The organism is Nonomuraea sp. C10 (genome assembly GCF_008017515.1).
Classification (GTDB): Bacteria; Actinomycetota; Actinomycetes; order Streptosporangiales; family Streptosporangiaceae; genus Nonomuraea; species Nonomuraea ferruginea.
Genome location: NZ_VPFF01000001.1, coordinates 507,113 through 622,455, shown reverse-complemented (window position 1 = coordinate 622,455; position 115,343 = coordinate 507,113). Strand labels below are relative to the sequence as shown.

The following is a 115,343-nucleotide window of genomic DNA, read 5'->3' as shown; positions in this document are numbered from 1 at the left end:
CACGATAGCCGCTCTGAACCGCCCGGTGTCAACTTGGTGGGACACAGGTCTCACACGCTGAGATCAAACGGTGAGATCAAACGGTGAGACTGGTCCGCATCAGCGAGTCGACGCCCCTGGCCGCCATGGGCCGGGCCACGAGGAAACCCTGACCGCGGGTGCAGCCCATCTCGCGCAGCAGGTCGAGCTGCTCGGGCCGCTCGATGCCCTCGGCCACCACGATGAGCCCGAGGTCGTGGCCGAGCCGCACGATGGTCCGGGTGAGCAGGGTCAGCGTGTCGTCCTGGCCCAGCCCGGACACGAACGACGGATCGATCTTGATCATATCGACCGGGAGCTGACGGAGGAAGGCCAGCGAGGCGTAGCCGGTGCCGAAGTCGTCGATGGCCAGCCGCACGCCCAGGGCGCGCAGCTCCGACAGCCGCTTGACGGTCTCGTCGGCGTCGTCGACGAGCATCTCCTCGATCACCTCAAGGGTGAGCGCGCAGGCGGGCAGCCCGCTCTCCTCCAGCGCCTCCTCGACCGTCTGCACGAACCGGGGGGCGGTGATCTGGCGGGCGGACAGGTTGAGCGACAGGCCGATGTCCCAGGACTCGGCCCGCCAGGCGGCCACCTCGCGGCACGCCTCGCGCAGGATCCACTCCCCCAGCGGCACGATGAGGCCGGTGTCCTCGGCCGGGCCGAGGAACTGGTCGGGCGGCACGAACACCGAGCCGCGGCACCACCGCACCAGCGCCTCGACCGCGGTCACCCGGGAGGTGGCCAGGTCGACCACGGGTTGGTACTCGATCGCGAACTGGTGCTCGATCAGCGCCCGCTGCAGGTCGGCGGCGAGCTCCAGCCTGCGGACCACGTCGGCGTGCATCTGCGCGGCGAACACCTCGACCCGGCGCCCGCCGAGCTCCTTGGCCCGCGCCATGGCCACGTCGGCGTTGCGGATCAGGTCGCCGGCGGGCACGTCGTCCTCGGCGAAGGCGACCCCGACGCTGCCGGTGAGCGCCACGTCGCGGTCGGCCACCCGGAACGGCTCCTGCGAGACCGCCCGCAGCAGGCGCTCGGCCAGGTCGACGGCGAGCTGGGCGTCGCCGCCGGTCTCGATGAGCACGGCGAACTCGTCGCCGCCCCACCGGGCGAGCGTGTCGTCGGGGCGTACGGCGCCGCGCAGCCGGCGCGCGGCCTGGCCGAGGAGGTAGTCGCCGCTGGCGTGGCCGACGGAGTCGTTGACGGAGGTGAACCCGTCGAGGTCGAGGAAGATGACCGCGACGTGGCCGGAGCCGCCGAGCACCTCGCGGGTGCGCTCCTCGAAGTAGGCGCGGTTGGGCAGGCCGGTGACGCCGTCGTGGAAGGTCAGGTGGGCGACCTGGTTGCGCAGCGCCTCCTCGTCGCTGATGTCGCGGGTGGTGACCAGGATCTGGTCCTCGCCGCTGGCGTGGCGGGTGGCGACGGATTCGGTGGGCCGCCAGGTGCCGTCGGCGGCGCGTACGCGGCAGGCGATGAGGCAGGCGCCGGGATTGGCGTCGTCCTCGTCGTCGAGGCCCATCGCGCGCAGCGACGACTGGATCTGCGGCACGTCCTCGGGGTGGATGTAGTCGAAGATCGATCCGCCGACGAGCTGCTCGGGGCGGTAGCCGTAGGTCTCCTCCACCCCGGCCCCGATCTCGTGCACGGTGCCCTCGTGGTCGCAGATGAGCACCACGTCGCCGGTGCTCTCGGCCAGGTCGCGCAGCTGCTTCTCGCCGCGCGAGAGCAGCGTGCGCAGCCGCAGGTTGACGCCCGACAGCACGAACAGGCGCAGCAGCAGGAGCAGCACCATCGAGGCGGCGACCACCACGACGCCGGTGACGGGCGCCTGCCGCCCCCCGCTCGACAGGTGGACGACCATGGTCACGGTGGCCACGGCGACCAGCGCCAGCGGCAGCAGGGCGACGAGGCTGCCCATGAGCGGCCAGGCCGTCACCTCGCGCGGCCGGGCCCAGGGCACGACGGTCAGCAGCAGGAACGCCGCCGGCGCGAGCGCCAGGCTCCACCCGGGCGGCCCGCCGCCGTCGAGCCTGGCCACGGCGCCGGCCAGGCTGGAGGTCGTGGTGGCCGCGAGCACGCACAGGCCGGCCACGCCGAGCGGCAGGGCGACGGCCCTGCCGGTGACCACGGAAGGCACCACCGCGCACGTCACCAGCAGCGCCAGCATGGGCGGCAGCATCGAGAAGGTGAACAGCGCCGGGTCGGCGGTGTTGTCGTAGACGTGGCGCAGCGCCACCACCCAGCCGACCACGAACAGCGCGGCGGCGGACAGGTAGGAGTCGGTGACGTGGCGGAGCACGACCAGGGCGGGTGGGCGGCGACCGCCGGCGACGAGCGCGCCCCCGCCGATCAGCACGGTGCCGAGCAGCACGAGCAGGTCGGCGAAGCTCACCATGAGGCTGGAGCTGTCGGTGAACGGGCGCACGGCTACGCCGAGTGCCCAGACCGCCGCGCCGCCGCCCATCCAGCGGATGCCCCTGGACATGGACCGGCGCTCGGCCGGCGGCCCGGAGGCGAGCAGCAGCGAGGCGGCGGCGAGCATGGCCGCGAGGAATCCGGCGACAGCGCCGATGTAGAGGGCCGGGCCGCCCGCAAGGAGCGCAGCCGCGACCCCGGCCGCGCCGATCGCCGCTCCGGCGGTCAGCGATGCCCGTGGATCACGCCAGCGGATCACAGTCGTTGCCCATCCCGTCCTCGAACCCTGCTCCCGTGGCCGCCGAAGCCCGGCGGGTCCACATCGCCAGTGTGTGTGGTCTCGGCTGCGCGGGTGGTGACAACGCCGATGTCGTCACCGATCTGATAACCACACGGACCAATTGCCGCCAAGAATTCCTTGACAGGAAGTCAGGAAACCTTGGATAGACGCAACCGTACGCACCGAAGGTCACGGCCCAGCCACGTTCCGGATTCTCCTCAGTACGCGTCGGTGATGATGTTGTCCAGCGGCTCGCCGCGGAGGTGCCTGGAGATTTGCGCCCGGATGAGCTTCAGCGTGCGCCGGCCGGAGGCGGGCGTGCTGCCGGCCACGTGGGGGGTGATCAGCACGCCGGGCGCGCTCCACAGGGGGTGGCCCTCGGGCAGCGGCTCCGGATCTGTCACGTCGAGCGCGGCCCGCAGCCGGCCGGCCTCCAGCTCGGCGACCAGCGCGCCGGTGTCGACCACCCCGCCCCTGGCGGCGTTGACCAGCACGGCGCCGTCCTTCATGCGGGCCAGGAATCCGGCGTCCACCATGCGGGCGGTGGCGGGGGTGGAGGGCACGAGCAGCACCACCACGTCCGCTTCCGGCAGCAGGCCGGGCAGCTCGTCCATGCCGTGGACGGGCCCGTACTCGCTGTCGCGGGCGCTCCTGGCCACCCGGACGATCTCCACCTCGAAGCCCGCCAGGCGGCGCTCCAGCGCGCCGCCGATGGAGCCGTAGCCGACGATCAGCACGGTGGAGTCGGCGAGCGCCCCGGTGTGGCGGTAGGTCCACGCGCCGCGCCGCTGCGCGCCGGCGAACTCGGGGAACTCGCGGACGACCGCGATCATCGCTCCCGCCGCCCATTCGGCGGTGCCGGCGTCGTGCACGCCACGCGCGTTGCACAGCACCACGCCCTCCGGCAGGTGGGGGCGGTACGGGTCGACGCCCGCGGTCACGGTCTGGAGGAGGCGCAGCGAGCGCATGCGGGCGAGGATCCCGGGCACGTCGGACACCACGACGAGAGGCGGGACCCACACCTCGACGTCCTCGATCCCGGGCGGCTCCGGCACGTCGCGGTGGAACACCGCGCACTCCACGCCGGGCAGCTCGGACAGGACGTCGGCGACAGCGTCGGAGGGCACCCAGATCTTCATGCGGGAAACCTTAAGGGTCGGGAGTGAGTATGGGACACATGAGGCACATCTGGATGATCATCTTTCTGGCGGCGCTCACCGCCTGTTCAGCCGCGGACGGGGTGGCGACCACGCCCACGGCCTCCGTCAGCCCCGGGCGCTCCCCTGGCGAGCCCACGACGGTGGCGGAGAACCTCGCGGTGCCGTGGTCGATCGCGTTCCTGCCGGGCGGGGACGCGCTGGTGACCGAGCGCGACACCGCCCGGCTGGTCCGCGTGAGCGCCTCCGGCCAGGTCACCGAGGTGGCCAAGATCGACGGCGTCGTCCCCGACGGCGAGGGCGGGCTGATGGGGCTGGCGGTCAAGGACGACCAGGTGTTCGTCTACTACACCGCCGCCGAGGACAACCGGATCGTCCGCTACCGGTTCACCGGCGACGGGGTGTCGGATCCTCGGGTGATCGTCCAGGGCATCCCCAAGGGCGGCATCCACAACGGCGGCAGGCTGGCGTTCGGGCCCGACGGTCACCTGTACGCGAGCACCGGCGAGATCGGCGACCGGGAGCTGGCGCAGCAGCGCGACTCGCTCGCGGGCAAGATCCTGCGGATGACCCCAGACGGCGAGCCCGCGCCCGGCAACCCGTTCGGCACGCTCGTCTACAGCCTCGGCCACCGCAACGTGCAGGGCCTGGCCTGGGACGACCAGGGCAGGCTGTACGCGTCCGAGTTCGGCGCCAACAGCTTCGACGAGCTCAACCTGATCAAGCCGGGCGCCAACTACGGCTGGCCGGAGGTCGAGGGCCGCGGCGACAACCCCGAGTTCGAGAACCCGATCGTCACCTGGGACACCTCGGAGGCGTCGCCGTCGGGGCTGGCCTACGCCGACGGGTCGCTCTGGATGGGCGCGCTGCGCGGCGAGCGCCTGTGGCAGATCCCGCTGGCCGCGGACGGCTCGCCCGGCGAACCGGTGGCCCACTACTCCGGCGTCTACGGCAGGCTCCGCGCGGTCTCCACGGCTCCCGGCGGGAAGCTGTGGGTGGGCACCAGCAACAAGGACGGCCGGGGCGACGTGCGTGACGGCGACGACAGGATCATCGCCGTCACGCCGTGACGGTCAGCTTCCGGAGGCGCAGACGACCTCGGCCCGCGGCCGGTACTTGGTGGTCAGCTTCTTGTCGCGCTTGACCACCTTGCCGTCGTTGTGGAAGACGCGGGTGACGTCGATGGTGAAGCCCTGCTGGCCGGGGCCGGCCACGCAGTCGGGGGCGTCGCTGGTCTCGCGGCGGAACGGGGTGAAGTCCCGCTTCTCGGACTCGACGGCCTCGACCTTCTCGTACCGCTTGGTGCTGTAGAGGGTGACGGTGACGGACGTCTCGGTGGACGCCGTCTTGATCAGCACGCCGTGGTCGGAGTCGTTGCGCCACTTCAGGTCGAGGTCCGGGTAGAGCAGCGCGGCGTCGCGGCCGGCCGGGTAGCGGGTCGAGTGGTAGTCCATCGGCGTGTGCGTCACGTCCTCGAAGCCGCCGTAGAAGACCGCGTTGTAGAGCGCGGTGGCGAACTGCGACGAGCCGCCGCCCATGATGGTGAGCAGCCTGCCGCCGACGATCTGCGGCGCCGGCACGTAGCCGCCCTCGGTGGTGCGCTCGCCGACCAGTTCGTTCAGCGAGAACGTCTGGCCCGGCCTGACCAGGTGGCCGTCCACGTCCGCGGCCATCTGCCTGATGTTGGTGACCCGCGGCTGGCAGCAGTCGAACATGGAGGTGAACGAGCCCACGGCCTCCTTGATGCCGAGCCCGCTCACCTGCTCGGTGGTGACGTCCGGCGGCGCGGCGGACAGCGTGACGGGGACGACCCGCTCGCCGCCGCGCCGCAGCATGCCGGTCACGTCGCGGGCGAGGCGCTCCTCGTCGATGCCGCGCCCCGCGCGGGAGGTGACGAGCCGGGGGCTGCCGTCCACGATCTCGTACGTGGCGTCGCGTGGCGCCTGGGCCGCGTCCACCAGGACGCTCTCCACGGGACCGAGCGCCTTCGCGGCGTCGAACCGGGGCTTCAACGCCCCCTCGTCGTCGGCCACGAAGGTCAGGCTGGCCGCGATGGCCGCCGGGGTGAGCTGGGCCTGCTTGCCGTCGAGGGTCAGCGTGATCGGCCCGGCGACGGCGCGCCTGGCCTGGGTCCTGGCCCGGTTCACGGCCTCCTGCGTGGTGGCGGGCTCGGCCGGTTTCAGCGACAGCGACGCCTTGCCGCTGCCGGTGAGGAAGGCGGCGCTGATGGCCTTGACGGCCTCGCCCCGGTCGAGCAGCGCGCCGGGGCGCGGCTGGGTGACGACGGGCCGCAGCTCCTTGAACGTCACCTTGCCCTCGGTCGGAGGCTTGTCGACGGTCCCGGCCAGCGCCTCGACGGTCCTGGCGAGCTGGGAGGCGTCGACGGTGACCTGGGGTTCCAGCTCGGTGGTGCCGGTCAGCGCCCGCCACACCTCGCCGGGGCTGGGGAAGCCGCTGGGCACCTGGTTGATCGTGCTGACCACGTCCAGCTGCAGGCCGGCCTCGTCGGGCTGGACGGTGTCGCGGTGCTTGCCGACGGTCACCACCACGGGCTTGCTGAGCTCGGCGGCCAGCTCGGCGCGGAGCTTCTCGGCCGCTTGTGTGACAGTCAGGCCGCCGATGTCGACGCCGTCGACGCGGGTGCCTGGCAGTACGGTGCCGGACATCAGCACGGCCGGCACCAGGTAGGCCAGGAGGACGGCGAGGAGCACGAGCACGCCGACGGCGGGCAGCAGGCGGCGCCGCCTGGACGGCTCGGGGTCGGTGTAAGCGGGGGGCTGCGGCTCGGTGAAGGCCGGTGCGGGATTCACGCTGACCGGCCACGGCTGCGACTGCTGCGGGGCCGGGGGCGGCCCGCCGTTCGCGGCGGCCTGGGGGCCCTGGCCCGCGGGCGGGGACTCCGGCCGGCCCTGGGGGCCGAAGATGTCCCTGGACACACCGGGTGGAAGGCCTTCCACCTTCGGCTTCCTCGAAGTGGCGCGCGAGGGTAACGGCACCGAGGCGAACGGGTCGGTCGGTGATTCGATCGGTCCCGCGTTACGCACGCCTCAATCTCCTCCCTCTCCGCAGCCACTTCTCAGGAAACAGTAAGGCACGCGGGTACGGATATGTCACGAGAAACGACTACGGAAGTGTGTCAGCCGATCCAGCGGTACCGGTGTTCCGGTCTGCCCGCCGTCCCGTACCTGGGCCGCAGCTCGGCCCGGCGGGCGCCGCACAGGTACTCCAGATAGCGGCGGGCGCTGACCCGCGACAGCCCCGTCAGGGATGCGGTCTCCACGGCTGACAGGTCGCGGCCCGCCTCCCGCAGCACCGTGGCGACCAGCGCGCAGGTCGCCTGCGACAGGCCCTTGGGCAGCGCCGGCGGGGTGCCGGTGACGCCGAAGAGCCGGTCCACGTCGTCCTGGTGGGCCTCCGGCCCGATGGCGCTGAGCTGCCTGCGGGTATGGGCGTACTGCTGGAGCCGCTCGGTGAGCGCGGCGGCGGCGAACGGCTTGATCAGGTAGTTGACCGCCCCGCCGCGCATGGCCTCCCTGACCGTCGGCACGTCGCGGGCCGCGCTGATGACCAGCACGTCCACGCCGCTGATCGCCTTGAGCACTTCCAGGCCGGACATGTCGGGCAGGTAGATGTCGAGCAGGACGAGGTCCGGCCGGGACCCGGCAACAGCGGTGATCGCGTCGGCCCCGTTGTGAGCGGTGGCCACCACCTCGAAGCCCGGCACCCTGGCGACGTAGCCGGCGTGGATGCGGGCCACCATGAAGTCGTCGTCCACGACCAGCACCCGGATGTCGCTCACGTCGCCGCCTCCTCGGGCAGCAGGGCGGTGAACACCGCGCCGCCGGAGTTGCGCACCCGCACCCAGCCGCCGCGGCGCAGGCAGGCCTGACGGGTGAGCGCCAGGCCGAGCCCGCGCGGCCCCGAGTGGGCCGCCTTGGTGGTGAACCCCTCGCGGAAGACCTCCTCCACCAGCTCCGGCGTGATGCCCGGCCCCGAGTCGCGCACCCGTACGCGCAGCCCGCCGTCCCCCGCCACGACCGAGACCTCGATCGTGCCGGCCCGGCCGTCGAGCGCGTCGATGGCGTTGGCCACCAGGTTGCCGACGACCAGGACCGCGTCCTGCGGGTCGCCGAGCGCCCCCTCGGGCACCGTGGAGTCGTCCGACAGCACCAGCCGGGCGCCGCGCTCGGCTGCCTCGGCCGACTTGGCCAGCAGCAGCGCGGCCAGCGTGGGGTCCTGCACCCGCTCGCGCAGCTCGCCCGCCTTCACGCCCGGGGTGGTGCTGGTGATGAACGCGATGGCGGCGTCGTGCTCGCCCATCTCCAGCAGCCCGACCACGGTGTGCATGCGGTTGGCGAACTCGTGCGCCTGGGCCCGCAGCGCCTCCGTCGCGCTGCTGGTCGACTCCAGCTCGCGGGCGAGGCGGACCAGCTCGGTGCGGTCGCGCAGGGTGATCACCCAGCCGCTCTGCCGGCCCCGTACGGACACCGGGGTGCGGTTGAGCACCAGCACCCGCTCACCGTGCAGGACCACCCGGTCCTCGCCGGGGTCGGCGCCGCCGAGCACGTCGCGCATGCGGTCGGAGACCGGCATCCGGGTCAGGTCGTCGCCGACGTCGCCGAGCAGCTCGCGGGCGGCGTCGTTGACCAGCGTCACCCGGCCGTCGAGGTCGAGCGCGAGCACGCCTTCCTTGACGCCGTGCAGCACGCCCTCGCGCTGCTCCAGCAGGGCGGCGATCTCGCGCGGCTCCAGCCCGAACGTCTGCCTGCGCACCCTCGCGGTGATCAAGGCAGCCGCGGCGAGCCCGGCGACGAGCACGGCCGTCGCGGTCCACAGCAGCGGCGGCAGCGCGCCCGCCACCTCGCCGATGACCGTGGTCTCCAGCACGCCGACCGAGACCAGGCCGATGACCTCGCCGTACTCGTCGCGCACCGGGGTCTTGCCGCGGACCGTGATGCCGATCGTGCCCTTCTGGGTGCCCACCCAGTCGCCGCCGGTGGTGAGCACGTAGCTGCCGTCGGTGGACAGCCGGTGGCGGATCAGCGAGGCGTTGGGGTGGGCGTAGCGGACCTGGTCGGCGTTGGCGATCACCACGTAGTCGGCGCCGGTGGTCTGCTGCACGCTCAGCGCGAGCGGCTGCAGCACGGTCTCCGGCCGGCGCAGCTTGAACGCCTCGCGCACCTGCGGCAGGGCGGCGACCGACTGGGCGATGGCCAGCGCCCGCTGCTCGTACCGGGAGTCGTACTGGTTGCGGGTGTGCTGTGCCCAGACAGCGGCGGTGCTGCCGACGGCGAGCAGCACGATCGCCATCTGGAGCACGAACAGCTGGGTGCCGAGTCTCACGCAGCACATGCAAACAGCGCCAGGTCACGGGCCGGTTGCGACCAATACGACCACTACGACCGCTACCTGCAGAGTCTCGACGCGGGCGCTCACGGGCCGCACGATCCAGGGTTCATAGATGTGAAACCCCCTGGAGTTGATCATGCGTTTGCGCATCATCGCCGCGCTCGCGGCGTTCTCCGTCGCGCTGGCCGGCTGCGGCGGCGGCAGCGGCGGCGGCACCACGACCCTGCGCATCATGGCCCCGGCCTCGCCCGGCGGCGGCTGGGACCAGACCTCACGCACCGCGGAGCAGGCGCTGAAGTCCGTCGCGCCGGACCGCGGCGTCGAGGTCTTCAACGTCCCCGGCGCCGGCGGCACGATCGGGCTGGCCCAGCTCGCCGGTGAGCAGGGCAACGGCAACCTGCTGATGACCATGGGCCTGGTCATGGTCGGCGCCATCGAGCAGAACAAGTCCAAGGTCACGCTGGCCGAGACGACCCCGATCGCCAAGCTGACCGAGGAGTACGAGATCGTCGTGGTCCCGGCGGAGTCTCCGCTCCAGTCGCTGCAGGACCTGGTGGCCGCGTGGAAGGCGGACCCGGCGAAGGTGTCGGTCGCGGGCGGCTCGGCCGGCGGCACCGACCACATCGTGGCCGGGCTCATGGCCAAGGCCGCGGGGGTCGACCCCAAGCAGGTCAACTACATCGCGCACTCCGGCGGCGGCGAGGCGCTCAACGCGCTGCTCGGCAACAAGGTCACGATCGGCGTCTCGGGCGTCGGCGAGTTCGCCGAGCACGTCAAGTCCGGCAAGCTGCGCGCGCTCGGCGTCACCTCCGGCGAGCGGCTGCCCGAGCTGGACGCGCCCACGCTGAAGGAGGGCGGCCTGGACGTGGAGCTGGCCAACTGGCGCGGCTTCGTGGCCCCCGGCGGGCTCGCCGACGCCGACCGGCAGGCGCTGACCGACCTGGTCACCAAGATGCGCGACTCGCAGCCGTGGAAGGACGCGGTGGCCAAGAACGGCTGGATCGACTCGTTCATGACCGGCCAGGAGTTCGACGCCTACCTGAAGTCCGAGGAGACCCGGGTCAAGGGCATCATCGCCGAGATGGGGCTCGTGTCCTGATGTCCTCACCCGAGGAGCCCACTCTTCAGGAGACCGGGCGCAAGCGCGGCCTTTGGCGGCCCGAGCTGGGGCTGGCCCTGGTGGTGCTCGGTCTCGGCGTGTTCGTCGTCGTGGGCACGCTCGACGTGTCGGCCGCGGCCTCCCGGCTCGGGCCGGGGCCGCGGTTCTTCCCCATGCTGGTCGGCGGGGCGATGATCCTCATCGGCCTGTTCTACGTGGCCGACGTGCTGCGCGGCGGGCGCGGCGACCCGGAGGAGAGCGAGGACGTGGACGCCGAGGCGCCCGCCGACTGGCGCGGCGTCGGCCTGGTGAGCGGCGTCTTCCTGGCCTTCACCGCCGTGCTGGACGTGCTCGGCTGGATCATCGCGGCGAGCCTGCTGTTCTTCGGGCTGTCACTGGCGCTCGGCGCCGAGCACAGGGTCCGCGCGGCCCTGATCGCGGTGGTGCTGGCCGTCTCGACGTACCTGACGTTCGTCGAGGGGCTGGGCGTCACGCTGCCCGCCGGGCTGCTGTCGGGGGTGATCTGAGTGGAGTCGCTGGGGCTGCTGCTCGACGGGTTCGCCGCCGCGCTGACGCCGGTCAACCTGCTGTACGCGCTCGTCGGCGTCACACTCGGCACCCTGGTCGGCGTGCTGCCGGGAATCGGGCCGGCGATGACCGTGGCGCTGCTGCTGCCGATCACCTTCACGGTGCCGCCGGCCAGCGCGTTCATCATGTTCGCCGGCATCTACTACGGCGGCATGTACGGCGGCTCGACCACGTCCATCCTGCTCAACACGCCCGGCGAGTCCTCCTCCATGATCACCGCGCTGGAGGGCAACAAGATGGCCAGGCGCGGGCGGGCCGCGCAGGCGCTGGCCACGGCGGCCATCGGCTCGTTCGTGGCGGGCACGATCGCCACCGCGCTGCTGGTGTTCGCGGCGCCTGCCGTGGTGAGCTTCGCGATCTCGTTCGGTCCCGAGGACTACTTCGCGCTGGCGATCCTGGCCTTCACCGCGGTGTCGTCGGTGCTGTCGCGGTCGGTCGTGCGCGGGCTGGCCTCGCTGGTGCTGGGGCTGGCGATCGGGCTGGTCGGCATCGACCAGCAGACCGGGCAGGCCCGGCTCACGCTGGGCGTCCCGCAGCTCCTCGACGGCATCGACGTGGTGATCGTCGCGGTCGGGCTGTTCGCCGTGGGCGAGGCGCTGTACGTGGCCTCCCGGCTGCGGCACGCCCCGCCGGACGTCGTACCCGTCGGGCGGGCTTGGATGGGCCGCTCGGACTGGGGGCGGTCGTGGCGGCCGTGGCTGCGCGGCACCGCGCTCGGCTTCCCGTTCGGCGCGCTGCCCGGCGGCGGCGCCGAGATCCCCACGTTCCTGTCGTACGCGGCCGAGAAGCGGCTCGCCCGCGGCGTGGCGCGGGAGGAGTACGGGAAGGGTGCGATCGAGGGCGTGGCCGGGCCCGAGGCGGCCAACAACGCCTCGGCGGCGGGCACCCTCGTGCCGCTGCTCACGCTGGGGCTGCCGACCTCCGCCACGGCCGCGATCATGCTGGCGGCCTTCCAGCAGTACGGGCTGCAGCCCGGGCCGCAGCTCTTCGACCACAACCCGGCGCTGGTGTGGGCCATGATCGCGTCGCTGTTCATCGGGAACACGATGCTGCTCGTGCTGAACCTGCCGCTCGCGCCGGTCTGGGCCAAGCTGCTGCGGATCCCGCGCCCGTACCTCTACAGCGGGATCATCCTGTTCGCCGCGCTCGGCGTCTACGCGCTGAACGCCAGCGCGGTGGACCTCGTGGTGCTGTTCGTGCTCGGGCTGCTCGGGTTCGCCATGCGGCGGTTCGGGCTGCCGGTCGCGCCAGCGGTGATCGGCATGATCCTGGGGCCGATGGCGGAGATCCAGCTGCGTCGGGCGCTGGCCATCGGCGCCGGCGACGTGACCGTGCTGGTGGGCAGCCCGGTCGCGGTGGTGCTGCTCGTGCTGTCGCTGCTGGCCCTGCTGACGCCGCTGCTGCGGGGCTTCATGGCCAGACGGCGGATGCCGCCGCTGCCGGTCTCGCACGAGGACTGAACGGCGCGGCCCCGGACACCACCCGGGGCCGCGTCCGTCTCAGACCGCCGCGGTCGCGGGGACGGGGGTTCCGGCCCGCACGGCGCGGGGCACGATCAGCAGCCCGGCCGCCGCTATGACCAGGGTCGCGGTGAACACCGTCCAGTAGGCCCCGCCGGCCGCGATGAACAGCGCGGAGGTGACGGCGACCGCCACCACCGAGAACACCGACTCCCCCAGGTGCAGCGCCCCGCTGTTCTCGCCGGCCTCGCCGGGGGCCGACAGCTCCAGCGTGAGCACCGACAGCGTCGGGTAGATCAGCCCCATCCCGAACCCGGCCGCGATCCAGGCCGGATAGGCCAGCTCCAGCGGCACCCCGGGGAACGTCACGGCCCCCATCGCCACGATGCCCGCCGACAGCGCCACCGAGCCCAGCCGCAGGTTCGTGCTCCGGCTGAACACCTCGCGCCCCTGCAGCCAGGAGGCGAGCGACCAGGTCAGCGCGCCACCGGTGAGCGCGATCCCGGCGGTGAACGGCGACATGCCGCGCTCCTCCTGCAACATGAGCGGCACCATCACCTCGGCCGCGAAGAACGCCCCGGTGGCCAGGCCGCGCAGCCCCACCACCGCCGGCAGCCCTCTGGCGGCCCTGAGCGTCCCGGGGGGCAGCAGCCTGGGCAGCGCCACGGCCAGGATCACCAGCCCGATCGCCAGCAGCGCGAACCGCCCGTCGCTCCCGTACTGCATGAGGGCCGCCGCCACGGCCGTCACCGCCGCCCACGCGATCTTGCCCATGAGCCCCGGCGCCGGGGCGCCCTGACCGCCGCGCACCGGCTGCCCGGCCAGCCCGCGCGCCAGCACCAGCCCGGCCGCCACGGTCAGGAACGGCACCAGCAGGAACACCCACCGCCAGCCCAGCGTCTCCACGATCACGCCGACGATCGCCGGCCCCACCATCGACGGCACCACCCACGCGGTCGCGAACAGCGAGAACACCCGGGGATGCAGCTCCTCGGGATAGACCCGGGCCACCACCACGTACAGCGCCACGTTCACCAGCGCCCCGCCGAACCCCTGGATCAGCCGCCCGGCGATCAGCACCTCCATGGCCGGCGCCAGCCCCGCCAGCGTCAGCCCGCCGATGAACGCGGCCGCGCCGGTCCAGAGCGGCGGGAGCGGCCCGCGCACGTCCGCCCACCGGCCGCCGAGCACCGTGCCCACCACTCCGGCCGCCAGCGCGCTGCTGAACGCCAGCCCGTAGAGCTCGAACCCGCCGAGCTCACGCGCCACCACCGGCATCGCCACCGCGACCGCCACATATTCGAAGGCCACCAGTGACACCATCGCCACCAGTCCCGCGGTCAGAGCAGATGTCTTCATACCGGAGACGGTAGATCCGCTCCTCGCGGAAAACCTCCAGCCACGGCCGTAGGCCGGGGTACGCGGATCGTCCTAGGTCCCGCCCCCACGCGCGGAGGGCGGGACCTAGGACCTACTCGGAGACGCCCAGCTTCTCCAGGATGAGCTGACGGGCGCGGGCCGCGTCGGCCTTGCCCCGGCTGGCCTTCATCACGCCGCCGACCAGCGCGCCGACGGCCGCGATCTTGCCGGAGCGCACCTTCTCGGCGGCGTCGGCGTTGCCCGCCAGGACCTCGTCGATCATCGCCGACAGCTCGCCCTCGTCGTTGACGATCTTCAGGCCGCGCTTCTCGACCACCTCGTCGGGGGCGCCCTCGCCGCCGAGCACGCCCTCCAGCACCTCGCGGGCCAGCTTGTCGTTGAGCGCGCCTGAGGCGACCAGCTCGGTCACCCTGGCCACCTGCGCGGGCGTGATCGGCAGGTCGGCCAGCGCCACGCCGGTCTCGTTGGCGCGGCGGGCCAGCTCGCCCATCCACCACTTGCGGGCGTCGGCCGCGGGCGCACCCGCCCCGACCGTCGCCTCCACCAGGTCGATGGCGTCGGCGTTGTGCATGGCCCGCATGTCGAGGTCGGACAGCCCCCACTCGGCCTGCAGCCGCTTGCGCTTGACCGTCGGCAGCTCGGGCAGCCCCGCCTTGAGCTCCGCCACCCACGCCGGGTCCGGCGCGATCGGCACCAGGTCGGGCTCGGGGAAGTAGCGGTAGTCCTGCGCCTCCTCCTTGGACCGGCCGGACGTGGTGGTGCCGGTGTCCTCGTGGAAGTGACGGGTCTCCTGCACGATCCGGCCGCCGTCGGCGAGGATCGCGGCCTGCCGCTCGATCTCGCCGCGCACCGCGCGCTCGACGCTGCGCAGCGAGTTGACGTTCTTGGTCTCGGTACGGGTGCCCCACTCGGACGCGCCGCGCGGCATGAGCGAGACGTTCACGTCGCAGCGCAGCGAGCCCTCCTCCATGCGCACGTCGGAGACGCCCAGCGAGCGCATGATCTCGCGCAGCTCGGTCACGTAGGCCTTGGCCACCTCGGGCGCGAGCCGGTCGGTGCCGGGGATCGGCTTGGTGACGATCTCGACCAGCGGGATGCCGGCCCGGTTGTAGTCGACGATCGAGTAGTCGGCGCCGTGGATGCGCCCGGTGGCGCCGCCCACGTGGGTCGACTTGCCGGTGTCCTCCTCCAGGTGGACCCGCTCGATCTCGATCCGCACGGTCTCGCCGTCGACCTCCACGTCGAGGTAGCCGTCGAAGCAGAGCGGCTCGTCGTACTGGGAGATCTGGTAGTTCTTCGGCATGTCCGGATAGAAGTAGTTCTTCCGAGCCATGCGGCACCACTCGGCGATCGAGCAGTTGAGCGCCAGGCCGATCCTGATCGTGGACTCGATCGCCATGGCGTTGGCCACGGGTAGCGCCCCCGGCAGCGCCAGGCAGGTCGGGCACACCTGCGTGTTGGGCGGCGCGCCGAAGGTGGTCTTGCAGCCGCAGAACATCTTCGACGCGGTGCCCAGCTCGACGTGCGTCTCCAGCCCGAGCACGGGCTCGAAGCGAGCGAGCGCCTCGTCGTACGGCATGGCCGTCTCGACAGTCATGATGAGGTCCTTCGTTCAGATCGCATGCGAACCAGCTCCTAGAGCGCCGGGGCCTTGGCCAGCAGGCTGCCGCCCCAGCGGCTTTCGAGAGCCTGCTCCACGGCGGCGCCGACCCGGTAGCAGCGGTCGTCGCCCAGGACCGGGGCCATGATCTGCAGGCCCACCGGCAGGCCGTCCTCGTCGGCCAGGCCGCACGGCACCGAGATGGCCGCGTTGCCCGTCAGGTTGGACGGGATCGTGTAGAGGTCGGCGAGGTACATCGCCATCGGGTCGTCGGCGCGCTCGCCGATCGGGAACGCCGTCGTCGGCGTCGTCGGCGAGACGAGCACGTCGACCTGGTGGAAGGCGGCCTCGAACTCGCGCGAGATGACCGTGCGGACCTTCTGCGCCTGGCCGTAGTAGGCGTCGTAGTAGCCGCTCGACAGGGCGTACGTGCCCAGCATGATGCGCCGCTTGACCTCGGGACCGAAGCCGGCGGCCCTGGTCAGCGCCATGACCTCCTCGGCGCTGCGGTCGCCGTCGTCGCCCACGCGCAGGCCGTAACGCATGGCGTCGAAACGGGCCAGGTTGGAGGAGCACTCCGACGGCGCGATCAGGTAGTAGGCCGGCAGGGCGCTCGCGAACGCCGGGCAGGACACCTCGACGACCTTGGCGCCGAGCGACTCCAGGAGCTGCACGGTCTCGTTGAAGCGGGCCAGCACGCCGGCCTGGGCGCCCTCACCCGCGGCGAACTCCTTGACGACGCCGATGCGCATGCCGGAGACGTCGCCGTGGCGCGCGGCCTCGACGACGGACGGCACCGGGGCGTCGATGGAGGTCGAGTCCATCGGGTCGTGCCCGGAGAACACCTCCTGCAGCAGCGCCGCGTCGAGCACGTTGCGGGCGAACGGGCCCGGCGTGTCGAGCGAGCTGGCGAAGGCGATCAGCCCGTAACGGGACGAGCCGCCGTAGGTGGGCTTCATGCCGACGATGCCGGTGACGGAGGCGGGCTGGCGGATCGAGCCGCCGGTGTCGGTGCCGGTCGCCAGCGGGGCCTCGTAGGCGGCCACGGCGGCGCTGGAGCCGCCCGACGAGCCGCCGGGCACCCGGGTCAGGTCCCACGGGTTGTGGGTGGCGTGGTAGGCCGAGTTCTCCGTGGAGGAGCCCATCGCGAACTCGTCCAGGTTGGTCTTGCCCAGGATGACCAGCCCGGCCTCGCGCAGCCGCCGGGTGACGGTCGCGTCGTAGGGCGGACGCCAGCCTTCGAGGATCTTGGACGCGGCCGTGGTCGGCATGTCGTGGGTGGTGAAGATGTCCTTGTGCGCGATGGGCACCCCGGCCAGCGGCCCGAGCTTCTCGCCCGCCCGCAGCCGGGCGTCCACGGCCCGCGCCTGCCCCAGCGTGGTCTCGCGGTCGACGTGCAGGAACGCCTTGACCTGGGGCTCCACCTCGGCCATCCGATCGAGGTGGGCCTCGGCCACCTCGACCGCGGACACCTCACCGGCGGCGATCATCGCGCCGAGCTCGGCGGCGGTCTTGCGGATCAGGCTCATGCCTCCTCCCCGAGGATGCGCGGCACCCGGAAGCGGTCGTCCTCGACGGCGGGAGCGCCCGACAGGGCCTGCTCGGGCGTCAGGGACTGTCGCACCTCATCGGGACGGAAGACGTTGGTCAGAGGCAGAGCGTGCGACGATGGCGGCACGTCCTCGGCGGCGACCTCGGCCACCTTCGCGACCGACTCGATGATGGCATCGAGCTGCGTGGCGTAGTGGTCGAGCTCGTCGTCGGTGAGCGCCAGCCTGGACAACCGGGCCAGATGCGCGACCTCGTCGCGGGTTATGGCGGACATGAGTCGTTGAACCCGTTTCGTGGATGGAGTTTGGACACTCACATCCTAGGGGCCTTGACGGATCGCCTCAGAACCCTTAACCACCTGGTAACACCAGTGGCGTGACGCCTCAGACGGTCTGGGGGAACTCCTCGCCGTACTCGTACTCGCGCTCCTGACGCTCGCGGAGCCAGGCGGTGGCGTCGGCGGCCGGCATCGGCTCGCAGAACAACCACCCCTGGCCCAGGTCGCAGCCGATCTCGGCGAGGCGGAGCGCGACCGTCTCGGACTCGACGCCCTCCGCCACGGAGCGCAGGCCGAACGAGCGGACCAGGTCGACGATGGAGCGGACGATGCGGTCGTCGTCGGCGGAGTCGGCCATGCGGCGCACGAAGGAGGAGTCGATCTTCACTTCGGAGATCGCCAGCCGCTGCAGCCGGATGAGCGACGAGTAGCCGGTGCCGAAGTCGTCGAGCGCGAGCGGCACGCCGAGCGCGGCCAGCGCCTTGATGGTCTCCTGGGTGTAGACCTGCTCGCCGGTCAGGATGCGCTCGGTGACCTCCAGCTGGATCGCGGCCGGCGGCAGCCGGTGCCTGGCCAGGCCGGCTTCGAGCTGCTCGGGCAGGGCGGGGCCGAGCAGGTCGCGGGCGGAGATGTTGACCGAGATCTGCACCCGCAGGCCGGTCTGCCACCAGCGGGCGGCCTGCTCCAGCGCCTCGTCGACGACGTAGGCGGTGAGCTGGCGCATCAGGTAGGACTGCTCGGCCAGCGGGATGAAGTCCGACGGCCCGATGGCGCCGTGGACCGGGTGGTGCCAGCGCAGCAGCGCCTCCACCCCGTCGACGGCGCCGCCGGCCAGGGCGACCTTCGGCTGGTAGTGCAGGCGCAGCTCGCGGCCGTCGAGCGCGCGGCGCAGGTCGCCCAGCAGGTTGAGGCGTTCGGGCGAGTTGCGGTCCTTGTCCGGCTGGTAGATCTCGACGCCGGTGCGGCCCTCCTTGGCCAGGTACATCGCCACGTCGGCGCGCTGGAGCAGCAGCTCGAAGTCGGGCGCGTGGTCGGGGTAGAGGGCGATGCCGACGGAGCCGTCGAGGTCGAACGACATGCCTTCGAGCCGCACCGGCTCGGTTAGCGCGGCCCGCAGCCGGGCGGCCACCTCGCGGGCGGCGTGGGCGTCCCTGATGGACGGCAGCAGCACGGCGAACTCGTCGCCGCCGAGCCGGGCCACCACGTCGCCGGGCCGCACGGAGTGGGTGAGCCGGTGGGCGACGAGCTGCAGCAGCCGGTCGCCGACCGGGTGGCCCATCGTGTCGTTGACCTCCTTGAACCGGTCGAGGTCGATGAGGAACAGGCCGACCCGCTCGTCATGGCGGGCCTCGGCCAGCGCCTCCTCGGTGCTGACGATGAGCATCTTGCGGTTGGGCAGCCCGGTCAGCTCGTCGTGCAGCGCCTGGTGGTCGCGGCGCATGGAGAGCGTGGCGGTGAAGTAGACGGCCGCGAGCGGGGCCACGAACAGCGGCACCAGCCCGGGTGAGTGGTTCATCACGACGACGACCAGCGGGGCCAGCCCGAGCAGCCCGGCGTACACCAGGGCCTGCGGCCCGATCGAGGCGCGCAGCACCCGCAGGATGGAGCGGCGTTCGTGCAGCGCCACGGCGCCGCACACGAGGGTGGCACGGGTGGCGAAGTAGGCGACCCCGGCCAGCGCGATGGCCGGCAGCGCGTCGCCGGTCGGCACCCACGGCACGGCCGGGTTCGGCGCGTGGCCGAACGCGCCGATCACGACGGCGGCGGCGGTGAGCGCGAGCGTCGACTGGGCGATGTTGAACATCACCCGGTGCCAGGCCTTGCGGGTGGCGATGCCGTTGACGATGACGGCCACGGCCTGCAGGAGCACGGCCACGGGCAGGCCGAGGTAGAGCAGGACCGCGAAGGTGAACATGGCGGAGGGGTACGTGCCGCCCACCGCGGTGGCGGAGGACACCATGACCGGCCGCAGCTCGCCCAGGACGACCAGCACCGCGAGCACCCAGAACAGCGGCGTGCGGACGAGCTCCGTCAAGGGGCCCGGGTCCAGTCTCAGCACGGCCACGAGGAGCGCGGTGAAGCCGATCACGGTGACGCCCGCGAGGAACGCCCACAGGGGCGTGCCGGCGCGCGGCCCGGTGTCGCGGGTGTCGGTTGGGTCAGTCATCGTTAACGAAACCCCCATTAGTTCACTATGGGAGGGTACGACCATAACCCACTTCTCGCAGCCAAGTGCGTACGTTCCGTCACATCTCCTCCCCGGCCTGCACCCACCCTCCGTAGTTACCTGGTCAACGCCCTGTATTCGCAGAAACTTCCCGAGCGTCACTATTCGGGCGTGACCGCCAGCTCCGCGGCGGCGTCGGGCCCGTGTTCGAGCAGGGTCGCGAAACCCTCGTCGGTCAGAATGGGGATCTTGAGGCTGACGGCCTTGTCGTACTTGGACCCGGCGTTCTCGCCGGCGATCAGGAACGACGTCTTCTTCGACACCGATCCGGTCACCTTGCCGCCCCTGGCGGTCAGCTCCGCGCCCGCCTCGTCGCGGGTGTGGCCGGCCAGCGTGCCGGTGACCACGAACGTGAGCCCCGCCAGCGTCTGCGGCAGCTCGGAGACGGCCGGGGCCTCCTCCTCCATGCGGACGCCCGCGCGCCGCCACCGCTCGACGATCTCGCGGTGCCAGTCGACCTGGAACCACTCCTTGATGGTGACCGCCATCCGCGGGCCGATGTCCTCGACCGCGGCCAGCTCCTCCTCGGTGGCGTTCATGACGGCGTCGATGGAGCGCAGCTCGGCGGCCAGCTTCTGCGCGGTCGGCGGGCCGACGTGGCGGATCGACAGCGCGACCAGCACCCGCCAGAGCGGCGCCTCCCGCTTGACCCGGTCGAGCTCGGCGATGAGCTGGTGGGCGGCCTGGCTGGGCCTGCCGTCGGCGTTGGAGAACAGCGAGACGACCTTCTCCTCACCGGTCTTCGGGTCGATCTTCGGCAGGCCGGACTCCTGGTCGCGGACCACCGACCTGATCGGCACCAGCCGGTCGAGCGTGAGGTCGAACAGGTCGGCCTCGGTGCGGACCACCGGCTCCTGCGGCGGCACCGGCTGGCTGAGCGCGGTCGCGGCGACGTAACCCAGGCCCCGGATGTCGAGCGCGTTGCGGTGGGCGGCGAAGTAGAGGCGCTCGCGGATCTGCGCGGGACAGCCTCGGGCGTTGGGGCAGCGCAGGTCGGCGTCGCCCTCCTGCTCGTAGGCCAGCTCGGTGCCGCACTCCGGGCAGTGGGTGGGCATGGCGAAGGCCCGCTCGGAGCCGTCGCGCAGCGCGGTGACCGGGCCGATGATCTCGGGGATGACGTCGCCGGCCTTGCGCAGGATCACCGTGTCGCCGATGAGCACGCCCTTCTTCTCGACGACGGCGGCGTTGTGGAGCGTCGCCCGGTTGACCGTCGAGCCGGACACCACCACCGGCTCCATCACGCCGAAGGGCGTCACCCGGCCGGTGCGCCCGACTCCGACCTGGATGTCGAGCAGCTTGGTGTTGACCTCCTGGGGCGGGTACTTGTAGGCGATGGCCCAGCGCGGCGCCCGCGAGGTGGAGCCCAGCTCGCGCTGGATGCGGAACCGGTCGACCTTCACGACCACGCCGTCGATCTCGTAAGCGGGGTCGTGACGGTGCTCGCGGTAGTGCTCGATGTAGGCGTTGACCTCGTCGAGCCCGTCCACGACCCGGTAGAGGTCGCTCACCGGCAACCCGAACCCGCGCAGCCGCTCGTAGACCTGCGACTGCGACCGCGGCTCCGCCGCGCCCTCCCAGACGCCCACGCCGTGGACGAGCATGCGCAGCGGCCGCTTGGCGGTGACGCGCGGGTCCTTCTGCCTGAGCGTGCCGGCGGCGGAGTTGCGCGGGTTGGCGAACGGCGGCTTGCCCTCCTCCACGAGCTGCTCGTTGAGCAGCTTGAAGTCGTCGACCGGGATGTAGACCTCGCCGCGCACCTCGACCAGGCTGGGGACGTCGTCGCCGGTGAGCCGGTGCGGGATGTCCCTGATCGTGCGCACGTTGGCGGTCACGTCGTCGCCCACCCGCCCGTCGCCGCGGGTGGCGCCGCGCTCCAGCCTGCCGTCGCGGTAGACCAGCGCGATGGCCAGCCCGTCGATCTTCAGCTCGCAGAGGTAGGGGCCGGGATCGCCTTCGGCCAGCCGCTCGGCCCTGGTCAGCCAGCCGGTCATGCCGTCGGCGTCGAAGACGTTGTCGAGGCTCTCCATCCGCGCCAGGTGGTGGACCTTGGTGAACTCGCCCGAGACCGGCGCGCCGACCTTCTGGGTGGGCGAGTCGGGCGTCTGCAGCTCCGGATGGGCCTTCTCCAGCTCCAGCAGCTCGCTGAACCAGGTGTCGAACTGCGCGTCGCTGACGGTCGGCGCGTCTTCGACGTAGTAGCGGTAACGCGCCTCCTCGACCAGCTCGCTCAGCTCGGCATGCCGCTGCCGCGCCGCCGCCGGCATGTCCCCCTGCTCGCTCACGGCGTCTCCTTCCGTACGAACACCCCTGGCCGAACGGTATCGCGCGGCACCGTCACTCCTGGAGGTCGCGCGCGGGGTCGTCCTTGATCACCTGGGCGGCCTTCCGGCAGGCGGCCAGCGCCGACCTGGCGTAGCCGGGCGAGGCGCCGGCGAGCCCGCAGGCGGGCGTGAGCACGATCTTCCCGGCCAGCTCCTCCGGCGCGAACCCGAGCCGCCGCCACAGCTCCAGCGCGGGCCTGGCGACCGCCGAGGAACGGGGCAGCCGCGTGTCGGTCGCGGGCACCACACCGAGGAACAGCCCGATGCCGGCCTCGACCAGCTCGCCGATCGACTCCTCGTCCCTGCGCCTGATCAGCGACGCGTCCGCGGACACCGCCCGCACCCCCGCCCGGCGCAGCAGCGCGTACGGCACGGAAGGGGCGCAGCAGTGGACCACCACGTCGGGGAAGGCGCGCAGCGACTCCTCCACCCGCCACTCCTCGGCGGCGGGCAGCCGCCCGAACCCGGACGCGGTCGGCACCGTGCCGTTCAGCACGCCGGGCAGGCCGGGCTCGTCCAGCTGGAGCACGAGGTCGGTGACGCCGGGCATCCGCCGGCGCACCTCGGCGCAGTGGTCGGCGACGCCCTGCGCGAGCGAGGCGGCCAGGTCGCGCACCGCGCCCGGGTCGGACAGGACCTTGTCGCCGTGACGCAGCTCGATCGCGCCCGCCAGCGTCCACGGCCCGCAGACCTGCAGCTTCAGCGGCCCCACGTAGCCGTCGCCGACCTCCTCCAGCCCGTCGAGGTCGCGCCGCAGATGGTCGACGGCCCGCTGGTGGTCGCGCCCCGGCCGCCCCGCCAGCCGCCACCCGGACGGCTGCACCTCCACGGGCAGGTCGACGAGCAGCCCCGCCGTCCGCCCCACCATGTCGGCGCCGACCCCGCGCGCCGGCAGCTCCGGCAGGTAGGGCAGCCCCGGCACCTCCCCGAACACGACCCGCAGCGCCTCAAGATGATCATCGCCGGGATGCGACCCGACCCCGGTGGCTTCCCACGTCAGCATGGGCACAAGCGTAGGGTGTGCCAGATGAAGCTCACGAAGTACGGGCACGCCTGCGTACGCCTGGAGAAGGACGGCAAGGTCCTGGTCATCGACCCCGGCACCTTCACCCGGGACCCGGTGCTCGACGGCGCCGACGCGGTGCTCATCACCCACCAGCACCCCGACCACCTGGACGTCGACCGGCTGGCCGCCGCCTCTCCCGATCTGGAGGTGTGGACGTGCGAGGCCGTCGCCGCCGAGCTCGACGAGCTGCCGCTGAAGGTCGGCGTGGTACGTCACGGCGACGACTTCCAGGCGGCCGGGTTCCGGGTGGACGTGTTCGGCGAGTGGCATCTGAAGAACCATCCCGACCTGCCGATCGTGCAGAACGTCGGCTTCATGGTCGACGGCGCGCTGTTCTACCCGGGCGACGCGCTCACCGTGCCCGACGCCGAGGTGGAGACGCTGCTGGTGCCGACCAACGCGCCGTGGCTGAAGCTCGTGGAGATGGTCGAGTATCTGCGCGCCATCCGGCCCGCGCGGGCGCTCTCCACCCACGACGGGCTGCTCAACGACATCGGGCTCGGGCTGGTCGACAACTGGCTGCGGATGGAGTCGGAGGCTCAGAAGGCCGACATGCGCCGGCTGCCCGTGGGCGGGTCGATCGAACTCTAGGCCGCTGACGTGATCGTGGCCGACCCGATCACCGTCGGCCCCGAGTAGAGCACCGCCGCCTGGCCGGCCGCGACGCCGGTGGCCGGCCTGTCGAGCTCGATCTCCAGGCCGCCGTCGCGCTCCTCGAACGCGCACCCGTACACCTCGCCGTGCGCGCGCAGCTGCACGGTGAGGTCGTCGCGGACGTGCGGGCCGTTCCACACCGGGCGCACGCAGGAGATGCGGGTGACCTCCAGCGCCGAGCGCGGCCCGACCGTGACGGTGTTGGACACCGGCTCGATCGACAGCACGTAGCGCGGCCTGCCGTCGGGCGCGGGCCGGTCGATGCGCAGGCCCTTGCGCTGGCCCACGGTGAACCCGTGGGCGCCCTGGTGGCTGCCGACGACCGCGCCCGACTCGTCGACGATCGGCCCCTCGTCCGCGCCGAGCCGCTCGGCCAGGAAGCCGCGGGTGTCGCCGTCGGCGATGAAGCAGATGTCGTGGCTGTCGGGCTTGTCGGCGACGGTCAGCCCGCGCCGGGCCGCCTCCGCGCGCACCTCGGCCTTGGTGGAGTCGCCCAGCGGGAAGACGGCGTGGCCGAGCTGCTCGCGGGTGAGGACCCCGAGCACGTACGACTGGTCCTTGGCCGGGTCGGCGCTCCTGGACAGCACGCCGTCGACGAGCCTGGCGTGGTGGCCGGTCGCGACCGCGTCGAAGCCGAGCGCCAGCGCCCGGTCGAGCACCGCGGCGAACTTGATCTTCTCGTTGCACCGCAGGCACGGGTTGGGCGTGCGGCCGGCCGCGTATTCGGCCACGAAGTCGTCGACCACGTCACGCTGGAACCGCTCGGCCATGTCCCAGATGTAGAACGGGATGCCGATCACGTCGGCCGCCCGCCTGGCGTCACGCGAGTCCTCGATCGTGCAGCAGCCCCTGGCCCCGGTGCGGTGGGATTGGGGGTTGGCGGACAGGGCGAGATGGACACCGGTGACGTCGTGACCGGCCTCGGCGATCCGGGCGGCGGCCACGGCGGAGTCGACGCCGCCCGACATGGCGGCAAGCACACGCAATCCCATGACCGTTCCAGCGTACTGGCCGCACGGATGTGGTGTGGCGTCACCGAACGGTCGGCTGACCTCCGCTGACGGGGAGGCGCTCCTGGAAAGGACGGCGGACGCGGGGCCGGTCGGCCTGGTCGAGCCATGACCCAAGTCATGCGCGGCGGCCCGGCGAGGCATGACCACGGCCACGCTGTGCTGCGAGAACCGGCTGGTTAAGCTCGACGCCATGAGCCTCCGGACTCGCAGGCCGCGCGCATGCCGTGGGCGGGCGTCGTCGCCTCCGCCGCGGGCCTCCTCGTGATGATCGCGACCGCGTACGTCATGTGGGACCGCCTGCCCGAGTACGTCGCCACCAGGGAGGCCACCGACACCCGGCCGGGTGTCGACGTGCCGAGGATCGTCATCGCGGGCGCCCTGCCCGCCGTCCTGCTCCTCGTCGGGGCCGTCATGACCGTGTCCACGATCATCGGCGGCAGGTTGCGGCACTACGTCGACCCCACGCTCGTCGCCTCGCCGAGCTCGCAGACCAGGACGATGAACGTCCTGTTCTCCGTCCTTCCGCTGCTGCTCATCACGCTGCAGGCCGGCCTGCTGTCCAAGGCCGCCCGCTACGACTTCCCCCTGGAGCAGGCCGTCGGGGTCGCGTTCGGCATCGTGCTGATCGGCCTCGGCAACGTGCTCCCCAAGATCAGCCCGGCCCGTGTCGGGAGCGGCGTCACCGGCCGGTGGGCCCTGGCCTGGCAGCGGTCGCAGCGGACGGGAGGCGTGGCCCTGATGGCCCTGGGGGTGGCCTGCGTCGCCGGAAGCTTCTTCTTCCGACCCGTCCTGCTGGTGGTGGGCTCGGCGCTGCTGGTGGCGGCGGTGTACGCCCTGATGGCCGTGCTCGCCGTCATGCGGATGCGCCGATCGTGATCCGGCCAGGTCGAAGCGCGCTCGGAGTGCGCGACCTGGGGGGCGAGTCTGCGAGGATTCTGCCATGCGACTGTTCGGGCGCAAGAGCGAAGACGAGGGTGCCGACCCGGGTGAGCGCGTGGCGGGGTTCTGGCAGTGGTGGGCGAGCGCCAGGCCGGAGCTCGACGCGGCGGTGGCGGCGGGAGAGAGCGGGAAGTCGGCGGAGCTGCTCGGCCCCGCGGTGGCGGCGGTCCACCCCGACCTGGTGTGGGAGCTGGCGCCGGGCAGGAACGCGGCCCACGCGCTGGTCGTGACGGCCGCGGGCGACGCCGAGCTGCGCTCGCTGGCGCACCGCTGGGCGCGGGCGGCGCCGCCCGCCGACATGCTGTGGGAGTTCCACCCGTCGCGCCAGGCGAGCGCCCTGCCCGGCGAGCTGACGCTCGACGCGGGCGGGATCGAGTTCGGGCTGGACAAGCTGGTGCTGGGGCTGCGGGTGCCGCGCGGGGCGCTGCGGGTCGACGTGACCGCGCACCACCCGATCTTCGGCGAGCTCGGCGAGGACGCCCGGATGGACGCCACGCTGCTGGCCCTCGACCGGCTGCTCGGCGAGGACGACGTGGCCCGGTGGGTGGGCGAGATCGTCCCCGCCGCCGCGCCGCCGATCGACGCCGTGCCCGCCGTCCACCTGCCCGTGGTGGTGGCCGACGTGGCCGCCGACTACGACACCGAGCAGTGGGCCACGCTGGAGGGCCGGACGGCGAGCGGCGCGCCGCTGGTCGCCTCGGCCCGCTATCCGCTGCGGCCCGTCGACTACCCGCTGCTCGACCACCACATCGCCGTCACGCTGCCGTACCGCGACAAGGACGCGGGCGGACTGCCCCAGGGCAGGTCGCTGGCCGCGCTGGGCGCGTTCGAGGAACGGCTCGGCGAGCGGCTGCGCGCGCTCGGCGACGACGTGGTGCTGGCCGCCCACCTGAGCGCCGAGCGCCGCCGCGTCATGCACGTGTACGCCACGCGGGAGAGCGCCGCCGCGGCCGCGCTCAAGGAGCTGGCGTCCACCTGGAAGGAGGGCAGGGCGCGGGTGGACGTGACCCCCGACCCGGCCTGGAGCGCGGTGGCGGCCTTCCTCGCCTGAGCGGGCCGTACGCGACGGCGGGGTCTGTCAGCCGAGCCCGGCGCGGCGGGCCCGCTCGACCGCGGCCGGCAGCACCTCGATGAGCCTGTCGACGTCGTCCTGGGTCGAGGTGTGACCCAGCGAGAAGCGGAGCGAGCCCCTGGCGGCGGCCGCGTCGGCGCCCATCGCCAGCAGCACGTGGGACGGCTGCGCCACCCCCGCCGAGCAGGCCGAGCCGGTCGAGCACTCCACTCCCCTGGCGTCGAGCAGCATGAGCAGCGCGTCGCCCTCGCAACCGGGGAAGGAGAAGTGGGCGTTGCCCGGCAGCCGGTCGGCGGGGTCGCCGTTGAGCACCACGCCGGGCACGGCCTGGCGGACGCGGGCGATGAGGTCGTCGCGGAGCGCCGTCAGGTGGCGGCGCTGGGACTCCTGCTCCTTGACCGCGGTGCGGACCGCGGCGGCGAGCCCGGCGATGGCGGGCGCGTCGAGGGTGCCGGAGCGGACGTCGCGCTCCTGGCCGCCGCCGTGTTGCACGGAGACCGGGGTCACACCGCGGGCCAGCAGCAGCGCGCCGACGCCCATCGGGCCGCCGATCTTGTGGCCGGTCAGGGTGAGCGCGTCGGCGCCGGACTCGGCGAAGGACACGGGAAGCTGGCCGATCGCCTGCACGGCGTCGGTGTGGAACGGGATGCCGTGGTCGCCGGCGATGGCCGCCAGGACGTGGACGGGCTGGATGGTGCCGACCTCGTTGTTGGCCCACATGACGCTGACCAGGGCGACGCCGTCGGGGTCGCGCTCGATGGCGGCGCGCAGCGTGTCGGGGCCGACCCGGCCGAGCTCGTCGACCTCCAGCAGCTCGATCTCGGCGCCCTGGCTGTCGGCCAGCCAGTGGGCGGGGTCGAGCGCGGCGTGGTGTTCGACCGAGCTGATCAGGACGCGCTTCCTGGGCTGACGCGCCCAGAACATGCCCTTGATCGCGAGGTTGTCGGCCTCGGTGCCGCCCGAGGTGAACACGACCTCGCTGGGCCGGGCGCCGAGCGCGTCGGCGATCGTCTCGCGCGACTCCTCCACCACCCGGCGGGCCTCGCGCCCGGCGGCGTGGAGCGAGGAGGCGTTGCCGACCCGGCCGAGTTGCTCCGTCATGGCCTCGATGGCCTCGGGGAGCATGGGCGTGGTCGCCGCGTGATCGAGATAGGCCGACGGTCTGTTCACCCGGCCAGGGTATCTCGTTTGCCCCTGTACCGTCCGGACGGTACAGTAGAGCGCATGAGACGGGACGAGCTACTGGACGCGGCAGAAGAGCTGCTCAGCGACCTCGGCTCGACCGCGCTCACGCTCTCCGCCGTGGCCGACCGGGCCGGCGTCAGCAAGGGCGGTCTCCTCTACCACTTCGCCACCAAGGATGCCCTGATCAAGGCCATGGTGGAGCGTCTGATCGAGGAGTTCGACGACCTGGTGGCCGCCCAGCCGGACGCCACCTACACCGAGCGCTACCTCGGCGCCACGCTCGTCGCCGTCCGCGAGGGCAAGCTGCGCCGCTGGGCCGTGGTCACCGGCGCGTCGGGCAACACCTACCTGCTCGCGCCGCTGCGCGAGGCCATGGCCCGCTGGCATCGCGAGGGCCTGGACGACGAGCCCGACCCGGTGGCGTCGCAGATCGTGCGGCTGGCCTGCGAAGGGCTCTGGGACCTGGCGAGCCATGACCCGGAGCTCAACGGCGACGAGGCTCTGGGCGCGCTCGACGCCCGGATGAGAGCTCTGCTCAAACCTCCTTCCTGAGGTTTCCGGCTCTCTCGTACGGTCGGACACCGCCGCGCGCGCCCTTCTGACGCGACGCGCCGCCGGCGTTCGCGTGCGCCACTCCCCCTTCCTTCAAGGCTCGGCCACGGCCGGGCCTGATTTCTGCCCGAAGTGATGTTTCTGTGAGGCATGCCCTGATGAACCGTGACCTGAGGATCGCCCGCTACGGCGCCGTCCTCACCTTCGCCCTCGCCGGCCTGATGGTCGGCACCATGACCGTGCGCATCCCCGCGCTGACCGACAAGCTCGGCCTGTCCGAGGCGGAGGTCGGCACCGTCCTGCTCGCCTGGGGCCTGGGCGCGCTGGTGACCATGCAGTCGATGCGCCGGGTGATGGCCCGCGCCGGCAGCCGCACCGTGCTACGGGTCGGCGGCCCGCTGACCGCGCTCGCCCTGATCGCGGTGGCGCTCATGCCGAGCCTTCCGGCCCTGCTCGTCGCGTCCACGGTGTTCGGCATGACGTTCGGCCTGTTCGACATCGCGATGAACGCCCAGGGCTCCACCGTGGAGCGCGCCTACGGGCGGCCGCTGATGAACGGCATGCACGCCGGCTGGTGCGTGGGCGCCATGACCGCCGGCGTCACCGGCAGCCTGTCGATCGTCCTGGGCCTGTCGTTCACCGCCAACCTGGTGCTGGTCAGCCTGCTGTCCCTGCCGGTGCTCCTGGTGCTCGGCCGGACGTACCTGCCTGACGTCCCCGCGCCCGCGACCGCCGCGGGGCCGCGCCGCCGCATGCCGCCGGTCGTGTACCTGCTGGGCGCGCTGGCCTTCTTCGCGTTCATGGTCGAGGGCGTGGTCGCCGACTGGAACGGCCTCTACATGCGCGACACCATGAAGGCGCCCGAGGCGCTGGCCGCGCTCGGCTACCCGATCTTCGAGGCGGGCATGCTGCTCGGCAGGCTGACGGGTGACCGGCTGCGCTCGCGGTTCGGGGTACGGGGCATGCTGACGGCCGCCGGCCTGGCCACGGCCGCCTTCTTCGGCATGGTGCTGGCGGCGCCCGCGCCGGTGGTCGCGCTGGTCGCGGTGTTCTTCGTGGGCCTCGGCGTGGCGACCATCTCGCCGATGACGCTGTCGCTGGCCGGAACCGCCACCAGCACCCCCGGCCCGGCGATCGCCCAGGCGGGCGCCATGGGATACGCGGGCCTGCTGCTCGGCCCGGTGGCGATCGGGTTCCTGTCGGACGTGACCTCCCTCCGTACCGCGCTCGGGCTGGCCGTCGTGCTGGGCCTCCTGATCGCCGTGGCGGCGCGCCTGCTGCCGCGCGAGGAGCCCGCGGCGGTCACGCCGCTGCCCGCCCCCGAGCGGCAGCCGGTGGCCGCCTGACAAATGTCACGCCCGGACCCTGCGGTTTTCCCGGGAAAGAGCTGAGACAGCGCACTGCCGGGACGGTGCCCCGCCCCGGCACAGTGGTCCCGTGGACACGACAGCGATCGAGGTGCGGGACCTGCACCAGAAATATGGCGACTTCGAGGCGGTCAAGGGGATCGGCTTCCGGGTCGGCCGGGGCGAGCTGTACGCGCTGCTCGGCACCAACGGGGCGGGCAAGACGACCACCCTGGACGTGCTGGAGGGGTACGTCGCACCGACCGGCGGCGACGTGCGGGTGCTCGGGCACGACCCGGTCAAGGAGCGGGCCCGCATCCGGCCCCGGATGGGCATCGTGCTCCAGGAGGCCGGCTTCTACAAGGACCTGACGGTGGCGGAGACCGTGGACGCCTGGCGGCGCTGGACGCCGCACGCGCTCGGCCGGGGCGAGGTGCTCGACCGGGTCGGGCTCGGTCACCGCGCGGCGGTGCGGGTCGGGCAGCTGTCCGGCGGCGAGAAGCGCCGGCTCGACCTGGCGCTGGCCGTGCTGGGCAGGCCCGAGGTGCTCTTCCTGGACGAGCCCACCACCGGACTGGACCCGGAGGCCAGGCGGAACGTGTGGGAGCTGGTGCGCGGCATGGTCGCCGACGGCGCCACCGTACTGCTCACCACCCACTACCTGGACGAGGCCGAGCAGCTCGCGCAGCGGCTGGCCATCATGCACGACGGCCGGATCGTCACCGAGGGCACGCTGGCGGGCGTGCTCGGGGAGCGCGGCACCAGGATCAGCTTCCGGCTGCCCGGCGCGCGCCCTGGCGACCTGCCGTACTCGCCCGGCCTGGCGCGGCGCTCGGTCAGGCAGGACGGCGAGACGTTCACGGTCGAGACCCACGAGCCGCAGCGTGACCTGCGGGATCTGCTGGTGTGGGCGGACGAGCGCGGACGGGAACTAGGCGGCCTCGAAGTGCGCAGGCCGTCACTGGAGGAGATCTTCCTCGAAGTCGCGGAGACGGAAAGGGTGGCGGCGTGAACTGGCTCTCGACGGTCTGGGCGCAGGCCCGGCTCAACCAGACGGTCCTGCTGCGGCAGCGCGGCCTGGCGTTCACCATCCTGCTGCTGCCGCTGTTCATCGCCTTCGTCTACACCAGCGGCCCGACGGCCTCCGGCGAGGTGAACGGGGTGCCGGCCGCCGCGCTCGCCGCGATCGGGGCCATCGCGGTGGTGTTCCCGTTCTCGTACATGACGATCGCGACCGGCATCGTGGTGCGCCGGGAGGAGCGCGTGTACAAGCGGCTGCGCGGCAGCGCGCTGTCCACCACCGCGATCTTCGCGGGCGACATCCTGCACGCCACGCTGGTCGGCGCGGTGCAGGCGGCGGTCATCCTGGTCTACGCGGTCGGGGTGGTGGGCGTGCCGGTGCCGGGCAACGTGCCTCTCATGCTGGTCTCGTTCGTGCTGGGCGCGGCGGTGTTCGCGGCGCTGGCGATCGGCACGGCCGGGCTCATCCCCAACTACGAGGTGGCGCAGCTGGTGGCGCTGCCGGTGCTGTTCGCCAGCATGCTCGGGGCGGGCATGATGTTCCCGCTGTCGGTGCTGCCCGAATGGGGGCAGCGGGTGGCGGAGGTTCTGCCGATGACACCGGTCGTGGACATGATGCGCATCGCGTTCCTGGGCCGCGACCTCGGCCGGGCGGGCGCGCCCGAGGTCGGCTTCCTGGAGGGCTTCCAGGTGTCGGCCGCGGGCCTGGGGATCGGGCTGCTGTGGATCGGCGTCGGGCTGTGGTGCACCCGGAAGTTCTTCCGGTGGGACCCGCGCCGGGCGTGACCGTACCCATGGCGCAGATGCGGACGCCAGTAGTGAGCACCAGGGCCATCGCCGGAGTGGCGGTGGCCCTGGCCGAGATCATCAGGAAGGTGCACGAGGGCGGCCCGAAGCTCGCCGTGGCGGACCGGCATGCCGCCGTCCGCCGCGCCCGTGACATGGGCCGGCTCTGACGGTCATGATCGTCATCATGACTGAGAGGAACGTCCCCTTCGACGTGGCCGCCTACGAGGCGCGTGTCCGGTCCATCCCCTGTTTCATCTGCGCCATCGTCGCCGGCGACCCGGCCTACGAGCACGAGCAGATCTTCTACGAGGACGAGCACCACCTGGCGTTCCTGTCCACCTACCCGACGGTGCCCGGCTACGTGCTGGTCAGCCCGAAGGCGCACGTCGAGCATGTGGTCCGCGACCTGGACGAGGAGGCGTACCTGGCGCTGACGGGCGTGGTGCGGAAGGTGGCGCTGGCGGTGGAGTCGGTGGTGCCGTCGGAGCGCACCTACCTGCTCTCGCTCGGCAGCCAGCAGGGCAACTCTCATCTGCACTGGCACGTGGTGCCGCTGCCGCCGGGCACCCCGTACGGGCAGCAGCAGTACCACGCGCTGATGTCGGAGAACGGGCTGATCCCGTGGAGCCGGGAGCAGGCGGAGGACCTGGCTGCGCGGCTCCGGGAAGCTGTGAGTTCCCTCTGAGTCCGCCCGCGTCCCCCAGGCCGGGGTCGCGGGCTCACAGAGGTCTCACAGGATCGCTCAGGACGTCTCCAACCGGGCGGGCCAGGCTGGCCGCATGATCCGGCTCAACGCACTGACCAAACGCCACGGCGGGACGCTCGCCGTGGACGGGCTCACGTTCGAGGTACGGCCCGGCCTCGTCACCGGTTTCCTGGGGCCCAACGGCGCGGGCAAGACCACCACCATGCGGATGATCCTCGGGCTCGACCTGCCGACGTCCGGCACGGTGACCGTCGGCGGGCGGCGCTACCGGGACCTGGAGACGCCGCTGCGCGAGGTGGGGTCGCTGCTGGAGGCTCAGTCCGTGCACCCGCGCCGCACCGCCCGCGACCACCTGCTCTACCTGGCCAGGAGCAGCGGCCTCCCGGACCGCAGGGTCGGCGAGGTGCTCGACCTGGTGGGCCTGTCCGACGCGGCGGGCTACCCGGCCGGCGGGTTCTCGCTCGGCATGTGCCAGCGGCTCGGCATCGCCGCCGCGCTGCTCGGGGACCCGCCGGTGCTGGTGCTGGACGAGCCGGTGAACGGGCTCGACCCGGAGGGCGTGCTGTGGATCCGCACGCTGCTGCGCGGCCTGGCCGCCGAGGGCCGCACGGTGCTGGTCTCCAGCCACCTGATGAGCGAGATGGCGGTGACCGCCGACCGGCTGGTGGTGATCGGCAGGGGCCGGCTGATCGCGGAAGGGGACGTCGAGGACTTCACCGGCGCCGGCGCCGAGGTGCTGGTCCGGGTGGCCGACGGGGCGGGCTTCGGCAGGCTGCTGGAGCTGGCGGGGGCGCACGTGCGGGCGCACGGCGACGAGCTGGTGGTGACGGGCATGCCGGCCCCGGACATCGGGCGGCTGGCCGCGTCGGAAGGGGTGGCGCTGGCCGAGCTGACGCCTCGCCGCGCCTCGCTGGAGGACACGTTCATGGAGCTGACCAGGGACAGCGTCGAGTTCGGGGCCGCGCTGTGAGGGGGCTGGTGCGGGCCGAGTGGACCAAGTTCAGGAGCGTCCCCGTCATGCCGGTGCTGGCCGGGGCCGTCATCGCCGTGTCGGTGCTGCTGGGATGGCTGTTCGCGCAGGCGTCGGCGGCCGAGTACGCGCGGGCCACGGCGGCGGACCAGGCCGTGTTCGATCCGCTGCAGGGAGGCTCCCGGGGCGTCTTCATCGTCCAGCTGCTGATCGCGGCGCTGGGTGCGCTCGTGGCCAGCACCGAGTACGGCTCCGGTACGATCCGGGCCACCGTGGCGGCGGCCGGGCGGCGCACCCGGCTGGTGGTGGCCAAGGCGGCGCTGGTGGCCTTGACCGGGCTCGCGACAGGCGCGGCGGCTGTGTGGGGGATGTTCCTGGTCTCGCAGATCACGCTCGCCATGCACGGCGTGCCGCGGGTCTGGCTGGACGATCCCGACGCGGTGCGGCTGTTGCTCTTCGGGCCGGTGGTGCTGGAGCTGGTGGCGTTGTTCGGGCTGTCGCTCGGGATCCTGCTGAGGAGCACGGCGGCGGCGGTGAACACGGCCACGGCCTTCCTGCTGCTGCCGATGTTCGCCCCGATCATGCCCGACTTCCTGGGCCTCACGCTGAGCACCTGGTGGCCGAACACGGCCGCCTTCCGGTCGCTCATGCCCTCGGAAAGCTCACTCCCGATCTGGATGGGAATGGGCGTGCTGGCCGCTTTCGTGGCGGTCATGATGGTCTGGGCACGCACCCGGTTCCGCACGCGTGATGTGTGACCCCGGCTCGTAGGCTGAAGGCGGGAGGGCGGCAGGTGCGTGAACCCACAGGCGAGCGGCTGCTCGTGGTCGACGACGAGCCGACCGTCAAGGAGCTGCTCGCGGCCACGCTCCGGTTCGCGGGCTTCACCGTCAGCTCGGCCGACAGCGGCACGCGGGCCCTGGAGGCGGCCAGGCGTGACCCGCCCGATCTGGTGCTGCTCGACGTGATGCTGCCCGACCTCGACGGGTTCGAGGTGCTCCGCAGGCTGAGAACCTTGCCGAGGGCGGGCGGCAGGCCGGGGCCGGTGCCGGTGCTGTTCCTCACGGCTCGCGACGCCACCGCCGACAAGATCAACGGCCTGCGGCTGGGCGGCGACGACTACGTGACCAAGCCGTTCGACCTGGAGGAGCTGCTGGCCCGCATCAGGGCGATCCTGCGGCGCACCGGCGCCTCACCCGGCGACCACACGCTGACGGTCGGCGATCTGGAGGTCGACCCGGAAGGCCACCAGGTGACGCGGGGCGGCGTCCCGGTGCGGCTGTCGCCGACCGAGTTCAGGCTGCTGCGCCACCTGGCGGAGAACGCCGGCCGGGTGCTGCCCAAGGCGGACATCCTCCAGCACGTGTGGCGCTACGACTTCGCCGGCGACTCCAGCATCGTCGACACCTACATCAGCTACCTGCGCCGCAAGCTCGACACCGGTGGGCCGCGGCTCATCCACACCGTCCACGGCGTCGGCTACGTGCTGCGCAGGCCGAAGCCATGATCAGGCGGCTGTCGCTGCGCGCCCGGCTGCTCGCCATCACGGTGGCGCTGCTCGTGGCGGGCCTCGCGCTGGTGAGCACGGTCGTCGTACGGCAGCTCGAAGCCGAACTGCTGGCCCGGATCGACGCCCAGCTCGGCCCCTTGGCGACAGCGGCCGCCTCGATGCCGCCCGAGCTCATGGACCTGCTGCGCAAGCGGGCCGCCCCCGCCGCCCCGTCCCAGCTCGACCTGATCGAGGAGGTGCGGCTGGCCTTCCTATCCGCCGACGGCACCGTGGTCACCACTGTGGTCGGCACCGGCGCCGGCCCTTCCTCCGGCGCTCCGACGGCCGGCGGGCTGCCGCGGCTGCCCCGGCTGGACGCGGCGGCCGTCGAGGCCCGCGCGGGGCGGCCGTTCACGGTCTCCGGCGACGGCGGCGAGCAGTGGCGGACGGTCGCGGTGCCCGCCACCCGCGGCACGCACGCCTCGGTCGTCGCGGCGGTCTCTCTGGACGGGATGAACTCGACGGTCCAGCGGGTGCGGGTCGCCTCCCTGGTCGCGGGCGGGCTGCTGCTGGGCTTGCTGGCGCTGACGGGCGGGTTCGCGATCCGGGCCGGGCTGGCGCCGCTGCGCCGGGTCGAGGAGACCGCGGCGGCCATCGCCGCCGGCGACCTCAGTAGGAGGGTGCCCGAGCCCGCCGGTCCGGGCACCGAGGTGGGACGGCTGGCCCGCTCGCTCAACGGCATGCTGGCGCAGATCGAGCGGGGCTTCTCCGCCCGGGAGGAGTCGGAGGCCAGGATGCGCCGTTTCGTCGCCGACGTGAGCCACGAACTGCGCACCCCGCTCTTCGGCATCAAGGGCTTCTCCGAGCTCTACCGCATGGGCGGCACAGACGCGGACGCGGCCCTGGCCCGCATCGAGAGCGAGTCGGCCCGCCTGGCCAAACTGGTGGACGACCTGCTGCTGCTCGCCACCATGGACCTCGCCACCCCCAACCCCACCCACACAACCCCCACCCCCGAAGCCCTCACCCCGGCCGACCTAGCCTCCAGAGACCCCACCCCGGCCGACCTCACCTCTAGAGACCCCACCTCCAGGGACCGCCCCTCCAGGGACCGCACCAAGGGCTGCAGCCCTTTCGGGGGCCGCGCCCCCAGGGGCCGCGCCACCGGTCGCGGCGCCTTCGGGCGCGGCTCCTCCGGAGACGCCTCCTTCGGAGACCGACCCCTCGGGGACCGCGCCTTTGGAGACCGCCCCCTCGGGGACCGCACCACCGGCCAGGGCACCTTTGGGGACGGCGGGTTCACGGACGGCGGGTTCACGGACGGCGGGTTCACGGACGGCGGGTTCACGGACGGCGGGTTCACGGACGGCGGGTTCACGGACGGCGGGTTCAGGGACGGCGGGTTCGGGGTGGGGCTTGATCTGACGCCGATGGATCTGCGGACGCTCGCCGCCGACGCCCGCGCCGATCTCGCCGCTCTGGACCCGACGCGGGCGATCACGCTCACCGGCCCCGACGACGGCCCGCCGGGGAGCGCCCCGGTGCTGGGCGACGAGGACCGGCTCCGGCAGGTGGTCACGAACCTGGTGGGCAACGCCGTAACCCACACCCCACCGGGAACCCCGGTCAGGATCGGCGTGGGCACCGTCGGCCGGGATGCGGCGCTGGTGATCGCCGACTCCGGCCCCGGACTCTCCCCCGAGCAGGCGGAGCGGGTCTTCGACCGGTTCTACCGCGCCGACGGCTCCCGCAACCGCACGACCGGAGGAGCGGGCCTCGGCCTGGCCATCGTCCGCTCCATCGTGACCGCCCACGGCGGCCGGGTGGAGATCCACTCCTCCCCCGGCGAAGGCGCGACCTTCCGCCTCCTCCTCCCGGCCGAGCCACAGTGAAACGAGAGCCACCCGGCCCCTGAACTCCCACGAGAACCGACCACGTCCCAAGGTTCGAGATCCCCACTCACAGAACCACAGGCCGGTCTCCATCGCCTACGGCGGAGCGGGCGGGCCGAAGGCTCGCTAACGGCGCCCAGCCCGAGGGGTTTCCCAAAAAAGCTTGTACAACCCAAACCAACCCAAAACCCCGCCGAAACCCCAACCATCCCAAAAGGCCCGCAAAACCCGAACCGACCCCGAAGTCCTTGCAGACCCCGACCCACTGGCCGAGAGGCCTGCAAAACCCGAGCCACAAGCCCAGGAGGCTTGCGGACCCCGACCCACCAGCCCAAGAGGCTCGCAGAACCCAAGCCACCAGCGCAGGAGGCTTACGGACCACAACCCACCAGCCCAAGGGGCTCACAGAACCCAAGCGACCAGCGCAGGAGGCTTACGGACCAACCCACCAGCCAAAAAGCTTGCAGAACGCGACCCACCAGCCCAAGCGGCCCCGCAGAGCCCGAACCGACCCTCACCAATGGCCCCCGGACGCGAAAACGGCGCCGCACAGGGGTGCGGCGCCGTTTCCCGGAAAAGAGCTCCGAAAAGCTACTTACGCTTGTCGACCTCTTCGGTGAGCTGCGGGACGACCTGGTGCAGGTCGCCCACGACGCCGTAGTCGGCCAGCTCGAAGATCGGCGCCTCCGGGTCCTTGTTGATCGCCACGATGGTCTTGGCGGTCTGCATGCCGGCCCGGTGCTGGATGGCGCCGGAGATGCCGGCCGCGATGTAGAGCTGCGGCGACACGGTCTTGCCGGTCTGGCCCACCTGGAACTGGTGCGGGTACCAGCCGGCGTCCGTGGCGGCGCGGGAGGCGCCCACGGCCGCGCCCAGGGCGTCGGCGAGGCCCTCGATGACCGAGAAGTTCTCCGCCGAGCCCACGCCGCGGCCGCCGGAGACCACGATCGCGGCCTCGGTCAGCTCGGGGCGGGCGCCCTTCTCCTGCTTGACGCGCTCGACGACGCGGGCGGACTTGGCGGCGTCGGACAGCGAGACCGACACCTCCTCCTCGGCGCCGGCGCCCGCGGCGGCCTCCGGGGCCGTCGAGTTCGGCCGCACGGCGACGATCGGGATGCCCCTGCTCACCTTCGCCTGGACGTTCACGCCGCCGCCGAAGATGGACTGCTCGGCCACGAAGCCGTCGCCGAGGCCCACGGCGTCGGTGATGACGCCGGAGTCGGTCTTGACGGCCAGCCGCCCGGCGACTTCCTTGCCCTCGGCGGTCGCGGCGACCAGCACGGCCGCGGGCGACTTCTCGCCGACGAGCTGGGCGAGCAGCTCGGCCTTGGGCGCGACCACGTATCCGGTGATCTCCTCGGAGCCGGCCACGTAGATCGTCTCGGCGCCGTACTCGGCCAGCTTGGCCTTGGCCTCCGGGGTGTAGCCGGGGCCCGCCCAGACGGCGGCGGGCGTGCCGAGCCGGCGGGCCAGGGTCAGCAGCTCCAGCGTGACCTTCTTGACCTCGCCGTCGACCTGCTCGACGAGAACGAGAATCTCCGACATATCAGTAAAACCCCCGTTCTCAGATGAACTTCTTGGACGCGAGGAACTCGGCGGCCTTGGCACCGCCGTCGCCCTCGTCCTTGACGATCGTGCCGGCGGCACGCGGCGGGGCCGGGGCGAAGTCGACGACCTGCGACCAGGAGGAGTCGAGACCCACCTGGGCGGCGTCGATCTCGGCGTCGGCCACGCCCAGGGTCTCGACCGGCTTCTTCTTGGCCGCCATGATGCCCTTGAAGGACGGGTAGCGCGGCTCGTTGATCTTCTCGACCACGGACACGACGGCGGGCAGCGAGGCCTCGACCCGGTCGAAACCGTAGTCGGTGATCCGCTGGATCTTGATGGACGAGCCGTCGACCTCGACCTTGTTGGCGAGCGTGAGCTGCGGCGTGCCGAGGCGCTCGGCCAGCATCGCGGGCAGCACGCCGGTGCGCGCGTCGGTGGACTCCGAGCCGAGGATGACCAGGTCGAACCCGATCTTCTTCAGCGCCTGGGCCATGGCGTAGGACGTGCCCAGCGCGTCGGAGCCGTGGAGCGCGTCGTCGACGAGGTGGACCGCCTTGTCGGCGCCCATGGCCAGGGCCTTGCGGATCGTCTCGGTGGCCTTGCCCGGGCCCATGGTGAGGACGGTCACCTCACCGCCGTGGGCCTCCTTGAGCTTGAGCGCCTCCTCGACCGCGTACTCGTCGAGCTCGTTCACCACGCCGTCGACCGCGTCACGGTCGAGGGTCTTGTCATCGGACCGCAGCTTGCGCTCGGTCGCCGTGTCGGGGACCTGCTTCACGCAGACGACAATGTTCATGGCCGGTGGCCGACCTCCCGTGTTCGCGTGCGCCGCCGCGCGAGCGGTCGGCGCCGGATGTCCTGTCCAGACTGCCAGGGCCCCATGGGCGTTGTGACAGCGGGTGTCCCGGCGCTCATGTTACCCACGGGTAGCTTACGCGCTGACACGTGCATCCGCGCGTAACGACTCCCCGCCCCACCTTACCGAGCTTTGTTCCGCTGCTTGCTGGCGGCCCTGGTCACGCGCTCAGGCTGTGAGCAGGAACACGATCCCGAGCACCAGCGCCGTGCCCGCGAACAGCGCCAGCACGGGCGTGCTGAAGAACGCGCTCAGCGCCACCGACAGGCCGATCGCCCCGGCGACGCCCACGGCGTCCGCGATGACCCTGCCCTTGGTGAAAGGCCCTCGGGAGAACAGCGCGAACCCCGCGTCCACCACCACTGCCAGCGAGAACACCGCCATCAGGAACAGCGCCACCTCCGGCAGCGGCTCGGTGGCCGCGGCCGACAGCAAGCCCACGAACACCGTCGAGCCGGCCAGCCAGCGCCTGCGCACCCTCTCCTGGTGCCGCGCCCTGGCGTCCTCCGCCGAGAGCTCGCCGCCCGCCCTGCCGGGCTGCCACTCCCTCGTCGCCATGTGGTGGACATCACGGCCGGAGCGGCGCCCCGTACCCGCCGAGGGCCGCGGCAGGCGGCGTAACCGCGGGACCGCCGCCACGCCGAGCCGCGCGCAGATGTCGGCGGCCACCGGCCGCGCCGCCGGGTCGGTGGCGAGGCACTCGGCCAGCAGCGGCTCCAGCCAGCCGGGCGCGCCCTCCAGGTCGGGATCGTGGTGGACGACGCGGTAGGCGACCGCCGACGCGGGCCCCGTGCCGTACGGGTGACGCCCGGTCGCGGCGTAGGCCAGCGTCGCCCCGAAGGAGAACACGTCGGCCGCCGGGCCGGCCGGCCCGCCCTCCAGCACCTCGGGCGCCAAGTAACCGGGGGTGCCGACCACCGCGCCCGAGGCGGTGACCGACAGCGAGTCGAGCGCGTGCGCGATGCCGAAGTCGATGACGACCGGCTCGCCCTCGCTCATCATCACGTTGGCCGGCTTGAGATCGCGGTGCACGACCCCCGCGTCGTGCATGGCCACCAGCGCCTCGGCCAGCCCGGTGGCCAGCTTGCGCAGGTCGGCCACCGGTACGGGCACCGCGCTGAGCGGCTTGCCCTGCACGTAGCGGGTCACGAGGTAGGGCCGGTCGCCGTCGAACGAGGCGTCGAGCACCTCCGCGACGTTCTTGCCGCCCACCAGCCGCATGGTCTCGACCTCGCGGGCCAGCCGGGCCAGCGCCGCCGAGTCGGCCGTGACGTGCGGATGGAGCACCTTGACCGCGACCGTGCGGCCCTCCTGGTCGAGCGCCAGGTGCACGTGGCCGAACCCGCCCGCGCCCAGCCGCGAGAGCAGCTGGTAGGGGCCAAGGTGCTCGCTCATACCCCTACTTCTCCCCACCACGGCCGCCGGGGACACTCACGACCAGGGCGACAGGAAGCCCAGCCCCAGCTCTCTCATCAGGTCGTCGACGAGGCCCGTGATCAGGCCGGTCGCACTGTCATGCGCCCGGGTGGTCAGCTCCTCGATGACGGTCTCGGGGGCCCGCCAGGGCTCCCACGACGGCGTGCCGCCCAGCGCGAACATTACCGCGAACAGCGCGACCGTGCCCATCACCAGGACCGCCACCGTCGCGGCGCCGGGCGAGCGCAGCACACCGGTGAGCGTGCGGGTGACCGCCTTGCGCGGCGAACCGCCGCCGGGCAGCAGGAACAGGCCGGCCACGAGCGCGCCGGCCGCGTAGGCGGCGGCCTCGTTCACGCCCATCCCGCCGCCCCACCGCAGCACGCCCCACACGCACACGCCGAACAGGATCGCCAGCGGCACCTGCACCACGCTCACCAGCGTGGCCTTGATCAGCGCCCACGGCGTGCCGACCAGCACGAGGAGCGGGTCGGCGGCGCTGCTGCCGCGCACCTGGCGCCGCTGCACCATGTCGCCGAACAGGTATTCGCCCACCCGCAGCACCAGCGCCAGCACGATCGCGATCGCGCTCACCATGACCGGCATCATCACCGCCAGCGCGACCAGCGTGACGAGCCCGAGCAGCGCCACGAACTGGCTGCCCGCGAGGTAGCGCTTGCGCTCGCGGGGCGGCGTCTGGTCGCGCGGCGGCGTGTAGGCCCGGGGCCGCGCCTGGGCCTGGGCCCGTGGCTGGGGCTGGGCCTGCGGCTGCGCGTGTGTGGGGGCCGGCGCGGGATAGCCCGCCACCCGCTGGTCCGGCCACGGGGGCCGGGACGTGACAGGCGCGGGGACGTACGGCGGCGGCTTCTCCTCGCGCGCCGGCCGCCCGTACTGGACCGGCGGCAGCAGGTCCGAGAACGACTCCATGACCTTCGTACGGCCGAGCAGCCGCTTGGTCCGCCCCGGCTGGTCCTCCGGCGGCGACTCGTTGAACGTGGTCACCGACGGGTCGAGCGCCCTGGCCATGCGCAGCAGCTCGCGCGCGTCGGGCCGGTCGGCGGGGTCGACCTGGAGCGCGCGGCTCAGCCAGCCGCGCAGCCACACGGGCGCCTTGTCGAGCTGCGCCCGCCCCTCCATGATGTTGAAGCACACCGCCTCGAACGTGCCGGTGCCGAACGGCGGCACCCCCGTCGCGGCGAAGAACACCGTGGATGCCAGCGAGTGCACGTCGGCCCGCTGCGTGATGTCGGAGTCCCGGATGATCTCCGGCGCCAGGTAGCCAGGCGTGCCGACGAACATGCCGGTCTGGGTCAGCCGGGTGGCGTTGACCAGATGGGCGATGCCGAAGTCGATGACCAGCGGCTCGCCGTCGACGAGCATCACGTTGGACGGCTTGAAGTCGCGGTGGATCACGTCGGCCGCGTGGATGGCCACGAGTGCCTGGCACAGGCCCTGGGCGAGGGTGATGAGCTGGCGCGGGCCGAGCGGCCCGTCGGACAGCACGGTCTCCTCCAGCGTGCGCCCCGGCGCGAACCGGGTCACCACGTACGGCTGGCCCCCCACCAGCTCGGCGTCGAGCACCTCGGCGACGTGCGGGCTGCGCACCCGGCGCATCGTCTCGACCTCGCGGGTGAGCCGGTCGCGCGCCTTCAGGTCGGCGGCGACGTGCGGATGCAGGACCTTGATGGCGACCTCGCGGCCGTCGCCGTCGATGCCGAGGTGCACCACCCCCATGCCGCCTTCGCCGATCTTCCGCACCAGCCGGTACGGGCCGAGCCGCTCTGGCGTCTGGGTGTTGCCCGCGCTCATCGCCATCGTCCCAGCGTCATCCCCCCGAGTCCCCCTTCCAGTCCTGCAGCAGATCGACCACGGGCCCGACGTTCACCGGAGTCCATATGGCCCTCCTCGCGTTGTCCCCGAATGTGCCGGTGGCGAGGATCGGCGTGAGCGCGGCCATCGCCGCGAACACTCCCGCCATCACCATCGCCGCTGTTCTCGAGGGTACGAGCGATGAGAGCGTCCTGCGCATCTGGCGCCCCGGGCCCTCGACTCCGGGGCCTGCGCACACCGTCCACAGGGCCACCCCGGCGCCCCAGGCCAGCGCGTTGTACGGGCTCATGCCGGCCATCACCGTGAGCAGGAGCGTCACGGGTAGTCCGAGTATGAGCGCGTACGGGATCAGGGCAAGCGTGATGGCCGCCGACTTGACCAGCGCCTTGGGGTAGGCGAACACTCTGATGACGTCCAGCGCGGCCGCGCCCGTCGGCCGGCGGGTGATCAGCTCGGGCTGGGCCAGGTCGGCGGCGCGCAGCAGCACCGCGACCGGCAGCGACACCAGGGCCACCAGCACCGGCGCCCGCGCGGCCAGCACGATCATGATGATGAGCAGCATCGCGCCCGCCACCCCGTAGGCGGCCGATCGCTGCAGCACCTGACCCGGGCGGGCGCCGGGGATGAACGGCTCCCGCTTGGTCTGCGGGTCGGGCGGGAACTGGGCCTGCGGCGGGATGTACGGAGGAGGCTGCACCGGGGTGCCCCTGCCGTAGTCGGGGGCCTCGGGGCGCACCCGCCTGGTGGGCAGGTCCTGCGGGTCGGGCCGCACCCGCCGGGTCGGCACGTCGGCCTCCGGCACATGGTGGTTGGCCTGACCCTGGCCGCCCGGGCCCTGCTGCCAGGGCGCGCTCTGCTGGGCCTCGCGCTGCATCTGACGCAGCTCCTCGGGGCTCACCCTGCGCGTCGGCCACGGGTCGCCCTGGCCGAGCAGCGAGACGTACCGCTGGTCCTGCGCGGGCGGCGGGACGCGCGGGTCCTGGCCCTCGACGAGCTTGCGCGGCGTCATCGGCGGCGTGGAGATCTCCCAAGACGGCTTGTCACCGGCCTCCGCCTCCCGAGACCCGCCACCCCCTTGCGCCCCACCAGCCACCTGCGAGCCATGCGGCCCTCCAGCAGGCCCTTGCGGCCCGCTGCCGTGAGGCCTACCGGCAAGCCCTTGCGGCCCACTGCCCGCACCATGAGACCCGCTCGTAGAACTCTGCGGCCCGCTCCCCTGTCCATACGACCCGCCGACAGCACCCTGAGCACCGCTCCCTTGCCCATACGGCCCGGCGGCACTCTGAGCACCGCTCCCTTGCCCATACGGCCCGGCGGCGGCACCCTGAGCGCCGCTGCCAGGGCCATGCGGCCCTCCGGCGGGGCCTTGGGGGCCGCTCTGCGGGCCTCCGGCGGGGCCTTGACCGGGCGGGCCGCCGAGGAGGCTCTGTGGCTGGCTGTGGGGGGTTCCACCGGGGCCTTGGGCGCCGCTGCCCGGCCCGTACGGGGTGCCGGGCGTACCGGCGGCGGGGCCGCTGTCGGGGCTCTGGGAACCGGTGAGGAGGCTCTGCGCTCCGCTGCCCGGCCCCTGCGGGCCGCTCGCCGCGGCGCCGTGCGGCAGGGCCGAAGGCCCCTGAGGGCCGCCGCTCTGCGGGACCTGAGAACCGCCGCCGGCCGCAGGGAACGCCGACTGAGAACCGCTTCCAGGGAAGGCCGGCTGGGAGCCGCCGGGGAAGGCCGGTTGGGGGCCGCTGGCGGGCTGGGGGCGGATTCTGTCGTGGCCGGGTGCGGGGGTGGTCGGTCCCTCGTACGGGGGAGTCACGGACGGGTCCGGGTGGGGGACCGTGGAGATCTCGTCGGGCATGGACAGCCCGGCCTTGGGCATCAGCCTGGCCACCTGCTCGGCCAGCTCGGCCGCCTTGGGCCGCTTCGCCGGGTTACGCTGGAAGGCGCCCTTGAGCAGCGGCTGGAGCGGCCCGGGGGCGGCGCTCACGTCGGCCTTGCCCGCGGTGATGTTGTAGAACACCATCTCCAGCGTGCCCTTGCCGAACGGCGGCTGGCCCGTGCCGGCGTAGAGGAGCGTGCCGGCCCAGGCGTGGATGTCGACCTCGGGCCCGGCCTCCTGCCCCTCGATGATCTCCGGCGCGAGGTAGCCGGGCGTGCCGATGAACATGCCCGTCTGGGTCAGCCGCGTCGCGTCGACCGCCTGCGCGATGCCGAAGTCGATCAGCACGGGATCGCCGTCGAGGATCAGCACGTTGCCTGGCTTGAGGTCGCGGTGGATCACGCCGACCGAGTGGACGGCGGCCAGCGCCGCGGCCACCCCGTGGCCGATCTTGAGCAGCGCGGGCAGGTCGAGCGGGCCGTCGTCCTTGACGATCTCGTCGAGCGAGCGGCCGGCGACGTAGCGGGTGACGATGTACGGGCGATGACCGGTCACATCGGCGTCGAGCACCTCGGCGATGTACTTGCTCCGCACCCGGCGCATCGTCTCGACCTCGCGCGAAAGCCGCCGCCTGGCGAGCTCGTCGCCGGCGACCTCGGCGCGCAGGACCTTGACCGCGACCTGCCGCCCCTGGGGGTCGACCGCGAGGTGGACGACGCCCATTCCCCCCTCGCCGAGCCGCCTGAGCAGCCGGTAAGGGCCGAGTCGGTCATCGTTCATGGCATGAAGCACCATACCGGCTTAATCCCCGCCCACGAGATGAACCATGAGGCCACATTCCCACTCGTACAACGTCCGGATCGGGGTGAATGGTTTCCGATCCAACGGTCTCGGTTCGGCCACGGTGTCTTCCCTCCGTGACCGATCGGCCCTCCGCCGGCATCGTTCCTCGCTCTCTGGAGCTGTCGCGCTCAGACGGACAGGGAGAGGACTTCCGCTCCCTTCAGCCCGGCCAGGGTGGCTCCGGAGACGGCGAGCTTGGACCGGCGCAGGCCGCTGCCGATGACCACCTCGGGGTGCTCGGCGACCTGGGTGTCGACCAGGATCGGCCAGTCGGCCGGCAGACCGACCGGGGTGATGCCGCCGTACTCCATCGCGGTGAGCTCCACCGCCTCCTCCATCGGGGCGAAGCTCGCCTTGCGGGCGCCGAGATGCTTGCGCACCACGCCGTTGACGTCGGCCCGGGTCGTCGCCAGCACCATGCAGGCGGCGTAGCGGACCTCGCCGCCGCGCTTGGCGGCGACGACGACGCAGTTGGCCGAAGCTCCCATGGCCACGCCGTAGCGCTCGCAGAACGCGGCCGTGTCGGCCAGCTCCGGGTCGATCTCCGCGACCCGGGCGTCCTCCACCTGCCCGATCGCCCGCGCCACCGGCTCGGCCAGCAGGTCGGTCCGGCCGGCGGCCGGCACCCAGTGCAACGTCATCCCATCTCCTCGATCGCTCCTCTCAGGACCTTACGCCGGTCCCGGGAGCAGCGGGTGGCGTCACGATGACTGCAGCACGCGTTTGTGCAGCTCAGTGACGACGCCACGGGCTGATTCCATCGCTCCGGCCATCCAGGCGGTCAGCCGGGTGAGCCAGTCGCCCGCGAAGTAGACCCTTCCGCTGGGACGTTGCAGAAGAGTGAAGGACGAATCAAAGGCGGGCCAGCTCGCCCAGCCGCCCTGGATGTGTTCCTGACGCTCCCATGCGATGGAGATGGAGGACAGGACGCCGGTGCGGTACTTCTCGCCGTGGATCTTCTTGCCCTGGGTGAGCGCGCGGCGGCGGCGGTCGTCGGGGGTGAGCGCGCCGTACAGCTCGGCGTCCGGCCCGTGGTTGTAGTAGCCGACCAGCACGCCGCGCTCGCTGTGGTAGCCGTACGAGGGGTACCAGATGCGTGCGATGTCCAGGTCGGTCTCGCTGACGCCGCCGTAGATCCGGTCCTCCAGCTCCCACCAGCGGCGGTCGTACTCCAGGCCGATCTTGCCGGTGGACATGGGCGTGGGGAGCCGCAGGGCGGCGGTGACGTCCGCGCCCAGGTTGTGCGGGATCTTGGCGAGCAGGTGGGGCGGCAGGGTGGCGATGCAGTAGTCGGCCTTGATCCGGCCGCCGTCCCAGGTGACCTCGACCCCGTCGGGCAGGTCGGTGATCCCGGTGACCTTGGCGCCGGTGGTGATCCGGTCCGCGCCGATGGCCTCCACCAGTCTGGTGACGATCGTGTCCGTGCCGCCGACGACCTGGAACATGGGGCTGGCCTGGTCGTGGCCGAAGTCGTTGGTGATGGCCCGGCCGGTGCCCGCGGCGAGCACCTGCGCCAGGCTGCCGGGCGGGGGGAACGGGCTGCCCTCGTCCAAGCCCGGGTAGTCGAAGAAGCCGCGGCGGGGCGAGCCCTCGTAGTCGAGCTCGGGGCCCAGGTCGCCGAAGCGGCGCAGGAAGGTGAGCAGCCGATCCCGGTCCTCGGCGGTGAGCTTGCGGTCGAGCGCGCCGGAGTCGGTGGCCTTCGCGAGCAGTTCGGCGACATATCCGTACATGTCGGCGCGGGCGGTGCGTTGGCGCACGGACTGGCCGTTGGTGTGGATGTACGCCTGGGCGTTCCTGTTGACGAACGTCTCGATGGGGACGCCCAGTTCGCGGCAGTAGTCCAGGGTCACCATCCACTGCGCGATCCGGGCCGGGCCGGCGTTGAAGTAGAGGCCCTCGCCCAGCTTGACCTCCTGCGCTGGGCCGTTCAGCTCGGTCAGCCGGTCGCCGCCGCGCAGGGTGAGGTTGCGCCCGCCGGCCTTGGCCCTGGCCTCCAGCAGCGTGCAGTCGTAGCCGGCCTTGCCCAGCTCGTAGGCGGCGGTCAGCCCCGTCACGCCGGCGCCGAGTATCACCACCTTGGCCGCGCCGCGTCCTTGCAGGGAGAAGTCGCCCGGCCTGGGCGGGGTGAAAGTCTTGTCCTGCTCGTCGGGGGCCAGCCCCAGCGCGCCCATGGCGGCGTACATGGCCCCGGCGCCGCCCGCGGCCCCGATGCCCACCAGCAGCCCGCGCCTGGTCAGCTCCGCGCCTTCCATGCCACCCGCCTCCAGCCCTGGCCGCGCTGTCAGACCCGCGCGGCGTCACGAACCCGCCCATGCTGCCGCCCCGCCGCCCGGGACACCCACGGAACCGGCCGATCCATCGCAAAGCCCGGAACGCCGGACGAACGGTGGAACCCTACGACTCCCCGCCCCCGGTCCTCACGCGAGGGCCCTCACCCGTACGGGCCGCTGCCGCACGCCACCTGGCCGCCGATCGTCGCGAAGATGCCGAACAGCGCCATGATCTGCGCGAAGTCGTCCGTCGTGAACTCGGTGTGCCGCGACCCCGCCACCTTCACCCCGGGGATCAGCGCCACGGCCGCCGCGATCGCCGTCGAGTTCCACTCCACACCCAGCGTGTACGGGGGATCGATCGTGTAGGGCGTGAAGTCGGTCAACCGGCTGAGCGCCCTGGCCATGCCCTCACGGATCCGTCCCTGGGCCACGCTCGGCGGCAGCAGCTCGGCGGAGAACTTGTCGATCCCCTTCTTGACCGCCACCGTCTCCACATCGCCGAGCAGCTCGCGGGCCTCCTCGCCGACGGCCTCGTCACCGGTGACCAGCACCACCGGCACGCCGTGGAACCCGGCGCACGCCGCCACCACCCGCGTCTCCCCGGCGATCTCGCCGTTGAGGTAGACGTTCTGGATCTCCTTGCCCATCCACGTGTGGTTGAGCACGCCGTGGCCCACCCCGGCCCGCGCGTGGTAGCCGACGAAGCCGGCCGCCTGGAAGGACCCGTCGAGCCCGTGCGCCATCCGCTGCGCCTTGCCCGGCCCCCTGATCAGGGTCGCCCGCGGGTCGAGCAGGTCGATCCGCAGGTTCTTGGTCGACCCGTGGGCGTCGTTCACCAGCACCTTCCCGGCGCCGGCGGCGAACGCCCCCTCCACCGCCGCGTTGGCGTCGGCCGTCATCAGCTCGCAGCCCCGCTCGTACCCGCGCTTGCCCGCGTGCATCTCCTCGGGGTCGGTCAGGCCGGTGACGCCTTCCATGTCGACGGACAGGTAGACCCTCATGCGCTCACTCCTCACTCGCTGCCGCCGGAGACGTTATCCGGTGGAGCCCCAGGTCTCGACCCGGTGGATCTCCTTCTCCGTCATGAGGCCGACCTCGGCGGTCATGAACGAGGTGGCCCGGTCGCGCCACGGCTCCGGGATCTCGGCCAGCGCCGGCGGGTAGCAGTGTTCGAGCCAGCTGGTGGACTCCTCCGTGGCGTCGAAGTAGTCGAGTGCCCCGGCGAAGAGCGTCCGCTCGATCCCGGGGATGCGGGCCAGGCCGTACTCGACCATCTCCTGACCGCCGTACGGCGGCGGGCGGAGCCACTTCCTGGCCCGGGGGTGGCCGGCGGTGAGCGGGGTGTCGAGCGGGCGGCGTTCGACGGCGGCCTGGATGAGCTCCTTGTACAGGCACTTGGCGCAGGTCCGGCAGGGGCCGTCGGCCGCGCCGCTGAGGCACCACCGGACCTGGCCGGCGAGCTCGGACTCCAGCGCCAGGCGCATGGTGACCGCCTCGCTCACGCCGCCGACGGGCAGCACGATGTGCACGCCCACCGCGGCGAAGAGCCGGCCCCACTTGCCGTGCGGGGCCCACATGGGGTTGTCGGGGGTGTAGCGGTGCAGGTAGCGGCCGCCGCCGAGCCAGCGCGACCCGATCTCGTAGCCGAAGCCCAGCCCGCCGAGGTCCAGCCGGTCGGCGTTGAGCAGCGCGCCCGCCGCCACCGCGTGGTGCTCCGGATAGCCGGGGCGCGGCTCGGCCAGGGTGTACTCCAGGTCGGAGCGCACCGTGGTGAGCGGCCGGCCGGTCTGCTGGGCGAGCCTGGCCAGCACGTCGGAGCGGTAGTGCGGCCACCGGTTCGGCACCCGGGGGTGCGGCACCCGGCGGAAGTGCACGAACGGGGCGTCGGGGTAGATCGCGGCCGCGGCCACGGAGTCGGCGCCGCCGCTGTACGAGATCGCGAGCGTGCCGCCGGCGGCCCTGGGCTCGGCGCCGACGGGGCCGGCCTCGACGCCCCAGCCGTCATGGAGGGCCTGCGCGAACCGGGCGGAGACCGCGCGGTCCAAGGTGATCCGCTTCCTCGTCCAGGGCGCGACGACCGTCCAGGCGGCGACGGCGAACAGGTCGGGGTGGGCGTCGTCCGGCACGTCGGTGATGGTGCAGGAGTTCGTGGCCAGCTTGACGGGATACTCGTCGGAGGCCTTGCCGGTGATCTGGTCTTCGAGGTCGAGCCGGAACGTGAGAAGGCCGTCAGCCCAGGTCACGCGCACGGCCGAGGCTCCTCCCGCGCCACGGCGGGCACCCGCGCCTTGAGGTCGTCGATCGCCTGCCAGATGAGGACCTCGTTCTGCAGCAGGCCGTCGAGGGCCTGGGCGGTCTCCTTGGCCAGGCGGTGGGCGTCACCGGCGACCCGCTGGGCGTCGGCGGACCCGGGCTGCGGCCCCGGCGGCCCGGCCGGTTGCCTGACGGCGGCGCGCAGGCGCTCGACCTCGGCCTGGAGGGCGGCCATCTCCCGGCGCAGCGTCTGCACCTCCCAGAGAGCGTCTCTGATGTCCTGGCGGTGATCCGCGATCGAGATGTACCGGGAGTCGAACCACGAACGCACGGCTTGACGCAGCCGCGCGGGGACGAGGACGCGCTTCATGGAACGTCACCATAGTCGGAAACCTCCCTCGCTCCTGCCGTCCGAATCCGGGCTGTAGCTGGATCGGTATGGCTCTGCCACCGAATATCCGGCATATCCGGCGGACCTTGACAGAGGTGTTGACGAAGCGGCCCCCGCCATCTACGTTTCCGGCTGGCGACGAAATATATCGTCACTTTTCCGAAAAGTTTCGGAGGCGCCATGTTACGAGGCGTTGTCGCGGTCACCCTGCTCGGCTTCACCGCCGTGAACCCCGCGCCGCACGGGGACCCCCCGGCCGTCACCGTCCGGGAGCACGTCCGCCACCAGAACATCGACGGGTTCGGCCTCTCCCAGGCCTTCAGGCGCAACGAGCTGCTGGAAGCGCTGTCACCCGAACAGCGACGCGAGATCCTCGACCTGTGGTTCGACCCGCGCGAGGGGGCCGGGCTGAGCATCCTGCGCCTGGGCATCGGCTCCTCCCCCGCCGGCAGCCCGTACGACCACATGGTCTCCCACCAGCCCGAGGACCCGGGCGGGCCGGACGCGCGCCCCCGGTACGTGTGGGACGGCGACGACAACAGCCAGGTGTGGGTCGCCAAGGAGGCGCGGCGGTACGGCGTCGAGCGCTTCTACGCCAACGCCTGGAGCGCCCCCGGCTACATGAAGGACAACGGCGACGACAAGAACGGCGGCACGCTCAAGCCGGAGTGGGCCGAGGCCTACGCCCGCTACCTCGTCGCCTACACCGACTTCTACAAGAAGGAGGGCATCCGGATCACCGACCTGGCGTTCACCAACGAGCCCGACTACACGGCCCCGTACGCCTCCATGCGGTTCACCCCGGAACAGGCCGCCGCGTTCGTCAAGGTCCTGGGCCCGATCGCCAAGGGCATGAACGTGGTCTGCTGCGACTCCTTCGGCTGGGACGAGGCGCGCGCCTACACCCGGGCCGTCGAGGCGGACCGCGAGGCCCGCCGCTGGGTCAAGGTCCACACCGGTCACACGTACGCGAGCCCCGTGGACGGCCCGCTGCCCACCCGCCGCCAGGTGTGGATGTCGGAGTGGAACCCCAACGGCACCACCTGGAACGAGAACTGGGACGACGGCAGCGGCTACGACGGCATGACCATCGCGCTGGCCGTGCACGACGCGCTGACGCTGGGCCGGGCCAACGCCTACGTCTACTGGTTCGGCGCCTCCCGCGGCGCGACCAGGGCGCTGATGCAGATCGACGACGCGGCCGGGACCTACCGGGTGGCCAAGCGGTTCTGGGCGCTGGCGGCCTACGGCAGGTTCATCAGGCCCGGCGCGGTCCGGCTCGACGCCACCACCGCGAACCCGGCGCTCAAGGCGTCGGCCTTCCGCAACCGTGACGGGTCCACGGTCATCGAAGTGATCAACACCGGCGCCGAGCCGGTCACCTGGCACGGCGTGCGCGGCCGGGCGACCGCGTACCTGACCGACAGCACGCACGACCTCGCCCCCAGCAAGATCACCGGCGGGAGCGTCACGCTCCCGCCGCGCGCCCTCACCACCATCGTCGTCGGAGGCCATCGATGAGACCCCTGATCGTCGCGCTCACGCTGGCGCTCGCCGTGCCCGCGTTCGCCCTCCCCGCGTCCGCCGCGCCCCCCGGCCAGGACGCCGCGAAGAACCACCACCGCGTCAAGGACCTGCGCGACCTGGCGCGCAAGCACGGCATCAGGATCGGCAGCGCCGTGGACGTCGCCGCGCTGCGTGCCGAGGCCGACTACCGGCACGTGCTCAACCGCGAGTTCACCCACCTCACCGCCGAGAACGCGATGAAGTGGGAGAGCGTGGAGCCCGAGCGCGGCGTCTACACCTGGGACGACGCGGACGCGGTGGTCGCGAACGCGCGCCGCAACGGCCAGCAGGTGCGCGGCCACACGCTGATCTGGCACAACCAGCTCCCCGGCTGGCTGACCAGCGGCGTGGAGGACGGCTCCATCGGCCCAGCCGAGCTCAGGAAGATCCTGCGCGAGCACGTCCAGACCCAGGTCCGCCGCTACAAGGGCAAGATCAGGGCCTGGGACGTGGTCAACGAGGCCGTCGACGACGACGGCAACATGCGGCAGACCATCTGGCTGCAGCACCTCGGCCCCGGCTACATCGCCGACGCCTTCCGCTGGGCCCGCGCCGCCGACCCGCGCGCCAAGCTCTACCTGAACGACTACAACGTCGAGTGGAACCAGGGCAAGATCGACCGCTACCTGAGCATCGTCCAGGAGCTGCAGGCGCAGCGGGTGCCGATCGACGGCATGGGCTTCCAGGGTCACCTGGGCATTCAGTACGACTACCCCGGTGACTGGGCCGACGTCATGCGGCGCTTCGCCGCCCTCGGCCTGGAGATCGCGGTCACCGAGATGGACGTGCGGATGGTGCTGCCCGTGACGCCCGAGAAGCTCGCCACCCAGGCCGAGTACTACAGCAGGGCGCTGACCGACTGCCTGAGCGTCAAGGCCTGCCGCGAGTTCACCGTCTGGGGCTACACCGACCGGCACTCGTGGGTGCCCGGCTGGTTCGACGGCGAGGGCGCGGCCTGCATCCTCGACGAGAACCTGCGGCCCAAGCCCGCCTATCAGGCCCTGCTGGCGACCGCGAGGCGCTAGCGGCCGGTGAACTCGGGGGTGGACTTCTCGGTGAAGGCTGTCATGCCGGCCTTCGCGTCCTCCGTCGCGAAGATGCCGGAGAACTGGAGCCTCTCGATCTCCAGGCCGGAGTCGAGGTCCACCTCCATCCCCCGGTCGACGGCCAGCTTGGCGGCCCGCAGCGCGATCGCGGGCCCGCCGGTGAAGGTCGCGGCCCACTCGCGCGCGGCCTGGTAGACCTCGGCGTCGGGCACGACCCGGTCGACCAGGCCGATGGCCAGCGCCTCGGCGGCGGGCACGTGACGACCGCTGAAGATGAGGTCCTTGGCGCGGGCCGGGCCGATCAGACGCGGCAGCCTCTGGGTGCCGCCGGCGCCGGGGATGATGCCGAGCTGGATCTCAGGCTGGCCCAGCTTGGCGGACTCCCCGGCGACCCGGAAGTCGGCGCACAGGGCGAGCTCGCAGCCGCCGCCGAGCGCGTAGCCGGTGATGGCGGCGATGACCGGCTTGCCGATGCGGGCGACGACGGTGAGGCTGTCCTGCAGGGCGCGCGAGTGCGCGTACATGTCGGCGTACGACATGACCGCCATCTCCTTGATGTCGGCGCCCGCCGCGAACACCCTCTCGCCGCCGTAGATCACCACGGCGTGCACCTCGGGATCGCCGTCCACGAGGCGGGCCGCTTCGGCGATCTCCCGCTGAACCTGGGCGTCGAGGGCGTTCATCTTCGGACGGTCGAGTCTGATCGTGGCGATCTGGTCGGCCACCTCGACGCTTACGAACTCAGCCATGGAGCGAACCCTACCGGCTGCCTTTCCGCCGGTTCCGGCAGGTCTGTCTGGGGACGCAGTCGGTGAAGAATTTCTTCGCAAAACTCTCGCCAGAGAAGGAAAATGTTGAGACGCTGACTCCGTTCCGACACCCCCAGCAAGGAGCGGTACATGCGCAGAGCGCTGGCGATCGCGGCGGTCGCCATCCTGCCCTTAGCCCACGTCACAACCGCGTCGGCCGCCGAGCCCGACGACCGGCAGCAGGCCTTCGCGGCGGCGGCCGAGGAGTTCCAGGTCCCCGAGAGCGTGCTGCTCGGCGTCTCCTACCTGGAGTCGCGCTGGGACGCCCACGCCGGGACGCCCAGCAACAACGCGGGCTTCGGCCCCATGCACCTGACCGACGCGGCCTCGTACACCGGCTCCAACCACCACGGTCAGGACGAGGAGGACCCGCGCGGCGACGACAGCAGGCCCGCCGTCCCGGCGGCCGAGGCGCCCGAGCCCGCCGAGATCCCCGCCGCGCTGCGCACCCTGGAGCGGGCGGCCGAGCTGACCGGAGAGAGCCGCGAGCGGCTGCGCGCCGACCCGGCCGCCAACATCAGGGGCGGCGCCGCGCTGCTGGCCGACTACCAGAAGTCGATCGGCGCGCCGCTCAGCGACGATCCCGGCCAGTGGTACGGCGCGGTCGCCAAGTACTCGGGCGCCGAGCAGCAGGAGGCCGCCCGGTTCTTCGCCGACGAGGTCTTCGCCACGATCAAGTCCGGTGAGGAGCGGGTCACCGACGACGGCCACCGGGTCAGGCTCAGCCCCGTCCCGAACCTGGGCAAGGTCGTGGCCTGGCTGGAGAAACTGGGGCTGCGCGCGCCGCGCCGCGACGGCGTGGAGTGCCCGAGCACGGTGTCGTGCGAGTGGATCCCGGCCGGCTACGCCGAGCTGCCAGGCGGCGGCTACGGCAACCACGACCTGGCGAACCGCCCCAGCTCCCAGAAGATCGACTACATCGTCATCCATGACATGGAGGGCTACTTCGGCCCCTCCGTCGGACTGGTGCAGAACCCGGCCTACCGGGCGAGCTGGCAGTACTCGCTCCGCTCCTCCGACGGGCACATCGCCCAGCACATCAAGGCCAAGGACGTCGCCTGGCAGGCCGGCAACTGGTACATCAACGCCAAGTCGATCGGGCTGGAGCACGAGGGCTTCCTGGCCGAGGGCCACACCTGGTACACCGAGGCGATGTACCGGACGTCGGCCAAACTGGTGCGCTACCTGGCGCTCCGGCACGGCGTGCCGCTCGACCGGGCGCACATCATCGGCCACGACAACGTGCCCGGCACGCTCCCGACCACGGTGCGCGGCATGCACGAGGACCCCGGGCCGTTCTGGGACTGGGCGCACTACTTCAAGCTGCTCGGCGCCCCGCTGCACCCGTTCGGCGGCCCCCGCTCCGGCGCGGTCATGATCAGGCCCGACTTCGAGAACAACAAGCCATACTTCTACGGCTGCGACCGGCAGAACCCGGAGGCCGCCTGCCCGCCGCTGCCCGCGCACACCGTCTGGCTGCGCACCGAGCCGCGTGAGGACGCGCCGCTGGTGAAGGACATCGGCAAGCACCCCACGGGCGAGTCCCTCTACAGCGTGTACGACCACAGCGCGCGGGCCAGCACCGGCCAGCGGTACGCGGTGGCCGACCGGCAGGGCGACTGGACGGCGATCTGGTATCTCGGCCAGAAGGCGTGGTTCCACAACCCGGCGTCCGCGCCGACCGCCGTGCCGTCGATGGGGCTCGTGGTCACGCCCAAGCCGGGCCTGGCGACGGTGCCGGTGTACGGCAGGGCCTATCCGGAGGAGGCCGCCTACCCCGAGGGCGTTCCGTACCAGGCGGTCACGCCGCTGCAGTACACGTTCTCGGCGGGCGAGAAGTACACACTGGCCGGGACGGCGGCGACCGAGTACTACCGGGCCGTCACCTTCGACCCGGCCAACCACCAGGTGGTCCGGGGCAAGACGAAGTATCTGCAGATCCAGTTCGGGCACCGGATCATGTTCGTCAAGGCTGACGACGTGCGGGTGACGTTCTCCGGGTGAACTCCGAGACGGCGCGCCTGGTGCTGGCCAGCGCCTCCTGCGAGGAGTCGTAGGTGCGCTGGGCGACGCCGACGAAGACGCAGTCGACGACGAGGAGCTGGCTGATGCGGCTGGCCAGGGCGCCGGGACGGAACTCCGTCTCGCGCCCGGCCGAGATGAGCACGTGCTCGGCCAGCTCCGCGATGGACGAGCGGGGGTTGTTGGTGATGGCGACCGTGGTCGCGCCGGCCTCCCCCGCCCGGCGCAGCGGCTCGATCACGTCGGGCGTCTCGCCCGAGGTGCTGATGCCGATCGCCACGTCGCCGTCCTTGAGCAGCACCGCGCTGGTCAGCGCCAGGTGGGCGTCCTGGAAGGCGTGGCTGGACAGGCCGATGCGCAGCAGCTTCTGCGCGACGTCCTCGGCCACCAGGCCGGAGGCGCCCACCCCGTAGGCGTCGATGCGGCGGGCGCCGACGATGGCGTCGACGACCAGGCCGAGCCGCTCGGAGGTGAGCTGGGCGACCGTGTCGTTGATCGCCTCCGACTCGGCCCTGGCGACCTTCTGGATGACCTCCGACAGCGGGTCGTCGGGGGCCAGGTCACCGGGCACCAGCCGGTCGGGCTGGGCGGCGGCCGCGGCCAGCGCCAGGCGCAGCTGCGGGTAGCCCGCGAAGCCGAGCAGCCTGGCGGTGCGCACGATCGTCGCCTCGCTCGTGCCCGACGCGGCCGACAGCTCCGTGATCGTGCTGCGGGCCACCGTCGCCGGGTCCTCGAGGATCAGCTGGGCGACGGTGCGGGCAGCGGGCGTCAGGGACGGCAGCACACCACGGACCGTGGCCACCAGGGTGTCGGCTCGCATGCCGTTGCCGCTGTCGTCCACAGACCTGATTATGCCGTTGGTTGACCTGATTTCTACACCGCGTAATCAGCGCAGGGTGCCGTTGGTCATGCCGACCGGCTCCTCGGGCACGGCGATCAGCCCCAGCTCTGCCCGCGCGGCCACCAGCGGGTGGTGCGGCACGACCCGGACGGTGTAGCCGAAGGCGCCGGTGCGGCCGAGCGGGACCACCCCGGTGAAGTGGGCGCGGCCGTCGTCGTCGACCCCGGCCGCGGTCAGCTCGGCGTACTCGGGATGGATCAGCTCGTCGTGCGGGCCGACCCTGCCGTAGGCGGCCTCCACCAGCACGTCGCCGGGCTCCAGGTCGCCGAGCGTGATCGTGGCCCGCAGCTCCAGCGAGGCCCCGACCTCCGGCGTGTCTCCGACGCCCGACGCCTCCACGTGCTCGACGCGCACGCCCGGCCACTCCTTGGTGACCTTGAGCCGCCAGTCGGCGAACGCCCGCGCGGGAGCGTACCCGTCGGCCGACAGCGCCCGCGCGGCCCTGGCGGCGGGCGTGTAGAGGCCCACCACGTAGTCGCGGAGCATCCGCCCGGCGAGCACCTTGGGCCCGAGCGAGGTCAGGGTGTGCTTGACCATCTCCATCCAGCGGCGGGGCAGCCCGTCGGCGGCCCGGTCGTAGAAGCGGTCGGCCACCTCGTGCTCGATCAGGTCGTAGAGCGCGGTGGCCTCCAGCTCGTCACGCCGGTCGGGGTCGGTCACCCCGTCGGCCGTGGGGATGGCCCAGCCGTTGGTGCCGTCGTACCACTCGTCCCACCAGCCGTCGCGGATGGACAGGTTGAGTCCGCCGTTGAGCGCCGACTTCATGCCGGACGTGCCGGAAGCCTCCAGCGGGCGCAGCGGGTTGTTGAGCCACACGTCGCAGCCCTGCACCAGCAGCTGGGCCAGGGCCATGTCGTAGTCGGGCAGGAAGACGATGCGATGGCGGACGTCGGCGCGGTCGGCGAACTTGACGATCTGCTGGATGAGCTTCTTGCCGCCCTCGTCGGCCGGGTGGGCCTTGCCCGCGATCAGGATCTGCACCGGCTTGTCGGGGTGGAGCAGCAGCTCGCTCAGCCGCTCGGGGTCGCTGAGCATGAGCGTGAGCCGCTTGTAGGACGGCACCCGCCGGGCGAACCCGATCGTCAGCACCTCGGGGTCGAGCACGTCGTCGATCCAGCCCAGCTCGGCCGGCGAGGCGCCGCGGTCGAGCCACGACTGGCGCAGCCGCGCCCGCGCGCCCTCGACCAGGCGGCCGCGGAGCTCGCGCCTGATCTCCCAGATCTCCGCGTCGGAGATCTTCTGCACGCCCTCCCAGCCGCGCGCCCGCTCCAGCAGCGACGGCAGCTCGCGGCCGGCCAGCTCCATGAACTCGCGGCCGACCCAGGTGGGCGCGTGGACGCCGTTGGTGATCGAGCCGATCGGCACCTCGTCGACGTCGAAGCCGGGCCACAGGTCCTTGAACATGTCCCGGCTGACCTCGCCGTGCAGCTCGGACACGCCGTTGACGCGCTGGGCCAGCCGCATGCCCATGACGGCCATGTTGAACCGGCCTGGATCGGCCTCGGCGCCGAGTTCGAGAATGCGCTCGACGGGCACGGTCGGCCAGGCGTTGCCGCCGCCGAACTGGCGGGCGATCATGTCGACCGGGAACCGGTCGATGCCCGCGGGCACCGGGGTGTGGGTGGTGAACACCGTCCCGGCCCGCACCGCCTCCAGCGCCTCGTCGAAGGAGAGCCTGGACTCGGTCAGCTCGCGGATGCGCTCCAGGCCGAGGAAGCCCGCGTGGCCCTCGTTGGTGTGGAACACCTCGGGGTCGGGGTTGCCGGTGATGCGGCAGAAGGCCCGGATGGCGCGCACCCCGCCCACGCCGAGCAGGAGCTCCTGCATCAGCCGGTGGTCGGTGCCGCCGCCGTAGAGCCGGTCGGTGACGTCGCGGGCGGCGCTGTCGTTCTCGGCCACGTCGGAGTCGAGCAGCAGCAGCGGGACCCGCCCGACCTGCGCCATCCAGACCTGGGCGTGCAGCACCCGGTCGTCGGGCAGCGAGATGCGGATCTTGACCGGCGCGCCGCCGGGCTCCTTGAGCAGGCTCAGCGGCAGGCCCCCGGCGTCGAGCGACGGGTAGTGCTCCAGCTGCCAGCCCTCGGGCGAGAGCGACTGCGTGAAGTAGCCGTGGCGGTAGAGCAGGCCTACGGCCAGGATCGGCACGCCGAGGTCGCTGGCCGCCTTGAGGTGGTCGCCCGCCAGGATGCCGAGGCCGCCCGAGTACTGCGGCAGCGCGGCGGCGATGCCGTACTCGGGTGAGAAGTAGGCGATGGCCCGCGCGGCGTCGGGCAGCGTCTGGTACCACCGCGGCGCGGTCATGTACTCGCGCAGGTCGTCCGCGGCGTCGGCGAGCCGCCGGCGGAAGCGGCGGTCGGCGGCCAGTTCGGCCAGCCGGTCGGGCCCCACGGCGCCCAGCAGCGCGACCGGGTCGTGGCCGACCCGCTCCCAGAGGACGGGGTCGACCTCGGCGAAGAGATCCATCGTCTCTGGGTGCCATGACCAGCGCAGATTGTGGACGAGCTCGCCGAGTGCGGCCAGCTCCGCGGGCAGGACGGTCCGGACGGTGAACCGGCGGATAGCTCTCACAATGTGAACCCTACGGGCTAGGAGGAACGTCTGGTTCCTTCACCCCCAGTCCCGGCTTTCAAACCCCTTCCGAGATGAAGCATGAAGGGAGACTTTTGGGGCAACTTTCCCCCATGTCAGGTTCTCCCGGGGACACTCGGGAGTTCTATCCACCGCTGCCCGCAATTCACGTGCAAGGATCGATCCTGCCAGGAAAGCCTCCGGCGGTACCGAGTGCCGTCGCAAACCTTGAAATGCGATGATCGGACGAATTCCCATCACGGACATCTCCCCCGTCGTCGACTGCGGGCAGTGGCCCGCCAAGGCGGTCGCCGGCGAGACCTTCGAGGTCTCCGCGACCGTGTTCCGGGAGGGCCATGACGCCGTGGCCGCCGGAGTGGTTCTCACCGCGCCGGACGGGCAGCGGGGCAGGCTGAGACCGATGCGCGAGACCGCCCCCGGCACCGACCGGTGGGCCGTGGAGGTCTGCCTGCCGAGCGAGGGCGACTGGCTCTACCGCGTGGAGGCGTGGAGCGACCCCATCGCCAGCTGGCTGCACGACGCCGACATCAAGATCCCGCGCGGGCTCGACACCGATCTCATGTGCGAGGAGGGCGCGCGCCTGTTCGAGCGCGCGGCCAGGGCCGTGCGGCAGGCCGACTGCCCGGCTCCCGACGGCGCCAACGGCGAGAGCGCCTGCGGCCACCGGGCCGCGCTGCTCGGCGTCGCGGCGAGGCTGCGCGACGAGGACCTCGACCCGCGGGCCCGGCTGTCGATCGCGCAGCTGCCCGAGACGGCCTCGCTGCTGGCGGCCCACCCGCTGCGCGAGCTGGTCACCAGGTCCAGGCAGCAGAAGGTGCGGGTGTCCAGGCGGCGGGCGCTCTACGGCTCCTGGTACGAGTTCTTCCCGCGGTCGGAGGGGGCCGTGGTCAACGGCGTCGGCGCCTCCAAGTCCGGAAATTTCCAGACTGCGGCCAAGCGACTGCCCGCCATCGCCAAGATGGGCTTCGACGTCGTCTACCTGCCCCCGATCCACCCGATCGGCCACACCTTCCGCAAGGGACGCAACAACACGCTCAACCCCGAGCCCGACGACCCCGGTTCGCCGTGGGCGATCGGCTCGGAGGACGGCGGGCACGACGCCGTCCACCCCGACCTGGGCACCATCGACGACTTCGACGACTTCGTCGGCCGCACCCGCGAGCTGGGGATGGAGGTGGCGCTCGACTTCGCGCTGCAGTGCTCCCCCGACCATCCGTGGGTCAAGGAGCACCCGGAGTGGTTCACCGTCCGGGCCGACGGCACGATCGCGTACGCCGAGAACCCGCCCAAGAAGTATCAGGACATCTACCCGCTCAACTTCGACAAGGACCCCGAGGGCCTGTACGCGGAGATCAAGCGGGTGCTGCGCCACTGGATGGACCACGGCGTGCGGATCTTCCGGGTGGACAACCCGCACACCAAGCCGGTGGCGTTCTGGGAGCGCCTCATGGCCGACATCCAGGCCACCGACCCGGACGTGCTGTTCCTGTCGGAGGCGTTCACCCGGCCCGCGATGATGCAGGCGCTGGCCAAGATCGGCTTCCACCAGTCGTACACGTACTACACCTGGAAGAACTCCAAGTGGGACGTCGAGGACTACCTGGCGGAGCTGTCCCACGCCACGTCCCACTTCCTGCGGCCCAACCTGTTCGTCAACACGCCGGACATCCTGCACGAGTACCTGCAGCACGGCGGGGTCCCGGCGTTCAAGATCAGGGCCGTGCTGGCGGCGACGGCCTCGCCAACGTGGGGGGTGTACTCGGGCTACGAACTCGCGGAGAACGTGCCGGTACGTCCCGGCAGCGAGGAGTATCTCGACAGCGAGAAGTACCAGTACCGCCCGCGTGACTGGGTGACCGCGGAGCGGGAGGGCCGCAGCCTGGCGTCCTTCATCACCCACCTGAATCTCTTCAGAAGGGCCCACCCGGCCCTGCAGGAATTGCGTAACCTACGGTTCCACCGGGTCGACCAGCCGGACATCATCTGCTTCTCCAAACGGCTGCCCGGCGCCTACGACGCGGCCACACGACGGCACGGACTGGGCGACGTCGTCATAGCGGTGATCAACCTCGATCCGCACCATACGCACGAGGCCACGGTAGACCTCGACCTGCCCGCCCTCGGGCTCGACTGGAACGCCGAGTTCGTGGTGGACGACGAGTTTTCTGGCGAGTCGTACCGTTGGAGACAGAACAACTACGTGCGTCTCGACCCTCACATCCAGCCGGCCCACCTTCTCACCGTACGAGCGTCGCCACGGTAGAGCTGAATTCAGCGGGGAGTCTTCAACAGTGTGTGCAAGCGCCTCCCTCATGAGCACCCGAGAGGAGAGCTCATGAGCTCCACACCCATTCCCAACACCTTCGACGACGAGAAACCACGCGACCCCTACTGGTACCGGCGTGCCGTCTTCTACGAGGTGCTGATCAGAGGCTTCGCCGACTCCAACGGCGACGGCACGGGCGACATCCGCGGCCTCATCGGCAAACTCGACTACCTGCAGTGGCTCGGCGTCGACTGCCTCTGGCTGCTCCCGCTGTACGAGTCACCGCTGCGCGACGGCGGCTACGACATCGCCGACTTCATGAAGATCCTCCCGGAGTTCGGTGATCTCGGCGACTTCGTACGGCTGGTCGAAGAGGCGCACAAGCGCGGCATGCGGGTCATCGCCGACCTGGTGATGAACCACACCAGCGACGCCCACCCGTGGTTCCAGGCGTCCCGCCACGACCCGGAGGGGCCGTTCGGCGACTTCTACGTCTGGTCCGACACCGACACGCGCTACCCCGACGCCCGCATCATCTTCATCGACACCGAGACGTCCAACTGGACGTATGACCAGGTGCGCGGGCAGTACTACTGGCACCGGTTCTTCCATCACCAGCCGGACCTCAACTACGAGAACCCCGCGGTGCAGGACGCGATGCTGGAGGTGCTGCGCTTCTGGCTCGACCTGGGCATCGACGGGTTCCGGCTGGACGCGGTGCCGTACCTCTTCGAGGAGGAGGGCACCAACTGCGAGAACCTCCCGAAGACGCACGAATACCTCAAGCGCGTGCGGGCCGAGGTCGACAGGCTCTACCCGGACCGGGTGCTGCTGGCCGAGGCCAACCAGTGGCCTTCGGACGTGGTGGAGTATTTCGGCGACCCGGTGGGCGGCGGGGACGAATGCCACATGGCTTTCCATTTCCCGCTGATGCCCCGCATTTTCATGGCGGTCCGCCGGGAGTCCCGTTACCCCATTTCCGAAATTTTGGCACAAACGCCGAAAATTCCGGAAAACTGCCAGTGGGGAATCTTCCTCCGCAACCACGACGAGCTGACCCTCGAAATGGTCACGGACGAAGAACGCGACTACATGTATACCGAATATGCCAAAGACCCCCGTATGCGGGCGAACGTCGGCATACGCCGCCGGCTGGCGCCCCTGCTGGAGAACGACCGCAACCAGATCGAGCTGTTCACCGCCCTGCTGCTCTCGCTGCCCGGCTCGCCGGTGCTCTACTACGGCGACGAGATCGGCATGGGCGACAACATCTGGCTCGGCGACCGCGACGGCGTCCGCACCCCCATGCAGTGGGACCCGGACCGCAACGCGGGCTTCTCCGACTGCGACCCCGGCCGCCTCTACCTGCCGGTGATCATGGACCCGATCTACGGCTACCAGGGGCTCAACGTCGAGGCCCAGCAGAAGAACGCCGGCTCGCTGCTCCACTGGACCCGCCGGATGATCGAGATCCGCAAGCGCCACCCGGTGTTCGGGCTCGGCGAGTTCATCGAGCTCAACTCCTCCAACCCGAGCGTGCTGGCGTTCGTCCGCGAGCTGGGCGACGACCGCATGCTCTGCGTGAACAACCTGTCCCGCTTCCCGCAGCCGGTGGAGCTGGACCTGCGCAGGTTCGTCGGCGTCTCGCCCGTGGAGACCATGGGTGGCGTGCCATTTCCACCGATTGGCGAACTTCCGTATCTTTTGACGCTCCCTGGGCATGGGTTCTACTGGTTCACTTTGCCGCCGGCCCACACCCAGGAGGAGTAGGACGTGCTGGAGGAGCTCCTTGCCGCATGGATCGCACGCCAACGCTGGTTCGGCGGCAAGGGGCGCCCGATCGACTCGCTGTCGATCGACTCCGACGTCGTCATCGAGGCGGGCGACCCGAGCCTGCGCCACCTGATCGTGTCGGTGTGGCAGGAGGGGTCCCGCGAGCGCTACCAGCTCCCGCTCGGCCTGCGCAGGGAGCTCCCCGACACCCTCACCCACGCCTTCATCGGGCCGTACGCGGCGGACGACGGGGAATGCGTGGTGTACGACGCCGTCCACGACCACGAGCTGACCCGCTGGATCCTGGAGTCGATGGCGGCCGGCTCGGGCCGGGCGGGCGTGCGGTTCCACCACCTGCCCGGCGTCGAGATCGACACCAACCAGCGCAGCCTGGTGCTCGGGGCCGAGCAGTCCAACACCTCGCTGGTGTTCGGCGAGGAGTACATCTGCAAGCTCTTCCGCCGGCTCGTCCCCGGCGTCAACCCGGAGCTGGAAGTCGTCACCGCGCTCGCGATCAGGCAGGCGCCGCACATCGCGCAGCCGTACGGGTGGATCGAGACCGACCTCGACGAGACCCCGACCACGCTGGCGATCATGCAGGAGTTCCTGTCGAACTCCACCGACGGCTGGGACCTGGCGCTCACCAGCGTGCGCGACCTCTACAACTCGCTGCCCGGCCTCCCCGCCGCTGAGGCGGGCGGCGACTTCGCCGCAGAGGCGGGCCGGCTCGGCGCGGCCACCGCCCGCGTCCACCACGAGCTGCGCGAGGCGTTCGGCACGGAGGTGATGGAGCCGCACGAGATCAAGCGGATGGCCGAGGACTTCAGGCGCCAGCTCGGCCGCGCCGTGGGCGAGGTCCCCGAACTGCGCGAGCACGTGCCCGCCCTGGAGCTCGCCTACCACCGGGCCGAGGAGCTGACCACCGAGGTGCGCGTCCAGCGGGTGCACGGCGACTACCACCTGGGCCAGGTCATGCGCACCACCACCGACTGGGTGGTGCTCGACTTCGAGGGCGAGCCCGGCCAGCCGCTGGCCGAGCGCCGCGCGCTCTCCTCGCCGCTGCGCGACGTGGCCGGCATGCTGCGCTCGTTCGACTACGCGGCCAGGCACCTGCTGGCGGACCACTCCGAGGCGGCCCGCCTGGAGCCGATGGCCGAGGAGTGGGCCAAGCGCAACAGGGCCGCGTTCCTTGAGGGCTACGCCGAGGGCGGCGGCGTCATCACCCCCGCCGACACGGCGCTGCTGCGGGCGTTCGAACTGTCGAAGGCGGTCTACGAGGTCGTGTACGAGGCCCGCAACCGCCCCACCTGGGTGTCGATCCCCTTGGCCGCCTTCCGCTAGACGGCCGGGCTCTCGAAGGGCGACACCGGAGCGGCGGGGCGCCGCGCCTCCTGCGCGTTGCTGATCCGCAGGACCACCAGGGCCGCCGGCACCGCCGCCACCAGCATCAGCGCGCAGCTCAGCACGTCGAACCTGGCCGCCGACGCCATGGACTCCAGCTCTTCGGCGTTGAAGAACAGCCGCCCGGCCACGAGCGCCACCCAGTTGCCGATCAGCCAGAGCGCCCACCAGAGCGTGACCAGCCCCGAGCGCGGCCAAGGATCGTTCTCGTCCCGATGGCTGGCGCGGTTGTCAGGCCGTTCAGGCGGCCTTGTACTCGGGGTAGCCGTAGCCGGCCACGTGGGACACGGGCCGGATGCGCTCCTCGACCTTGCCGTTGCCGGTGTTGCCCTCGATCGTGGTGATCGTGCCGTCGCCGTTGTCCTTCTTCACCAGGCCGACGTGGTCGACGGCGCTGATGTTCTTGCTGCCGCCCCAGTCGAAGAAGACGACGCTGCCGGGCTTGGCCTGGCTGCCCCAGCGGTTGTTGTCCTTGAACCACTGGGCGTGGGTGACGGTGTAGGCGTCCCAGCCGATCGTGGAGCGGGCGCCGGCCTGCTCGCCGACCCAGGACACGAACATCGCGCACCAGGGGGCGTTGGCGTACAGCGCGGGCGTGCCGCCGCCGTCACGGGCCAGGGTCTCGGCCGCGCGCGGGGAGGACATGTACCACTGGTGGAACTTGGTGCCGCCGCCGGCGGCGTCCTCGGTGACGCCGATCTGCGACTCGGCGACCTGCAGGACGGTGCTCGCGCTGACGGCGGTGGACTGGTTCGCGCTGCTCTGCTGGTGGGCGACCGGGTGGGGCTGGGAGGGGGAGGCGGCGGCCGCGGTGGCGGCGGCGGAGGTGCCGGCGAAGGCGGCGCCGAGTGCCAGGGTGGCGCCCAGGGCCAGGCGGGAGGTGGACGGGATGCGATCGAAGATGTGCTTGACCATGCTCGGGGATTGCTCCTTGCTTCCATGCCGCCTACCGGGTTAGCTGTCGGGTTCGGGCGTGGAAGTGCCCTACGGCGCGCCCTTGGTGAAGAGCGACCGATTCACCCCAGAGAAAGGTGGGTCCCCGGTTCCGCCAGAGGGCGGATTCGGCGGCCGCGCCGTGTTCCCGCAATGTGCGCGGGTGGGCGCGGTCTCGGCAATTCATCGGCAACGCGCGGGGGCTTACCTAAAAGCGCTGCTCAAGCGCGTGCCATCGATGGGTTCGAAGGTAATCGTCGCGCAAGGGAAAGGGCAAGCGCGGGACGGACCCCGGCGACGGGATCCCCCATGACATGGGGGATCCCGCACGAATTCTTTACCTTCGATCCGGTTACGAACCGTCGGGCGAGGAGCCGAGCCGGGGGACGTGGCGCAGGGCGGTGGCCGCCAGGATCGCCGCGGCGAGCAGGACGACGGAGGCGGCCGCCGCCGTGACCGTGAGGCTCGTGGTGAAGGCGGCCCTGGCCGCCTCCGCGAGCGTGGCGGCGACGGAGGCGGGCTGACCGGACGCGACGGCCATGGCGCCGCCCAGGGTGTCGCGGGCCGCTGCCGCCGCCTCCGCGGGGACTTCCTCCGGTACGCGCAGGCGGGCCTGGTAGACGGCGGCGGCGATGCTCCCGAAGACGGCCAGCCCGGCCGCGCCGCCGAACTCCTGGGCGGTCTCCGACAGCGCCGCCGCCGAGCCGGAGCGCTCCGGCGGCGCCGCGCCGACCACGATGTCGATGCCCAGCACGAGCAGCGGCGAGCCGCCCAGGAAGAACAGCGTCTGCCCGGTCACCAGCGCGGCGAGCCCCGACGTGCCTGCCATCGTGAGGAGCAGGACCCCTGCCGCGCCGAGCACCAGTCCCCCGGCCGCGAGGACCGCGGGCCGGACCCGCCGCGCCAGCGCCGGGGTCGCCACGAACCCGAAGATGATCGCCACCGCGTTGGGCAGCGTCCACAGCCCGGCCTCCAGCGGCGACAGGCCGAGCACGAGTTGCAGGTACTGCGCCGTCAGCAGGCCGATCCCCGGCCCCACCAGGATGACCAGCATCAGCGTGCCCAGCGCCCCGGAGAAGCGCCGCTCGGCGAACAGCCGCAGGTCGAGCAGGGGTTCGGCCAGCCCGCGCTGCCTTCGTACGAAGACCACCGCCAGCGCCGTCCCGGCTACCAGGGAGAGCGGCGCTACGGCGCCCGCCCCGCCGGCGGCCAGCTCCTTCACCCCGTAGGTGACCGCGAGCGCGGCCGCGACCGACAGCACCACGCTGGGCGCGTCGATCCGGCCCACGGCGGGCGAGCGGTACTCGGGCAGCAGCAGCGGCCCCGCCACCAGCAGCACGGCCATCACCGGCACCCCGAGCAGGAACGCCGCCCCCCACCAGAAGGTCTCCAGCAGTGACCCGCCGAGCAGCGGCCCGATCACCATGCCGCCGGTGAAGCCGACCATCCACAGGCTGATCGCGGTCGTCCGCTGGGCGGGGTCGTGGAACATGGTGCGGATCAGCGACAGTGTCGAGGGCATGAGCGTCGCGCCCGCCACGCCCAGCGCGGCGCGGGCGGCGATGAGCACTTCGGCGCTCGGCGCGTACGCGGCCGCGGCGGAGGCGAGCGCGAAGGCCGCGGCCCCGATCAGCAGCAGCCGCCTGCGCCCGATCCGGTCGCCCAGCGTGCCCATGGGGATGAGGAACCCGGCGATCAGGAACCCGTAGATGTCGTTGATCCACAGCAGCTGCGCCCCGGTGGGCCGGAGGTCCTCACTCAGCGCGGGCACGGCCAGGTGCAGCACGGTCACGTCTATCGAGAGCAGCAGGGTCGGCAGGATGAGGACGGCCAGGCCGATCCACTCCCGCTTGCCCGCACGCTGTTGTATGTCCATGCATGGAACGCTAAAAACCCAACCACGCTTGAGGTCAATCCCCGATAAACCCAAGATTCCGCACTTTCGGTGATTGTCGGGGTGAATGCGGGCAGTGCCACAGATGGACGGTCGCCATAGGGCAGTGTTGGGAGCATGCCGATGAGGACAGAGCTCGACCGCCTCGCGGGCGGGGCGCACCACGATCCGCATTCCGTGCTGGGCGCCCACCCAGGCGCGGGTGGGGTGACCTTCCGAGCGCTGCGCCCGCTCGCCGAACGGGTCCGCGTGGTGCTGGACGACGGCACCGCGCACGACATGAAGCACGTGGCCCACGGCGTGTTCGAGACCACGGTCCCCGGTCTGGACAAGGTTCCCTCGTACACCTTGAGCGTGCGCTATCCCGGCGGTGAGGCGCACGAGACGCGCGACCCGTACCGGCACTGGCCCACGCTGGGCGAGGTCGACCTGCACCTGATCGGCGAGGGGCGGCACGAGCGGCTGTGGGAGGTGCTCGGCGCCCGCGTGATGGAACACCAGGACACGCCGGGCACGGCGTTCGCCGTCTGGGCGCCCAACGCCCGCGGCATCCGGGTGATCGGCGACTTCAACCACTGGGACGGCACCGCCTACCCGATGCGCTCGCTGGGCCGCTCGGGGGTGTGGGAGCTGTTCGTCCCCGGTCTCGGCGCGGGCGAACGTTACAAGTACCAGGTGCTGGGCGCCGACGGCGTGTGGCGCGACAAGGCCGACCCGATGGCGCGCAGGACCGAGCTGCCCCCGCAGACCGCCTCGGTCGTCGAGCAGTCCGACTACGTCTGGGCCGACGAGGAGTGGATGGCGGGGCGGCGCGACGAGCAGCCGCGCAACCGGCCGATGAGCATCTACGAGGTCCACCTGGGCTCGTGGCGGCCCGGCCTGTCCTATCTGGAGCTGGCCGACCAGCTCTCGGAGTACGTGGCCGACCTGGGCTTCACGCACGTGGAGCTGCTGCCGGTGGCCGAGCACCCGTTCGGCGGGTCGTGGGGCTACCAGGTGACCTCCTACTACGCGCCGACGGCCCGCTTCGGCACCCCCGACGAGTTCCGCGCGTTCGTCGACCGGATGCACGCCAAGGGCATCGGGGTGGTGCTCGACTGGGTGCCGGCGCACTTCCCGATGGACGACTGGGCGCTGGCCCGCTTCGACGGCACCCCGCTCTACGAGCACGCCGACCCGGCCAGGGGCGAGCACCCCGACTGGGGCACGTACGTGTTCGACTTCGGGCGCCGCGAGGTGCGCAACTTCCTGGTCGCCAACGCGCTCTACTGGCTCAAGGAGTTCCACATCGACGGCCTGCGGGTGGACGCGGTGGCCTCGATGCTCTACCTCGACTACTCCCGCCGGGAGGGCGAGTGGACCCCCAACGTCTACGGCGGCCGGGAGAACCTCGACGCGGTCGAGTTCCTCAAGGAGATGAACTCGGTCTGCTACCGGGAGGCGCCCGGCATCGCGACCGTGGCCGAGGAGTCGACCGCCTGGCCGGGGGTGTCGCGGCCGGTGCATCTGGGCGGGCTCGGCTTCGGGTTCAAGTGGAACATGGGCTGGATGCACGACACGCTGGAGTATCTCCGGCACGAGCCGATCTTCCGGCAGTACCACCACCATCAGATGACGTTCTCCCTCATCTACGCCTACTCGGAGAACTACGTCCTGCCGCTCTCCCATGACGAGGTGGTGCACGGCAAGGGCTCGCTGATGGGCAAGATGCCCGGCGACGAGTGGCAGCGCTTCGCCCAGCTGCGCGCGCTGCTGGCGTTCATGTGGGCGCATCCGGGCAAGCAGCTGCTGTTCATGGGCGGTGAGTTCGGCCAGGGCTCGGAGTGGTCGGAGGAGCGCGGGCTCGACTGGTGGGTGCTGGAGTTCGACGGCCACCAGGGCGTGCAGAGGCTGGTACGCGACCTCAACCGGTTCTACAAGGACACCCCGGCGCTGTGGGAGCAGGACACCAGGCCCGAGGGTTTCCGGTGGATCGACGCCGACGACGCGCCGGGCAACACGTTCTCGTTCCTGCGGTACGCGAAGGACGGGTCCGCGGTGGCGTGCGTGGTCAACTTCAGCGGCGCGGCGCACGAGAACTACCGGCTCGGTCTCCCGTACGGGGGGCGCTGGGCGGAGGCGGTCAACACCGACGCCTACGAGTACTGGGGCAGCGGCGTGGGCAACATGGGCGAGGTGGAGGCGGTCGACGAGCCGTGGCACGGGCTGCGCTACTCGACGACGTTGCGGGTGCCGCCGATGGGCGCGGTCTGGCTGACCTCTCCGCCTTCCTGACTGGTGCCTGAAAGTCTGGTGAGAAAGGAGCGGCAGGGCCTGTCCGGTCCTGACAAATCACCTTAAACTCCGAGATCATGTCTCCTCGGAGGAAGCCGGTGCGACTTCGCCCCCTGATCGCTGCCGCGATCATGCTGGCGCTGCTCCCCGCGGCGCCGGCGTTCGCCGACGATCCCACACCGACCCCAACCCCCGCCGCCACGAGCGCCGAAGAGAAGGTCGAGGAGGGCTTAGCCGTCGACGGCGGCAGCGTGCGCGCCATCGTCGAGCTGACCGACCCCGCCCAGCACGCCCCGATGGCGGCCAGGGCCGCCGAGGGCAGCGTCGAGGTGCTGCTGCAGCCTCAGGCCCAGCCGTTCATGGTGGTCGAGGGCACGGCCGAGGAGCTGGCCGCGCTCGCCGAGGACCCCCGGGTGACGTCCATCCACCGCGACCGCGCCTACCCGCCCGCGCTGGCCTCCAGCATCGCGCAGATCGGGGCCGACCAGGCGCACGCCGCCGGTCACACCGGGGCCGGACAGAACATCGCGATCCTGGACACCGGCGTCGACCTCGACCACCCGTTCCTGAGCGGCCGGGTGGTGGCCGAGGCCTGCTTCTCCGCCGTGGACGCGGGCGTCGAGTCGCTCTGCCCCAACGGCCAGACCAGCCAGGTGGGCGCCGGCTCGGCCGACGCCACCACGGCCAAGTGCCTGCTGGACGGGACGAACCTGTGCGACCACGGCACCCACGTGGCCGGCATCGCCGCGGGCACCGGCGGCGTCGCGCCCGGCGCGGGGATCGTCGCGGTGCAGGTGTTCAGCCGGGTCAACGACGAGGACCTGTGCGGCGCGGCCGCCTGCCTGCTGGCGTACGAGTCGTCGCTGCGGCTGGCCCTGGACCACGTGGCCTCGCTCACCGAGCCCATCGCGGCGGTGAACCTGAGCCTGGGCGGCATGCCGTACGAGACGAGCTGCGACGACAGCGAGGAGGCGCAGGTCTTCAAGCCGAAGATCGACGCGCTGCTCGCCAAGGGCGTCGCGACCGTGGTCGCGGCCGGCAACGAGTACTTCGAGGGCGCCACGTTCCCCGCCTGCATCAGCTCCGCGGTGGCCGTCGGGGCGAACGACGACGGCGACGCCATCGCCGACTTCTCCAACCGGGGTGCGCTGCTCGACCTGTTCGCGCCCGGCGTGGACATCGAGTCGTCGGTGCCTGACGACCAGATGACCACCTACAGCGGCACCTCGATGGCCACCCCGCACGTGGCGGGCGCGCTGGCGCTGCTGAAGGCGCAGTCGCCGGACACGCCGATGCCGGACCTGATCGCCAAGCTCGTGTCAACCGGCAGGCCGTACGTCTACCAGGCCAACGGTGCCGAGGTGCGGACGCCGCGGCTGGACGTGGCGGCGGCGGTGACGGGCGGCACGCCGCAGCCGGAGATCAGCCAGAGCCCGCCGGCCGCCCCCGACCCGGCCGATCCCGGCCCCACGGACCCGGACCCCGCCGACCCGGACCCGAACCCCGAGCCCGACCCGACGGACAGCGGGCCGACCCCCCAGCCGGAGCAGCCGTCGGACGACCCGACGCCGGTGCCGCTGCCGACGGTCACCGTCACGGTCACGATCACCGTCACGCCGACCCCGGCAGCCAAGGCCGCGCCGGTCTGCACCAGGGGCACCGCGGCCAAGCGGCTGACCGCCAAGCAGTGGGCCAAGGAGATCCACCGCGGCAGCGGCACGATGAGCGACGAGACCCTCACCTGCTATCTGAAGCTGGTGGGCAAGGCCAGCAAGGTCTTCCCCGAGCTGACCAAGGCCTCGTCGCTGGGCAAGGCGTACCGGGTGATCAAGAACACCAAGACCGCCAAGCGCAGGCTGGACAGCGCGCTGCTCACCGGCTGGCTCAACTGGGCGCACGGCGTGAACGGCACCAAGACCCTCAAATCCTCAGAGAAGGTGCGGCTGGCCAAGAAGCCCACGAATGCCGCGCTCAAGAAAGCTGCCACCAAGGTGATCAAATCCCGGTAAAAGGCTAGAAAACCGAGGCGTCACGGACGACACGACCGGGGAGCTATCCGCCGTGTCGTCCGCTTGACGTCTCGGAGGAAACCCGTGGGATCTCGCTCTGTGCTCGCCTGCGCGGTCGCGCTGACGACGATCGTGGGCACGGCGCCCGCTGGGAACGCCGGCACTCCTGTCAGCGACGGTCCCACCGTCGGCAACGGCCTGGTCGAGCAGATCAGGTCCGAGAAGAAGGTCCGCTCCATCGTCGAGCTGCGGCCCGGCCAGCCGGTGGGCAAGGTCGCCACGGACGTCGAGCGGGCCTCGGCCGGCGCCAAGGTGCTGGAGTCGTCCGCCTCGGCGGGCTTCCTGGTCGCCGAGGTCGACGCCGCCACCCTCGCCGAGCTGCGCAGGGACCCCCGGGTCCAGGCCGTGTACGCGGACCGGCCGAGCGTGCCCTTTCTGGCCGACAGCACCCGCGTGATCGGCTCTGACCGGGCCAACGCGGCGGGCTGGACGGGCCGCGGCGCCACCGTCGCCGTCCTGGACCTGGGCATCGACGGCGACCATCCCTTCCTGGCCGGCCGCATCGTGGACCAGGCCTGCTTCTCCACCACCGACGCGAGCACCGGGTCCGTGTCCCTGTGCCCGAGCGGCGAGGACTCCCAGACCGGGCCGGGCGCGGCGGACAGCGCGATCCCGCGCTGCATGTCGCGCGGCGTCAACCAGTGCGGCCACGGGACCCACGTGGCCGGCATCGCCGCGGGCCGGAACGCGCCCGGCGCCCCCGGCAACGGGGTCGCCCCCGACGCGGCGGTCCTGCCCATCCAGGTCTTCAGCCGGGTCGACACCGCCACGGGCTGCGGCGGGGTCGGCGCCCAGGCCCCCTGCTTCGTCACCTACACCTCCGACCAGAAGCTGGCGCTGGACTACGTCACCCGCGTGGCCAGGACGTACAACGTGGCCTCGGTGAACATGAGCTTCGGCGGCAGCGGCCCCTTCCAGGCGCACTGCGACGCCGACCCGGAGGCGTCGGCGCTCAAGGGCCAGTTCGACACGCTGCTGAACCTGGGCGTCGCGCCCGTGGTGGCGGCCGGCAACGGGAGCGCGCGCGACGGCGTCGCCTCGCCCGCGTGCATCTCCAGCGCGGTCACGGTGGGCGCCACCGACGACGCCGACGCGGTCGCCGTCTTCTCCAACCGGGGCGCGCTGCTCGACCTGTTCGCGCCGGGCGTGACGATCGAGTCCTCGGTGCCGGACGACACGTACGCGTCGATGAGCGGCACGTCGATGTCCGCGCCGCACGTGGCGGGGGCGTTCGCGGTGATGAAGCAGGCGTTTCCGGCGCTCGACGCGGCGCAGATCCTGCGGCGGCTCCAGGAGACCGGCCGGTCCGTCGTCTACAGCGCCTCCTCCCGGAGCGTCGGCACGCCGCGCATCGACCTGGGCCGCGCGACCTCGGCCGTCACGCAGGGCTGAGCCGCCCCACTTGGCAGGAGTTGGACACACGCGCCCGGCTTCTGCCGCTTAGGGTGGCTCTATGGACCCAGGCAAGGCGATCTTCGAAACCGTCGAGAAGCTCCGGCAGCGGCGCACCGCTCCGCTCGTACTTGAACTCGACCTCACCGAGGGGCTCACCCAGGGGCCGCCCTCGGACCCGCTGGCCGCGCTGCTGTCCATGCGCAAGCCCCGCCTTTCCGACGTGCTGGCCGGGCTCAAGCGGGCCCGGCAGGACTCCCGGGTCAAGGCGCTGATCGTGAAGATCGGCGGCAATCCGATCGGGCTGGCGACCGTCCAGGAGCTGCGCCAGGCCGTCATCGAGTTCCGCGCCTCCGGCAAGCAGACCGTGGCCTTCGCCGAGACGTTCGGCGAGTTCGGCGCCGGCACGATCCCGTACTTCCTGGCCAGCGCCTTCGACCGGGTCTACCTGCAGCCCAGTGGCGACGTGGGGCTCACCGGCGTGGTCCTGGAGCAGCGCTTCCTCAAGAACGCGCTGGGCAAGCTCGGCGTCGACTACGAGATCGGCCAGCGCCACGAGTACAAGACCGCGGCCAACACCTTCACCCAGGACCACATGACCGAGCCGCACCGCGAGTCGATGGCCCGGATCGTCGAGTCCATCACCGAGCAGATCGTGGCCGGCATCGCCGACGGCCGCCGGCTCGACCCCGGCAAGGTGCGCGAGCTGATCGACCGCGGCCCGTTCATCGGCGCCGAGGCGGTGGACGCCGGGCTGGTCGACGGCCTGGCCTACCGGGACGAGGTGTACGGCGAGGTCAAGCGCGCCGCCGGCGAGGACTCCCTGCTGCAGTACGTGTCCCGCTACCACCGGACGTCGGCCGTCAAGAAGCTGCCGCATCCGACCGCCGACGGCATCGCGCTCGTCCACGGCGACGGCGCGATCCGCACCGGCCGCAGCGGCCGCAGCCCGCTCGGCGGGGGCGGCGCGATGGGCTCCGACACGATCAGCGCCGCGCTGCGCGCCGCCCGCCGCGACGAGCACGTCAAGGCCGTGGTGTTCCGGGTCGACAGCCCGGGCGGCTCGTACGTGGCCTCCGACACGGTGTGGCGTGAGGTGGTGCTGACGCGCAAGGTCAAGCCCGTGATCGTGTCGATGGGCGACGTGGCGGCCTCCGGCGGCTACTTCGTCTCGATGGCCGCCGACGTGATCGTGGCCCAGCCGGGCACGCTCACCGGCTCGATCGGCGTGCTCGGCGGCAAGCCGGTGCTGTCGGAGCTGCTGGAGAAGCTCGGCGTGGACACCGACCACGTCGCCCAGGGCGCGAACGCGGGCATGTTCTCCACCTCGCGCGGCTTCTCGCCGGAGCAGTGGGAGCGGGTCAACGCCTGGCTCGACAGGATCTACGACGACTTCGTGGGCAAGGTGGCCGAGGCCCGTGACCTGAGCCGCGAGCGCGCCCACGAGCTGGCCCGCGGCCGGGTCTGGACGGGCGCCGACGCGCGGGCCGGCGGCCTGGTCGACGAGCTGGGCGGGCTGGAGGACGCGCTGCAGCTCGCCAGGAAGCGCGTCGGCCTCGCCGAGGACGCCCCGGTCCGGGTCTATCCCAGGCTCAACCCGCTGGAGCGCCTGCGCGGCCCCGAGTCCAGCGACGACAAGGCCGCGGCCCTGGCCAGGGTGCGCCTGGACTCCTGGGGCCCGCTGGCCAGGCTCTCCGCCGAGCTCGGCCTCCCGGCGACCGGTCCGCTCGCGCTCCCCGCCTGGTACACGATCCGCTAGGCGCCGACCGCGCGGTAGCGGCCGCGCAGGCGGATGAGAGGCCGCAGGCCCGGGGCCACGTAGTCGACGGCCAGGACCCGGGCCACGAACAGCGTGTGGTCGCCCGCCGGCACCACCCGCGTGGTCTCCGCCTCCAGCGCGGCGACGCCGCCGTCCAGGACGATCGCGTCCGAGTGCGGGCCGCGATGGTGCGGGACGCCCGCCACCAGGTGGCGGGCGCTCGGCCGGCCCGCCGCCGCGAACCGGCTGGCCATCGCCGCCTGGCCTGACGACAGCAGGGAGCACGCCCACCGGTCCTGGCGCAGCAGCACCTCGTTGACGTAGCCCCCGCTGCCCAGGCTGACGAGCATCAGCGGCGGGTCCAGCGACACCGACATCAGCGTGGAGACGGTGACGCCCACGTCGTCGCGCCCGTCGCGCACGGTGACGACCGACACGCCCGCCGCGAGCTGCGCCATGGCGTCGGTGAACTCGCTCACCGCCCGGCCCCCCGGATCCGGGCGGGGCGGGTCAGCCGAGGCCGTTCGAGGTCAGCCATTCCCCGGCCACCGTGGCGGGCTCGTCCTTGTTGACGGAGATCTTCTGCATCATGTCGAGCAGCGAGTCCGTCGTCAGCTTGGCGGAGACGCCGTTGAGCGTCGTCCTGACCGTGTCGTCCACCGTGGCCTTGTGGACCAGCGGGGTCACGTTCTGGGCCGGGAAGATGTTCTTGGTGTCCTCAAGGGGCGCCAGCTCGTTGATGGTCATCTTCGGGTCGGTGCTGAAGACGTTGCCCACCTGGATGGAGCCGTCCTTGATGGCGTCGGCCGTCGTGGGCCCCGTCGGCTTCCACTCCTTGAACTCGATCCCGTACACGTCCTTGAAACGCTGCTCCCAGCGGTCCTTGAACTCCGGCGGGCCGCCCACCACCATGTCCTTCGACACCTTGGCCAGGTCGTCCATGGTGGCGGTCTTCTGCGCCGTCTCCTTGGTGACCGAGAGGGTGTCCTTGTCCTCGGCCGGGGAGGAGTCGAGCACCTCCAGCTCGGGCGGCAGCTTCTCCTTCAGCGCGGCGTTGATCTCCTCGGCGGTCGCCGCGGTGTTCTCCTTGTCGACGTAGGCGAGCAGGTTGCCGTTGTACTCGGGCACGATCGTCAGCCCGCCGCCCTTCACCTGGTCGTAGACGACCTCGCGGCTGCCGATCCGCGGCTTCTCCTCCACCTGCACGCCCTTGGCCTCCAGCGCCTGGGCGTAGATCGACGCGAGCAGCACGCTCTCGTCGAAGTCGAACGACCCGATCACGACAGTCCCCCCGCCGGAAGCCGACCCGGTCGGCGTGGCGGCCGTGCTCTGCAGCGGGTTGTCACCGCCGCCGCCGCCACAGCCGGCCAGCGCGAGCGCCGCGGACAGGAGCACCGCCGCGGTGCCGAACATGCGTCTCATCAGTTGTTTCCCCTTCTAGCGGGAGGTTGCACCACTGTCACGTACCTTCAGTCGCCGGCTCACGCCCGGGGAGACGGTCACTCTCTGTACGAGCGTGAATCCGACCTGCACCACGAGCGCGAACAGCACAATCAACACAGAACCCCCGAAGACGCTCGCGTAATCCTGTGTCGCGAAACCGTCGATAACGAACCGCCCGAGCCCGCCCAGACCGGTGTAGGCCGCGACCGTGGTGGTCGCGACCACCTGGATGGCCGACAGCCGCAGCCCCAGCAGGATCAGCGGCAGCGCCACCGGCACCAGCACCTGCCCCAGAACCTGCCCGCCACGCAGTCCCATCCCGTACGCGGCGTCACGCAGCTCCGGGTCCACCCCCCTGATCCCCTCGAAGGTGTTGACCAGGATCGGCGGCACGGCCAGCAGCACCAGCGGGATGATCACCGGCCAGATCGACGCGGTGCCGAGCAGCAGCACGAACAGCACCAGCACGCCCAGCGTGGGGATCGCCCTGGCCAGGTTGGCGGAGACCACCACGACCAGGTGGCCCCTGCCGGTGTGACCGATCAGCAGGCCGAGCGGCACCGCGACCAGCGTGGCCAGGAAGAGGGCCAGCGCGGAGAACTCCAGGTGCTCCAGCAGCCGCACCGGGATCCCGTACGGCCCCGACCAGTGCGCGGGGTCGCCGAAGAAGTCGACGAGCCAGTTCACGTCGCCCTCCTCGCCCGTTCCCACGGCGTCAGCAGCCGCTGCGCGAGCACCAGCAGCCCGTCGGCGACCAGCGCGAGCAGCACGATCAGCCCGATGCCGACGACGACCGGCGGCAGGAACGGGTTCTGGTAGGCGCGGGTGAACAGCATGCCCAGCCCGCCCTGCCCGATCAGCGCGCCCACGCTGACCAGGCTGATGCTGGAGACGGCCACCACCCGCAGCCCGGCGATCACCACCGGCGCCGCGATCGGCAGCTCCACCTGCACCAGCCGGCGCAGCGGCGTGAAGCCCATGGCCACCGCCGACTGCCGGACGTGCTCGGGCACCGCGCGGATCCCGTCGACCACGGCGGGGATGAGCACGGCCATCGCGTAGAAGATCAGCGGGATGATCACGGTGACCGGCGACAGCCCGGTGACCGAGATCAGCAGCATGAACAGCGGCAGCGACGGCAGCGCGTAGAGCACGTTGAACACGGCCGCGGTGGGCTGGTAGAGCCACCGCCACCGGATGCAGGCGAGCCCGAGCGGCAGGGCCAGCGCCAGCCCGGCGACGATCGGCACCAGCGACATCAGCAGGTGGTCGCTCAGCAGGTCCCTGATGCTGCCGGCCCGCCCGGTGTCCCAGTTGCGGGCGATCCACTCCCAGAGTGAGGGAGGCCCGTCACCCATGGACGGCCTCCGTCAGCGCCTCGTCGAGCGCCTGCCGGGTGGCCACCCCGACGACCTTGTCCTGCTCGTCCACCGCCACCGCGTGCCCCGACGGGGACAGCAGCGCCGCGTCCAGCGCCGCGCGCATGGAGTCGCGGCCGTGGCGGAACGTGCCCGCGGGCTCCAGCTCGCCCGGCCGGCCGCGCGCCAGCCAGCCGGCGGCCCGTCCCTCGGCGGTGAGCGCGAGCAGCCACGGCTCGTCGCCCCGCCCGTCGGCGCCCTCCCGCACGGTCAGGTCGGTGCGCAGGCGCAGCCCGCCCGTGGAGACGAACTGCAGGCGGCGGATCCCCCGGTCGCGGCCGAGGAACTCGCGCACGAAGTCGTCGGCGGGCTCCGTCAGCAGCGTCTTGGGGTCGGCGACCTGCGCCAGCTTGCCGCCCACGCGCAGCACCGCCACCCGGTCGCCGAGCTTGATCGCCTCGTCGATGTCGTGGGTGACGAACACGATGGTCTTGTTCAGCTCGGCCTGGAGCCTGATCAGCTCGTCCTGGAGGTTCGTGCGGACCACCGGGTCGACCGCGCTGAACGGCTCGTCCATGAGCAGCACGGGCGGGTCGGCGGCCAGCGCCCTGGCCACCCCCACCCGCTGCTGCTGCCCGCCGGACAGCTGGAACGGGTAACGCTCGCCCATCGCGGGGTCCAGGCCGACCCGCTCAAGCAGCTCCATGGCCCGGCCGCGGGCCCGCTTGCGGTTCCAGCCGAGCAGGTACGGGACGGTGGCGACGTTGTCGACGACCTTGCGGTGCGGGAAGAGGCCCGCCTGCTGGATCACGTATCCGATGCCGCGGCGCAGCACCGGGGGATCGACGGTGTCCACGGGAGCGCCGTCGAGCAGGATCCGGCCCTCGCTAGGGTCGATCATCCGGTTGATCATCCGGAGCGACGTCGTCTTGCCGCACCCCGAGGGGCCGACGAGCACGGTGATCTCCCCCGTGCGCGCCTCCAGGCCGAGGCGGTCCACGGCGACCGTCCCGTCCGGATAGCGTTTGGTGACAGCATCGAAAGTGATCACGCGCGACCTCCCGCATCGAGCAGGGCCGCGACCCCCTGCCACGACCGCCGCATGATCTCTTGAACCCACAGACTACGGCGATCCATCCCCCTCTGTCCTAGCGGGTCCGAACTGAACCGCTTCACCGACCTGCGATTCCCCAGTAATTCGCCCTTCGGTAGTGCGCTCCACCAGGGATTGTTGGCATGATTGCCTCCACAACCTCCAGATTCACCGGCGCACCCCCTCCCCCTCAGCGTCCGCCCTTGCTATTAAGAGGAACCGGTCAACGTGACACACCCGCTCACCGATCAGCGCTCCCGTCGCGAGCAGATCGCCGAGCTCTACGACGGTCACGCCGCCGGGCTGTTCGTCTACTGTGCCGACCAGCTCGGCGATCTCGGCTCGGCGGCCGACGTCCTGGAGTCCGTCCTCACCAGCGCGCCGGAGGATCCTCCCCGGGCCGCCCTGTACGCGTTCGCCCGCCGGGAGATCCACCGGCGCGACGTGGTCTACGCGCCGCCGGTCGTCGATCCGCTGACCGACCCCGTGTCCGCGCTGGTCGAGCGCATCCTGCGCGAGCTTCGGCCGCAGCAGCGCGAGGTGCTCGTGCTCGGCCACGTCTGCGGGCTCGACCTGGCCGAGCTCGCCTGGGTGCTCGACGTGGCGGCCGACACGGCGGAGGAGCTGGCGCTCAGCGCCGCCCACCGGTTCCGGCAGATACTCAACATGGCGCTGGCCGCGACGGGGGCGGGCGGCTCGAAGCCGGTGGCCGACGTCTACGGCGCGCTCGCGGTCGCGCCGCTGCGCGACGTCTTCGGCCGCCTGCCGTGGCCCGAACCACCCGGCACCCTCCGCATCCACCTGGCCGGCTCCAGCACCGCCGATCCCGCGCCGCTGTTCGTCAAGCCGCGCTGGCCCGTGCCGCCGGCCTGGCCGCAGCCCCTCGGCACGGCCGACCCGGCGACCACGACCGTCCTCTTCCCCCGCGACCTGCTCAGGCCCCCCTCGCCGTCGCGCGTCCCCGACCACGACGCCACCACGACGCCGATGCCCAAGTTCCGCGACGACGTACGCGAGGGCCCGGCCTCCTTCGACACCCTCCGCGCGAACCCCTTCGACGCCCTGCGCTCTAACCCCGCGTCCCCGGCCTCCTTCGACGCGTTGCGCTCGAACCCGGCGTCCTCAGCGCCCTTCGACGCCCTGCGCTCGAACCCCGGGTCCTCGGCGCCCTTCGAGCGCCTGAGGGGAAACCCCGCCTCGCTGAAGCCCTTCGAGGCCCGCCCGACCCCCTTCGAAGCCTTCCGCCCCCGGCGGCCCTCCCAGCCCGGCGCTGCTCAGCCCGGCCCTGCTCAGCCCGGCGCTGCTCAGCCGGGTCCCGCTCAGCCTGGCGCTGCGCAGCCCGGCGCTGCTCAGCCGGGCCCCGGCAGGTCCGGTCCCGCTCAGCCGTCCGGTCCCGCTCAGCCCGGTCCCGCTCAGTTCGCCCCCGGCCGGCCGACGCCGCGGGGGGCGAAGCCCGGTATGGGCGAGCCGCCGATGGCCGCGCCCACCGGTTTTCTGACCGGCGGCGACGTGCTCGACGACCCGAGCGGCACCAGCCCGGCGGTCGGCGGCCTCCCGGACATGGCGGCTCCCATGACCGGCGACTTCCTCGCCCAGCCCGGCCCCGCCCGCGAGGCCGGGCCGCTGTTCACCCCGCGCGCCCAGCCAAGGGAGCCGGTCTACCGCATGCCGGCCGCCCCTTCAGCCCCGGAGCCGGAGACGCCCCCGATCCAGGACCTCCAGCCCCAGCCGGCGAAGCCCTCCCTTGCCGACTCCCCCACGGCTGACGCCCTCAAGGCCGACTCCCGTACCTCTGACTTCCTCAAGGCCGACTCTCGTACGGATGGGTCACGTACGGGTGAGTCCGGACAGCTTCGTACGGCGGGTGGCGGGGAGAAGGCGGATCCGCTGGCGACGAAGCCGCGTCCCGCCCTTCGGAAGCCGCAGGCGCAGAAGGGCCGCAAGCCGTCCCCCGCCAAGAACAGAAAGAAGAAGAAGCGCCGCAACCGTCACCACGACTGGGCATGGGAGCTGATCGGCTTCCTGATCTGCGTGGCGATCGCGATGATCGTGTTCTTCTCGGTCCCCATGATCCTCAAGCCCTGACCGGCCCGGGCCAAGCCGGGACCAGCGCCGTCACCGGGGCGGCCTGGGCAGGCTCAGCCCGAGCATGGCGATCAGCTCCCGCTGCACCTCGTTGACGCCGCCGCCGAAAGTGAGCACCAGGCCGCCCTTGACGCCCCGGTCGGTCACCTCGATCAGCGCGGCCGTCTCCGGATCGGCCGGGTCGCCGTAGCGGGCCAGGATCTCACCGACGAGCCGTCCCGCCTCCTGCATCCGTTCGGAGGCATAGATCTTGGTGGCGGAGGCGTCGGGCGCGCCCAGCCAGCCGAGGTCCATGTTCGCCGCGACCTGCCAGTTCAGCAGCTCGTTCGTACGGGAGAAAGCCCGGACGCGGCCGAGCACGCGCCGTACGTCGGGCTGGTCGGCCAGCCCGGCGCGGCGGGCCCAGGCCAGGAGGCGGTCGTGGATCTGGGCGAGGTTCCCGGCGGGGCCGAGCGTGACGCGCTCGTGGTTGAGCTGGTTGACGATCAGGTCCCAGCCCTTGTCGACCTCGCCGACCACCATGTCGACCGGGACGCGGACGTCGGAGTAGTAGGTGGCGTTGGTGTGGTGGCGGCCGTCCATGGTGGTGATCGGCGTCCAGGAGAAGCCGGGGTCGTCCGTGGAGGCGATCATCATGGTGATGCCCTTGTGCTTCTTCGCGTCGGGGTTGGTGCGGGCGGCCAGCCAGATGTACTGGGCGTAGTGGGCGCCGCTGGTGAAGATCTTCTGACCGTTCACCACGTAGTGGTCGCCGTCCAGCACGGCCGTGGTGCGGAGCGACGCGAGGTCGGTGCCGGCCTCGGGCTCGGTGTAGCCGATCGCGAAGTGGCACTCTCCCGCGAGGATGCTCGGCAGGAAGCGTTCCTTCTGCTCCCGCGTCCCGTACTGCATGATCGTCGGTGCGACGGTCTGCACGGAGATGAGCGGGTACGGGACGCCGGCGCGGGCGATCTCGTTGGCGAAGATCTGCTGCTCGATGGGGCCGAGACCGGCGCCGCCGTACTCCTCCGGCCAGCCGAGGCCGAGCTTGCCGTCGCGGCCCAGGCGGCGGCAGTGGGCCATGTACGCCTCGCCGAACGGATCCTCGGCGATCTTGGCGCGCTCCTCGGGAGTCAGGCAGGCGGCGAAGTACGCGCGCAGCTCGCCCTGGAGGCGGCGCTGTTCTGGGGTCAGGTCGATGAGCATCAGGCGAGCGCTCCGATCAGGTCGAGCTGGGCGTCGGCGCCGCCGAGCAGGTGCGCCAGGTGCTTGGCGTGCGCGAAGTAGCGGTGCAGCGGGTACGTCACGTCGAGCCCCAGCCCGCCGTGCAGGTGCTGGCAGGTGTAGAGCGCGCGGGCCGCCTCGCTCGTGTGGTACGCGGCCAGTGCCAGGTCCTCCTCGGCGGGCAGCCCTTCGGCCAGCCGCCAGGCCCCGGACCACATGGCGACGTCGAGCGCCCGCGCCGCGATGTAGACGTCGGCGACCTGCGTGGTGACGGCCTGGAACTCGGCCAGCGCGCGGCCGAACTGTTTGCGGTTCCTGACGTGCTCGGTGGTCAGCCGCAGCGCCCCGGCCAGCACCCCGGACGCCTGCGCGGCCGTCGCGGCGGTGTAGAGATGGCGCACCCCCGCCACCACCTCCGGACCGGCGACCCGCTCCGCCGGTGCCGCGTCGAACGTCACCGTCGCGACGACCTCCCCCGTCGAGGCGAACTCCGACACCGCGACCACGGCGGCCTCGGCCGCCGGGGCGATCCCGGACGCCGGGGCGGTCGCCTCGGCCGCCGATGCGGAGCCGGACGCCGGGACGGCGGCGTGGACCAGGAAGAGGCCCTCGTCGGCGGTGACCAGCAGGTCGCCGTCGGGGTAGGCGACGCCGCACTTGCGGCCGGTCAGCACCCAGCCGCCCGCCTTCCGCTCGGCGGTGGTGGCGGGCGGGTCGGCCAGGGCTCTGCCCGGCTCCCTGATGGCGACCGTGGAGACGGTGGCGCCGGTCAGCCGTTTCTGCTGGTCAGGGGTGCCGTACCGGCTCGCGGCCAAGGTGCTCACCAGGGTGGCGGCCAGCGGGCCCGGCGCCGCCCGCGCACCGGCCTCGCGCAGCACCACCGCCATCTCGACGGGCCCCAGCCCCGCGCCGCCCGCGTGCTCCGGCACGCAGATCGCGGTCAGCCCGGACTCGCGCAGCGCCTGCCACAGCCGTCCGTCGTACGGTGCGCCGCCGCGTTCGTGCGCCTCCAGCCGCTCCTGGCTCGCCTCCTTGGCGAGCAGGCCGGCGGCCAGGTCTCGCAGGGCTTCCTGGGTCTCGTCAAGGTCGAAGTCCATCTGCCCTCCACCAAGCGCTCGGTCAACCGAATCGAAAACTAGAACAGATTCCAATATCTGTCCAGTGCCAATTAATCCGAATAATCCTCGATATATCCGCGTAACGGGGAAGACATGCACTGATAGGCCTTCTTTGTGACCGGCGAGTAACAAGCCGGGGCATCGGGAAATCAGATAACGTGTTCTTATGCGTACCCCGCAGGCGGCCACTCGCGGAGCCATCGCCACACCCCCCACCCACCCTGAGGGGACCATGGAGCACGACCTCACACCCGACGGCCTCACGTCCGGCGGATCCTCTCCCGACGGCCAGGGCGCCCGCTCGCGCAGCCAGCACCAGCGCCGCAAGCGCATCGTCCAGGCCGCCGCGGCCCTCGCCTCGCGGGGCGGCGTCGAGGCCATGCAGATGCGCACCGTCGCCGAGCGGGCAGGCGTGGCGCTCGGCACGCTCTACCGCTACTTCCCGTCCAAGATGGACCTCGTCGTGGCCGTCGTCGGCGAGGAGATCGACCTGCTGGAGAGCAGCATCGAGCGGCGCCCGCCGAGCGCGGCCACCCCGCCGGGACGCGCGGTCGACGTGCTGATGCGGGCCACCAGAGGGCTCATGCGCGAGCCCGAGCTGGCCGACGCGCTGATCCGCTCGCTCATCCTCGCCGACGACGTCGAGATCCCGCTCGGCGACCGCATGGCCGGCCTCCTGCTGCGCGTCTCCACCGGCACCACCCCCGAGCAGGCCACCGAGGAGCAGCTCGCCCTCGCGGGCTCGCTGGCGAGCGTGTGGGTCCAGGAACTCCTGGAGATCCTCCGGGGCCGCCGCACCCACGACCAGATCCAGCGCCGCATCGAGCTCGCCGCCGACCGCCTCCTCTCCGGCCTCTGACCCACCGGGACGCTCCAGCGGCCCGGCGACTCGTCCCGGTCGATCCGATCGCGGAGCCGGCGGACTCGGCACCATGTTGGTCTGGCGGACGGTTGGCCGGATCTTTGCGGATGTCGGCTTCGCGATCTCTCGCCCGTACGGGGACAGAAGGCGCAAGCTGGTACGCATGAGGATGCTTGCGATCACTCAGGACGCGCTCGGTGGCCCTGAGGTGCTGAGGATGACGGAAACCGACAAGCCGGTGCCCGGCCCGACCGAGGTGCTGGTGCGGGTGGAGGCCACCGGCGTCAACCCGACCGACTGGAAGACGCGCGCCACGGGCGGGCTGCTGGGCGAGCCGCCGTTCACGCTCGGCTACGACGTCTCCGGCGTGGTGGAGGGCTCCGGCCTCGGCCAGGCCCTGTACGAGCCGGGCGACGAGGTGTTCGGCATGCTGCGCTACCCGTACGGCAACGGCGCCTACGCCCAGTACGTCACCGCGCCGTCCCGTCACTTCGCCCGCAAGCCGCCCAGCGTCGACCACGTGCACGCGGCGGCCGTCCCGCTCGCCGCGCTGACCGCGTGGCAGGCGCTGGTGGACGTGGCCGGGCTCAGGGGCGGGCAGCGGGTCCTCGTCCACGCCGCGGCCGGCGGGGTGGGCCACTTCGCGGTGCAGATCGCCAAGGCGCGGGGCGCGTACGTGATCGGCACGGCGAGCGCGGCCAAGCACGGGTTCCTGCGCGGGCTCGGCGCGGACGAGCTGGTCGACTACCGCGAGGTCGACTTCGCCGAGGTCGTCGGCGACGTGGACGTGGTGCTGGACGGCATCGGCGGCGACTACGGGCGGCGCTCGCTGCGCACCATGCGCCGGGGCGGCACGATCGTCACGCTGCCCCTGTCGGTGATGGACGAGGGCGTGCACGACGAGGCGGCCGCGCTGGGCGTCAGGTCGGCGGTGATGCTGGTCGAGCCGGACCACGCCGCCATGCGCGCGCTGGCGGCGCTGATGGAGGCGGGCAGACTGCGCCCCGAGGTGGCCGCCGTGCTGCCGCTGCGGGACGCGGCCAAGGCGCACGAACTCGGCGAGAGCGGCCGTACCACCGGCAAGATCGTCCTCACCGTGCCGCACTGACCCTGACCTGCGCGTAAGCGATCTGTCGGTGGCGTCGTCTATACAGGACTGTATGACCGAGAGGCCATCTAACGAGGAGTTCCTCCGGCAGGCCGATCCGATGCGCCGGGAGCTGCTCGCCCACTGTTATCGCATGATGGGCTCGGTGCACGACGCCGAGGACCTGGTGCAGGAGACCTACCTGCGGGCCTGGCGCCACTACGACGGGTTCGAGGGCCGCTCGTCGCTGCGCACCTGGCTCTACCGCATCGCCACCACGCAGTGCCTGACCGCGCTCGACAGCCGAGGGCGCAGGCCGCTGCCGACCGGGCTGGGCGCGCCGGCGTCCGAGCCGACCGCGCCGCTGGTGGAGCGTCACGAGGTGCCGTGGCTGGAGCCCGTCCCCGACGGGATGGTGGGCGCGGGCGGCGACGACCCGGCCGCGATCGTCACCGCCCGCGAGAGCATCCGGCTCGCGCTCGTCGCGGCCCTGCAGCACCTCCCGCCGCGCCAGCGGGCGGTGCTGGTCCTGCGTGACGTGCTCAAGTGGCGGGCCGCCGAGGTGGCCGAGGTGCTCGACACCACGACCACGGCGGTCAACAGCGTCCTCCAGCGCGCCCGCGCCCAGCTGGAGGAGGTCGCGCCGAGCCTCGACGACCGGCCGGAGCCGCTCACTCCGGACCAGCGCGAGCAGCTCGACCGCTACGTCGAGGCGTTCGAGTCCTACGACGTCGGGGCGATCGTCGAGCTGTTCACCAAGGACGCGGTCTTCGAGATGCCCCCCTTCGACGGGTGGTACCAGGGCGCGGAAGACATCGCCCGGCTCGTGCAAGCGCAGTGCCCCGCAGAGGCGCCTGAGGATCTGCGGCTGGTTCCGGCACGGGCCAACGGGCAGGAGGCGTTCGCCCTCTATCTGCGCGAGGGCGACATCTATCGGGAGTTCGCGCTGCAGGTGCTCGACTTCGACGGGCCGCAGGTCAGCCATGTCGCGATGTTCTTCGAGCCGGGGATGTTCGCGCGGTTCGGGCTGCCCGCCTCGTTGCCCGCCGGGGCTTCCGGATCAAAGTAGAACAAGTTACAGTCGCGACCAGAGTAACGTTCTGGAGGAGACTGTGCGCACACCCGTCATCGTCGAGGCCGTCCGCACCCCGATCGGCAAGCGCGGCGGCTGGCTGGCCGAGCTGAAACCGCAGCAGGTGCTGGCCACCGCGCTCAACGGGCTGATCCAGCGGGCCGGGATCGATCCCGCGCTGGTCGACCAGGTGTTCGCGGGATGCGTGACGCAGGCGGGCGAGCAGGGCGGCCACGTCGGCAGGCACGCCTGGCTCTACGCCGGTCTCCCCTACCGGACGGGCGTGACCACCGTCGACGCCCAGTGCGGCTCCTCCCAGCAGGCGGTGCACCTCGCGGCGGCCATGATCGCGGCCGGGGTGATGGACGTCGGCGTGGGCTGCGGCGTCGAGGTGATGAGCCGGGCGCCGCTCGGCAGCAACGTGCTGCCGGCGAACCCGCGGCCCGACGACTGGAGCATCGACCTGCCCGACCAGTTCACGGCCGCGGAGCGGATCGCCCGGCGGCGGGGGCTCACCCGGGAGCGGCTCGACTGGTTCGGCGCCCGGTCCCAGCAGCGGGCCGCCAAGGCGTGGTCCGACGGGCGGTTCGAGCGCGAGATCGTCCCCGTCGGGACCGTCACCAGGGACCAAGGGCTGCGCGAGACCACGGCTGAAGGGCTGGCCCGGCTCAAGCCGGTGCTGGGCGAGGAAGGGCTCCACACCGCCGGCACCTCCTCGCAGATCTCCGACGGCGCCGCCGCCGTGCTGCTGATGAGCAGGGAGGCCGCCGCACGCCACGGGCTGCGCCCCCGGGCGCGGATCCTGGCCCAGACGCTCGTCGGCGCGGAGCCGTACTACCACCTGGACGGGCCGGTGGACGCGACCGCGAAGGCGCTGGCCGCGGCCGGGATGACGATCGGCGACATCGACCTGTTCGAGGTCAACGAGGCGTTCGCGTCGGTGGCGCTGTCCTGGGCGCAGGTGCACGAGCCCGACCTCGACCGGGTCAACGTCAACGGCGGCGCGATCGCGCTCGGCCACCCGGTCGGGGCGACGGGCGCGCGGCTGATCACCACGGCGCTGCACGAGCTGGAACGGTCGGACGGCTCGACGGCGCTGGTGACCATGTGCGCGGGCGGCGCCCTGGCCACCGCCACGATCATCGAGCGTCTCGCGTGACCCGTCGTTCGTACGCCGAGCAGCGCCCGCTGGACCTCGGCTTCGGGGTGTGGAGCGTGCCCGTGCCCATCCCCGGCAATCCGCTCGGCTACACGCTCGTGTACGCGATCGAGTCCCCGCGCGGGCCGGTGCTGGTGGACGCGGGGTGGAACCACCCGGAGGCGTGGGCGGCGCTGCGTGACGGGCTGGCGGCGGCGGGGATCGACGTGGCGTCGGTGCACGGGGTGGTCGTGACCCACTTCCATCCGGACCACGCCGGGCTGGCCGGGAGGGTCAGGGAGGAGTCGGGCGCCTGGATCGCCATGCACGAGGCGGACGCGGCGATCGTGGACATGATGAACGGCGTCCCCTCGGACGTCCGCGGGTCCTTCCAGGTCGACATGCTCCGCCGGGCCGGCGCGCCGTCGGAGGACCTGCCCGAGGGCCCGGCGGCCGACGGCAGGCAGGACCCGCCCGCGCCGGCGGACCGGCGGCTGCGGGACGGCGACCTCGTCGACCTGCCCGGCAGGAAGCTGCGGGTGGTGCACACCCCCGGTCACACCCCCGGCCACGTCTGCCTGCACCTGGAGGACGCCGACCGTCTCTTCACCGGCGATCACGTCCTGCCCGGCATCACCCCGCACATCGGGATCTATCCCTTCGACCGGGACGACGTCGACCCGCTGGGCGACTTCCTGGAGTCGCTGACCAGGGTCGGCGAACTGGGAGAGCTCGGCGCCCTGCCCGCTCATGAATGGACATTTCCAGATGTGGCGGCACGGGCCGCGCAGATCCGTCACCATCACGAGGAGAAGCTCGAACGGCTCCTCGCCCTGCTGGCCGAGCGCGCGGAGCCGCTGACCATCTGGGAGACCGCCGCCATGATGACCTGGAACCGGCCCTGGTCCGAGCTGCCGCCGATGCTGCGAGGCATGGCGGCCGGCGAGGCCGCCGCCCACCTGCGCACCCTGGAAGTCCGCGGCGTGCTCCGCCGCCTGCCGGGGGGCGATCCGGTACGTTTCCAAGCCCTAGAATCGTAGACATCCGATGTCTAGGGAGAAAAGCGTGGCGGTCACCGACGCGGCCATCGACAAGATCAAGCAGATGATCCTCTCGGGCGAGGTCGCCCCGGGAGACCGGCTGCCCAAGGAGGCCGACCTCGCCGAACGGCTGGGGCTGTCACGCAACTCGCTGCGCGAGGCGGTGCGCGCGCTCGCCCTGATCAACGTCCTGGACGTGCGGCAGGGCGACGGCACCTACGTCACCAGCCTGGAGCCCCGGCTGCTGCTCGACACCATGTCGTTCGTCCTCGACCTGCACCGCGACGACACCGTGCTGCAGTTCTTCGAGGTGCGCCGCATTCTGGAGCCGGCCGCCACCGCGATGGCCGCCGAGCTGATGACCGACGACGACATCGACGAGCTGCGGGTGATCCTGGAGTCGCTGCCCGAGGAGCCGACGATCGAGGAGCTGGTCGCCAACGACCTGCGGTTCCACCAGCGGATCGCGCTCGGGTCGGGCAACAGCGTGCTCTGCTCGTTCATCGAGAGCCTGTCGGGGCCGACCACCCGGGCGCGCATCTGGCGCGGCCTCACCCAGGAGGGCGCGCTGGCCAAGACCCGCGAGCAGCACACCGCGATCTACGAGGCGATCGCCGCCCGCCAGGGGGAGGTGGCCCGTGCCTGGGCCACCGTCCACGTGGCGGGCGTCGAATCCTGGCTCCGCAAGGCCCTCGACTAACGCAGTCCGAGAAGGCCGTCCTTCAGCAGGCCGGGCTCCGGGATCTCAAGGTCCTCAAGGTCTTCGAAGGGGAGGACCTCGTCCTCGGCCGGGGGCGTGATCACCAGGAGGTGTCCCCAGTCGGTGTATCGGGTGTCGACGATGGCAGAGAAACTCTGATTCTCGGAGGTGCGCAGACGCTTGATCAGGCCCGCGCCGTCAGTCCAGAGCCGATAGTCGATCGTCCGCTTACCGAACTCGGTCTTCGGCACGCCGTCGAAGTGGGCGCCGTAGTAGGACTTCGCGGCCTCGTACAGCTCCTTGTACGTCACGACCCCCTCATAGAGGTAGCCGCCGGAGACCCTCTGCGGACGCTCGCCCTTCAAGGTCGCCTTCAGCACGGCCGGGTCGAACACGTTGATCGGCTGCTGGGTGGCGGCGAGGATGGGCAGCAGCGGACGAGCTTCCTTGACCGCCTCGGCGCCCACCCACCGCTTTCCCGGGGGAAGCAGCTTGGCCAGGTCCTCACCACCGAGGTACAGGTGCCGCTCGAATCCGAGCACCTCGGTCGTGCCTGTTTCTCCCGTCGCTGTCTCCGCGGAGGCGTAGGCGGCGACGGGGCCGGACGGGGCGAGCTGGACACCGCCCTTGGTCCGATTGCGCGTCGTGGCCTTCTCGAACCCCAGCTTGACCAGCTCATTCAGCTTGACGCCACGTTCGGACTTGAGCTGCTTCTGCAGCGCCCGGACGGGGTCGGGGGCGGCGGTCCGGGCGGCGGCCGGCGGGGCCGTGATCAGGGCGGCCAGTGTGGCGGTTACAACCGCGAGAACGAACCGCCTCACGACTGGCCGGTGCCGGCGTACGCGTCCGTCAGGACCAGGTCGTTCACGGAGTTCGCGGTGCCGGGGCGGCTGCGGTCCTTCCACTCGACGACCTCGGCCCTGGCCGGGGCGGTGACGATGAGGTGCTCGCCCCAGCTGGAGTAGCGGGTGTCGATGGTGCGGTACGCGCCGGAGGTGGCCCGCTCGGTGGTCGAGAGCCGCACGGGCAGGCCCCGGCCGTCGGTCCAGAGCTTCCAGGAGATCGCGGTCTTGGCGAAGGAGCCGCGCGGGGCGCCGTCGAACAGCTTGCCGTAGTGGCCCTTCGCGGCCTCGTACAACTTGGCGTACGTGATCGTGCCCTTGTAGTGACGGCCGCCGGTGACCGCCTTGCCACCCTTGCCCTTCAGCACCGCCTTGAGCACGGCCGGGTCGAACACGTTGATCGTCTGCTTGCTGGCCGTGCCCAGCGCCAGGTTGGGGTGGCCGCTCTGCTTCACCCGGATCCAGAGCTTGTCCTTGGGCAGCAGGTCGGCGACGGCCTCGCCGGAGGTGTAGACGGACGTGCCCACGGCGGCCTTCTGGCCGGGCTTGGCGCCCAGGCCGTCCTGGCTGCGGGTGTCGGAGGCGTCCTCGACGTCGGCCCACGAGGCGACCGGGCCGGTCGGGGCGAGCTGGATGCCGCTGTGGTAGCGGGTCCTGGTGGACGCCTTGCCGGTCACGGTCCGCGAGATCTCGGCGATGCGCACCCCGCGCTCGTGCCGCAGCTGCGCTTTGACGGCCTGCGCCGGGTCGGGGGCGGCCTGGGCCACGGCGGGGGTCGCGGGTAGAGCCGCGGCCAGCGCGACGGCCGCGGGGAGGATCCAACGCCTCATGATTCTGATGTCCTTGGGAGGGGGGATTGCTTGGGAGAGATCATCCTTCCAGAAGCCGGCGGGGGTTCGCTCGTCCATTCGCGAATAACCGGGTAGTACGGCTGTGTGGCTGACAAACTCACGCAATACAGGAGCAAACGCGACGCCAGCCGTACCCCCGAACCCGTGCCCCCGGCATCCCCCGCTCCCGGTGGCGGCGACTCCTTCGTCATCCAGGAGCACCACGCCCGCTCCCTCCACTGGGATCTCCGCCTGGAACGCGACGGCGTGCTCGCCTCCTGGGCCATCCCCAAGGGCCTGCCGTCCGACCCCGCCACCAACCACCTGGCCGTGCACACCGAGGACCACCCGATGGAGTACCTCACCTTCCACGGCGAGATCCCCCAGGGCGAGTACGGCGGCGGCACCATGACGATCTGGGACCAGGGCACGTACGAGACCGAGAAATGGTCCGAGCGCGAGGTCAAGGTCGTCCTGCACGGCTCCCGAGCCGAGGGCCGGTTCGTGCTGTTCCAGACGAACGGCAAGAACTGGATGATCCACCGCATGGATCCCCCGTCCCGCGCTCCCCTGCCGGACGTCGCGCCCATGCTCCCTTCGCGCCGCTCCCGCCTGCCGCGCGACACCGCCGCGTACGCGTACGAGTTCGCCTGGGGCGGGCGCCGCCTCCTGGTCCCGATCGAGGGCGGCCGCACCGCCGCCGCCCGCGAGCACCCGTGGCTGCGGGCGCTCGCGGCGTCGTTCGGCAGCCGCACCGCCCTCCTGGACGGCGAGCTCGCCACCCTCTCGGGCGCCGAGGTGCTGGTCTTCTACGACCTGCTGTACGACGACGGCCGGGTGTTGCTGGACGAGCCTTACGAGGTCCGCCGGGCGGCCCTGGAGGCGCTCGACCTGTCGACGCCCCGCTGGCAGACCGCCCCCTCGTGGCCCGGCGACGCCCGGCCGGTCCTTGAGGCGGCACGCCGGCAGGGCCTGCCCGGCGTGGTCGCCAAGCGCCTCGACTCCCCCTACGAGCCGGGCGAGTCGGCGGCCTGGCTGTTCATCCCGTCCTGACGCCGTACCAGGACGGCGAGGGCGAGCGCCACCAGCAGCGCGCTCACCCACAGCGGCGAGCGGAACCCGTAACCCGCGCCGATGGCGAGACCGCCCAGCCAGGGACCGAGCGCCGCGCCGACGTTGAACGCCGCCGTGGCGAACGCGCCGCCCAGCGTCGGCGCGCCGGCGGCGGCGTAGAGAACCTGGGAGATCAGCGTCGAGCCGACGGCGAACGCGAGCGTCCCCTGGACGAGGACGAGCACGACCGTCGCCACCGGGCTCCCGGCGGTCAGCGCGAACACCACCCACCCGGCGAGCAGTGCCGCCCCGCCCAGGACCAGCAGCCGCGCGGGCCGTACGTCGGCGACCCGGCCGGCGACGGTGACGCCGGCGAACGAACCGAGGCCGAAGAGCGCCAGCACGGCGGGCGCCGCGGCCAGCGCAGGCTCAGGATCGCCATCAGCGGCGCGCCGACGATCATCCCTGCGGCGAACGCCGAGGTGAGCCGGCCGGCTTCCGGGATGGTCACGCCCAGATCCTGGGCGATGCCCGGCACCAGGCCGGACAGCATGAACTCGGACGTGCCCATGGCGCGCATGATCTGCTCCATGCGCTCCAGTTGCGTCCCGGTGAACACCCGATGCCGGAACCAGGCCGCGGAAACCACGTGGGCGTGCAGGACGAAAACCAGTGTCTACCTGTGCTCATGTGCCCATGCTCAGCCATGAACCAGCGGTAAGGTCATGGCGTGCAGCTCCGGTACAACTTCCGGCTCCACCCGTCTGCTGGTCAGCGTCAAGCGCTGGCTCGGGCGTTCGGGTGTGCACGGACGGTGTTCAACGACGGGCTGCGCGCCAGGCGGGAAGCCCACGCCGGCGGCTTGCCGTACATCTCGGATGCAGACCTGTCCAAGCAGGTCATCACCCAGGCGAAGAAGACGCCGGAACGCGCCTGGCTGGGCGAGGTCTCCGCCGTGGTGCTCCAGCAGGCGCTGGCCGACCTGAACACGGCCTACCGCAACTTCTTCGCCTCCCTGTCGGGCGAGCGGAAAGGACCGAAGGCCGCGCCGCCCCGCTACCGCTCCCGCAAGGACAACCGGCAGGCGGTCCGGTTCACCAAGAACGCCCGCTTCACGGTCACGGCGGGCGGGAAGCTGCGCCTGCCGAAGATCGGCGACGTGCCGGTGCGTTGGTCTCGTGATCTGCCCGCCGAGCCGTCGAGCGTGACGGTCATCAAGGACGCGGCGGGGCGGTACTTCGCCTCGTTCGTGGTCGAGACCGGCGCAGATCCGTTGCCGCAGGCGCCGGACGAGGTCGGTATCGACTTGGGGCTCACCCACTTCGCGGTGCTCTCGGACGGCCGGAAGATCGACAACCCGAGGTTTCTGCGCCGCGCCGGACGACGGTTGAAGAAGGCTCAGCAGGCCCTGTCCCGCAAGGCCAAGGGGTCGGCGAACCGGAAGAAGGCCGCGGCCCGGGTCGCCCGTGCTCACGTCAGGGTGGCCGACGCGCGCCGGGACTTCGCGCACAAGCTCTCCACGCGGATCATCCGCGACAACCAAGCGGTGTATGTGGAGGACCTGTGCGTGAAGGGCCTGGCCCGCACCCGGCTGGCCAAGAGCGTTCACGATGCGGGCTGGTCGCAGTTCGTGACCATGCTGGAGTACAAAGCCGGACGGTACGGCCGGGGCTTCGCCAAGGTCGGCCGGTTCTTCCCATCGAGCAAGTCGTGCTCGGCGTGCGGCGCCGTGGCGGGCACGATGCCGCTGAACATCCGGTCGTGGATCTGCCCGTGCGGAGCGGTCCACGACCGGGACGTCAACGCCGCGATCAACATCCTCGCCGCCGGACGGGCGGAGAGGCTAAACGCCTGCGGAGGGACCGTAAGACCCGCCGCCTAGCGGAGGGCAGGACCCAGCGAAACAGGAAGCCACAGAGGTGCCGCACGTGCGGCACGGGCTGAATCTCCGGCCTGCACGCTGGGGAGCGCGTCAACGTCTTGACGCCTCTGGGCTGGACACGCCCGGCAACCTAACAACGGGCGTCCTGCGATGCCAACCGATTATCCGCCTGGCTCGCGTCCCTGGGTCAGCGGAGGTGGCGGGCGAAGAACCGCAGGGTGCTGTCCATCTCGAACAGCGGAATCTCCGCGTGCTTGCCGGGGTTGGCGTGCAGCGTCTTCTCGGCCGAGCCCAGGGCGTCGAACAAGGCCAGGCTCTGGGCCCTGGGGACCCGCTCGTCGTCCCACTGCACCAGGAACTCCACCGGGACGGTGATGCGCGCGGCGTCCCCGGCCGATGACAGCGCCCCGCCCAGCCCCAGGACCGCCGCCTGGACCCGGGGCTCGGCGGCGACGAACGGGACGCCGAGCCCGCAGCCCAGCGACACGCCCCAGTAGCCCACCGGGCCCGTGCCGACGTGGTCGAGTTCCTGGACCGCGTCCAGGACCGCCCGCCACTCCGGTACGGTCCGGCGGGCCACGAGGGCCTGGAAGGAGGCGATCAGCGGAGCCAGTTCCTCTCCGGCTTCCTCTCCGGCGTCCGCGCGGGCCTGGTTCGCGGTCGCGATCCGGTCGTACTCCTCCTCCTTCGGACGGTCTCCATGGCTGGGCACGTCGACCGCGACCACCGCGTAACCGCACTCGGCCACGAAGCGGCCCGCGCGGAACACGATGCCGGGAGCCTTCTTGTGCTGGCCGCCGCCGTGGCCCATCAGGACGAGGGGTCGAGGGCCGGTGGCGTCTTCCGGCGTCCACAGCACGCCGGGGATCTCACCGAGGGTGAAGAGCTGTTCGGAGACGCCGTCGGACGACGTTTCAGAGGTGAAGCGCATAGCGATTGAAGCCTTTCGGGATGCCTTCTTCGGGCACTCCCTAGGCCATGCGGGGGAGGGAGCCCCGACCTGTCACAGCGTTGATCGGTCTCACCTCCTCAGTCTTTAGCGGCGCATGCCGCCGCCGAACGTATCACGGAGGTGGTGGGATGCGGGCGATGCCGGTGAGCGCGTTGTGGGAGGTTGGCTGAGTGCACATATCCGAAATATCGGCGGATCGGCCGGGCCTACCCGGCGTGGTCGCCGAACGCCTCGACTCCCCCTACGAGCCGGGCGAGTCGGCTTCCTGGCTGTTCATCCGGTCCTGACCAGCTCGCGTACATCGTGCAGCTGGACGACCTGCGACGTGGCCAGGATATGCGGGTGGCGGGCGAAGGCGTCCCAGGAGACCTAGACGTTGTGCGCGGTCAGCGTCGGCACCGGGCCGGGCTCGTACATGTCGGCCAGCACTCCGGCGGGCTCGACCCGGCCGACGGTGCACACGGTGGCATCGGCGCGCAGCATCGGGCACTCGCTCAGCGCGATGTCGACGCAGGCGCGGCAGGTGGGCGGCGCGTTCGTACGGCCCCCTCGCCCGCTGTCGTCGACCTCGAACACGGGCGGGACGAGGATCCACCACGACCGGCCGGTGCCCGGTTCGGTCGCGGGGCGGGAGCAGACCTGGCACAGCAGCCGGTCCATGCACAACCACTGCCGTCTCGTGTTGAGCTTGCGCATCCGCTCGGGGCCGCGCTTGCCGACACGCCTGCGCAGGTCCCGCACGCGGGCGCGCAGGACGCCGCCGACGCGGTCGCCCTTGCGCGGGATCTCGTACGCCAACCGCAGCCCGCGGTCCGATCCGTCGTGCGGCTCGAACACGAGCCGGTCGCGTACCTCCTCGCGGGCGTAGGCGATCACAAACGGGACGACGCTGTAGCCGCTCACGGCCGGTCCCACAGCTCGACGTAGATCATCCGTCCGGTGTGCGTGGCCTGCTCCCCGTACGCGTCGGCGAGGCGGGACAGCAGGTGCTGGTGCGCTCGTGGTTCCGGGAACGGCAGGACGGCTCGCCGTTCGGTCCGGCGATAGAGGAGCAGGGCCGTCACGGCAGCTTGGAGTACACCTCCGACACGATGCAGGCCCCGCCGGAGATACGCGAGCGGCTCGGCCTCGCCGAAGCGGACGGGCACTGGCACGACGTCATGCGCACCGCCTACCTGTTCTCGACCAAGGACGAGGGGCCGTGGATGCTGCTGACCTCATGGGAGCCGCTGGCGTTGACGAAGGGCACGCCGATCGCGTTCCCCGAAGGCGGCGAGTTCGCGGGTCAGGGCGTGCCACGCCGCATGGCCTCCATCGGGCTGATGGTGGACGCCTGGGACGAGCGGGTGTCGGCGCGGGTGGCGACCCACAAGGAGGCGAAGCGGCTCGACATCGGCGCGGGAAGCGTGGTGATGGTGATCCAACGGGCCCACCTCGCCGGCGATCGAGTGGTGGAGGTGGCGGACATCGTGGTGCCCGCGGAGTCGACCATGCTGGCGTACAACGGCCCGGTCGGCGATGCGGCGGCTACCTCGTGAGGTTCGCGCCGCAGCCACGGCGTTGGACTCCTATGGCACAGCAGAACAGAACTACAGTTTCAGCAGGGTGAAGCTGACGATGTTCGGAGTGAACTCCTCGTGACCGAGGGATTGACGATGGACAGCGATACTCCAGACATCAGCCCGCCGCCTTGTGCTCGGTTGGAGATGTCTCGCCGGTGGTGAATGACCAGGTGTAGGGCGCCATGACATTGCCGGAGTCGTTCTTGGCCCCGCTGACCTCCACCCGGTACACGGTCGAGACGGCGAGCGGCGCCGCCGGTGTGAAGGTCCACAGGGTGTTGCCGTTGTCGCTGCTAAGCGCCCCCTGTGCGGCCGTGTCCGATGGATCCTTGATGATGACTTGGACGTCGGTCACCGCCTCGTTGATCGTCATCATGACCTTGATGTCCGGGGGCGCATCGGTGGCATCCCGGCCGGGTTCGAACCCGCTCACGGTCGGAACGTCAGCCCCCGTGGTGAACGACCAAGTGTGCGGGCCGGACATGACGTTGCCCGCCGCGTCCTTCGCACCGGACACTTCGACGGTGTATCGGGTATCGACGGCCAGCGGCTGCTCGGGCAGGAACGCTGCGATGTCTTCGTTCTCCTGCTGGGAGTTGCCTGCGACCGGGGAGCCGTCGGGGCCCTTCAGCTCCATCCGCGCTTCGGTGACCGACTCGCTGAACACGGCCCAGATCTCGGCCTTGGGATGTACTCCCGCCGCGTCCTTCTCTGGGCCAGAGGCGACCGCTGTGGGCGGATCGGTGTCCTCGACAGGTGGATCGATCTGTTCCGGTGGTACGGAAAGGAGCGGGTCGTTGCTATCGCGAACTGACCGAGTGTCGACCGCCTGCAACTGCTCCAGCAGTTCCTCCGCGGTGATGTCCTCAGGGTCGGGCAGCGCCGGATAACCGCGAAAGCGATCTGGATCGTTCATGAACGCTTCCCACTCTTCGGACATCTGCGGCTCAGGTTCGCCTTCGTAGTAGAAGCGCATCACCTCAGACATGGACAGCCAATCTATTCACCAGGGCGCAGCAGAGCTACCGCAGTTGCTGGCGGCTAGTGCTGCCGGAGACGATCAGCGGGTTGGGTGGGAGTCTCAGCCAGGGTACGGCCAACCCACCACGGCATGAGCGGCCAATCACCCATACGAAGGGCGACCAAACCACCACGTGATTAGCGTCCAAACCACCGCTGATGTGCGATGCTGACCCCATGGCGCATACCCCCTTGGGCAGAGTGGTCGTCCGGCACGCGGAAACCCTCGTGAAGGAAGCCCTGACGGACACACGGGTGGTGCTGATCAACGGCGCCCGCCAGAGCGGCAAGAGCACGCTCGTGAAACAACTGGTCAACGAGCACGCGGCAGAGTGGCGCGATCTGGACGTGGCGTACATTCTCCAGGGCGCCCGAGCGGATCCCGATGGCTTCGTCGACGTTCCCGGCATGATGGTCATCGACGAGATCCAGCGGGCACCCGAGTTGCTGCTCGCCATCAAGGCTCAAGTCGACGCCGACCAACGTCCCGGTCGGTTCCTCCTGACGGGCTCGTCCCGTGTTCTCGCGCTGCGAACGTTGCCTGACACGCTCGTGGGACGGATGGAAACGATAGAATTGTGGCCCTTCTCCCAAGGAGAGATCGACGGCGCCCCCGACGGCTTCATCGATGCCGTGTTCGACCAAGGGCCAGACCTACGTCACACCGCCGATGTCTCACGAGCCGACTATGCGGAACGCGTCGTGCGGGGCGGTTTTCCGGAAGCGGTGGCGCGGGTGAACGATCGCAGACGGCGGCGCTTCTTCAGCTCCTATGTCGATCATCTGATTGCCCGCGACATGACCGCGTTGCTGGAGATCGAACGAGTGGCCGAGCTGCGCGTGCTCATCCGGCTACTCGCGGCACGTTCCGGACAACTTCTCGTCAGCCAGTCCCTCGGTGGTGAGGCAGGGCTGCCGGCCACCACGGCCTCCCGCTACCTGAACCTGCTCGAAGAGGTCTTCCTGATCAAACGCATACCTGCCTGGTCGAGAAACCTGAGCAACAGGGCCATCCGCACTCCCAAGGTGGCGTTCGTGGACTCCGGGATCGCCGCATACCTGCTCGGCGCCGACGCACGGGGCCTCGTACGTCCTGGGGGACAGTTCGGCCCCCTTATGGAGGGGTTCGTGCTCATGGAGCTCGCCCGCCAGCTGACCTGGGCGGAAGAGCAGGTGGACCTCTACCACTACCGGACCAAAGACAAGGTGGAAGTGGACGCGGTCCTGGAAAACCGCCGGGGTCAGGTCGTGGGTATCGAGGTCAAGGCCGCATCGACCGTACGGCCGGACGATTTTCGAGGACTGCGGCACCTCGCCGACCGCCTTGGGGACGACTTCATCGCCGGGATCGTGCTCCACACGGGAACGCAGACGCTGCCGTTCGGGGATCGGATGCGGGCGATGCCGGTGAGCGCGTTGTGGGAGATTGGCTGAATGCGTATATCCGAGATCTCAGCTGATCAGCCGGGCCTGATCGATCTGCAGCACGCCGCCTACCGGGTCGAGGCGGAGATCATCGGCGATGACCGCATCCCGCCGCTGCACGAGACATCCGAGGAATTGCGGGCCCAGCCGCTCACCTGGCTGGGCGCGTTCGACGACGACGGCACGCTCCTCGGGGCCGTGGCCTGGCAGGAGACCGCCGAGGAGGTGGACCTCGACCGGCTCATGGTGGACCCCGGCGCGCACCGGCGCGGCGTCGGGCGGGCGCTGGTGAAGGAGGTCCTGGCCAGAGCCGGCGAGCGCGGGGTCGTGGTCTCCACCGGGCGCGACAACACGCCTGCCAGGACGTTGTACGAGCGACTCGGGTTCACGCTGACCGGCGAGGCCGAGCCGGTGCCGGGCCTGTGGGTGGTCCACTACGCCTCAGGCGGTTAGGCGTCATGCCGCCGCTTGACCCTGACGCAGGGTCAGGCTCCCAGCATCGTGGCATGACCAGCGACAGAACACCGCGGCACTTCACGATCCACCACGACGGCGTCACGATCCCGGTGTCCCGGGGCGGCCGGGGACGACCGCTCGTCCTGTGCCCCGGGCTGCACTCGACGCGGGCCCACCTGCGCGAGCTGGCCGGCCTGCTGCGGCGCGACCACGACGTGGTGACCTTCGACCTGCGCGGCCACGGCTTCGCCTCGGCCGCCGGCCGGTACTCCTTCGAGGGGTTCCTGAGCGACCTCGGCGCGGTCATGGCGGAGCTGTGCCTGCCGGAGGCGCCCGTGCTGGCGGGTTACTCGCTGGGCGCCGACCTGGCCGTGCACCATGCCGCCGCGCATCCCGGCTCCGTCTCCGGGCTCGTCCTCATCGACGGGGCGAACCCGGTGCCCGAACCGTTCGTCACCGAGGCCGTCCTTCCGGCGTTCCGGGCCATGTGGGCGGATCTGGCGACACGGCAGGAGGCCGAGAGGGGCACCGCACGCCAGGTGCTGCTCACCGCCGAGGAGACTCTCGACCTGAATCTCGAGATCGATGCCATCCGGTCCGAGATCCTCGACCGATACCGGAGGATCGACGTGCCCATCAGCCTGATCATGTCCACCTCGATGGCCGGCGACGGGCCGCCGAGTTTCAACGCGAACTGGCGTGCCGGCGCCGAGCGGCTCGTCCGCGAACATCCGCACATCGCCCTGACCTGGCTCGACGCCGACCACCAGCTGGTCTTCACCCATGCCCAGGACATCGCCCGGATCGTCCGGGATTCGACCGGCCGGGTGTGATGCTGACCATCGGCGAGCTGGCGTCGTACGCCGGAGTGACGGTCCGCGCGGTGCGGCACTACCACGCCAAAGGGCTGCTGCCGGAGCCGGAGCGGGACCGCTCCGGCTACCGCAGGTACGGCGCCGACGCCGTGGTCGAGCTGATCAGGATCCGCACCCTCGCCGAGGCCGGGGTGCCGCTGGCGCGGGTGCGGGAGCTGCTGCGGGCCGACGAGGAGGAGTTCGCCGCGTCGATCGCGGACATCGACAGACGCCTGCGGGCGGAGATCCGCGAGCGGCGGCGGCACCGCGAGCGGATCTCCCGGCTCGCCTCCGGAGACGGCCTGGCGCTGCCCCCGGAGGTGGTCGAGTATCTCGACCGGCTGCGGGCGCTCGGCGTCGACGAGCGGATCGTCCAGGCCGAGCGCGACGGCTGGATCCCGCTGGCCGCGCGCTCACCCGAGCGGGTCCCCGGCTGGATGGCGCGCAAGCGGGAGCAGCTCGACGACCCGCGGCTCGCCGGCTTCTACCTGACCCTGAGCCAGGCTCTCGACCGGACCGACGACGACCCGCGGCTGGTCGAGCTGGCCGACAGACTGGCCGCCTACCTCACGCGGATGGCGGACGAGCGGGGCGAGGAGTACGTCGACGACACCGATATCGACTCGCCGCTCGCCCGGCTGATGGACACGCTGGCCTTCGACGTCGTGCCGCCGGCGCGCCGGCTGATCGCGTTGCTGGAGCAGCGGGGCTGGACGGGCTGGACCAGGCTTGAGCGCGTGCCGCCTGATCAGCGCCCCTCGTGAAGCAGGCCCTCGGCGCGCAGCTCGGACCAGAGCGCGCCGGGGACGGGCCGCTCCATCGACGCGGCGTTGGTCCTGACCTCGCCGGGCGAGCGCGCGCCGAGGACGATCGCCGCCGTCGCCGGGTGCCGCAGCGGGAAGGCCATCGCGGCCCGTGGGAGCGTCACCCCGTGGGCCGCGCACACCGAGGCGATCCGCCGGGCCCGGTCCACCAGCTCGGGCGGGGCCGGGTGGTAGTCGTAGGTGCCCGACGGCTCGGGCGTCGCGAGGAGGCCGCTGTTGAAGACCCCGGCCGCCAGCACCCGGACGCCCCGCGACGCGCAGGCGTCCAGGAGCGGCAGGCCCGACTGGTCGAGCAGGGTGTAGCGGCCGGCGAGCATGACCACGTCGAGGTCCGTCTCCCGGACGAACCTCAACGGCGCCCGCCACTGGTTCATGCCGACCCCGATGGCCTTGACCACGCCCTGCGAGCGCAGTTCGGCGAGCGCCGGGTACGCCTCCGAGAGCGCCTGGTCCAGGTGGTCGTCCGGGTCGTGGATGAGCGCGAGGTCGACGCCCGGCAGCCCGAGCCGCTCCAGCGACTCCTCCAGTGAGCGGAGCACGCCGTCGCGGGAGAAGTCCCACACCCGCTCGAAATCACCCGGCACGTCGAAGCCCTGGGTGTCCCTCCGGACAGAGGACGAGGGCACCAGCAGCCGGCCGACCTTGGTCGAGAGCACGTACCCGGACCTGCCGCGGAGCGCCGCGCCCAGGCGGCGCTCCGACAGGCCGAGCCCGTAGTGCGGCGCGGTGTCGAACAGGCGCACCCCGCTCTCCCAGGCCGCGTCGACGGTGGCGCGGGCCTGCTCGTCGGTGACGGCCGAGAACAGGTTGCCGATGGGCGCGGCGCCCAGGCCGACGCGGGGCAGCGCGATCACGTCAGCTCCCAGACCAGCCGGAGACCGCCGGAGTCCTTGTCGAAGTCGCCGTCGAGGAGCCGGTTCATGCGCGCCTGCCACGCCCGGTCGGCCGGGTGGTCGCGGAGCGCGGCCTGCAGTGCGGCGTAGTCGTCGGCCTCGACGAAGTGGAACAGGTCCAGCCCGTCGCGGTAGATCCGCCACGAGTGCAGGCCGTGCGCGCGCATGGCCCGCTCGAGCTCCGCCGGGAGCTCGGCGTGCTCGCGGTCGTAGACCTCCTCGCAGCCGGGCTTCAGCCTGGTACGCAGCGCGAGCCGTTCCATCAGTCCTGTGCCTTCCCGCCGGCTATCCGGCTGATCATGAGGGCGAACAGGATGATGGTCCCGTAGACGACCGGCTGCCAGAAGCCCGAGACGCCCTGGAGCGTGAGCAGGTTCTGCACCAGGCCGATGACGAGCACGCCGGTGAGCGCGCCGAGGATCGTGCCCTTGCCGCCGTCCATGCTGACGCCGCCGATGACGGCCGCCGCGAACACCATGAAGATCCAGTTGACGCCCATGCCGGAGCCGATGGCGCCGAGCCGGCCGGTCTCCAGGATGCCCGCCAGCGCGGCGAGCGTGCCGCCGAGGATGAACACGCCCCACAGCACCCGGTCCACCCGGATGCCGGCGGCGCGGGCCGCGTCGATGTTGCCGCCGATCGCGTACAGGGACCGGCCGACCCGCAGGTAGGCGAGCCCGGCGATGCCCGCGGCGAACAGCGCGCCGGCGATCCAGATCGAGGCCGGCAGGCCGAGCCAGACGGCGCCGCCCAGGTAGAGCATCGACTCGGGCAGCTCGAACAGCGTCTTGCCCTCGGTAGGGCCGAGGTGCAGGCCGTGCACGATGATCAGCATGGCGAGCGTGACGATGAACGCCGACAGCTGGAACTTGATGATCAGGAACCCGTTGAACGCCCCGATCGCGGCCCCGATGAGCAGGCAGAGCGGGATCACCAGCACGGCCGGCAGCCCGATGCCGAGCCCTCCGGCCGACACCGGCACGACCAGGAGCACGGCCAGGGCCGGCGCCATGCCGACGGTCGACTCCAGCGACAGGTCGAACTTGCCGGAGATCAGGATCAGCGCCTCGGCCAGCACCAGCAGCGAGATCGCGGCCTGCTGCTGGAGGACGTTGGTCAGGTTGCCGGCCGTCAGGAAGACCGGGTCCAGGAACGCGCCCACGATCAGCAGGAGCACGATCACCGGGACCAGCGTCAGGTCCCGGAACCTGGCCAGCCTGAGCCGGGGCACGGCCGGGGTCAGTGCGGTCGGTGTGGTCACTCTTCGATGCCTTCCATCACGGCCACGAGTTCGTGGTCACTCCAGCCACGCGGCACGTCCTTGACGACCCGTCCGTGGAACATCACCAGGACGCGGTCGCAGATCCGCAGGTCGTCCAGCTCGTCGGAGACGAGCACGGCGCCCGCGCCCCGGTCGGCCGCGTCCTCGACAGCGCCGAGCAGCGCCTGCTTGGCCTTGACGTCGACGCCCGCCGTCGGGTTGATCACGACCAGCGCGTCCGGGTCGTCGGCCAGCGCCCGGGCGAACACCACCTTCTGCGCGTTCCCGCCGGACAGGTCGCCGACGGGCTGGTCGGGCCCTTCGGTCTTGATGTCCAGGTCCTGGATCATCCGTACGGCACGGGCGCGGCGTCTCGCGGGTGAGACGGCGCCGAGCCGGCCCAGCTTGTGCGCGATCGACATCGTCCCGTTCTCGGCCACGGACAGCAGCGGCACGAAGCCCTGGTGGTGGCGGTCCTCCGGGACGAACCCGAGCCCGGCGGCGAGCGCGGCCGGGACGTCGCCCGGCCTGACCGCCCTGCCGTTCACGGTGACGGCGCCGGTGTCGGCCCGGCGCAGGCCGACCAGGGTCTCGGCGAGCGACACCTTGCCGCTGCTGCCTGACCCGGCCAGCCCGACGACCTCGCCTGACCGTACGGACAGCTCGACGTCCTGGTAGCGGCCGGCGAGCGAGAGGCCGGACGCGGCCAGCACCACCGCCTCGCGCGGGGTGCGGGCGCGGGCCTGGTAGGCCGCGGTCGCCTCGCCGGTCATGGCGTCGACCAGCTCGTCGTGCGGCAGGTCGGCGACGGGTGAGGTCATGATGTGCCGGGCGTCGCGGAAGACCGTGACGCTCTGGCAGATCTCGTAGACCTCGTCCAGGTGGTGCGAGATGTACATCATCGTCACGCCCTGCCGGCGCAGCGCGCGCATGCGGTCGAACAGCCGCTCGATGGCCGGGCCGTCCAGGCGCGCGGTCGGCTCGTCCAGGATGATGAAGCGCGCGCCGAAGGAGAGGGCGCGGGCGATCTCCACGAGCTGCCGCTGCTCGACGCCGAGGTCCCCGGCCAGCGCCCCCGGGTCGACGTCGACCTCGTACGTGTCGAGCAGCTCGCGCGCCCTGGCCCGCAGCGCCCGCCAGTTGATGAGGCGGCCCTCGGTCTGGCGGTTGAGGAACAGGTTCTCGGCCACGGTCAGGGCGGGGATGATCGTGGACTTCTGGTAGACGCAGGCGACCCGCTGCCGCCAGGCGTCGCGGTCGGCGAGGGCGGGGGCGGGCTCTCCCGCGAACCGCACCTCGCCCTCGTCGGGCCGCTGGAGCCCGGTGAGGATCGACACCAGCGTGGACTTGCCGGCGCCGTTCCTGCCGACGAGCGCGTGGGTCTCGCCCTCCGCGATCGAGATGCCCGCTCCGTCGAGCGCCGTGGTCGGGCCGAAGCGCTTCACGACATTTCGGGCTTCAACGTGATAAGTCATCACTTGACCTGATTGCCCCAGAGGGTCTGGTCCTCGACGTTGTCCTTGGTGACCAGCGGCGCGGGAAGCTGGTCCTCAAGGCCGTTCGGCAGCTCGATGATCGTGCTGTCGTGGTCCGTCGCGCCCGGCTCGAACGTCTTGCCCTCCAGCGCCGCCTTGGCGTAGTAGAGGGCGTACTTCGCGTACAGGTCGGCCGGCTGCGAGATGGTGGCGTCGATCTCGCCCTTGCGGATCGCCTCGAACTCCTGCGGGATGCCGTCGTTGGAGATAACGACCACGTGCTCGGGGTCGTCGGGCGGCAGCAGCAGGCCCTTCTGCTTGAGCACCTGCAGCGTCGGGGCCAGGTGCACGCCGCCCGCGTGCATGTAGACGCCCTTGACGTCGGGGTGCTGCTCCAGCCGGGTCTGCAGCATGGACGCGGCCTTGCTGCCCTCCCACTCGGTGGGCTCGTCGAAGACCGTGATGCCGGGGAACTTGGTCTTCATGCACTCGCCGAACGCCTCGGCCCTGTCGCGCCCGTTGATCGAGCTGAGCGCGCCCATGAGCTGCACGACCTTGCCCTTGCCGCCGAGCCGCTCGCCGAGGAACTCGCAGGACTTGGTGCCGTAGGCGCGGTTGTCGGCCCGTACCACCATGTAGACCTTGCCCTTGTCGGGGCGGGTGTCGACGGTGACGACCGGGATGTTCTTGTTCTCCAGGTTCTGCAAGGTGCTGGCGATGGCGCCGGTGTCCTGCGGGGCCATGACGATCGCCTTGGCGCCCTGGCCGATCAGTGCCTGCACGTTGTTGACCAGCTTGGCCACGTCGTTCTGCGAGTTCGTGGCCGGCATCAGCTCGACGCCGAGCTCACCCGCCATCTCGGGGACGTACTTGATGTAGGAGTTCCAGAAGTCGGAGTCGGCGCGCGGGTGGTCGATGCCGACCTTGCCGCCTTCCCCTCCCGCTGCCGGGGTCGTGGTGGCGTCCGAACCGCACGCGGCGAGGGCGGCGACGAGGGCCGCGCAGGCGGCCAGCGGCTTGAGCTTCATCAGGGGGGTTACCTTTCTGGATGGTGCGGGCGGAGCCTCAGCCCCTGCATGCCGCCGTCCACGGCCAGGGCCGTGCCGGTGGTGGAGCCGGACTCGGGGCCGGCCAGATACGCGATGGCGGCGGCGACCTCCTCGGCGCTGACCAGGCGGCCCATCGGCTGCCTTGCTTCCAGCGCCGCCCGCTCGGCCGCAGGGTCGTCGGCGGCGTCGAGCAGCCGGGCGACCCAGGGGGTGTCGGCGGTGCCCGGGTTGACGCAGTTGACGCGGATGCCCTCGTGGATGTGGTCGGCGGCCATCGCCAGCGTGAGCGACAGCACCGCGCCTTTGGTCGCGCTGTAGAGGGCCCGCACGGGCAGGCCGGCGGTGGCCGCGATCGAGCACGTGTTGACGATCGAAGCATGCTCCGACCTGCGCAGGTACGGCAGCGCGGCCCGGCTGACGCGGACCATGCCGAACACGTTCACCTCGAACACCCGGCGCCACTCCTCGTCCGGGTTGTCCTCGACCGTGCCCTGGGCGCCGATGCCGGCGTTGTTGACGAGCACGTCGACGCCGCCGAGCCGGTCGGCCGCCTCGGCGACGGCCCGGCGCACCGCGGCGTCGTCGGCGACGTCGGCCGCGATGCCGATCAGCGGCTCGCCGGGCGGGTTCAGGTCGAGGCAGGCGACCTTCATGCCCCGCCCGGCGAGCAGGGTGGCGGTGGCCAGGCCGATGCCGGAACCGCCGCCGGTCACGATGGCTCTCAGGTTCACGTGTTCCTCCAGACGTCTCCGCCGGGGTAGGTGTGGGCCGCGATCGACTCGGCGTGCATCTCGGAGCTGAAGCCGGGCGCCGACGGGGCTCGGTAGCGGCCGTTCTCGATCACCACCGGGTCGGTGAAGTGCTCGTGCAGGTGGTCGACGTACTCGATCACCCGGTTCTCCATGGTCCCGGTGACGCTCACGTAGTCGAACATCGACAGGTGCTGCACCAGCTCGCACAGGCCCACGCCGCCGGCGTGCGGGCACACCGGTACCCCGAACCTGGCCGCGAGCAGCAGGATCGCGATGTTCTCGTTGACGCCGCCGACCCGGGCGGAGTCGATCTGCAGGTACGAGATCGCGCCGGCCTGCAGCAGCTGCTTGAACACGACGCGGTTCTGCACGTGCTCGCCGGTGGCGACCGGGACGGGTTTGATGCCTTCGGCGATGGCGGCGTGGCCGAGCACGTCGTCGGGGCTGGTCGGCTCCTCCACCCAGTGCGGGCCGAACGGCTTGAGCGCGGTCACCCACTCGATGGCGGAGGCGACGTCCCAGCGCTGGTTGGCGTCGACGGCGATGGGATAGTCGGGGCCGCACACCTCGCGGGCCACGGTGAAGCGGCGCACGTCGTCGGCGAGGTCGGCGCCGACCTTGAGCTTGATCTGGCCGAAGCCCTGGTCGAGCGCCTCCTGGCAGAGCCGGCGCAGCTTGTCGTCGTCGTAGCCGAGCCAGCCGGGCGAGGTGGTGTAGGCGGGGTAGCCGGCGCTCTTGAGGTGCTCGATGCGCTCCCGCTTCCCGCTCTCCGCATTTTTCAAGATCTGGAGGGCCTCGGCCGGCGTGAGCGCGTCGCTCAGATACCGGAAGTCGACGAGCTCGACGATCTCCTCCGGCGTCATCTCGGCCAGCAGCAGCCAGAGCGGCTTGCCCGCCCGCTTGGCCTTGAGGTCCCACAGGGCGTTGACCACGGCGGAGATCGCCATGTGCATGACGCCCTTCTCCGGCCCCAGCCAGCGCAGCTGCGAGTCGTAGACCATCTCCTTGTAGAGCGCGCCCAGGTCCTCGGCGTCGCGGCCGATCACGTACGACTCCAGCGCCGAGATGGCGCCGGTCTGCACGTCGTTGCCGCGCCCGATGGTGAACGCGAACCCGTGCCCGGCGTACCCGTCGTCGGTCCTGAGCACCACGTAGGCGGCCGAGTAGTCGGGGTCGGGGTTCATCGCGTCGGAGCCGTCGAGCTCCCGCGAGGTCGGGAAACGCACGTCGTGCGTCTCCATCGCGACGATCCGGTACGAGCCCGCGCCCTGTGTCGTCGTCATGCCTGACCCACCGTCTGTCGCTGCCGGCCGAGGCCCTCGATCTCCAGCTCCACGACGTCACCGGCCCGGAGGTAGGGCTGGCCGGGCATGCCCATGGCAACCCCGGCCGGGGTGCCGGTGTTGATGAGGTCGCCGGGCTCCAGCACCATGAAGTGGCTCAGATAGCGGACGATCTCCGCCACGTCGAAGATCATGTCCTTGGTGGAGCCGTCCTGCCGCTGCTCGCCGTTCACCCAGAGCCGGAGCGCCAGGTCCTGCGGGTCGCCGACCTCGTCGGCCGTCACCAGCCAGGGGCCGAGCGGGTTGAAGGTCTCGCACGACTTGCCCTTGTCCCACTGGCCGCCCCGTTCGAGCTGGAACTCCCGCTCGGACACGTCGTTGGCCACCGCGTACCCCGCCACCGCGTCGAGGGCCTCCTCCCGCGACTCCAGGTAGCGGGCGTGCCTGCCGATCACGACGGCCAGCTCGACCTCCCAGTCGGTCTTCACGCTGCCGCGCGGCACCAGCACCTCGTCGTACGGCCCGACCATGGTGTCGCTCGCCTTCATGAAGACGACGGGCTCGGCGGGCGGCTCGGCGCCGGACTCGGCGGCGTGGTCGCGGTAGTTCAGCCCGATGCACACGATCTTCCCCGGCCGGGCGACGGGGGCGCCGACGCGCAGGCCCCCGGCGTCGGCGACGGGCAGCGTGCCGCGCTCCAGGGCCTCCCGCACGCGCGCCACTCCGCCGGAGGCGAGGAAGGCGCCGTCGATGTCGGGCTCCCCGATGTCGCGGAGGTTACCGTCGGCATCCATCACCACCGGTCGTTCCTGGCCTACGGGTCCTACTCGCAGCAGCTTCACACCGCGTCCTTCAGTCATACATCGGATGTCTCGCCTCCCGATGCTGAAGGCGGCCTCGGGTGCGTGTCAAGAGCCTCACGCTGGTTAAATCCGATCCGTGACCTGAGGGTCCGGACCGCCGTGCTCTGACTGCCCGCCGCACGGAACAGGAGAAACATCGGAGGACATCACGGGCTTACGCGCAGGTGAAACAGCCCTTACAGGTTGACCGGCCGCTTTCCCGCCAACTTGACGGCCGTACAGACGCGTAATAGAACCCGTTTCAGCAGGGTTTCGCGAAGTGTTCGATCAAGAGGGTGAGCCGGGTGCACATCGACCTCGTAGACCAGGACCGTTACGCTGACGCGGGTCCCCCGCACGAGCAGCTCGCCTGGCTCCGGGAGCACGATCCGGTTCACTGGCACGAGGGCGAGCCGGGATTCTGGGCCGTCACCCGCCACGAGGACGTGGTGCACGTCTCGCGCCACTCTGAGCTGTTCTCGTCGGCACGGAAGCTGGCCCTGTTCAACGAGATGCCCGAGGAGCAGCGGGCGCTGCAACGCATGATGATGCTCAACCAGGACCCGCCCGAGCACACCCGCCGCCGCTCCCTGGTCAACCGCGGCTTCACGCCGCGTGCCATCGGCGCACTCGAACAACACATCCGCGACATCTGCGACGACCTGCTGGACCAGCTCGGCACCGAGGCCGACTTCGTCACGGAGGTCGCCGCTCCCTTGCCGCTCTACGTGATCTGCGAGCTCCTCGGCGCCCCCGTCGAGGACCGTGACAAGATCTTCAACTGGTCCAACCGCATGATCGGCGCCCAGGACCCCGACTACGCCGCCTTCCCGGAGGAAGGCAGCGCCGCCGCCGCCGAGGTGTACGCCTACGCCAACGAGCTGGCGGCCAAGCGCCGCGCCAACCCGCGCGAGGACATCGTCACCAAGCTCCTGCAGACGGACGAGAACGGCGAGACGCTGTCGGAGGACGAGTTCGACCTGTTCGTCCTCCTGCTGGTGGTGGCCGGCAACGAGACCACCCGCAACGCGGCCTCCGGCGGCATGCTCGCCCTGTTCGAGCACCCCGGCCAGTGGGACCGTCTGGTCGCCGACCCGTCTCTGGCCGCCACGGCCGCCGACGAGATCGTCCGCTGGGTCTCCCCCGTCAACCTCTTCCGCCGCACCTCCACCAGGGACCAGACGCTCGGCGGCAAGACCATCAAGGAGGACGACAAGGTCGTCGTCTTCTACTCCTCCGCCAACCGCGACACCTCGATCTTCCCGGACGCCGACGTCTTCGACATCGGCCGCAACCCCAACCCGCACATCGGCTTCGGCGGCGGCGGCGCCCACTTCTGCCTGGGCAACCACCTGGCCAAGCTGGAGCTCCGGGTCCTCTTCGAGCAGCTCGCCCGGCGCCACCCCCGCCTCCGCCAGACCGGCCCTGCCCGCCGCCTGCGCTCCAACTTCATCAACGGCATCAAGGAGCTCCCGGTCGCCATGAGCTGACGACGTCGCATCCGTCCGACCTCGACCGGCGGGCGCGGCCGGGGTCGGACGCCGACCTCGAAGTCCTCGCCGAACGGAGGCCGCTCCCACAGAGATGGTGACAGTATGTGACCATGCGAACGCCCCCAGCGAAATCCTTCAACACCGCCGGTCCGTGCGACCCGCGCCTCCATTACATGCTGCCGCCCACGCCGCGGCTTCCCGAGGCACGGACGCTGATCGACATGGACCGGTACTTCGTGGTCCACGCGCCCCGGCAGACCGGTAAGACGACCGCGCTGGAAGCCCTGGCATCCGAGCTGACCGCAGAGGGCGACATCGCCGCCCTGATGTTCTCCTGCGAGCGCGCCAAGTCGGCCGGTGACGACTACGCGGCGGCGGAGGAGATCCTGCTGAAGTCCCTCCGCCAGGCCGCCGAGTGGTCGGGATGGCCGGAGGAACTGCTGCCACCGGATTCTTGGCCGCAGGCTCCGGCGGGCACCAGGTTCGATTCGGCGCTGACCGAGTGGTGCCGCCGCAGCCCGCGCCGGGTGGTGCTGCTCATGGACGAGGTCGACGGCCTGCAGGGCAACAGCATGATCAGCATTCTCAGTCAGCTCCGTGACGGGCACAACGCGCGGCCGAAGGGGCGTCCGTTCCCCGCGTCCGTGGTGCTGTGCGGGCTGCGCGACGTGCGTGACTACAAGGTCGCCTGCGGCGGCGACGCCGACCGGTCGAACCCGATCAGCCCGTTCAACATCGTCACCAAGTCCCTGCGCCTGGGCGACTTCACCGCCGGCCAGATCGGCGAACTGTACGAACAGCACACGGAGGCGACCGGACAGGAGTTCACCAAGGACGCCGTCGACCGGGCCTTCGAGCTGACCCAAGGACAGCCATGGCTGGTCAACGCCCTCGCCCACGAGATCATCGTGGAGATGGGGGTGACCGATGCCGTCACCGTCGCGCGGGTGGATGAGGCCAAGGAGCGGCTGATCCGGGCGCGGGCCATGCACCTGGACTCCCTGATGGCGCGGTTGCACGAGCCCCGGGTCAAGCGGGTGATGGAACCGATCGTGGCCGGCGACCTCTACACCGACTCCGCCTTGTCCGACGATCTGTCCTACGTCCGTGACCTGGGGCTGATCAAGCAGAAACCCCCGCTGGAGGTGGCCAACCCGATCTACCGGGAGGTCATCCTGCGCGTGCTGGGCGATTCGTCGCAACAGAACGTGCGCGCGGACCCGCGGAGTTTCGTGCTGCCGGACGGCCGGTTCGACCTGCCCCGGCTGCTGGAGGAGTTCGTGGTCTTCTGGCGCGAGCACGGCGAGGTGCTCATCCGTCAGGAGAACTACCACGAGGCCGCCTGCCAGATCATCCTCATGGCCTTCCTGCACCGCCTGGTCAACGGCGGAGGCTATCTCGATCGCGAGTACGCCGCCGGCACCAAACGCCTGGACGTACTCGTCCGCTGGCCCTACACCGGCCCGGACGGCGAACGCCTGATGCAGCGCGAGGCGATGGAGCTGAAGGTCTGGCGAGCCGGCAAGGACGACCCCCTCTCCGACGGCCTCGCCCAGCTCGACGGGTACCTGGACCGGCTCAGCCTCACCACCGGCGTCCTGGTGATCTTCGACCGGCGGCCCGAGGCCGCGCCGTGGAACCAGCGAGGCACGTTCGAGCAGGCGACCACATCGTCCGGCCGCCAGGTCACCGTTCTCCGTGGATGACCCCGAACGCGCCACGTAAAGGGGGTTCTACCCGTACGACCTGCCGCGGCGGGAGGTGCGGGGGCGGCGGGTGGCGCGGATGCGGGCGAGGATCCGCACCATGCCCTCGGGGCCCGGCTGCCACCCGCGCTCGATCAGGGCGTTGGCCACGGCCTCCAGGAGGTCGGCGGCCCGGCCGGGGATGACGTCGGGGCCCGCGACGACGATCCGCCAGCCGAGGCCGCGCAGCTCCTCCCGGCGCGACTCGTCGTGGCGGCGGTCGGCGGGGGTGGTGTGATGCTCGCGGCCGTCGTATTCGACCGCCACCTTGTAGGCCTCCCACCCGAGGTCCAGGCAGGCGTGGCGGCCTCCGGGGAGAGTGACGCGGAGCTGCGGAGCGGGTCTGGGCAGCCCGCAGTCGGCGAGCATCATCCTCAGCAGGCTCTCCCTCGGGGACGCGGCCCGCCGGTCGGCGAGGGTGAGCACGTCACGGGCGCGGCCGGAAAGGGTGCGGTGCCACAGCGGGCCCAGGTCGACGCCCCGGCGCAGGAACTGGTCAAGCACCACCACCGCCTCGGCCCTGGGCAGCCAGTGGGCGCAGTCGAAGGCGGTCCTGGCGGGGGTGGTGACGCGAATGCCTGCATGGTGGGTGACGTCGCCGGCGAGCAGGGCCGCCGGATAGGTGACGCAGCCGGGGGCGTCCAGCCCTTCCGGGGTGATCAGCTCCAGGGGTTGCAGCGTGCCGAGGGGGTGCGACGTCTCCACGCCCCAGACGCGTGCCGCGCTCGCCCGGCACACCACGGCCTCGGGAATCGCCCGCGTGACCCGCCGGGCCTGGACCAGCAGGAGGACCCGTTCGCGCTCCCCTGCCCGCTTGCGCTCCTTCTGCGGGACCGGCTGAACCGCCGGGCCGAAACGGGGCTGCGGCTCCCGTGGCCTCCAGGAAGCATCGTCAGACTCACCGTGAGTACGGTCCCCGGGGCCAGACGATGTGGAGGCGGTCATGGGTTCAGGGTGCACCCGGTGGCCCGCGCGAGCGGGAGGTGAGCGGGGTTCTGTGGATGGGCGACGGCCGTCCACAGGACGTCACGGGTGCAGGTGGAGGCCCTTGAGGGTTTTGTCCACGGCGTTCTTGGGGCCGTACACCGCCAGGCCGACGAGCTGCAGGTCCGGCGCCGCCACCGCGCGCACGGCGGCGCGGTTGGCGTCGTCGTGGCCCGTCTTGAACATCTCCTCGATGTAGACCGCCACACGCAACCCCCGCGCCACGGCCTTCTCACGGACCGAGGCGAGCGAGCCGGCCGTGTAGACGAGCACCGGCTGGCGGAACATCGGCAGGTAAGCGTTGCCCGACCCATCCTCGTACGGCTCCCCGATCGTCTCCGGCGCGCCGCCGGCCACGGCGCTCGCGAGGAAGGCGGTGACGTTCAGTTTCTGCCAGGTGGCCAGGTCGTCGCGGACCACGATGCCGATCTTCGTGTCGAAACGCATGGCGTCCAGGCTGCCGTCACCGCCCCCTCGGGGTCTTGAACGCTGGTGCGGCTATCCGGCCAGCACCGGCTGCCAGCCGGGCACCTCGTGGAAGCGGCGCAGCTCGGCCAGGCCGGCGAGGTTGCCTCCCCAGGCGGCGAAGGGCGGGCGGTCGAAGCCGCTCTGGATCATGGTGAGCCGGGTCTTGCCGCCGGTGCCCTCCAGCTCCCAGGTGCCGACGCCGGTGGCGCCCCAGTCGACGCTGACCTTGCGGTCGGTCTCCAGCTCAAGGATCTTGGCCGGGTGGGGGTTGTTCTCGATCCCGCCCATCGCGAACCGCCCGCCGACGTGCGGCTCGATCTCGATCGGGTAGCCGAACCAGCGGGTGGCGGACTCGGAGTCGATCAGCGAGTGGAAGACCTGCTCCGGGGACGCGTCGACCAGGACCGAGGCGCGCAGGTCGCCGGTGGCGGTGAAGTCGATCTTCGGGGTGAGCTCGCGGCCTTCGAAGTGCTCGGCCAGGTTGGTCAGCGCCAGGCACCAGTACGTCTGCAGCACTCCCCTGATCGAGCTCTCCGCCAGCGCCTCCTCCATGCTGAAGTGGCTCTGCTCGACCGTGACGACCGTGGTCTCGGGTCCCTCCTCCTCCAGCCGGAGCTCGGTGGTCGTCTCGACGCCGTCCAGCGTCCAGGCGAACCGGACCGTACGGTCGTCGGCGTGCAGCAGCCGCTGGTGCGGCGCGTCGCCCTCGGGGGTGTGGCGGCCCCAGAAGGCGTAGCGGTCGGGCAGCTCCACCTCGGCGTGCTCGGCGAGCCAGACGCGCAGCGCGGCGGGGTCGGTGAGGGCGTGCCGGACCTCCTTGACCGGGGCCTGCACGCGGGCACGAATGATCATGGGCTCTCTCCCTTGGGGTAACAGGCGAGGGCGAGCTTGAAGGCGTCGCCTTCGGCTCCCCCATAGCGCGTGAACAGGTCCCGCATCACGGTCTGCAGGTCGTCGAGGAACTCCTGCCGCTGCTCCGGCCGTACGTGGATCTCGCCGGACAGGCCGATGGACGGCAGCTCCGGGGCGGTCCGGTCGAGCGCGGCGATGTCGGCCTGGACCTCCTCCATGAGGTCGAGCAGGTAACCGAGGCTGAGCTCGTCGCGTGCCCTGGTCAGCCCGATGCGGCCCACGAGGCGCGGCGACAGCCAGTAGGAGCGGGCGCCGGCCTGGTAGATGCCCTCGCTGATGCCGCGCACCTTGCGCTCGGCCACCTGGTCGACCAGCCCCGCGTCCACCAGCCGCTTGACGTGGTAATAGACCCGCTGCGGGGTCTGACCGAGCCGGGCCGCGACCTCGCTGCAGGTGCGCGGCTCGGCGAGCTGCCGCAGCACCTCGACACGCTGCGGCTTGAGCAGCGCCTCGGCCTGCTCGATCTCTTCCAGATACAGGACTTCTCTCATCGCAAAAATCATCCTTTACATAAAAACACTGTTTGTCAATAGAATCGGAGGCGTGGCACGTGAATGGTCCCGCTACTGGAGGTCTCCCGACCGGCCGATCGAGGCCATGCACGCCCACTTCGCGCGCCACGTCTACCACCGGCACAGCCACGAGACCTACTCGTTCGGCATGACCGAGGACGGCGCGCAGTCGTTCACCTGCCGGGGGTCGGCGCACACGAGCACCCCGGGCATGGTCATGGCCTTCAACCCCGACGACCCGCACGACGGCCGGCCCACCGACGCCCTCGGCTTCACCTACCGCATCGTCCATCTCGGCCCCGGCCTGATGTCGGAGGTGCTCGACGACCTGGCGGGCCGCCGCACGGGCCTGCCGCTGTTCGCGGAGCCGGTGGTGCACGACCCGGCGCTCGCCGCCGCCCTGCGCGCGCTGCACGCGGCCCTGCTCGGCGGCGCGCCCGCGCTGCGCCGCGACGAGCTGCTCGCCGACACGGTCAGGGCGCTGGTACGGCGCGCGGCCACCGGCCCGGTCACCGTGGCGGGCGGCTCCGGCGGGGTGGCGGCCAGGGTCAGGGCGGTGCTGCGTGACCGCCCGCTCGACGACGTGACGGCCGACGACCTGGCCAGGGAGGCGGGCACCAGCAGGTTCGCCGTCTACCGGGCGTTCCGCGCCGCCTACGGGATGGCGCCCAGCGACTACCAGCGCCTGCTCAGGCTGCGGGAGGCGCGACGGCTGATCGCGGGCGGGACCCCGATCGGCGAGGTGGCGGCGCTCACCGGGTTCGCCGACCAGAGCCATCTGACGCGCTGGTTCGGCCGCTGCTTCGGGCTCACCCCCGCCGCCTACCGCGCCGCCGCCCTGTGACCCGTCACGGCCAGGAGGACTCCTGGTCGGGGTCGCCGCCGTCGGTCAGCAGCCGCAGGTCCGACTCGACCATCATCGCCACCAGCTCGTCGAACGACACCGTCGGCTCCCAGCCGAGCTGCACCCTGGCCTTCTTCGGGTCCGCGCACAGCAGGTCGACCTCGGCGGGCCGGTGCAGCGCCTGGTCGGTGACCACGTACCGCTCCCAGTCGAGCCCCGCCGCCGCGAACGCGGCCTCGGCCAGCTCCCTGACGGACTTCATCCGCCCGGTGCCTATCACGTAGTCCTCGGGCTTATCGGCCTGGAGCATGAGGTGCATGGCGCGCACGTAGTCGCCGGCGAACCCCCAGTCGCGCCGCGCCTCCAGGTTGCCCAGCCGCAGCTCGCCGGCCAGGCCGAGCTTGATGCGGGCCACCCCGAGCGAGACCTTGCGGGTGACGAACTCGGCCCCGCGCCGGGGCGACTCGTGGTTGAACAGGATGCCGGAGACCGCGAACATCCCGTACGACTCGCGATAGTTCTGCGTGAGGAAGTGCCCGTACGTC

General features: G+C 71.6%; 98 protein-coding genes, 2 pseudogenes and 1 riboswitch (1 of these 101 cut by a window edge). Of the genes and pseudogenes, 44 read left to right on the top strand and 56 right to left on the bottom strand.

Annotated features, from left to right (window positions below; all coding sequences use genetic code 11):
- Nucleotides 1-76 precede the first annotated feature (76 nt).
- Nucleotides 77-2,695, bottom strand: a complete 2,619-nt coding sequence (locus tag FR742_RS02890) for a bifunctional diguanylate cyclase/phosphodiesterase (protein ID WP_261808328.1) — start codon at nt 2,693-2,695, stop codon at nt 77-79.
- Nucleotides 2,696-2,934: 239 nt separating this feature from the next.
- On the bottom strand, nt 2,935-3,855 hold the full coding sequence (locus FR742_RS02885; protein WP_148029470.1) for a 2-hydroxyacid dehydrogenase: 921 nt from the start codon (nt 3,853-3,855) through the stop codon (nt 2,935-2,937).
- 38 nt (nt 3,856-3,893) lie between these two features.
- On the opposite strand from FR742_RS02885, the gene FR742_RS02880 reads away from it, so the two are divergent.
- Entirely contained in the window at nt 3,894-4,943 is a 1,050-nt protein-coding gene (locus FR742_RS02880; RefSeq protein ID WP_148029469.1) for a sorbosone dehydrogenase family protein, read from the top strand.
- Between the two features lie 3 nt (nt 4,944-4,946).
- Here the strand turns inward: FR742_RS02880 and FR742_RS02875 are convergent, their stop codons facing one another.
- The 3 genes from FR742_RS02875 to FR742_RS02865 form a co-directional block, all read right to left on the bottom strand.
- Nucleotides 4,947-6,830 carry a VanW family protein gene (locus tag FR742_RS02875; RefSeq protein WP_148029468.1) on the bottom strand — a complete coding sequence of 628 codons (1,884 nt, stop codon included), beginning with the start codon at nt 6,828-6,830 and terminating at the stop codon, nt 4,947-4,949.
- Nucleotides 6,831-7,009: 179 nt separating this feature from the next.
- Nucleotides 7,010-7,672, bottom strand: coding sequence for a response regulator (locus tag FR742_RS02870; RefSeq protein WP_148029467.1), 663 nt, complete (start codon nt 7,670-7,672; stop codon nt 7,010-7,012).
- Entirely contained in the window at nt 7,669-9,216 is a 1,548-nt protein-coding gene (locus tag FR742_RS02865) for a sensor histidine kinase (RefSeq protein WP_261808327.1), read from the bottom strand. Before FR742_RS02865 ends, FR742_RS02870 begins: the two co-directional genes overlap by 4 nt.
- 142 nt (nt 9,217-9,358) lie before the next feature.
- Between FR742_RS02865 and FR742_RS02860 the strand changes: the two genes are divergently transcribed.
- The 3 genes from FR742_RS02860 to FR742_RS02850 are packed head-to-tail and all read left to right on the top strand — an operon-like array spanning nt 9,359 to nt 12,369.
- On the top strand, nt 9,359-10,321 hold the full coding sequence (locus tag FR742_RS02860; RefSeq protein WP_148029465.1) for a tripartite tricarboxylate transporter substrate binding protein: 963 nt from the start codon (nt 9,359-9,361) through the stop codon (nt 10,319-10,321).
- Nucleotides 10,321-10,848 (top strand): tripartite tricarboxylate transporter TctB family protein, encoded by a 528-nt coding sequence (locus FR742_RS02855; RefSeq protein WP_148029464.1) that lies wholly within the window; start codon nt 10,321-10,323, stop codon nt 10,846-10,848. The genes FR742_RS02860 and FR742_RS02855 overlap by 1 nt, the downstream gene beginning before the upstream one ends.
- A complete protein-coding gene (locus tag FR742_RS02850) occupies nt 10,849-12,369 on the top strand; it encodes a tripartite tricarboxylate transporter permease (RefSeq protein WP_148029463.1) in 1,521 nt (506 codons plus the stop codon).
- A 39-nt stretch (nt 12,370-12,408) separates the two neighbouring features.
- On the opposite strand, the gene FR742_RS02845 is transcribed toward FR742_RS02850, so the two are convergent.
- From FR742_RS02845 to FR742_RS02815, 7 genes are all read right to left on the bottom strand, one after another.
- A complete protein-coding gene (locus FR742_RS02845; protein ID WP_261808326.1) occupies nt 12,409-13,728 on the bottom strand; it encodes an MFS transporter in 1,320 nt (439 codons plus the stop codon).
- Nucleotides 13,729-13,840: 112 nt separating this feature from the next.
- Entirely contained in the window at nt 13,841-15,346 is a 1,506-nt protein-coding gene (gatB, locus tag FR742_RS02840; protein ID WP_148029462.1) for an Asp-tRNA(Asn)/Glu-tRNA(Gln) amidotransferase subunit GatB, read from the bottom strand.
- 38 nt (nt 15,347-15,384) lie between these two features.
- Nucleotides 15,385-16,878 (bottom strand): Asp-tRNA(Asn)/Glu-tRNA(Gln) amidotransferase subunit GatA, encoded by a 1,494-nt coding sequence (gene gatA / locus FR742_RS02835; protein WP_148029461.1) that lies wholly within the window; start codon nt 16,876-16,878, stop codon nt 15,385-15,387.
- A complete protein-coding gene (gene gatC, locus FR742_RS02830) occupies nt 16,875-17,174 on the bottom strand; it encodes an Asp-tRNA(Asn)/Glu-tRNA(Gln) amidotransferase subunit GatC (RefSeq protein ID WP_049556801.1) in 300 nt (99 codons plus the stop codon). The genes gatA and gatC overlap by 4 nt, the downstream gene beginning before the upstream one ends.
- A 109-nt stretch (nt 17,175-17,283) precedes the next feature.
- The gene (locus FR742_RS02825; RefSeq protein WP_148029460.1) at nt 17,284-19,344 is read right to left on the bottom strand and encodes a bifunctional diguanylate cyclase/phosphodiesterase; all 2,061 of its coding nucleotides are present in this window, start codon (nt 19,342-19,344) and stop codon (nt 17,284-17,286) included.
- A gap of 161 nt (nt 19,345-19,505) precedes the next feature.
- Nucleotides 19,506-21,668: an NAD-dependent DNA ligase LigA gene (ligA, locus tag FR742_RS02820; protein WP_148034307.1), complete on the bottom strand. Its 2,163-nt coding sequence runs from the start codon at nt 21,666-21,668 to the stop codon at nt 19,506-19,508.
- A gap of 70 nt (nt 21,669-21,738) precedes the next feature.
- Nucleotides 21,739-22,728 carry a methionine synthase gene (locus FR742_RS02815; protein ID WP_148029459.1) on the bottom strand — a complete coding sequence of 330 codons (990 nt, stop codon included), beginning with the start codon at nt 22,726-22,728 and terminating at the stop codon, nt 21,739-21,741.
- A gap of 24 nt (nt 22,729-22,752) precedes the next feature.
- Here FR742_RS02815 and FR742_RS02810 point away from each other — a divergent pair, with 24 nt between their 5' ends.
- Nucleotides 22,753-23,382: an MBL fold metallo-hydrolase gene (locus FR742_RS02810; protein ID WP_148029458.1), complete on the top strand. Its 630-nt coding sequence runs from the start codon at nt 22,753-22,755 to the stop codon at nt 23,380-23,382.
- Here the strand turns inward: FR742_RS02810 and mnmA are convergent.
- Nucleotides 23,379-24,437, bottom strand: coding sequence for a tRNA 2-thiouridine(34) synthase MnmA (gene mnmA / locus FR742_RS02805; protein WP_187280965.1), 1,059 nt, complete (start codon nt 24,435-24,437; stop codon nt 23,379-23,381). The genes FR742_RS02810 and mnmA overlap by 4 nt on opposite strands.
- Nucleotides 24,438-24,677: 240 nt before the next feature.
- Between mnmA and FR742_RS02800 the strand changes: the two genes are divergently transcribed.
- Complete coding sequence (locus tag FR742_RS02800; protein WP_148029457.1) at nt 24,678-25,334, top strand: hypothetical protein; 657 nt, start codon at nt 24,678-24,680, stop codon at nt 25,332-25,334.
- A 64-nt stretch (nt 25,335-25,398) separates the two neighbouring features.
- Nucleotides 25,399-26,448, top strand: coding sequence for a DUF695 domain-containing protein (locus FR742_RS02795; RefSeq protein WP_148029456.1), 1,050 nt, complete (start codon nt 25,399-25,401; stop codon nt 26,446-26,448).
- 27 nt (nt 26,449-26,475) lie between these two features.
- On the opposite strand, the gene FR742_RS02790 is transcribed toward FR742_RS02795, so the two are convergent.
- The gene (locus tag FR742_RS02790) at nt 26,476-27,639 is read right to left on the bottom strand and encodes a cysteine desulfurase family protein (protein WP_148029455.1); all 1,164 of its coding nucleotides are present in this window, start codon (nt 27,637-27,639) and stop codon (nt 26,476-26,478) included.
- A 54-nt stretch (nt 27,640-27,693) separates the two neighbouring features.
- Between FR742_RS02790 and FR742_RS02785 the strand changes: the two genes are divergently transcribed.
- The 10 genes from FR742_RS02785 (at nt 27,694) to FR742_RS02745 (ending at nt 36,418) form a co-directional block, all read left to right on the top strand.
- Nucleotides 27,694-28,206, top strand: coding sequence for a TetR/AcrR family transcriptional regulator (locus FR742_RS02785; protein WP_148029454.1), 513 nt, complete (start codon nt 27,694-27,696; stop codon nt 28,204-28,206).
- Nucleotides 28,207-28,364: 158 nt separating this feature from the next.
- Nucleotides 28,365-29,552 (top strand): MFS transporter, encoded by a 1,188-nt coding sequence (locus tag FR742_RS02780; RefSeq protein ID WP_148029453.1) that lies wholly within the window; start codon nt 28,365-28,367, stop codon nt 29,550-29,552.
- 91 nt (nt 29,553-29,643) lie between these two features.
- Nucleotides 29,644-30,564 (top strand): ABC transporter ATP-binding protein, encoded by a 921-nt coding sequence (locus FR742_RS02775; protein WP_148029452.1) that lies wholly within the window; start codon nt 29,644-29,646, stop codon nt 30,562-30,564.
- Nucleotides 30,561-31,358, top strand: a complete 798-nt coding sequence (locus FR742_RS02770) for an ABC transporter permease (protein WP_187280964.1) — start codon at nt 30,561-30,563, stop codon at nt 31,356-31,358. The genes FR742_RS02775 and FR742_RS02770 overlap by 4 nt, the downstream gene beginning before the upstream one ends.
- The gene (locus FR742_RS44255; protein ID WP_187280963.1) at nt 31,355-31,528 is read left to right on the top strand and encodes a hypothetical protein; all 174 of its coding nucleotides are present in this window, start codon (nt 31,355-31,357) and stop codon (nt 31,526-31,528) included. Before FR742_RS02770 ends, FR742_RS44255 begins: the two co-directional genes overlap by 4 nt.
- Nucleotides 31,529-31,545: 17 nt before the next feature.
- Nucleotides 31,546-32,046 carry an HIT family protein gene (locus FR742_RS02765; protein WP_148029450.1) on the top strand — a complete coding sequence of 167 codons (501 nt, stop codon included), beginning with the start codon at nt 31,546-31,548 and terminating at the stop codon, nt 32,044-32,046.
- Between the two features lie 94 nt (nt 32,047-32,140).
- Complete coding sequence (locus FR742_RS02760; RefSeq protein ID WP_148029449.1) at nt 32,141-33,037, top strand: ABC transporter ATP-binding protein; 897 nt, start codon at nt 32,141-32,143, stop codon at nt 33,035-33,037.
- The gene (locus FR742_RS02755) at nt 33,034-33,795 is read left to right on the top strand and encodes an ABC transporter permease (protein WP_148029448.1); all 762 of its coding nucleotides are present in this window, start codon (nt 33,034-33,036) and stop codon (nt 33,793-33,795) included. The genes FR742_RS02760 and FR742_RS02755 overlap by 4 nt, the downstream gene beginning before the upstream one ends.
- A gap of 35 nt (nt 33,796-33,830) precedes the next feature.
- Nucleotides 33,831-34,544 carry a response regulator transcription factor gene (locus tag FR742_RS02750; protein WP_148029447.1) on the top strand — a complete coding sequence of 238 codons (714 nt, stop codon included), beginning with the start codon at nt 33,831-33,833 and terminating at the stop codon, nt 34,542-34,544.
- Nucleotides 34,541-36,418, top strand: coding sequence for a HAMP domain-containing sensor histidine kinase (locus FR742_RS02745; protein ID WP_148029446.1), 1,878 nt, complete (start codon nt 34,541-34,543; stop codon nt 36,416-36,418). Before FR742_RS02750 ends, FR742_RS02745 begins: the two co-directional genes overlap by 4 nt.
- 591 nt (nt 36,419-37,009) lie before the next feature.
- Here the strand turns inward: FR742_RS02745 and FR742_RS02740 are convergent.
- From FR742_RS02740 to FR742_RS02695, 10 genes are all read right to left on the bottom strand, one after another.
- A complete protein-coding gene (locus FR742_RS02740; protein WP_148029445.1) occupies nt 37,010-37,963 on the bottom strand; it encodes an electron transfer flavoprotein subunit alpha/FixB family protein in 954 nt (317 codons plus the stop codon).
- 19 nt (nt 37,964-37,982) lie between these two features.
- On the bottom strand, nt 37,983-38,762 hold the full coding sequence (locus FR742_RS02735) for an electron transfer flavoprotein subunit beta/FixA family protein (protein ID WP_148029444.1): 780 nt from the start codon (nt 38,760-38,762) through the stop codon (nt 37,983-37,985).
- Between the two features lie 228 nt (nt 38,763-38,990).
- A complete protein-coding gene (locus FR742_RS02730) occupies nt 38,991-40,217 on the bottom strand; it encodes a serine/threonine-protein kinase (RefSeq protein WP_148029443.1) in 1,227 nt (408 codons plus the stop codon).
- Between the two features lie 36 nt (nt 40,218-40,253).
- Entirely contained in the window at nt 40,254-42,053 is a 1,800-nt protein-coding gene (locus tag FR742_RS02725; RefSeq protein WP_246640756.1) for a serine/threonine-protein kinase, read from the bottom strand.
- Nucleotides 42,054-42,063: 10 nt separating this feature from the next.
- The gene (locus tag FR742_RS45025; protein WP_222708820.1) at nt 42,064-44,712 is read right to left on the bottom strand and encodes a protein kinase domain-containing protein; all 2,649 of its coding nucleotides are present in this window, start codon (nt 44,710-44,712) and stop codon (nt 42,064-42,066) included.
- Between the two features lie 191 nt (nt 44,713-44,903).
- The gene (locus tag FR742_RS02715; protein ID WP_148029442.1) at nt 44,904-45,416 is read right to left on the bottom strand and encodes a YbaK/EbsC family protein; all 513 of its coding nucleotides are present in this window, start codon (nt 45,414-45,416) and stop codon (nt 44,904-44,906) included.
- 60 nt (nt 45,417-45,476) lie between these two features.
- The gene (locus FR742_RS02710; RefSeq protein ID WP_148029441.1) at nt 45,477-47,027 is read right to left on the bottom strand and encodes a flavin monoamine oxidase family protein; all 1,551 of its coding nucleotides are present in this window, start codon (nt 47,025-47,027) and stop codon (nt 45,477-45,479) included.
- A gap of 179 nt (nt 47,028-47,206) precedes the next feature.
- Nucleotides 47,207-48,049: a M55 family metallopeptidase gene (locus FR742_RS02705; protein ID WP_148029440.1), complete on the bottom strand. Its 843-nt coding sequence runs from the start codon at nt 48,047-48,049 to the stop codon at nt 47,207-47,209.
- Nucleotides 48,050-48,082: 33 nt separating this feature from the next.
- A complete protein-coding gene (locus FR742_RS02700) occupies nt 48,083-49,297 on the bottom strand; it encodes a DUF6395 domain-containing protein (protein ID WP_148029439.1) in 1,215 nt (404 codons plus the stop codon).
- Nucleotides 49,288-49,671 carry a hypothetical protein gene (locus tag FR742_RS02695; protein WP_148029438.1) on the bottom strand — a complete coding sequence of 128 codons (384 nt, stop codon included), beginning with the start codon at nt 49,669-49,671 and terminating at the stop codon, nt 49,288-49,290. Before FR742_RS02695 ends, FR742_RS02700 begins: the two co-directional genes overlap by 10 nt.
- 201 nt (nt 49,672-49,872) lie before the next feature.
- On the opposite strand from FR742_RS02695, the gene FR742_RS02690 reads away from it, so the two are divergent.
- Both FR742_RS02690 and FR742_RS02685 read left to right on the top strand, forming a co-directional pair.
- Nucleotides 49,873-51,213, top strand: coding sequence for a glycoside hydrolase (locus FR742_RS02690; RefSeq protein WP_148029437.1), 1,341 nt, complete (start codon nt 49,873-49,875; stop codon nt 51,211-51,213).
- Nucleotides 51,210-52,283, top strand: a complete 1,074-nt coding sequence (locus FR742_RS02685; RefSeq protein ID WP_148029436.1) for an endo-1,4-beta-xylanase — start codon at nt 51,210-51,212, stop codon at nt 52,281-52,283. Before FR742_RS02690 ends, FR742_RS02685 begins: the two co-directional genes overlap by 4 nt.
- Here FR742_RS02685 and FR742_RS02680 read toward each other — a convergent pair.
- The gene (locus FR742_RS02680) at nt 52,280-53,053 is read right to left on the bottom strand and encodes an enoyl-CoA hydratase/isomerase family protein (RefSeq protein ID WP_148029435.1); all 774 of its coding nucleotides are present in this window, start codon (nt 53,051-53,053) and stop codon (nt 52,280-52,282) included. The two genes, FR742_RS02685 and FR742_RS02680, sit on opposite strands and share 4 nt — an antisense overlap.
- 150 nt (nt 53,054-53,203) lie before the next feature.
- Between FR742_RS02680 and FR742_RS02675 the strand changes: the two genes are divergently transcribed.
- Nucleotides 53,204-55,117, top strand: coding sequence for an N-acetylmuramoyl-L-alanine amidase (locus FR742_RS02675; protein ID WP_148029434.1), 1,914 nt, complete (start codon nt 53,204-53,206; stop codon nt 55,115-55,117).
- Here the strand turns inward: FR742_RS02675 and FR742_RS02670 are convergent.
- Both FR742_RS02670 and glgP read right to left on the bottom strand, forming a co-directional pair.
- A complete protein-coding gene (locus FR742_RS02670; protein ID WP_148029433.1) occupies nt 55,080-55,976 on the bottom strand; it encodes a MurR/RpiR family transcriptional regulator in 897 nt (298 codons plus the stop codon). The genes FR742_RS02675 and FR742_RS02670 overlap by 38 nt on opposite strands.
- A 45-nt stretch (nt 55,977-56,021) precedes the next feature.
- Nucleotides 56,022-58,604 (bottom strand): alpha-glucan family phosphorylase, encoded by a 2,583-nt coding sequence (gene glgP / locus FR742_RS02665; RefSeq protein ID WP_148029432.1) that lies wholly within the window; start codon nt 58,602-58,604, stop codon nt 56,022-56,024.
- Nucleotides 58,605-58,842: 238 nt separating this feature from the next.
- On the opposite strand from glgP, the gene FR742_RS02660 reads away from it, so the two are divergent.
- The 3 genes from FR742_RS02660 to FR742_RS02650 all read left to right on the top strand — a co-directional run bounded on the left by FR742_RS02660 (nt 58,843) and on the right by FR742_RS02650 (nt 64,005).
- Nucleotides 58,843-60,888, top strand: a complete 2,046-nt coding sequence (locus tag FR742_RS02660) for an alpha-1,4-glucan--maltose-1-phosphate maltosyltransferase (protein ID WP_148029431.1) — start codon at nt 58,843-58,845, stop codon at nt 60,886-60,888.
- A 72-nt stretch (nt 60,889-60,960) separates the two neighbouring features.
- On the top strand, nt 60,961-62,661 hold the full coding sequence (treS, locus tag FR742_RS02655; RefSeq protein ID WP_148029430.1) for a maltose alpha-D-glucosyltransferase: 1,701 nt from the start codon (nt 60,961-60,963) through the stop codon (nt 62,659-62,661).
- A 3-nt stretch (nt 62,662-62,664) separates the two neighbouring features.
- Entirely contained in the window at nt 62,665-64,005 is a 1,341-nt protein-coding gene (locus tag FR742_RS02650) for a maltokinase N-terminal cap-like domain-containing protein (protein WP_148029429.1), read from the top strand.
- Here the strand turns inward: FR742_RS02650 and FR742_RS02645 are convergent.
- The 3 genes and pseudogenes from FR742_RS02645 to FR742_RS02635 form a co-directional block, all read right to left on the bottom strand.
- A pseudogene (locus tag FR742_RS02645) lies at nt 64,002-64,271 on the bottom strand (DUF4328 domain-containing protein); the annotation flags it as partial. The gene FR742_RS02650 and the pseudogene FR742_RS02645 sit on opposite strands and share 4 nt — an antisense overlap.
- A gap of 34 nt (nt 64,272-64,305) precedes the next feature.
- Entirely contained in the window at nt 64,306-64,980 is a 675-nt protein-coding gene (locus FR742_RS02640; RefSeq protein WP_148029427.1) for a CHAP domain-containing protein, read from the bottom strand.
- Between the two features lie 13 nt (nt 64,981-64,993).
- A riboswitch (cyclic di-AMP (ydaO/yuaA leader) is annotated at nt 64,994-65,142 on the bottom strand.
- A 208-nt stretch (nt 65,143-65,350) separates the two neighbouring features.
- Nucleotides 65,351-66,874, bottom strand: coding sequence for an MFS transporter (locus tag FR742_RS02635; protein ID WP_148029426.1), 1,524 nt, complete (start codon nt 66,872-66,874; stop codon nt 65,351-65,353).
- A gap of 141 nt (nt 66,875-67,015) precedes the next feature.
- Here FR742_RS02635 and glgB point away from each other — a divergent pair, with 141 nt between their 5' ends.
- The 4 genes from glgB to sppA all read left to right on the top strand — a co-directional run bounded on the left by glgB (nt 67,016) and on the right by sppA (nt 74,386).
- Complete coding sequence (gene glgB, locus FR742_RS02630; protein WP_148029425.1) at nt 67,016-69,166, top strand: 1,4-alpha-glucan branching protein GlgB; 2,151 nt, start codon at nt 67,016-67,018, stop codon at nt 69,164-69,166.
- A 98-nt stretch (nt 69,167-69,264) separates the two neighbouring features.
- The gene (locus FR742_RS02625) at nt 69,265-71,175 is read left to right on the top strand and encodes a S8 family serine peptidase (RefSeq protein WP_187280962.1); all 1,911 of its coding nucleotides are present in this window, start codon (nt 69,265-69,267) and stop codon (nt 71,173-71,175) included.
- An 84-nt stretch (nt 71,176-71,259) separates the two neighbouring features.
- Nucleotides 71,260-72,627, top strand: a complete 1,368-nt coding sequence (locus tag FR742_RS02620; protein ID WP_148029423.1) for a S8 family serine peptidase — start codon at nt 71,260-71,262, stop codon at nt 72,625-72,627.
- Nucleotides 72,628-72,688: 61 nt separating this feature from the next.
- Nucleotides 72,689-74,386 (top strand): signal peptide peptidase SppA, encoded by a 1,698-nt coding sequence (gene sppA, locus FR742_RS02615; protein ID WP_148029422.1) that lies wholly within the window; start codon nt 72,689-72,691, stop codon nt 74,384-74,386.
- On the opposite strand, the gene FR742_RS02610 is transcribed toward sppA, so the two are convergent.
- Genes FR742_RS02610 through FR742_RS02590 form a run of 5 tightly spaced genes read right to left on the bottom strand, consistent with a single transcriptional unit; the run spans nt 74,383 to nt 78,238 of the window.
- Complete coding sequence (locus FR742_RS02610) at nt 74,383-74,865, bottom strand: flavin reductase family protein (protein ID WP_261808325.1); 483 nt, start codon at nt 74,863-74,865, stop codon at nt 74,383-74,385. The two genes, sppA and FR742_RS02610, sit on opposite strands and share 4 nt — an antisense overlap.
- Nucleotides 74,866-74,896: 31 nt before the next feature.
- Nucleotides 74,897-75,808 (bottom strand): ABC transporter substrate-binding protein, encoded by a 912-nt coding sequence (locus FR742_RS02605; protein WP_148029421.1) that lies wholly within the window; start codon nt 75,806-75,808, stop codon nt 74,897-74,899.
- Nucleotides 75,809-75,823: 15 nt separating this feature from the next.
- Entirely contained in the window at nt 75,824-76,516 is a 693-nt protein-coding gene (locus tag FR742_RS02600; protein WP_148029420.1) for an ABC transporter permease, read from the bottom strand.
- On the bottom strand, nt 76,513-77,187 hold the full coding sequence (locus FR742_RS02595; RefSeq protein WP_148029419.1) for an ABC transporter permease: 675 nt from the start codon (nt 77,185-77,187) through the stop codon (nt 76,513-76,515). Before FR742_RS02595 ends, FR742_RS02600 begins: the two co-directional genes overlap by 4 nt.
- Nucleotides 77,180-78,238, bottom strand: coding sequence for an ABC transporter ATP-binding protein (locus tag FR742_RS02590; RefSeq protein WP_148029418.1), 1,059 nt, complete (start codon nt 78,236-78,238; stop codon nt 77,180-77,182). Before FR742_RS02590 ends, FR742_RS02595 begins: the two co-directional genes overlap by 8 nt.
- Before the next feature lie 270 nt (nt 78,239-78,508).
- On the opposite strand from FR742_RS02590, the gene FR742_RS02585 reads away from it, so the two are divergent.
- Nucleotides 78,509-80,365, top strand: a complete 1,857-nt coding sequence (locus tag FR742_RS02585; protein WP_148029417.1) for an RNA polymerase sigma factor — start codon at nt 78,509-78,511, stop codon at nt 80,363-80,365.
- 30 nt (nt 80,366-80,395) lie between these two features.
- Here the strand turns inward: FR742_RS02585 and FR742_RS02580 are convergent, their stop codons facing one another.
- A complete protein-coding gene (locus tag FR742_RS02580; protein WP_148029416.1) occupies nt 80,396-81,550 on the bottom strand; it encodes an acyl-CoA dehydrogenase family protein in 1,155 nt (384 codons plus the stop codon).
- A complete protein-coding gene (locus tag FR742_RS02575) occupies nt 81,550-82,665 on the bottom strand; it encodes an acyl-CoA dehydrogenase family protein (protein WP_148029415.1) in 1,116 nt (371 codons plus the stop codon). Before FR742_RS02575 ends, FR742_RS02580 begins: the two co-directional genes overlap by 1 nt.
- 253 nt (nt 82,666-82,918) lie before the next feature.
- Here FR742_RS02575 and FR742_RS02570 point away from each other — a divergent pair, with 253 nt between their 5' ends.
- The 6 genes from FR742_RS02570 (at nt 82,919) to FR742_RS02545 (ending at nt 88,585) form a co-directional block, all read left to right on the top strand.
- A complete protein-coding gene (locus FR742_RS02570) occupies nt 82,919-83,545 on the top strand; it encodes a TetR family transcriptional regulator (protein WP_148034303.1) in 627 nt (208 codons plus the stop codon).
- A gap of 220 nt (nt 83,546-83,765) precedes the next feature.
- The gene (locus FR742_RS02565) at nt 83,766-84,656 is read left to right on the top strand and encodes an NADP-dependent oxidoreductase (protein ID WP_261808324.1); all 891 of its coding nucleotides are present in this window, start codon (nt 83,766-83,768) and stop codon (nt 84,654-84,656) included.
- 52 nt (nt 84,657-84,708) lie between these two features.
- Nucleotides 84,709-85,704, top strand: a complete 996-nt coding sequence (locus FR742_RS02560) for a sigma-70 family RNA polymerase sigma factor (RefSeq protein WP_148029414.1) — start codon at nt 84,709-84,711, stop codon at nt 85,702-85,704.
- Nucleotides 85,705-85,747: 43 nt separating this feature from the next.
- Nucleotides 85,748-86,866, top strand: coding sequence for a steroid 3-ketoacyl-CoA thiolase (locus FR742_RS02555; protein ID WP_148029413.1), 1,119 nt, complete (start codon nt 85,748-85,750; stop codon nt 86,864-86,866).
- The gene (locus FR742_RS02550) at nt 86,863-87,885 is read left to right on the top strand and encodes an MBL fold metallo-hydrolase (RefSeq protein WP_148029412.1); all 1,023 of its coding nucleotides are present in this window, start codon (nt 86,863-86,865) and stop codon (nt 87,883-87,885) included. The genes FR742_RS02555 and FR742_RS02550 overlap by 4 nt, the downstream gene beginning before the upstream one ends.
- Nucleotides 87,886-87,910: 25 nt before the next feature.
- Nucleotides 87,911-88,585 carry a FadR/GntR family transcriptional regulator gene (locus FR742_RS02545; protein ID WP_148029411.1) on the top strand — a complete coding sequence of 225 codons (675 nt, stop codon included), beginning with the start codon at nt 87,911-87,913 and terminating at the stop codon, nt 88,583-88,585.
- On the opposite strand, the gene FR742_RS02540 is transcribed toward FR742_RS02545, so the two are convergent.
- Both FR742_RS02540 and FR742_RS02535 read right to left on the bottom strand, forming a co-directional pair.
- Complete coding sequence (locus FR742_RS02540; protein ID WP_148029410.1) at nt 88,582-89,406, bottom strand: hypothetical protein; 825 nt, start codon at nt 89,404-89,406, stop codon at nt 88,582-88,584. The two genes, FR742_RS02545 and FR742_RS02540, sit on opposite strands and share 4 nt — an antisense overlap.
- The gene (locus FR742_RS02535) at nt 89,403-90,257 is read right to left on the bottom strand and encodes a hypothetical protein (protein WP_148029409.1); all 855 of its coding nucleotides are present in this window, start codon (nt 90,255-90,257) and stop codon (nt 89,403-89,405) included. Before FR742_RS02535 ends, FR742_RS02540 begins: the two co-directional genes overlap by 4 nt.
- Nucleotides 90,258-90,362: 105 nt before the next feature.
- Here FR742_RS02535 and FR742_RS02530 point away from each other — a divergent pair, with 105 nt between their 5' ends.
- Nucleotides 90,363-91,310 carry a DNA polymerase ligase N-terminal domain-containing protein gene (locus tag FR742_RS02530; RefSeq protein ID WP_148029408.1) on the top strand — a complete coding sequence of 316 codons (948 nt, stop codon included), beginning with the start codon at nt 90,363-90,365 and terminating at the stop codon, nt 91,308-91,310.
- Here the strand turns inward: FR742_RS02530 and FR742_RS02525 are convergent.
- A pseudogene (locus tag FR742_RS02525) lies at nt 91,265-91,902 on the bottom strand (MFS transporter). The gene FR742_RS02530 and the pseudogene FR742_RS02525 overlap by 46 nt on opposite strands.
- Nucleotides 91,903-92,040: 138 nt before the next feature.
- On the opposite strand from FR742_RS02525, the gene FR742_RS02520 reads away from it, so the two are divergent.
- Nucleotides 92,041-93,192 carry an RNA-guided endonuclease TnpB family protein gene (locus FR742_RS02520; RefSeq protein ID WP_148029407.1) on the top strand — a complete coding sequence of 384 codons (1,152 nt, stop codon included), beginning with the start codon at nt 92,041-92,043 and terminating at the stop codon, nt 93,190-93,192.
- Nucleotides 93,193-93,379: 187 nt separating this feature from the next.
- Here FR742_RS02520 and FR742_RS02515 read toward each other — a convergent pair whose 3' ends face one another.
- Together FR742_RS02515 and FR742_RS02510 are read right to left on the bottom strand one after the other, a co-directional pair.
- Complete coding sequence (locus FR742_RS02515) at nt 93,380-94,123, bottom strand: dienelactone hydrolase family protein (RefSeq protein ID WP_148029406.1); 744 nt, start codon at nt 94,121-94,123, stop codon at nt 93,380-93,382.
- A 390-nt stretch (nt 94,124-94,513) separates the two neighbouring features.
- On the bottom strand, nt 94,514-95,047 hold the full coding sequence (locus FR742_RS02510; RefSeq protein ID WP_148029405.1) for a hypothetical protein: 534 nt from the start codon (nt 95,045-95,047) through the stop codon (nt 94,514-94,516).
- A gap of 38 nt (nt 95,048-95,085) precedes the next feature.
- On the opposite strand from FR742_RS02510, the gene FR742_RS02505 reads away from it, so the two are divergent.
- Nucleotides 95,086-95,682 carry a UTRA domain-containing protein gene (locus FR742_RS02505; protein WP_148029404.1) on the top strand — a complete coding sequence of 199 codons (597 nt, stop codon included), beginning with the start codon at nt 95,086-95,088 and terminating at the stop codon, nt 95,680-95,682.
- Nucleotides 95,683-95,821: 139 nt separating this feature from the next.
- Here FR742_RS02505 and FR742_RS02500 read toward each other — a convergent pair whose 3' ends face one another.
- Nucleotides 95,822-96,694, bottom strand: a complete 873-nt coding sequence (locus FR742_RS02500) for an Ig-like domain-containing protein (protein WP_148029403.1) — start codon at nt 96,692-96,694, stop codon at nt 95,822-95,824.
- Nucleotides 96,695-96,954: 260 nt separating this feature from the next.
- Between FR742_RS02500 and FR742_RS02495 the strand changes: the two genes are divergently transcribed.
- Genes FR742_RS02495 through FR742_RS02480 form a run of 4 tightly spaced genes read left to right on the top strand, consistent with a single transcriptional unit; the run spans nt 96,955 to nt 100,225 of the window.
- A complete protein-coding gene (locus FR742_RS02495; protein ID WP_261808322.1) occupies nt 96,955-98,160 on the top strand; it encodes an ATP-binding protein in 1,206 nt (401 codons plus the stop codon).
- On the top strand, nt 98,161-98,604 hold the full coding sequence (locus FR742_RS02490; protein WP_148029401.1) for an N-acetyltransferase: 444 nt from the start codon (nt 98,161-98,163) through the stop codon (nt 98,602-98,604).
- Between the two features lie 53 nt (nt 98,605-98,657).
- On the top strand, nt 98,658-99,440 hold the full coding sequence (locus FR742_RS02485; RefSeq protein ID WP_148029400.1) for an alpha/beta fold hydrolase: 783 nt from the start codon (nt 98,658-98,660) through the stop codon (nt 99,438-99,440).
- Nucleotides 99,440-100,225 (top strand): MerR family transcriptional regulator, encoded by a 786-nt coding sequence (locus FR742_RS02480; RefSeq protein ID WP_148029399.1) that lies wholly within the window; start codon nt 99,440-99,442, stop codon nt 100,223-100,225. The genes FR742_RS02485 and FR742_RS02480 overlap by 1 nt, the downstream gene beginning before the upstream one ends.
- Here FR742_RS02480 and FR742_RS02475 read toward each other — a convergent pair.
- From FR742_RS02475 to FR742_RS02440, 8 genes are read right to left on the bottom strand one after another with little or no spacing between them, the layout of a single operon-like run.
- Nucleotides 100,210-101,139 (bottom strand): aldo/keto reductase, encoded by a 930-nt coding sequence (locus FR742_RS02475; protein ID WP_148029398.1) that lies wholly within the window; start codon nt 101,137-101,139, stop codon nt 100,210-100,212. The two genes, FR742_RS02480 and FR742_RS02475, sit on opposite strands and share 16 nt — an antisense overlap.
- The gene (locus FR742_RS02470) at nt 101,136-101,441 is read right to left on the bottom strand and encodes an L-rhamnose mutarotase (RefSeq protein WP_148029397.1); all 306 of its coding nucleotides are present in this window, start codon (nt 101,439-101,441) and stop codon (nt 101,136-101,138) included. Before FR742_RS02470 ends, FR742_RS02475 begins: the two co-directional genes overlap by 4 nt.
- The gene (locus tag FR742_RS02465) at nt 101,441-102,439 is read right to left on the bottom strand and encodes an ABC transporter permease (protein WP_187280961.1); all 999 of its coding nucleotides are present in this window, start codon (nt 102,437-102,439) and stop codon (nt 101,441-101,443) included. Before FR742_RS02465 ends, FR742_RS02470 begins: the two co-directional genes overlap by 1 nt.
- A complete protein-coding gene (locus tag FR742_RS02460) occupies nt 102,436-103,884 on the bottom strand; it encodes a sugar ABC transporter ATP-binding protein (RefSeq protein ID WP_261808321.1) in 1,449 nt (482 codons plus the stop codon). The genes FR742_RS02465 and FR742_RS02460 overlap by 4 nt, the downstream gene beginning before the upstream one ends.
- A 29-nt stretch (nt 103,885-103,913) precedes the next feature.
- On the bottom strand, nt 103,914-104,942 hold the full coding sequence (locus FR742_RS02455) for a sugar ABC transporter substrate-binding protein (protein WP_148029395.1): 1,029 nt from the start codon (nt 104,940-104,942) through the stop codon (nt 103,914-103,916).
- Nucleotides 104,943-104,950: 8 nt separating this feature from the next.
- Nucleotides 104,951-105,694, bottom strand: a complete 744-nt coding sequence (locus FR742_RS02450) for an SDR family NAD(P)-dependent oxidoreductase (RefSeq protein ID WP_261808320.1) — start codon at nt 105,692-105,694, stop codon at nt 104,951-104,953.
- Nucleotides 105,691-106,998 carry an L-fuconate dehydratase gene (locus tag FR742_RS02445; RefSeq protein ID WP_148029394.1) on the bottom strand — a complete coding sequence of 436 codons (1,308 nt, stop codon included), beginning with the start codon at nt 106,996-106,998 and terminating at the stop codon, nt 105,691-105,693. Before FR742_RS02445 ends, FR742_RS02450 begins: the two co-directional genes overlap by 4 nt.
- Nucleotides 106,995-107,792 carry a fumarylacetoacetate hydrolase family protein gene (locus tag FR742_RS02440; RefSeq protein WP_315970588.1) on the bottom strand — a complete coding sequence of 266 codons (798 nt, stop codon included), beginning with the start codon at nt 107,790-107,792 and terminating at the stop codon, nt 106,995-106,997. Before FR742_RS02440 ends, FR742_RS02445 begins: the two co-directional genes overlap by 4 nt.
- 353 nt (nt 107,793-108,145) lie before the next feature.
- On the opposite strand from FR742_RS02440, the gene FR742_RS02435 reads away from it, so the two are divergent.
- A complete protein-coding gene (locus FR742_RS02435) occupies nt 108,146-109,330 on the top strand; it encodes a cytochrome P450 (protein WP_222708818.1) in 1,185 nt (394 codons plus the stop codon).
- A 113-nt stretch (nt 109,331-109,443) separates the two neighbouring features.
- Entirely contained in the window at nt 109,444-111,039 is a 1,596-nt protein-coding gene (locus FR742_RS02430) for an AAA family ATPase (RefSeq protein ID WP_222708817.1), read from the top strand.
- Between the two features lie 27 nt (nt 111,040-111,066).
- Here the strand turns inward: FR742_RS02430 and FR742_RS02425 are convergent, their stop codons facing one another.
- From FR742_RS02425 to FR742_RS02410, 4 genes are all read right to left on the bottom strand, one after another.
- A complete protein-coding gene (locus tag FR742_RS02425; protein ID WP_148029391.1) occupies nt 111,067-112,023 on the bottom strand; it encodes a hypothetical protein in 957 nt (318 codons plus the stop codon).
- Nucleotides 112,024-112,104: 81 nt separating this feature from the next.
- Entirely contained in the window at nt 112,105-112,509 is a 405-nt protein-coding gene (locus FR742_RS02420; protein WP_148029390.1) for a DUF2000 family protein, read from the bottom strand.
- Between the two features lie 51 nt (nt 112,510-112,560).
- Nucleotides 112,561-113,382 (bottom strand): SRPBCC family protein, encoded by an 822-nt coding sequence (locus FR742_RS02415; protein ID WP_148029389.1) that lies wholly within the window; start codon nt 113,380-113,382, stop codon nt 112,561-112,563.
- The gene (locus FR742_RS02410) at nt 113,379-113,933 is read right to left on the bottom strand and encodes a helix-turn-helix domain-containing protein (protein WP_148029388.1); all 555 of its coding nucleotides are present in this window, start codon (nt 113,931-113,933) and stop codon (nt 113,379-113,381) included. The genes FR742_RS02415 and FR742_RS02410 overlap by 4 nt, the downstream gene beginning before the upstream one ends.
- Nucleotides 113,934-113,985: 52 nt before the next feature.
- Between FR742_RS02410 and FR742_RS02405 the strand changes: the two genes are divergently transcribed.
- Entirely contained in the window at nt 113,986-114,798 is an 813-nt protein-coding gene (locus FR742_RS02405; protein ID WP_261808319.1) for an AraC family transcriptional regulator, read from the top strand.
- Between the two features lie 4 nt (nt 114,799-114,802).
- On the opposite strand, the gene FR742_RS02400 is transcribed toward FR742_RS02405, so the two are convergent.
- Nucleotides 114,803-115,343 carry the 3' portion of a GDP-mannose 4,6-dehydratase gene (locus tag FR742_RS02400; RefSeq protein ID WP_148029387.1) on the bottom strand. 485 nt of this gene lie beyond the right edge of the window, so 541 of the gene's 1,026 nt are visible here — the last part of the coding sequence; the start codon falls outside the window, past its right edge; the stop codon is at nt 114,803-114,805.

Bases quoted from the DNA above. Each gene is read 5' to 3' on its own strand.
- FR742_RS02885 (WP_148029470.1), bottom strand. From the start codon at position 3,855: ATGAAGATCTGGGTGCCCTCCGACGCTGTCGCCGACGTCCTGTCCGAG.
- FR742_RS02880 (WP_148029469.1), top strand. From the start codon at position 3,894: ATGAGGCACATCTGGATGATCATCTTTCTGGCGGCGCTCACCGCCTGT.
- FR742_RS02860 (WP_148029465.1), top strand. From the start codon at position 9,359: ATGCGTTTGCGCATCATCGCCGCGCTCGCGGCGTTCTCCGTCGCGCTG.
- FR742_RS02855 (WP_148029464.1), top strand. From the start codon at position 10,321: ATGTCCTCACCCGAGGAGCCCACTCTTCAGGAGACCGGGCGCAAGCGC.
- FR742_RS02845 (WP_261808326.1), bottom strand. From the start codon at position 13,728: ATGAAGACATCTGCTCTGACCGCGGGACTGGTGGCGATGGTGTCACTG.
- gatB (WP_148029462.1), bottom strand. From the start codon at position 15,346: ATGACTGTCGAGACGGCCATGCCGTACGACGAGGCGCTCGCTCGCTTC.
- gatA (WP_148029461.1), bottom strand. From the start codon at position 16,878: ATGAGCCTGATCCGCAAGACCGCCGCCGAGCTCGGCGCGATGATCGCC.
- gatC (WP_049556801.1), bottom strand. From the start codon at position 17,174: ATGTCCGCCATAACCCGCGACGAGGTCGCGCATCTGGCCCGGTTGTCC.
- FR742_RS02825 (WP_148029460.1), bottom strand. From the start codon at position 19,344: ATGACTGACCCAACCGACACCCGCGACACCGGGCCGCGCGCCGGCACG.
- ligA (WP_148034307.1), bottom strand. From the start codon at position 21,668: ATGCCGGCGGCGGCGCGGCAGCGGCATGCCGAGCTGAGCGAGCTGGTC.
- FR742_RS02815 (WP_148029459.1), bottom strand. From the start codon at position 22,728: ATGCTGACGTGGGAAGCCACCGGGGTCGGGTCGCATCCCGGCGATGAT.
- FR742_RS02810 (WP_148029458.1), top strand. From the start codon at position 22,753: ATGAAGCTCACGAAGTACGGGCACGCCTGCGTACGCCTGGAGAAGGAC.
- mnmA (WP_187280965.1), bottom strand. From the start codon at position 24,437: ATGGGATTGCGTGTGCTTGCCGCCATGTCGGGCGGCGTCGACTCCGCC.
- FR742_RS02800 (WP_148029457.1), top strand. From the start codon at position 24,678: ATGCCGTGGGCGGGCGTCGTCGCCTCCGCCGCGGGCCTCCTCGTGATG.
- FR742_RS02795 (WP_148029456.1), top strand. From the start codon at position 25,399: ATGCGACTGTTCGGGCGCAAGAGCGAAGACGAGGGTGCCGACCCGGGT.
- FR742_RS02785 (WP_148029454.1), top strand. From the start codon at position 27,694: ATGAGACGGGACGAGCTACTGGACGCGGCAGAAGAGCTGCTCAGCGAC.
- FR742_RS02780 (WP_148029453.1), top strand. From the start codon at position 28,365: ATGAACCGTGACCTGAGGATCGCCCGCTACGGCGCCGTCCTCACCTTC.
- FR742_RS02765 (WP_148029450.1), top strand. From the start codon at position 31,546: ATGACTGAGAGGAACGTCCCCTTCGACGTGGCCGCCTACGAGGCGCGT.
- FR742_RS02760 (WP_148029449.1), top strand. From the start codon at position 32,141: ATGATCCGGCTCAACGCACTGACCAAACGCCACGGCGGGACGCTCGCC.
- FR742_RS02745 (WP_148029446.1), top strand. From the start codon at position 34,541: ATGATCAGGCGGCTGTCGCTGCGCGCCCGGCTGCTCGCCATCACGGTG.
- FR742_RS02740 (WP_148029445.1), bottom strand. From the start codon at position 37,963: ATGTCGGAGATTCTCGTTCTCGTCGAGCAGGTCGACGGCGAGGTCAAG.
- FR742_RS02735 (WP_148029444.1), bottom strand. From the start codon at position 38,762: ATGAACATTGTCGTCTGCGTGAAGCAGGTCCCCGACACGGCGACCGAG.
- FR742_RS02730 (WP_148029443.1), bottom strand. From the start codon at position 40,217: ATGAGCGAGCACCTTGGCCCCTACCAGCTGCTCTCGCGGCTGGGCGCG.
- FR742_RS02725 (WP_246640756.1), bottom strand. From the start codon at position 42,053: ATGGCGATGAGCGCGGGCAACACCCAGACGCCAGAGCGGCTCGGCCCG.
- FR742_RS45025 (WP_222708820.1), bottom strand. From the start codon at position 44,712: ATGAACGATGACCGACTCGGCCCTTACCGGCTGCTCAGGCGGCTCGGC.
- FR742_RS02715 (WP_148029442.1), bottom strand. From the start codon at position 45,416: ATGACGTTGCACTGGGTGCCGGCCGCCGGCCGGACCGACCTGCTGGCC.
- FR742_RS02710 (WP_148029441.1), bottom strand. From the start codon at position 47,027: ATGGAAGGCGCGGAGCTGACCAGGCGCGGGCTGCTGGTGGGCATCGGG.
- FR742_RS02705 (WP_148029440.1), bottom strand. From the start codon at position 48,049: ATGAGGGTCTACCTGTCCGTCGACATGGAAGGCGTCACCGGCCTGACC.
- FR742_RS02695 (WP_148029438.1), bottom strand. From the start codon at position 49,671: ATGAAGCGCGTCCTCGTCCCCGCGCGGCTGCGTCAAGCCGTGCGTTCG.
- FR742_RS02690 (WP_148029437.1), top strand. From the start codon at position 49,873: ATGTTACGAGGCGTTGTCGCGGTCACCCTGCTCGGCTTCACCGCCGTG.
- FR742_RS02685 (WP_148029436.1), top strand. From the start codon at position 51,210: ATGAGACCCCTGATCGTCGCGCTCACGCTGGCGCTCGCCGTGCCCGCG.
- FR742_RS02680 (WP_148029435.1), bottom strand. From the start codon at position 53,053: ATGGCTGAGTTCGTAAGCGTCGAGGTGGCCGACCAGATCGCCACGATC.
- FR742_RS02675 (WP_148029434.1), top strand. From the start codon at position 53,204: ATGCGCAGAGCGCTGGCGATCGCGGCGGTCGCCATCCTGCCCTTAGCC.
- FR742_RS02660 (WP_148029431.1), top strand. From the start codon at position 58,843: ATGATCGGACGAATTCCCATCACGGACATCTCCCCCGTCGTCGACTGC.
- treS (WP_148029430.1), top strand. From the start codon at position 60,961: ATGAGCTCCACACCCATTCCCAACACCTTCGACGACGAGAAACCACGC.
- FR742_RS02640 (WP_148029427.1), bottom strand. From the start codon at position 64,980: ATGGTCAAGCACATCTTCGATCGCATCCCGTCCACCTCCCGCCTGGCC.
- FR742_RS02635 (WP_148029426.1), bottom strand. From the start codon at position 66,874: ATGGACATACAACAGCGTGCGGGCAAGCGGGAGTGGATCGGCCTGGCC.
- glgB (WP_148029425.1), top strand. From the start codon at position 67,016: ATGAGGACAGAGCTCGACCGCCTCGCGGGCGGGGCGCACCACGATCCG.
- sppA (WP_148029422.1), top strand. From the start codon at position 72,689: ATGGACCCAGGCAAGGCGATCTTCGAAACCGTCGAGAAGCTCCGGCAG.
- FR742_RS02605 (WP_148029421.1), bottom strand. From the start codon at position 75,808: ATGAGACGCATGTTCGGCACCGCGGCGGTGCTCCTGTCCGCGGCGCTC.
- FR742_RS02595 (WP_148029419.1), bottom strand. From the start codon at position 77,187: ATGGGTGACGGGCCTCCCTCACTCTGGGAGTGGATCGCCCGCAACTGG.
- FR742_RS02580 (WP_148029416.1), bottom strand. From the start codon at position 81,550: ATGCTCATCGACCTGACCCCAGAACAGCGCCGCCTCCAGGGCGAGCTG.
- FR742_RS02575 (WP_148029415.1), bottom strand. From the start codon at position 82,665: ATGGACTTCGACCTTGACGAGACCCAGGAAGCCCTGCGAGACCTGGCC.
- FR742_RS02570 (WP_148034303.1), top strand. From the start codon at position 82,919: ATGGAGCACGACCTCACACCCGACGGCCTCACGTCCGGCGGATCCTCT.
- FR742_RS02565 (WP_261808324.1), top strand. From the start codon at position 83,766: ATGACGGAAACCGACAAGCCGGTGCCCGGCCCGACCGAGGTGCTGGTG.
- FR742_RS02560 (WP_148029414.1), top strand. From the start codon at position 84,709: ATGACCGAGAGGCCATCTAACGAGGAGTTCCTCCGGCAGGCCGATCCG.
- FR742_RS02535 (WP_148029409.1), bottom strand. From the start codon at position 90,257: ATGAGGCGTTGGATCCTCCCCGCGGCCGTCGCGCTGGCCGCGGCTCTA.
- FR742_RS02515 (WP_148029406.1), bottom strand. From the start codon at position 94,123: ATGCGCTTCACCTCTGAAACGTCGTCCGACGGCGTCTCCGAACAGCTC.
- FR742_RS02500 (WP_148029403.1), bottom strand. From the start codon at position 96,694: ATGTCTGAGGTGATGCGCTTCTACTACGAAGGCGAACCTGAGCCGCAG.
- FR742_RS02490 (WP_148029401.1), top strand. From the start codon at position 98,161: ATGCGTATATCCGAGATCTCAGCTGATCAGCCGGGCCTGATCGATCTG.
- FR742_RS02485 (WP_148029400.1), top strand. From the start codon at position 98,658: ATGACCAGCGACAGAACACCGCGGCACTTCACGATCCACCACGACGGC.
- FR742_RS02480 (WP_148029399.1), top strand. From the start codon at position 99,440: ATGCTGACCATCGGCGAGCTGGCGTCGTACGCCGGAGTGACGGTCCGC.
- FR742_RS02470 (WP_148029397.1), bottom strand. From the start codon at position 101,441: ATGGAACGGCTCGCGCTGCGTACCAGGCTGAAGCCCGGCTGCGAGGAG.
- FR742_RS02455 (WP_148029395.1), bottom strand. From the start codon at position 104,942: ATGAAGCTCAAGCCGCTGGCCGCCTGCGCGGCCCTCGTCGCCGCCCTC.
- FR742_RS02445 (WP_148029394.1), bottom strand. From the start codon at position 106,998: ATGACGACGACACAGGGCGCGGGCTCGTACCGGATCGTCGCGATGGAG.
- FR742_RS02440 (WP_315970588.1), bottom strand. From the start codon at position 107,792: ATGGATGCCGACGGTAACCTCCGCGACATCGGGGAGCCCGACATCGAC.
- FR742_RS02430 (WP_222708817.1), top strand. From the start codon at position 109,444: ATGCGAACGCCCCCAGCGAAATCCTTCAACACCGCCGGTCCGTGCGAC.
- FR742_RS02425 (WP_148029391.1), bottom strand. From the start codon at position 112,023: ATGACCGCCTCCACATCGTCTGGCCCCGGGGACCGTACTCACGGTGAG.
- FR742_RS02420 (WP_148029390.1), bottom strand. From the start codon at position 112,509: ATGCGTTTCGACACGAAGATCGGCATCGTGGTCCGCGACGACCTGGCC.
- FR742_RS02415 (WP_148029389.1), bottom strand. From the start codon at position 113,382: ATGATCATTCGTGCCCGCGTGCAGGCCCCGGTCAAGGAGGTCCGGCAC.
- FR742_RS02410 (WP_148029388.1), bottom strand. From the start codon at position 113,933: ATGAGAGAAGTCCTGTATCTGGAAGAGATCGAGCAGGCCGAGGCGCTG.